The sequence below is a fragment of the Pseudoflavitalea rhizosphaerae genome (assembly GCF_003991355.1).
Classification (GTDB): Bacteria; Bacteroidota; Bacteroidia; order Chitinophagales; family Chitinophagaceae; genus Pseudobacter; species Pseudobacter rhizosphaerae.
In genome coordinates this window covers 57672-173014 of record NZ_RCSU01000004.1, presented here as the reverse complement: position 1 = coordinate 173014, position 115343 = coordinate 57672, and the positions used below count along the sequence as shown (strand labels likewise).

Here is a 115343-nt window from a genome sequence, read left to right as displayed (position 1 = left end):
GTTTGTGGATCAGCGCCTGTGCAATGCCCACACGCTGACGGTAACCTCCGGATAAATTCTTGATCAGCCTGCTGCTGAAATGACCGATGCCTGTTTTCTCTTTCACTTCCTCCACTGCCGCTTTGATCTTCGACTTGTCCATTGCCCGCAGGTTGGCGGTATAATGCAGGTATTCATCGATGGTGAAATCTGTGTACAACGGCGGTGTTTGCGGAAGGAAACCGATATCTTTTTTTGCTTCCTCCGGTTTTTCGCGGATATCGAAACCGTTAACCATCACCTTTCCTTCAGTTTGATTCAGCACGCCACAGATGATATTCATGGTGGTGGATTTGCCGGCTCCGTTGGAGCCCAGCAAACCCACGATACCTGTTTGTCCGATCTCGATGTTGAGATCACGCACAGCCCAGCTGCTGCTGTACCTGTGCGACAGGTGTTCTATTTTCAGGATAATGCTCATGATTATTTTTTTCAGTATGATTAATTATTGCTCATCACAACAGACCTTGGTGCGCCTGCGCCGGTATCATTCCGGTCTCCGAACAGGATGATCGTAATGTTCCTGAAACGGTAAAGGTTGGATAGTCCATAGCCGATATTCCGGTCCTGGGTATCGATCGTTTGTACGGAAATGAGGTCGCCTGTATTTTTTTCCCTGATCTCGAATACATATTGCACCGGTTCTTTCTTCACTTCATAATTTTTGAAAGGCGATACTGCTTTGTATCCTATGCCTGCCACTTCGCTACCCTCTTCACGCCCCTGCAGATTAACGCTGACTTCGAGCCCCTTCACCAGGTTCACTACGCGGATACCGGCCGTACTATCTGTGGCGTCATGATAAGGCAAATGGTCGCGGATAAGTAAAGTATCGGGCGCCTCGAAATGTCCTGTCAGGAATAAACTATAAATAGAACTCACCTGCAGGTTTAATTGTACCTGTGTAACCGGTTTGCTTTTTGCTAACGTATCCGGGTATTCGAAAAAGGAAATACTTTGATGTCCGCTATAGGAATAGAACCTGTTCCTGACTGAGTTGATAGAAGACTGATCACCCGGGTCCCCGTAATACAAGCGACTGGCCCTGCTGTACCATACCAGAGGCTCGCCGCCGTTAAAATTGGTAACGAGCATGTTGCTGCCCACTATTCCGTTGAAGATATTCAGAGATGCCACTCCGGGATGATCACTCTTTTCACAGGCATTCAGCAATACAAGACAAATCATTGCAATTACAGAAGTGCTTCCTTTTCGCATTGAAAGCCGGTAACCTTTGGGTGTGCGTATTTTTTTCATTTGCAGTAGTCTTTAGTTGTAACCAGGATTGGGAGCGAGATTCCGGTTATTGATGATTTCGTTTACTGGTATGGGATAGAGCAGCTGATAATCGCCTGCCCAGGGTTGTTTGGCGGACATTTGAGAAAGTTCTGAACTTGCCTTGCCTGTCCTTTTCAGATCAAACCAGCGATGGCCCCATTCCAGGAAGAGTTCGGTCCTTCTTTCCTTTTCGATAGCTGCGAATACATCCTGTTGCGACAAATTATCCGGCAGATCGTTAAGCCCTGCCCTGAACCTGATCGCATTCAGGTCATCGATGGCATCGGTGAGACCTGCTGCACCATTGGCTGCGGCTTCGGCCCTGATGAGGAACTGTTCGGCAAGGCGCAAGGCAGTATAGTATTCTGTTGCCTCTCCGCCAATGATCCTGTTATGGTAACCCATCTTGTATTTATAAGCAAAATACTTTGTGCTGCCGGTGTTGTTCACCGGGGAAACACCTACCCATTGTGAAAGTCTTTTGTCTGTTGGTTCAAAAGCCTGCACCAGTTCATCGGTCATATGATAATAGATCAGCGAAAACAGGGGATCGGCATCACTGTTCCGGCCTGGGATCAGGAATGCGCCTTCCCCGGTGGCATTACCCCTGGAGTAATTGGTGGTGTAGTTTTCAAATTGCCAGATCGCTTCCCTGCTCGTTTTGAGAAATGGTTTATCGAGGTCCATTTCGAGGCCGAACTGCGCTGTATTGGCAATCACGGCACTTGCTTCCCTGTAAGCATTTTCATAGTCCCGCGTATACAAATACGCTCTTGCCAGGAGGGCGGTAGCCGCCCATTTGTCTGCATAGATCCTGGCTCCTCCTGGTCCGGTATTCTCCGTGGGCAGATCAACCTGCGCTTCTTTCAGATCTTTGATGATCTGTTTATACACATCAGCCACAGGCGTTCTGGTGTAATTCCTGGTTTCATTGAAGTCCACTGTCAATACCAGTGGCAGGTCGCCAAAAAAATTAACGAGATAGAAATAACAGAAGGCCCTGATAACTTTGGATTCTGCTGTCAGCTTTTTTCTTACACCCTGCGAGAGCGAAGAAGAGGTGGATGCCGCTATACCTTCTATCACGCTGTTGGCATTGTAGATGGTAGTATAGGCAGATGACCAGAGTTCAGGCGAGACCGCATTCTGAACCAGTATCTTGTTGGTGCTGAATTGTAAGAATGGGTTATCTTCTCCTGTTAACCTGACGGAAAGTTCATCAGCGGATAATCCACCAAGTACGGTAGACAAACCTGCGCTGAAATGGTTGGATGCAGAACCTTGGCCATTCCCGTTGGCCAGTTTTGAATACACACCGGCCATCGCTGCTTTGGCCTGCACATCGTCCCTGAATACCTGGTTGGTGGTGATACTGTCTATGGGATCGTCTATGGCCACCAGTTTGTCGCAGGAAGTCAGCGCAACTAATCCTGCCAGTATGATGATGATTTGTTTAATATTTCGCATGGCAAAGCATTAGAGGGTGATGTTAATATTTAGAACGATCTCTTTGGTGGGCGGCATCACGTTGATGCTTTGAATATCTGGATCGAGGCCCTGGTAATTCGTGATCACGAAAATATTCTGGGCATTGATACTGACGAAAGCTCCCTTTAGCCCGAGCTTGCGATAGATCTTTTCAGTAAGCGACCACGACAAGGTAATATTGTTCATGCGCAGATTGGAAGCATCCACATAACCAAGATTGGAAAGCTCTCTCGCATAAGACTGATTGTAAGTAGTGGTGAACTTCGAGTATTTGGAATTGTCGCCCGGTTTCCGCCAGCGGTTATTGAACATCTCCACCGTGATATTCCCCATGGTTCCGGGATTCTGAGCCGTTCTGAAAGCCTCCATGCCATTCTGGAACCTGTAACTGAAGCTTAGATTCAGGGAAAGATTTTTGTATCGCAGGGATTGATTTATACCACCAGTGAATTTCGGTCCCAGCAACAATACTTTCTGTACATCGCTCGGGAAGGTCAGGGGTGGAAGATTGAAATGAGAACTGGGATCGATGAAACCGTCTTTGTTGTAATCCTGGAACTGGTAATTACCTGTCATCGGGTCCACACCAACATAATTCAGCAGGTAAACATTCTGGACAGATTTACCCACTACGTATTTATAGAAGTCAGGTGAATTTTCAATTCCAGGATAAGACACCAGGGTATTCTTATTGATGCCGCCATTCATAGTCATAGTCCAGCTAAAGTCTTTTTTATCTATTACCCGCACTACTGCAGCAGCTTCATATCCTTTATTCTCTATCACTGCATTCCAGTTACCATAAACAGTTGGAAAACCTGTGTAGATGGGCGTTGGGTTGTTGAGCAACTGATCACCCGTTCTCCTGGAGTAGTAGTTGAGTGACAGAGATACGCGGCTGTCTTTTCCAAATCCCATATCCATACCAACGTTTATCTCTTTGCTCGACTGCCAGTGATAATCCTGGTTTACAGCATGCATGCTTACCATTGGCGCAACGCCGCCATACACCGGCATTTCCTTTTTTCCCCATTGAGTAAGGTACTGGTAATCGCTGCCTCCGTCTGATCCGGCTGTACCGTAATTGGCATTGAACTTCAGCATACTTACTACAGGCGCAAGTGTTTTTGCGATCCAGGGTTCCGCAGTAGCAATCCATGCTGCACCTACTGAACCGAAATTGCCGAAGCGGTTACCCGGGCCGAACCTGGAAGAGCCATCCCTCCTTCCCGTCAGATTCACTACATATTTGTTATCCCAGATATATTCCACTCTTCCCAATACACCGAAATATTTGTAGGGCGAATAAGTATTGCCGGTATAAGAAAAAGGAGCAGACAAAATGGAACGCAGGAGGGCATCATTGGTGAACCCAATTGCCATCGTGCTCAGGCTTTCTCTTTTCTCGTTCTTGAAAGTGGCGCCGGTAAGGATGGCCAGCTTTCCTTTGCCAATCCAGGTGTCGTAACTGAGCTGAGGCTCGAATGTGAACGTGCTGTTCGTTCCCCTGGAATGCACCGTTTGTCCTGTTGGGTTCATCGCAGGATTTTGAGACCTGATGGGTGTCAGAGCCCAGCTCTCATTGTTTGACCTGCCATACCCCAGGTTTGAAATAAGGGAGAGACCTTTCGCCAATTGATAGCTTATCCGGAAATTAGTCATCAGGCCATTGGTACGGCTGTCGATAGGCTTGAACAGGTTTTGAATGGAAGTGCTTTCGATAACGCCAATTGTTCCTTCGTATCCTTTGAAATTGATCTCACCTGCAGAGTCCAGCAGTGGCGGGGCATTGGGAGGTAATTTGCTCAGGATGGGCGTACTCACCATATTAGCCACCGTATAGGTGTAGGTGGCAGTTGCCGCTACTTTGAATTTTTGGTTATTGCTGGCAAAGTCAGTAGCCACCCTTACATTAATGGATTCATTCTTACCTGCCACTCTTGTAATGGGCCTTACTGTGCTGTAGCTTGCGCTCAGCGTAGTTCTGAGTTGAGGCCCGCCTCCCGAATAACTGATCATCGCATTCAGGCTGCTACCGGTGTTGCCAAAAATTTCCTTTTGCCAGTCTGTATACCTGGTGGTATCCCAAAGAAGGAGGTCCGGAGCATCTGCAGGCGTGGGGGTAATACCATCGTTCCTGAATGCTTCCCTGCGCATTTCAAGATATTGTTGGGTATTGAGCATATCGAAATAGCGCATCACTTTGGACAGGCCATATCCAATATTCACATTCAGATCGGATGTATTTGATTTGGCTCTTTTGGTAGTGATCAGTATCACACCATTGGCGCCGGAGGAACCATAGATAGCAGTAGAACCGAGATCTTTCAATACTTCTATACTTTCAATATCCTTAGGATTGAATCCGAAAAGCTGGCTTTGGCTGCCGGCCGGACTTAAAGTGGCCATCCATCCCTGCACCGGTCCGTCTCCATACAACACCCCATCGTTGGAGCCAACATTCATCGGGGTTCCATCAACTACAATGAGCGGATTGGGACTGGATGCCGACAATAGGCTTTTACCCCTTATCGTGATTTCAACCGGCGCAGCGGCATGACCTGAATTGGGCGTCACTACCATTCCCGGAACTTTTCCCTGCAAGGCCATGAGCGGATTCATCACCGGTTGGCGGGCGATCTCTTCACCGGATACACGGGCCACGGAAGAAGTACTAAGTAATCTGGTTGTTTTACTGTAACCCTGCGCCACTACCTGGTCCAGCTCATTGGTAGCGTCTTCAAGGATTACGGTAGTACCCTGAGTAAATTCCACTTTTACATCCATTGGTTTGTACCCGATATAACTTACTCTCAGTATATCTCCCAGCTTTGCATCCTTCATTTCGAAGGAGCCGTTGGCGGCGGTGCTAACACCTTTGGATGTGCCCCGTAACATTATACTCGCATTGCTGAGAGGTTCATATCTTTTATTATACACGAATCCTTTTACGGAACCTGTGGCACTGCCAGCTGGTGAAACAGCCGGTTTGCCGGTGGAATCAAGTGGTAGTTCCGGCTTCTCTTTTTCCGTTACCACCACTGTACTTCCCACGATGGTGTACACCAGTTCAGATTGTTGACTGAAGATCTTTGTGAGCGCTTCCGATAAAGTAACTCCTTTAATATTGAGCGTTACTTTCGAGGCTTTGCTGTAAAATACTTCGTTGAAAAAAAATGAATAGCCTGTCTGGTTTTTTATCTGCTTCAGTACAGATTCCAGTTTTGCATTTTTCACGGAGAGCGTTACCACCTGGGTTGTCCCCCGCAAACTGCAGAACAGGCAGCCGATAACCAAAATGAGCGCAGTTATGCTTCGTTTCATGAATGTTGCAGTTAATGTTCAGTAGTTAGTTGGTAATAGTCAAAACGATCCCTTTCAGCTTTAACATAAAGCCGCTATAGCTGTCCGGGAATAATATGTTTATGGAATAACTATGATCTTCTTCTCCTCCACAATAAATCTGATCTTCATCACCTCCATTATTTTGAGAACTTCATCGAGGTTGGCTTTCCTGGAAATCTCACCCCCGAATTTCATCCCGGTTACACCTGGCCGGTATTCGATATTCACATCATACCATCTGGCAATCTGCCGCATTACAGTTCTCAGGTCGGCATGATCGAAAAAGAAATAACCGTTCTTCCAGGCGAGCACTTCTTCGGAATTGATATTGTCGCTGATCCTGAACTGGCCATTATCTTCCAGCTGGGCCTGCTGACCAGGATGCATCAGGTATTGTTCCTTTCCTTTGGCAAGTTTGATGGAGCCTTCCAGCAAAGTGGTCCTGGCCATCGGTTCGTCTACATAGGCATTGATATTGAAATGCGTGCCCAGCACTTCGATCTCCATATTGCTGCCCTCTCCTGTAAGTCCGGCCACTTTTACTTTGAATGGCAAATTGCCTGGACCATGCTTAGCCTTCACTTTGGCAACTTCAAAATAAGCTTCACCGGTGATGGTAACGGACCTTTCTTTTCCATGAAAACTGGTAGGATAAGTGATGGAAGATGCGGCATTCAGCCAAACTTTGGTGCCATCGGGCAGAGTAAGCCTGTATTGTCCTCCGCGCGGAGTTTTCAAGGTGTTGAAGGCAACTGTTTCGGTTATCCGTGCCTGTTGCTGCCGGTAAGCGATCCTTCCCTCTTCCGGTTTGAACACCAGGCTCCCCTGTTGCTCTGCCAGCTGGCCATCTGCCAGGCTATCCAGGAAGATCTCTTTTCCATTGCTCAATACCAGTACAGCTTTGTCTCCACCCGGTTTCGGCATTTCCCCTTTTTTCACCACCATTTCAGATGGTTCAGTTTGCTTGTTACGGCTAACGAGCCACCAGCCTGCAATACCGGCCATCAGCACCAGGACTGCTGCAGCAGCCCATTTCACCGGGAATCTTACCAGTTTGCGAACAGGTGTTTCAAAGACCGCTTTCTTTGCTGCAATACCCAGGTACAAGCGCTCTCTCAGTTCTTCTGTACCCATTCCGGTATGCAGTGGCTCCTGCAACAGCTTATCGATGAGCAGCGGAAAATCAGGATGCTCCTCCTTCAGGGCTCCCAGGAACATAGCAGCCTCCTCTGTAGTGAGCGTGCCTTCTACCCAGCCATCGAATAGTTGTTCAAAATCTTTCATCATAAATAAAGACAACGGTAAAAATGAATCCTACCAGTGTGTATTCAATTTTTTTAAAAAATTCTGAGATCCCGCTCCAGGACAGGTCTTTTGGGGGCGATGGAGCCTAATTCATCGTTTCGAGAAGGGCAATGATCATCACCGTAGGTGAAGCATGTTGCCGCAGGTATTCCCTGATATACTTCAGGGCAATACTAAGGTGGTTCTTCACGGTATTGGGAGAAATATTCAATTGAGCAGCCACTTCATTATAGCTCAGCCCCTGCTCACGCGCCAGTTTGTACACAGCCTGCTGCTGCGTGGAAAGATTTGCAACTGCCTTATTCAGCAGCTCCGCGGATTCCTTGAAGAGCAGCTCACTTTCAGGATTGTGCTTCGCTCCCTCAAACCAGTCAATAATATGTTTGTTGTATTGTTCTTCCCGCTGCTGCTGTTTCAGCACGTTGTAGATATGATTGCGGGCAATGATAAAAAGATAGCTGTCTGGTTTCTCCACTTCCGGCAATTCTTCACGCTTGTTCCATATCTTCAGGAAGATCTCCTGTACGATATCTTCAGCCAGGGCTTCCGATTTGGTGAGCATGAGGGCCACTGAATACAGGTGCTCCCAATAGGTATCGAACAAATTCCTGAAAGCGGTTTCATCGCCTCCGGCAATTAGTTTGAACCATTCTTTATGAAGGGATCTGTCCTGCATATAACGAATGCTTTGTTGGGGAATTAGCAGTTTGAATAAAAACAGGACAGGTTACGGGAGATACCAGCACCTAAATTAGCTGATATTTTCAGAACAGGAAATTTTTTTGCCCTTGTGAACCATGAGTAGCCCATAAAACCATTTTCTGATTATCTTGTTTACGAATCAAATGCCCATGCCCACGAAACTGCATACAAAAGCCGATCCTAAGGATATTGATAAGGTAATACAACTACTGAACAGCATATATCCGGTGAGTGAAAATTTCCGTAATGCACTCAACACGCATTTTATGGCACTCGAACTGAAAAAAGGCGCTACACTGATCAATGAAGGAGAAACCTGCCAGTACATGTATTTTATTATCAAGGGCGCATTGATGGGCCAAACTACTTATAAGAAAAAAAAGATCGTTACCTATATTTCTGTAGCGAATGAATTTGTTAGTTCGATCTCAGGTATGCATGGAATGGCACCAACCAAAGAAGGTATCATTGCCATCGAACCCACTTCTCTGATCGCTTTCCCCAACCAGGTGATCCTTCAATTATTCGAACAGCAGTTCGATCTGAATTATGCTTTTCGAATGCTGGTCCAGCAATATTACCAGGATGCACAGGAACGATCGCATATCATCCGTGTAGGCAATGCCAAAGAACGATACCAATATTTTTTACAAACCAAACCGGGATATATCGATCAGATCCCGCTGGAACATATCGCTTCCCTGCTGGATATGCAACCCAAAACATTGGAGAAGATCCGGAAGCAGCATGCCGACTCACTGAAGAAAGATGAAGAAACAGAAAAGATCTGTCGCCTGCTGGAAGAGCAGCTAATCAAACACAAACGTTACGAAGAAAAAGACATCAGCCTTGGTTCGCTGGCCAGATCGATCCATATCAGCAGTCACAAATTATCATCATTACTGAATAATCATTATCAGCAATCCTTTGTAGACTTCATCAATTCTTACCGGGTTAAAAGCATCAGGGAACAGTTGGCCCAGCCCAGGCAGGAACAACCTTTCACCATCGAAGCGCTGGCTTATAATGCCGGTTTCTCTTCACGCAGCGCCTTCTATAGCGCTTTCAGGAAACTGGTAGGCATCAGTCCTGCAGAGTATGCTCAACAGATGCAATCCTGATCCGGCTCACAATATCATGTTCATGAAATTAAATTGTCCCGATTTATAAAACAGGACAAAACAAATGGGTTTCTCATTATTAAGGAACGGAGGGTTGAATAGTTTTGCAGCAGCTAAACCATTCTATACAAAAACCTCTATGATGCCTAAGCTTTTACTCTCGTTGCTATTCATCTTACAAATTTTCCATGCACAGTCCAGCAGAGTTTATGTAAATGTTGCCGCTACCGGCGCCAACAATGGAACGTCCTGGAATGATGCTTACACAGATCTGCAGGTGGCCATGAACTTCGCCTATTACAACTATAAGGATACGGTTTGGGTTGCACAGGGAACTTATCAGAACGGTGCCGATCCATCTTTTTATCCAATGGAGAATGTAAAAGTGTTCGGAGGTTTCACAGGTTCGGAAACCATGTTTGAAGAACGGAACTGGCGTATGAATGCTACCATTTTGAAAGGCAAGGGCGCTCATGTGATCTGGTGCAATAACAGGGGCGTTACCAATGCTTTCATATTGGATGGTTTTACCATTACTGATGGCACCAGTTCCTCCTGGAGCGGTGGTGGAATGTATATTGTTTACGACAGTCCGCTTATCAGAAACTGCATCATTACCGGCAATAAGACTATAGGCAGCAGGAAAGGCGGCGGAGCCTGGTGCCAGATCGGTAGTCCGGTTTTCATCAATTGTGTGTTTTCAAACAATGAAGCCAGTGGCGGTGGCGGGATCGCTTCGGATGAAGCCTATGTTACGCTGATCAATTGCGTTATTACCGGGAATGTATCCAGGAATACCGTAGGCGGTGGTGGAATTTATATGTCATCAGGCGGCGTTCTCGGCAGCCTGACTATGGTCAATTGCACGGTTTCGGGGAACCGAACACCAGGGAATGGAGGAGGATTGAAACTCTTTGGTATTCCAGCCAACATCAGCAATTCGATCTTCTACGGAAATCATGCCGACTATGGATCAACAATTTCCGGCGCCACCCCCACCGCCATTATTACAAATTGCATAGTGGAAGGTGGTTACGCTGGGGTCGGCAATATGGATGTAAATCCACAATTCGTAAATGCGCCTCCCCCATCCACCACTCCTTTTGCAACAGGTGATTACAGATTACGCGCCTGCAGCCCCGCCATTACAGCCGGTGATAATTCAAAACTAACCGTGAGCATCGACATAGATGAGCTGCCCAGAGTTGCAAATTCAACAGTGGACATCGGAGCCTACGAGTTTCAGTCGATTCCGGATGGCAGCAGCCTGGCGGCTGGCAATTCTAATGTCTCGGGAAATATATATCCCGGCACCACACTCATAACGGTTCCGGGTAGTTGTGAAGCCATCGCAGCTATACTCCCCAATGGCGGCAGCACGGCTTTATCTGGAAATGTAGATACCAAATCATGGATCGATGGCAGTGTGCAAGCCTGGAATGGCCAGTACTATGTGCAGCGCCATTACGATATCAGCCCCACAACAAATGCGGCTACCGCCACAGCAAGAATAACCTTATTTTTCACTCAAGCCGAATTCGACGCATTCAACCTGGTGAGTACAAACAAACTGCCGGCCGGCCCTTCCGATGCACAAGGCATTGCCAATCTGCGAATCTGGCAATTTCATGGAGTCTCGCCTTCGGGTACCCCAGGCAGTTATTCCGGATCAATGGAAACTATTGACCCGGTCAACACAGACATAGTCTGGAACAGCACACATAATTACTGGCAATTGAGCTTTGATGTAACAGGCTTCAGCGGATTTGCCGTAACAGCCATGGCTACCACGCTTCCATTAAAACTTACAGCATTCAGCGGACGACCACTACATAGCAAAGTATTTTTGCAATGGACTACCTCCAGTGAATTCAATACAGACCATTTTGAATTATTTCGAAGCTTCGATGGCGCCCGGTATGAACCAATCGGTAAGGTGATGGCAGCAGGGTCAGGCAATCATCAATATTCTTTTGCAGATAAAGAACCGGGTGAAAGAAATTATTATCGCCTGATCATGAAGGATAAAGACGGACAGTCCACACAAAGCCGGATCATCCAGGTGAGGAGCACCAGGATTGGGCAATCCACAATCCTCTACCCTAACCCCACGCGCGACCTCGTTACCATTTCCATTGGCTCCAATGAGCTGCTGCATACCAAAGCGATACTGACCAATGCACAGGGACAGGCTATAAAGCAGGTTATGATTGCCAATAACACAGAAACATTTTCAATAGCTGAATTGCCCGCCGGACTGTACCTGCTGAAATTGCAAAATGGAGAAACGCTCAGGTTGGTAAAGCAATAAAATATGTATGTTCTTTATCAGGAATCGATCATATCCAGGATGCCTTCATTCCGGATGATCATCATGCCCTGCCGGTCTTCGGTAATGCCTTCCCTGAGTTTATAAGTATACCTGGGCACCGATCCTTCCATGATGGTGGGCATGAAAACAAACTGTACATTATCCTTGTCTTTCAGCGCCTCACCCACTTCAATGATATGGGTAGAGACGATAAAGAGGCAATCGGTATAATCTGCAAAAGACCTGGTGATGGCCAAAGTACCATCATAGGCATCCTTTACATTGGTGCCTTTGAACAGTTCATCAAACATCAGCAGTAGCCGTTTTCCGCTGGCAGCCGCTTCAGCGGCCTGTTTCACCCGCACTACTTCTGCGTAAAAATGGCTGTAACCAAGCCCGATATTATCAGATACATTGATAGAAGAATACAATCCCTGTCGTACAGAGAATTCCATTTGTTCCGCTGCCACCGGAAATCCCATATGGGCAAGGTACAGACCGATCCCGATGGATTTCATCAGGGTTGACTTACCCGCCATATTTGCTCCGGTAAGGAAGAGCACATTACTACGTCCATCCATGTGCAGGCGATTGCCAACAGCATTGCTGATGCAGGGATGGCGAAGTTGCTGTGCAGTCAAAACATTCATTTCCGGGCTCAATGCAGCAGCATAGTTAAAACCTCTTTCCTTCGCCACAGTGCTTACAGCAATGAACACATCCAGTTCACTGATGAATGCGAGGATCTCTTCCATTTCCCTGCTCAGCCCGCTCCTGAGCAGGTGTTCATAGTATGCGAGGGTCTTAACAGAAAGAGCTCCATAAATATCCGTTTCACGCAGACGTTGCAGATTTTTATCGGATAATATTTTCCTGATCCTGTCTACACTTGCAGCATAAGGTCCTTCAGGCGTCATCGCGCCAATGAATGAATTACATTTTTGTAAAACGCCAATAGTAGCCTGTAATCCCTGTATGCTCTTACGATAACGTTCATCCCTTGTAAGACCCGATAATATTTTCTTCATCATTGTTTGGCCAAGTACCATCAGAGCGCTTGCATTGCCGGAAGCATCTACATACTCCCGCATCTGGTTGAGTTGCCGGGGATCGAAAGGGAAAGAATACCCTTCCTTTTCGAAATACCGGAATATACTGCTGCGTTCGTTGATGGACCGCTTTTCTTCCAGCGGATGCCGGAACATATGGTCCAGCAGGTGCTCGCCACCATTGGTCTTTACCTTGTTAAAGAGCGCATATACGGAACCGGTACGGAACTTCCCCGTCAGGTTCAGCTCTTCCAGCGTTTGTTTATCTATCGAAAAAATCATGGTGTTCAATATTGTTGTGCTGTGGCCACTCGCTCGCCTCCGGCGAATGACTTTTATTTAGTCGCCTCCGGCGACGCGGTGTTCGCCGGAGGCGAACAAATATTTCTCACTCGCCGGAGGCGAGCGAGTGGTCCCTGAGTAAATGTTTTTTTCCCTTTTCCAGGATTTCCAGAATGCCTTCATTACGGATGATGATCATACCATGCCGGTCATCTGTAATACCGTTCTCGATGCGGTAGGTATATTCAGGCATTGATCCGTTCATCCTGGTGGGCAGGAAGAGGAAGCCGATATTGTTCAGCTGTTTCAATTCTTCACCTGCCTCGATGATATGGGAAGAAATGATGAACAGGCTGTTCTTTTTCTTTGAGAAGCTGAGAGATACAGCCACTGAAGCTTCGTGGGCGTCCTTGACATTGGTGCCGCGAAACAGTTCATCAAAGACCACAAACATAGACCTGCCCTTACCAAGTTCGGCAGCCACCTGCTTCACCCGCAATACTTCCGCATAGAAATGGCTGGCGCCAATGCCCAGGTTATCCGGCAGATTGATGGTAGTATAGATACCATCCATAACCGAAAATTCCATTTTTTTGGCAGCTACCGGAAAGCCCATATGAGCCAGGAACATTGCTACGCTTACCGAGCGCAGGAAAGTGGACTTACCCGCCATATTGGCCCCGGTCAGGAAAATAAAGTTTCGGTTGTTGCTGAGCGTAAGTTCATTTGCTACCGGTGCTTCCAGTTCAGGATGATATACTCCTTCCAGCAATAAGGTAGCAGGTTCCTTTTCCAGCGCTTTGGGAAAAATGAAATGCTTCTCATTGGCAATAGCGGCAACAGACAGCAATACATCGAGATAATAAATATGCGTCATCAACCTGTTCACTTTTGCCTGTTCACGTACCCGGAATAGTACATCATAAGCCGCTACTGCCGCATAAGACAACTTTGTTCGAAGGATCTCTTTGTGTACAGGGTCAAACACTGAATCAGAAAGGATCATGGCTATACTTTCCCTTTCCTGCCTGTAGGCTTCAACTTGCTTTACGGTTTCAGATTCTATGAATGCGCGGCACAACTGCATCATTTCAATGATGCCCGCAACACCGTTGGCAATCTCCTTTTCGCTGAGTACTGCCTTATCGTTTCCCTGCATCCGGGTTTCACCGGCGCTGCGCAGGTATTTTTCAGCCATATCGAAAATGGAGGCACTGAAAGGGAAAGGGGTTTTGTTCCCTGCGAAATGCCGGATGATGCTGCTGCGGGCATTGATCAGCTCCTGGTCAGACAATGGCGCCCTGAACATCTCCTTCAGCAGGGATTCCCCTCCCCTTGTATGCACCTTGTTGTAAAGATCAAATACACCACTACCGTTGCGCTTTCCAAAAATGCGCAGGTCTTCTATCGTTTGGTCATCTGTTTGCAAGTACATGATTATTTTCTTTTTCTTCTTACCAATAAGACAGCGGCGAACAACATAACAATTGCCGGTAATACATACATATACACAATCCCCAGCACTTTCGCTGTTGTTCCTGTAATGGTCAGTAATCTATCCGGGGGAAGATCACCGGGAAGATAAATGGGAAAATGTCCATAAGTAGTCCAGCTATATAGGTAACTTCCATATTTCAGCACCTGCAGGAATTCGGAATTCCTTATACAATCAGCATCGGCAGACACGATGATCCGCTGATCTTTCTTTCCCAGGAATCGCTGCAGGGCGATCATGGTGGAAAAATTATTTTCAGCATGCTCATGATGATGATCTTCCAAACTGTCTTTCACCTGTGCAGGGACCTTTTCTTTTGCTGAAAGAGGCAGTTTTCGCAGGTCTCCTTCTGTCGGATTGAAAACTACTTCGCCTGAATCTCTTACCAGCACTCCTTTTTTCAACCAGTTATTCTTCCTTGTGGTGAACAATGTGGTTACAGTAAAATCGCTGCTGTTTTCCAAAAACTCAAAAGCGGTGGAGGTGATCATTCCCAATGCAATATCTGCCTTCATTTTTTTGAAATGCGGGCTGGCGGGGTTTGCCCGCAGTCCCATATATGCTTCTGTTCCCGGGGCAACAATTACATCAGGCCCCCGGGAACTGGTGCTGCTTACAAGAACGCCGTCTGCCAGTTTCAGGCCCAACTGACGCAATACAGGGTTCACAATATGTTGCTTACCAGGTTCACCCAAAATAAACATATTACCGCCCTTGCTGATATAGTTCCTGATCTTTTCCCGGCAAACATCACTTAGCATTGATTTCGGGTCGGCCAGCACCAGCAAAGTGGTATTGGCAGGAACATCATTGTTATCGAGGTTAATTGTATCTACATTAAACCCGTTGTTTACCAGAGACTGGAGTCTGAACTTGCTGGCGGTAACGTTACCATATTCCCTTTCACCATATTTTAGAATGCTTCGTTCATAGTTCCCCGTTATAAAATAAGCATGTGGCACCATATGCGGGTACAGCAGCTTTTTGAAAACGGCAGCCACCTGGGGTTCTCCTGGCCAAACAGGTGAACCGAATTCTGTCCGGAGAAACTCTGATCGCCCTTTGTAAGTCACCTGCATAACGAGATGCAGATTTTCCGGGCGCAGGTCTATTTTCTTCCGGATCTCAGCCGGCTTCTGATAGATACTGAGGTCCCATTCATTGTGTTCTGCTTTCTTGCGGGCCATGTAATCAACGGGCTTTCCTTTTAGGTAATAGCTGGCCTGCGGCCCCATAACAGAGCTATCATAATCGTAATAATATTCGTATTTGAAATGAATGCCAGGTTTGAAACGCAGGTACCGGTCCCAGAATTGATGGATATACTCATATCTTTTTTCAGGCAGGGCTGCAAAGGCAGTCTTACCCAGGAGATTGATGTATAAGGTTACTTCAACAGGGTCGTCGCCCAAGGCTTTGAATATTTCCTGTGTTTTGGGATGGATGGTATTCACTTTCTGTTGCGTGGTATCCCAATACAGGGTCATAACGGGCCTGGAGCTGATATATCCTGCTATCAGCGCCAGGCAAAGCACTCCTGCATACCTGCCTGCTCTGATCCACCAGGGTTTCCTATCCGTGGTCCCTTTGAGCCTGAGTGCAGTGAATGCGAGGAACATGCCAATCAATACCAGGAAATAGATCACATCTTTACTGGTGATCAAACCGGCCAGCATTTTTTCCGTTCGCCCGGAGAGGAAAAGGAAATAGGTGAGATCTCTTACAAAATCATATTGCTGCCAGAGCTTGCCGATAACAGTCAGCAGCAGGATCACCACAAAAGTTCCCAGTGCGGCCACCACCTGGTAAGTACTGAGGCTGCTCATAAAGATACCGATGGCCGCATAGGTACAGATCAACAGGTAAAAGCCGAGCGCTGCCGAAATCAACATGCCGGTGTCTGCAGCTTTCACCTGGAGAGCAGCAGACAGGAAGAAAATACCTGCCACAGCTACCAGCAGCAGGTTATAGATCATCATGGCCAGGTATTTTCCCATGACGATCTGACGAGTTTTGATAGGTGAGGAATACAACAATTTGATAGTCCCATTCTGCACTTCCCTTCCAATCAGCCCCATTGTGAGTAAAGGAATGATGAGGTACAGATTTTGGCGTATATGTGAAAATAAGCCGTCTTCTTTGGCGAACAGGAACCTGGTTACACTATATTCTCCCAGGCCTTTTGCATGGGGGAAATTTTTGAGCGCAATATCTTCCCAGTTGGCGCGGAAATACAAGGGCGTTGCATAGAAATAAGCACACAACACCATAAAGGCGATCAGCAGGAACCAGGCTACCGGCGAATAGAACAGGTTGCGTAACTCTGCTTTCGCCACTTGAAATACCATCCTCATTGATGATGATTTATACTGTTTACAGATTGAATTTCTATTTTCTCTTTCGTCTGACCAGGATAAGCACTCCTGCAACAAGCATCAGCGCAGGCAGTACCCATACATAGATCACCTTCATCCATTTTACTGTTCCGGAAGAAATAAGCAACAGGTTATCTGCAGGATCAGGTCTTGTTAAATACAGCGGATATTCATTGTTTGTCATCCATGACAGCACCGATCTTTTGATCATCAGGCCATTCCGCATGATCACATTGCTTACAAAATCGGCATCGCCAAACACAACGGCATGCTGTTGTTTGCTGCCCACCTGCCTTGTTAACTGCAATGCAGTGGGGAAAGCTCCCTTCATATCACCCTCCTTCGGATTGTACACCACGGCTGCAGAATCTACCACCAGTTTTCCTTTCTTCAGCCAGGTGCCGGATTCCCTGGTCAGCAGCAGCGGCCTTTTTACAAACCCACTGCTATCAGTAAACGAAAGTGCTGCCACTCCCGGCATCAACATCTTTGTAGTGTCTTTGTCGTACACTCTCATCATCTTACTTTTTATGGTCTGCAGTGCGGGCTCCCCTGCCAGATCAGCACTGGCTACAGTATAATAGGGGTTCACCTTATCCGGCATTTCGTGGTAAGTTGGCTCCACCAGTATACCGTCCATCATTTCCACACCCAGTGGCTTCAACAGGGGATTCAGCACATTTTGTTTGCCAGGTTCGCCCATGAAAATGATATTGCCGCCTTTGTTGATGTAATCGGTAACTTTTTGTTGCGCCAATGCACTGAACTCCCTTTTTGGATCTGCAATCACCAATGCGGTAAGGTCCGTTGGGATCTCCTGTGATTCCAGTGAAATGGTATCAAAATTGAAACCGAGATTAATAGGGCCATTCTTTTCGAACTTTGCTAGGGTAACCTTGGTATAATCCCTGTCAGCCGTTTTATACAAGCCTCTTTCCAGGTTGCCGGAAGTATACAGTATGGTGGGAATTGTTTCCGGCTTTACCAGGCGCTTCAAGGTTGCAACTACATTGGCCTCTTCCGGATAAGCCCTTGGAGCGCCTTTCGGAAAAGCACCTGATTCGTATGTGCGCAAAAAAGCAGTACGCCCTTTGTATTTGAGCCGCATCACCAACCTGTATCCTTCCGAAGCAAGATTCACAGTATCTTTGATGGCAGCCAGCGGAATAAAATCATTAAAATCCAACTGCATTCCCTTTGCTATTTCCCTGGCAATTTCTTCATTGCTCTTTCCGGGGAAGGCCATGGCCAGTTTCCTGCTGTCCATCCATGGTTCATAATGATAGTAATTGACAAACCTGAAATAGATGTCAGGTTTGAATCGCTGGTACTGCTCCCACAGCTCCGTCAGGTAAACATTCCGTGCTTCAGGAATACCATAATTGCTCCCTTTTCCCAGCAGGTTGGTATACAAGGTAATTTCCAGCGGACCATCTTCCATTTCCCGGATAATGGACTGTGTAACCGGATGTATGGTATTGGCGTTAGTAGCAGTGGCATCGACATACCCGGTTGTTTGAGGACGGGAAAAAAGATAACCGGCAGCTAACACAACTATCACTATGATGGATATCCGAAAAATAGTTATATACCAGGGTTTCGATTCCCGCTGCCTTTTTAGTTGCACCAGTGTAAATCCGAGGAACATACAAACCACCAGTACGAAATAAATCAGGTCTTTACTGGCAATAAGTCCTTTCAACATCCGGGCAGTATGTCCGGGCAGGTGCAGGAACCAGGTAAGATCCCTTACAAATTCAACATGCTGCCAGAGTTTATCAACCCGGCTTAGCACAAAAATGACAATGAAAGTACTCACAGCCGCCAGTATCTGGTAGTTGGTTAAACTACTCATAAAAAGACCGATGGAAGTATAGGCACAGATCAACAGGTAAAACGCCAATGCGCCGGACAGTATGAAACCATAATCGGCCGACCTCACACTCAATCCGAAACTGAGCAGGAAAATGCCCAGGATCATCAGCAATACAAAATTGTATACCATGATGGCCAGGAATTTTCCGGCCACCACCTGCCTGAGTTTCACTGGAGAAGAAAAGAGCAGTTTAATGGTGTTGGCATGCACTTCCCGGCCAATCAATCCCATGGTGAGCAATGGTACAAACAGGTAGATATTGTTCAACACTGCCGCATAAGCGCTATTGGGGATCGAAAAGAAAAGCATGGTAAGCGGTATCTGCCCCCAGTCCTTGAAATCCGGGTTTTCTGCCTTCATCACTTCCTGGTTGTGTACAATCGTATACAGCACTTCCACAAACAGGTACCCGCACTGCACCGTAAACACAAGGGCCAGGAACCAGGCCACAGGAGAATAGAATAGGTTTCGCAACTCAGACTTTGCGATTTGAGCGACCATCCTCATTGATAGTTATTTAGACTTGTTAGAAGGGAAAATTTATGGTTTCAGCACCAATAGTATCTATTGGGCAGATTGAGCAGAGAGTTGTTTGAAGGTATCATCGAGTAAAGTTTTGTCTGCGCTGATTTCCATCAGCCTCCAGTGGTTCTTCATACTGGCTTCCACAATACTTTCGTTGATGTTATGTCCGGCCTCATAATAAATCCTTACCTGCCGGTTGGAAAGCAGCTCAGTTTTGGTAACCCCCTTGATGGCCAGCAGGGCAGATTCGGGTGGCATGTTCTCCAGGGTTACCAGCATACTGTTGGGTTGCAGGTAATTATCGAAGGCGTCCATGCTATCTGCAAATACCATCCTGCCGGATTCAATCATTATCACATCCCTGCAAAGCAGGCGGATCTCTGAAAGGATATGAGAAGAAAGCAAAACTGCATGATCCTGCGCCACTTCCCTGATGAGCTTTCTTGCTTCGATCAGTTGATTGGGGTCGAGGCCATTGGTAGGCTCATCCAAAACCACCAGTTTGGGTTTGTGGATCACTGCCTGGGCTATGCCTACGCGCTGTTTGTAACCTCCTGAAAGATTTTTGATCAGCCTGCTGCTGAAATGCCCTATTCCTGTTTTTTCTTTCACTTCTTCCACAGCTGCCTTGATACGGGATTTTTCCATAGCCCTCAGGTGGGCGGTGTAATGCAGGTATTCATCGATCGTAAAATCCATGTACAATGGCGGCATTTGCGGTAGAAAGCCGATATGCTTCTTTGCTTCTTCCGGCTGCTCCCTGATGTCAAAACCATTGATCAGTACTTTACCTTCTGTTTGGCTCAGCACGCCACAGATAATATTCATGGTAGTGGATTTACCCGCTCCATTAGAGCCAAGCAGCCCAACAATACCGTTTTGATGGATCTCTATATTCAGATCGCGTACAGCCCAGTTGCTGCTATAGCGGTGCGATAAATGTTCGATCTTAAGGATTGTACTCATAATATTGCTCTTGAAATGATTTAATAATTGCCCATGAGAACAACCCTGGGTGCAGTAGATCCGGTGTTCCCTATTCCTCCATAAATGATCATGGTAAGGTTCTTAAAGCGGTAATAATTGATGAAGGAAGTGCTTTGCCTGGCGTCCCTGGCATCAAGAACCCCGGTGGTTACCAACTCACCGGAATTTGCCTCCCTTATTTCAAAATCATACCTGGTGCCGTTTAAAGGAACCGGATAGCTGATAAAGTCCGATACTGATTTATATTCCAGGGAAGCCACCTCACTTCCGTTGCTATTCCCTGCCAGGTTTACGCTGGCAGACAAGCCTGGCACCAGGTTTACGATCCTGATCCTGGTTACACTGTCTGTTCCGGTATGCAACGGAAAGTTGTCACGGACAAAAAGCGTATCGGGATCATCCACTGTTCCTGTGAGAAAGAGGCTGCTGATGGTATTCACGGGAAGGCTCAAACGAAGGTCCAGCAGCGGCAAACTGTGAGCAAGCGTATCCGGGTAATTGAAGAATTTGATCCGCTGATCACCGCTGTATGAATTGAATTGCGGACTGGTTCTTATGTTTACCGGATTGAGACTGCCGGCATTCCCGTACAAGACGGAAAGCGAATTCTTGTACCATTGTATGGGCGAGGTTTCGCTCAGGTCTGAAGACAGCCTGGTTGTTCCAACAACTCCGTTGAATACATTCAGCGAAGCAACACCCGGCACATCAAAGCTTTTGGTACAGCCCGCGGCCAGTAAAACACTGATCATCAAAAAAAGTATCAGTCGCTTACTGCTCAGGTAACAGCCGGGTAATAATGGTTGTTTGTTCTTCATAACTAAATAGTTTTTAGAAATAACCTGGGTTTGGAGTGAGGTTTGGATTGGTTTGAAGCTCGTCCTGAGGTATGGGATAGAGCAACTGGTAATCTCCTTCCCAGGGTTGTTTGATGGGGTACTGCGACAAAACGGATACAGCTTTTCCGGTGCGCTTCAGATCGAACCAGCGATGCGCCCATTCCAGGAAAAGTTCCACTCTTCTTTCCTTTTCGATCGCATCCAGCACCTCAGGTTGCGTAAGGGTATTAGGGAGGAGGTTCAGGCCGGCCCTGTACCTGATGGCATTCAGGTCGTCAATGGCATCACTCAGCGCTGCGGCTCCATGGGCGGCAGCCTCAGACCTGATAAGATATTGCTCTGCCAATCGCAACACCATGTAGAATTCTGTAGGGGCGCCTCCCACTGTTCTGTTGCGCGGTCCTGTTTTGTATTTGTGGGCATAATACAAAGTGGTTCCTGCTGTGTTGGCCGTAGAAATGCCCACCCAGTCCCTGAACCGCTTGTCGCCCGGCTCAAATGCATTTACCAGATATTCGGGTAAATAATAGCGGACCAGGTCAATGGATGAATTTACGGGACTACCATTTGGAATCAGCGTATATCCTTCAGCGGTAGCATTGCCAACCTGGCTGGCGGCGGTATTTTGTTTCAACTGAAAGATTGCTTCCCTGCTGGTTTTGAGGAAAGTGTTAGCAGGTTCAGGCTCCAGGATGAATTTTCCGGTATTGGCAATAACAGCGCTTGACTGGCTGAATGCCTTATCGTATTCACCGGTGTAGAGGTAGATCCGGGCCAGCATTGCAGTAGCAGCCCATTTATCAGGATATACCCTTTCACCTGCATTACTGGTATTTACCGTTGGCAGGCTGGCCTGCGCGGCCAGCAGGTCTTCAATCATTTGTTTGTATAGCTCCGCCAGGGGCGCTCTCTTATACAAGCGGGTTTGATTGAAGTCTACCGTGCGTACATTGGGCACCTCGCCAAAGAAATTCACGAGATAGAAATACGAGAAAGCCCTGATGAATCTGGCTTCTGCCGTCAGCTTTTTTCTAATCCCTTCAGACAAGCCGGAAGACGTGGAGGCTGCAATACCTTCAATCACCGCATTGGCTCCGTAAATGGTAGTATAGGCAGAGGTCCACAATGCCGGAGAAATGGAGTTATCGAACAAGATCTTGTTGGTATTGAAATTGAATTGAACATTGGAAAGCAGGGCATCTGCTGTATTCAACTCGTCAGCTGAAAATCCGCCAATGATGGAAGCCAAACCACCACTGAATTCTGCAAAAGCAGCTCCTTTGCCGCTCTCACCATTGATCATTTTTGAATAAACGCCGGCCATCGCGGTTTTGGCTTGTTCATCTGTTTTGAACATTTCAGCAGTTGGTATGGAATCGATCGGAGGTTCTATTTCAACCAGCTTTTCGCAGGAGGGAAAGATGGCCGCGCCTGCAATCAATAGTATGATGAAAGTTAGATTACGCATGAAGTGGATTTAGAAGTTTGCATTGATACCTACAGTGATTGTTCTGGCCGGAGGCATGGCGCTGAAATTTTGTATTTCCGGATCAACCCCTTCGTATTTCGTGATGGAAAAGAGATTGCGTGTATTGATATTGAATGAACAATTCTTCATACCAATCTTCCTTGCAAGGGTTTCCGGCAACTGGTAACTGAAAGCAACATTCGAAAATCGAAGGAAAGAGGCATCGCCATAAAACAGGGTGGACACTCCTTTTTGAAAATTCTGGGCAGTTCCCGTAGTCAGCCTGCCATACCTGGCATTGTCGCCGGGATTCCGCCAGCGGTTGTTGAAGATCTCTACCGGGATATTACCAAAACGGCCCGGCCCGCTCACACTCGAAAAAGCATTCCTTCCTTTCTGGATCACATAGTCGAAACCGAGGAACAGCGACAGGGACTTGTACGTAAAGCTTTGCGAAATGCCCCCCTGAACAACAGGCATGATATCAACAGCTACCTGTTTATCGCTCGGATAGGTCAGAGGAGGCAGTACAGATGTATGATTGATAACTCCATCCTTATTGTAATCTTCATATTGGTAAGCGCCTGTCATGGGATCTACACCCAGGTAGTTGAGTAGGTAGCGGGTAGAGAGTGTTTGCCCTACGAGATACATGGAGTAATGGGGCGTTCTTTCAATCTGTGGATATTCCAGCAGCCTGTTCTTATTGAATCCTGCATTGACAGATCCGCTCCAGTTAAAATCTTTTTTCTGTATAAACACAGCCCGGAGATTCAATTCCCAACCGGCATTTTGCACCAGGGCATTCCAGTTGCCAAACACGGTAGGGAAGCCGGTAAAGACCGGTGTAGGGTTGTTCACCAACTGGTTGCCCACTCTTCTCCTGTAATAATTCAGCTCCAACTGCAATTTTCCCCAACCGGCGAAATTCAATTGCATACCGGCATTCAATTCCTTTGTCAACTGCCATTGGTAATCCTGGTTGACGGCATGAATGCTTTTCATGGGAACCACCTCATCATATAGAGCCAATTGTCCTCTGGACCAGTTGGATAAATATTGGTAATCCCCTCCGCCATCCGTTCCGGCAGTACCGATATTGGCATTGAACTTGAGGAATTTGACAACAGGCGATAATGCGTTCTTCACCCAGGTTTCATCCGAGGCCACCCAGGCCACACCAACGGAACCGAAGTTCCCGAACCGGCTTCCGGGGCCAAACCTGGAAGATCCGTCTCTTCTCCAGATCCCATTCACGACATATTTATTATCCCAGATATATTCGATCCTCGCCATGATGCCTGCATATTTATAAGGCGAACGATAATAATCAGTCAGTACTATTGGGGCATTGGCCAATGAGCGCAGCAATGCATCACTGGTAAATCCCAATGCCCGGCTGGATGTGCTTTCCGACATATCTGAACGGATGGTAGCGCCTGCTGTTACTGATAAATTGCCTTTGGCCAGCAAGCGTGTGTCGTAAACTATTTGCGGTTCCAGGGCCCAACCCCTGGTTTCACTCTTGGTGAGCGAAGAAGAGCCGGAAGGGTTGGATCCGGGGTTTTGTGAGCTGATTGGGATCAGGTTCCATCCGGTGTTATTGGAAGTCCGGTACGTAATATTGGTAAGCAGGTTTAATCCATTGGCCAACTGATAAGAGAGCTTAAGACCGGCAAGCAATGAACTGGTACGGCTTTCAAAATTCCTGAGCATGGCTCCAAAACCATCCAGCACAGATTCAAACCCGGTTCCTCCCCAATCCTTGTAATTCAGATTGCCGGATGAGTCGAAAATCGGCGGGGCATTGGGAGGTAAATTTGCAACGCCGGGAGCGTTCACCATATCGAGAAAAGAATTGGTATAATTCACTGTAAGGGCTGTATTGAATTTCCGGTTCTCACTCTTACGGTCAAGCGCTATGTTCACGCCCATGGTTTCGCTTTTCCCGGACACCCGTGTTATATTGCCTGACCGGGAATAATTGGCTGAAATGTTATGTGTAAACAGCGGTGTTCCCCCGGAATAACTGACCGTTGCATTCAAGGTGGCAGCCGTGCGGCCAAAAAACTCACGCTGCCAGTCTGTGTACCTTGTGGTATCCCAAAGCGTCAATTCAGGGGCGTTGATGACGGACGGAACAAGCCCATCATTTCGCAACGCTTCACGGCGCATTTCGAGGTATTGCGGAGTATTGAGCAGATCGTAATACTTCAATACCTTCGATATGCCGGAGTTTACATTAACATTTAAATTGGGAGCCCCCGCCTTTCCCCTCTTGGTGGTGATCAGTATTACTCCATTTGCTCCCAATGAACCGTAGATCGCTGTTGCACCGATATCTTTCAAAATTTCAATACTTTCTATGTCCCTCGGATTTAGTCCGAATAACATGCTCTGACTGCCTGCGGGACTCATCAGGGCCATAAGCCCCTGTACCGGTCCATCGCCAAAGGCGACCCCTTTGTTGGACCCTACGTTCAGCGGAATGCCATCAATTACAACCAGTGGATTAGCGCTGGCGTCTGATAACAATCCGCGGCCCCTGATATTGATCACAACCGGGCTTCCCTCCTGTGTTGCGTAAGGTGTTAATACCATGCCAGGCACTTTACCCTGCAATGCCAGGAGCGGGTCCATTACTGGTTGCCGGGCAATTTCATCTCCCCCTACTTTTGCAACAGAAGAAGTACTCAGCCTTTTGGTGGTTTTGCTGTAGCCTTGTGCTACCACTTCATCCAGTTCATCGCTGGCATCGTCGAGTACTATATGCAGTGGCTTACCCGGAGAAGCCACGGACAATTCCATTGTTTTGTATCCGATAAAACTCACCCGCACCACATTCCCTGATCTCGTACCCTGCAGTTTGAACTTCCCATACGAATCAGTGGTGGTACCCTTAGATGAACCCTTTAATAAAACGCTGGCATTGAATAAAGGCTCCCCTCTTCGATTGTATACGTTACCGGAGATGATGAAATCTTCCTCCTCAGCCAGCCTGTTTGCACCCGCATCAGTATCAACATTTGTTTTTTCGGAGATCACTACTGTTTGGCCCACCATTGAATAGATGAGTTTCGGTTGCAGGGAAAAACATTGTTCAAGCGCATCTGCAAATGGAACGCCCTTGAGGTTGAGCGTTACCCTTTCAGCTTTTTTCAAGGTGGGCTCGTCCACGAAAAAAGAATACCCGGTTTGTTTTTTGAAGATCTTGAGAACCGATTCGAGCTTTGCCTCTCTCACCGAAATGGTCACCATCTGCGCCTTACCCTGCAAGCCCGCCATCAGGCAGCCTACAACCAAAATGAAAGCAGTCCGTAGCATAATAAATGTTGCGGTTAAAAAATGAATTGAAAATTGTTTTGGCAATAGGATTCCAGCCGGCACTGTATTAGGCCGTGGTCTGTAACTGGTGAGTAAGGTTTATGATTATGGATGTACGATGATCGTTTTGTTTTCCACCGTAAAACGAAGCTTTGTTTTGCCAAGTATCTGGAATACCTGGTCCAGCCGGGCGCTGCGCGGGATCTCTCCTACAAATTTCAGATCGGGAATATTACCGCGATACTCCACGTTTACATCATACCAGCGAGACAACTGACGCATCACCGTCTGCAGATCAGTATGATCAAAATAGAAGAAACCATCCTTCCAGGCCAGTACTTCTTCGGCATTGACCTGATCAGTCATTTTAAAAGTTCCATTGGGTTGAAGATGCGCCTGTTGCCCTGGCAATAACAGGTATTGCTCCCTGTTCTTTTTCAGTTTTATACTTCCTTCCAGCAGCGTGGTTTTCACCTGCGGTTCATTTTCATAAGCGTTCACATTGAAATGTGTGCCCAACACTACAATATCCAAATTCCGGGCAATATCCGAAGGTGTTTCAACACTAACGGTAAAGGGTAACCTTTTTCCATTCTCTGTCTTGTACTTCATTACTTCAAAATATACTTCACCTGTTATCTTTACATTTCTTTCCAGGGAATTGAACACCGTAGGAAAGGTAATGGAGCTTCCTGCATTCAACCAAACATCCGTTCCATCAGGCAACCGGAACTGGTATTGCCTGCCCCTTGGCGTGGTAATGGTATTGTAGACTGTTGCCGCCTGCTGGTTTTTCTTAGGCTCGTAGGAAAGTTCCCTGTTCTTCAAAACAAGATCAGCACCCAGTTGCCGGGCAATCAGGCCATCAGCAAGACTATCGAGCCGGATGGCAGACCCATCGGCCAGGGTTAGTATGGCGCCATCACTTCCGGGAGGGATATTGACGATTGAAGCAATAGTCTGTTGTTCTTCTTTTCCATTTTTATCATCTGCAATGAATAGCCAGGTCCCTGCGATAACCAACAACAATACTGATGCTGCCGCCCAAATCCAACGTTTTGATCTTTTCCCCGAATACATTTCCACCATGGCAGCAGGTTTACGATCAGCCTGCAAAGCAGCAGTCAGTAAAGGCAACAGGGTTTGGTCAAATGGCAATTGCAAATCCGGATCTCCCGTCAATTCCATGAAGGCTTGCGTGAGTAATTCCCGCTGACCGGAATCTTTCAGAACCTGATGGAATTCTTGTTGTTCCGTTTCAGACAATTTGTTATTGAGGAATGCCCTCACGAGCATATGTATATCGGTGTTTTGCATGTACTGGTAATTAATAGATCAGAGGAGAAGGAATAATGTCACTATGCCGGTCCAAAAAAATTAAAATAAAAGTAACAGGAGGAAAAGTGGCAGCCCCAGCCGGAGGTTCAGTTCCTGCCTGATGGTGTCTAAAGCAGCACTGAGGGCATTTCGCACATAACCATGAGAAAGTGAGAGGTCGTCAGCAATCTCTTTAGTGGTCTTACCTTCTTCTCGGTTCAGGCGGTAAATGGTGCGACGCTGTTGCGGGAGCTGTTCAATTACATCATTCAATGTTTGTCGTATCTCTCTGAAATCAATGGCAGGCAGCGGATCTTCCTGTTGTAATGGTTGTGCCAGTTTGAGTGCGGCCAGGCGCTTGTCCTGCGCAGCATTCTTTTCGAGCATCAGTAAACATTGATTGGTGACCACTTTTTTGAGCCAGGCGGCAGGTTGTTCTACCTGCGGGAGTTTATCCCGGTACAACCACACTTTGATGAATACTTCCTGCAATACGTCCCTGGCGGCCTGATCATTCTTTAGGATCTTATTGGCATAGTGTGTAAGTGGCGTTGCCCATTTGATGAAAAATTGCGTGAATGCCTGCTCATCTCCTTCCGCGATTTGGAAGAATAATTCTTTATCAGCGTATGAGGGTTCGGTTGGCAATACAGTTGATTTGGTGGCGGGATGTGGTGCAAACTATAGAAAAAGATTGAAACGAAATACATACAATGAAAAAACGAAAGTCGGGCCGCTTCTTCCAGACAGAAAAAAACGCAGTATGAATTTCAAAAACAGCATGCCGGCTCAGGAAGGTAGCTGCCCGTAAATGACTGGCGTATTTTCACATCTGATCTTCACTGGAAAAAAATGAACATGAAAAATAATAAAAGACAGTTACACAGGCTCATACTGATCATGGGTCTTATCATAAGCATGATTTCATGCAAAAAGAATGCTTCCACATCGGAGACAAGCATTGGTGAGCCTGTTAAAAGCGAAAAAGGAGAACCGGCCGGAGCTGTGGTTCAGCAAGTGATCGGCCCGGCTGGTGGCAACATTACAAGCGCAGATGGATCGCTAACTATCCATGTTCCCGCAGGCGCCGTAGCAACCAATACCACATTCGGCATTCAACCCATTACCAATACCATATTTGAAGACACTGCAAAAACCGCATACCGCCTCACTCCTGAAGGCACCACCTTCAGTACTCCGGTTGAAATATCACTCAATTATTCTGAAGGGCCATCAAAAAGCTCCAACCCGCAATGGATCGCAGCAGCTTACCAGACAGCTGAAGGAAATTGGAAAGCAGTACCTGGTAAACTCGACAAAGACAGGAAGAAATTCATTTTCAAAACAAACCACTTCAGCGACTGGAGTGTAACCGAAGTATTATCCCTGTGGATAGCCGATCCCTTCGTAGGATACGGAGATACCACAACGCTTATCATTGAAGGCTTCACCATCGGAAATGATGATCTTCTTGCCCGGCTTACCAACCGGGTAGACAATGTAGAATGGCGGGTTATCCAACCCACGAAAGGAATTATTAAAGTTGATCAGAAATCGCCAAAGACCGCCAGGTTCACTCCTTTCCGCCTGCAGCCAAATACCAGTAATATTGCAGAGATCTCAGTGAAACTCACCGGCCATAATATAAAAGTATTTGATGAAACGCTGCCGGGAGGATTCGCGAAATTCGACCAGGTGACCCTGCTCGGCCAGATAGAAATTCTGGGAGACAGTTATATGAAAGGCGTTTTCAAAGGAGAAAAACTAAATATTACCAATGTATCCGCGATAGGCAATGATGCCAGTATCGGGATCACGGGGCAACAGGGAACGATACTCATCAACCTGCATGCATTTGCTACTGTTCCGGGCAAGTACCCTTGCGGAGAAGATTACCAGTACGGTAAATCCAAAGCAGGAGTATCTGATTACGTTGGTCAAATACCAAAAAATTATTTAACCATGTATGAAGACTGCGGTCCGCCCCGTACGTTGAAATACTCGTCTGGGAATGTTGAGATCACGGAATTCGGGAAAGTGGGAGAGCCGGTAAAAGGTTCATTCTATGGGCCGGTGTACATCCTGGAGGGCAGTGGCCCGAATGGATGCCCTCAATACAAGTCACACATGCTTTATGTGGAATTCAGGGCGATAAGAAGTTTGTAATCCTGTAATAAAAAATGGGGCTTGCATTTAGCCCCATTTTTTATTACATCAGTTTCCTGCTTCCCATCCATAATCAATATACTCGTAATCCACTTTGTCTCCATCAACATTGATCTGAATAAATCCTTCCTCCACATTGTGCTGCTTGCTGCGCCACCATTTTCCTGATACAGAAGGCGCTGTTATGAATATGGTTTTGTTCAACACATTCAAGGCTTCAAAATAATGCAGGTGCCCCTGTAATACCAGGCGCAGATTTTTCGAATCAAATAATCTCAGCAGTCGATGACTGTCCACCGCCGCCACTTTATCATCATTGGCATTGGTGCCGCCACCATACAATTGCGACAAAGTAGTGATCAACGGCACATGCATCATGATAACAATTGGCGTTCGAGCACCTACTGTTTTCAGGTCTTCTTTGATCCATTCAATTTGCACACTATCGATCTTGCCGATATACTTTCTGTCTGGAGTGATGAAGATATTGTCCAGCACCATGAAATGCCAGCCTTTGTGATCAAAGGAATAGTAGCGCTTACCAAAGTATTTTTCATAATATCGCTTTCCATAGAGTGTGCCATTTGTATCAGCCTCCTTTTGGTAGAGTTCAAAAACCTCATGATTGCCAACTGCGTAATGGAGCGGCGATTTGATCTTTGCAGCCTGTTCCAGATAAGCTTTGGTATTACCGATCAGTTCCTTTTCTTTTACGCGCAGCGCATCGTAGATGATATCTCCGCCAACCATTACCAGGTCCGGGTTGAGTTGGTTCAGCGTATCCACCAGCATTTGAAATCCCCTGGGCGCATTATATTTCTGCGTGTAATGAATATCAGACATGAATACAAAACTGAACTTGCTTTGGGCAAGTCCAGTTGTTGTAAAATTCAATAAAAACAAAACGGCAACACAGATCTTTTTCACTTTTCTATTGCTATTTAGGGTTTGGTAAATTTATGGATGGTCAGCTTTCTGTTCTTGATATAGCTCGCATAAGCTTCTCCGTTGGGAGCAAAATCCAGGGACAGGTCTGTTGCAGTAGCCATTTCAAGGATATTCTGTATTGACCAGTCCTGCGTTTCATTATCAAATGAAACGATAGCAGGATAATTATTTTCATTCTTGAAAAGGAAATAGGGAATGCCATCCGGTGAAATGGCAAAATCCAAATCAAATCCGGAGCCCCCGGAAAGGTAACTACCCAAAGGTGTTATGTTATTCGTTACCGGATCAAACCTGATCACGCGGTATTTCTGGGTAGTAGCATTACTGTTATCTGCAAATGCGGCGTAAATAGTTCCCTCATCGTCCACTTCCATATCAAACTCATCGGTATGAATAGCGGTAGCGTTGGGGTCCCTCCAGGCGTTCAGCAGAGTAGACCATAGACCATTTTCGTATTTGTAAATGGAGATCGTATTTCCACTGCCGGTATTGACTGCGCCTAAATAGATTGCGCCATTCTTTTTCCTGGCTGCCTGCCAGAAAGTGGCCTGGGTTCCTCGGTTGGGCAATTTGTTGCCGGTAGTCCATGTATCGTTTTCAAAAATTGAATACCCCAGTTCCCTCCTGACGAAACCTCCACCTGCAGCATCATATGTATTGGTGAGCATCAGTTTTGTATCATCAACAAAAACAAGGGCATTGTAAGACATCTTCACGCCTGTCAATCCCTGCGGCCCTACCATGGACCATCCTGCGCCATCGAGTTTCTTCACAGTAGGCGCCTGTGCGGGGGTTGCATTATAATCAGGAAAACTAACGTAGGGCATTCCTGAACTATTGAAAGTAAAATCGAAATTGGAGCCCATACGGCCATCGGAAATTTCCCTGTTCACCCATACTTCATTCTCCAGGTAAGCCATCGCCGGTCTTGAATCGGAAGAGCTTGGCCTGTTCTGGCTGTACATAAGGTAGGGCATTCCTGTAACTGGGTTCACTTTCATGATCATTGATGTAGCCGAATCATTTACATTAACCTCGATAGCCTTCCAGATAAAATCACTGCCTTTGGCAATAGTTACAGTATACTTCGCATTGTAATTGCCATCGGAAAGGAAATAATCAACAGGGATCCGGAAATCATTCGCAGTCTCTCCACTTTTCTGTATGGCTCCACCTGCTTTGATCACATCATTATCACTTACAGTGAACCGGGCGATCAATGCAGACCTGTCTACATTCACAGGCATCTGCAAAAGGATATTGTTGTTATTGAGATTGCTTACGATGAAATCCCTCTCCAGCACACCAGGATTATCAGCTTCATAAAAACCGAAGGAAAGCAATTTCACTTCATTCACATCCTTACGTTCCCATACGTCCGCTTTCTTGGCGCAGGACACCAAAGCGATCATCAGGAAAATGGAAAAAGTTATATTGAACAGTTTCATATTTATCTTTTAAAATTTAGACTCAGTGGAACTTTGTGATGGTCAGTTTTCTCTGGAGCTGGTCCTTGCCTGGAAGCCCCAGGTTGAAAGCAGGGTTACTTACACTGAGCAACTCGATCACTACAGTATTGTTCTTTGCCGGATCAACAGGATTGGCCATCCACCTGATCCTGACAGGCATATCGTAAATGCCGGGCAGGAATTCCACTTCGGATGCAGGATTGATGAGTTCATAATCCACTCCTTCTGTAAGTCCATCACCTACTGTGATCTTGTATGCTACAGTAATAGGTTCCAGTACTTGTGGGCCACTCAGGTAAATACCATAAGTACTTACCACATTCGCTTTATCACTGATATTGACGGTGGAAGATTCATTGTCCATGATATGAACATACCGCAGATCGTAAGTATCGTTTTCGTTTTTTGAGCAGGCGCTGAAAAGGAAAACCGATACAAACAGGTATAATATATTTCTAAACGATTTCATATGCTATTTATTTACGGCTGGGTTACCTGTCATGCCCGGGTTGGCGTCTATTTCAGACTGCGGGATCGGCAGAATAAAAAAGTTGCTGGGATAATCGATCCTCTTCACAATGGAAGTGGTGGTAGCGCCGCGGACCAGGTTTTGTTTCATCCGGGTAATATCAAAAAAATTATGTCCTTCGAAACAAAACTCTTTGGCACGTTCTTCAATAAGTGTCCTTGTCAGGAAATTCTTACTCATATCACTGAAAGCAATATCCGCAGGATCCTTCTTCAATGCACGTCCAATCAACACTTTCAGGTCATCTGCTGCGAGGTCCATGCGGTCTTTCGCCAGGTTAGCTTCTGCCCTGATCATATACATTTCTGAAACCCTCAATACCATCGGATCATATTTTTCTGTACTGCCATCAAACTGAACAGTGATGGTCCATTTTTTAGTCAGGTATTTTCCGGCAATGTCCGGCATGGTCTGAAATAATCCCAACCTGATATCAGTGGGGTCTTTGAAAAGGCTCATCAAGGTATCGGCAGGCACATAGGTAGCATCTTTCAGGGCATATACTTCGCCAAGCTTTTTTGTTCTGAGCCTTCCGTTCAGACGGAAAATGGTTTCTACACCCGGGGCCAGATCATTGAACATGGCTGCATAATCATTTTCATAAGCGAGTGTACTGTTCCCGATCACGGCGCCTGCATAGCTGATGGCATCATCCCACTTCTCTGAATACAGGTATACTCTTGCCAGCAATGCCTGTACTGATTTTTTGGAAGCATAATAGGTGCTCTGTGCTGTACTGTTCCCAAACAGCGTTTCAGCTTCCTTCAGATCTTTGATCACCTGCGCATAAACATCTTTCACAGAAGCCCTGCTCACTTTATCTTCCGGTGCAGGATTCTTCAGTACGATAGGCACTCCCGGATGGCCTGCATCAGCAGTGTAATTCCAGGGTTGGGCATATGCCCTGCAGAGATCGAAATGTGCGAGCGCTCTGATGAACAAAGCCTGGGCTTTGATCTGGTCCACTTCTGTTTTATGATTGGGATTATTTTTAACAAATTCAGGCGCCTGCTCTATGATATTATTCGCATTGGCGATAGTGGTCAGGACCCTGCGCCAGATATAACCCACAGCCTGGATCTCTTCCTCCGGGTCCGACAGAAAATCCTGCTGCTGCTTCATTACATTGAGGCCGGTCTTGGTAATATCCACCATATTGCCTGCCACTTCAGGATAATAATAAAAATAAGAAGCATAATAATCGAAGGTTAGTCCATATGTACCGAGTATGCTTGAACGAAAACCTTCAATCTTCGAGAAAAGATTGGGAATGGTTTCCCTGTCTGAGTTGTCCACCTCAAAATATTTCTTACATGAAGTGAATGTAACCAGTAGGATTGCTATATAAATGAGTTTATTCTTCATCGTTCATGTATTAGAAAGTGACATTAATAGCTAACAGAAAACTTGTTTCCAGCGGGTATCCACTTCTCGACTGTTTGTAGGAGTTCCTGTTGGTTTTATCATACGGTGTCCAGAATCCAAGTTCATTACCTATCAGGTTGATCCTGCAATCTTTTACATGCAGCCTTTTCAGCGTTTTTTCCGGAAGCCTGTACCCTAACGTAAGGTTTTGCAGACGCACGAAAGTGGTCTTGTGAACAAATCTCGTAGAGTTCATCACGGAGCGTGTGGAGATACCCCAGATAGGTTTGGGATTGATAGCCACATCACCGGGGCGCTGCCACCTGTCGAGCTGGTTCACCGACTGGTTGTCTGCTTCGATATTCAAACCATCTGAGTTGATGCCCCTGCCGAATGAACTGAATGCATAACCGCCGATCTGGTAAGAGATGAGCGCACTCAAAGAAAATTGCCTGTACTCGAACTGGTTCCTTACGCCACCAAAGAGATCAGGGTTGGCGGATTTCCAGGGCACCCTGTTATCGATGCTGTAAGAACGGGTAAGGTTGCCATTGAAATCATACCACAAAGGCGCACCGTCCCTGGGGTCAACACCTGCCCACCTGATGAGATAGAGCATATTGAGGTCCACGCCTTCCTGCCAGATATAGTTTCCGTTTGCCTTGCCATTATCATTATACAATTCCACGGCCCTGTTTCTATTATGCGCAGCATTCATTTCAACCCACCATGCGAATTGTTTGCGCTCATGTCCTATTACATTCCATCTTACAGTGGCCTCGATACCTTCGTTTACAATCACACCAGTATTGCTTTGTGCGGAAGTTTCTCCTGTAGCTCTCGATACAGGCACATTAACGATCGCATCAACTGTTTTTTTCCTGTAAGCTTCCACGAGGAAGGTCACCTTATTGAACAAGCCCAGGTTCAGTTTCAGGTTGAATTGCTTAGCGGCTTCCCAACGAAGCTTTGTATTGGGAATATTAGAGAGGATAGCTCCCTCCTGATCATCATAGCCATTGCCGGGGTTGATGGCATAAACTCCGAAGACCTCCTGGTTGCTCAACCTGGAGTTACCTGTTTTTCCATAAGTGGCGTCTAGCCGCAGGTAGTCGATATTATTAAACTCCTTGAACAGATCATTCTTGAGGTTCCAGCCAATACCTGCCGAAGTGAAATTACCCCAGCGGGCATCACTGCCAAAAGTGGAACTTCCATCCCTTCTGCCGGTGAACTGGATATAATATTTCCTGTCGTAATTATATTCCACCTGTCCAAAATAAGAGGCTTGTTTTTCCTCCCGCTTGTTGGAGAAATTGGATTCGACTTTTTTCCCGTAGGATACATCCCGGTGATTGTCGTCGTCAAATCCGGAAACGGACAGGTGACTGGTATTGCTTTTCTTGGAAAGCAGTTCCAATCCAGCCAGCGCACTGATATGGTGGATACCGAAGCTCTTCGAGTAGTTCAACCGCTCGATGAAAGTTTTGGTAACAGTTTCATTGTATGACCTCGATGCGTAACCAAGTGCATTTCCCTGCTGGTCCATACCAGACCAGTTGGTCCTGGCACTATACTGATTCTGTTTTACCTCCTGGTAATCTATTCCATATTGCGTGGTGGATTTCAATCCTTTGATGATCTCGTAACCCAGGATGAAGTTATTGTTGAGTACATTACCTTTTTGGATATCATCGTTCTGTTCCCTTTCGGCTACTGAGTTGAAGAATTTCACATTGGAATAAACGGGATCTCCATTGGGAGCGATACCGGATATTTTCCGGTTGTACAGGCGATAGCTGCCATCGTTGTTGTAAGGTGAGAAGATGGGCAGAAAATCCAGGTAATCCATTCCTGGATTGAAGGTATTGTTCCTGTTGAAAGAATATCGGGTGATCACACCGATATCCAGTTTTTTGCTGAATTTGTATTTCAGGTTGGCAGAAGCTGACGCCCTCAACTGCGAATTGCCCTTGATGGTTGCTTTGTTATTGAAGAAGCCGCCGGAAACAGCATAGTCGAGTTTATCGGTACCGCCTCTCAACGATAATGTAGCGTTGTTGAGGATACCGGTTCCGTAGAACTCATCCGTCCAGTCAGTATTGGTTTGACTGTAATTATTCAGGTCATTGTCGTTGTAAGGGAAGTAAGCCATATTTCCTCCTGCATTGGCAAAGGATTCTTTGGCCAGTTCCATGTATTCCGCACTGTTCAGTGTTTTATATTTTGTACCCTTATTGATCCTGGAAAATCCATTTTGCAATGAAAGGCTTACCGTGGGCGAGCTTTTGGTTCCTGACTTTGTAGTGATCAGGATCACACCATTGGATGCATTGGCGCCATAAATGGCGGCAGCGGCGGCATCTTTCAATACAGTAATCGATTCGATATCCTCTGGATTGATATATGACAAGGGAGTTACAGATGTTTGTATGCCCGGGACCATATTGGTACGGTCACCGGTAAAAAAAGGTGTACCGTCAACAATCCACAGCGGTTCATTGGATGCACTGAAAGAACCGGTGCCTCTGAGCCTGAGGTTCATCCTGGGTTTGGTGCTGCTGGCATCATCAGTATTCAACGTTACTCTCAAACCAGGTACCTGGCCATCCAGTAACGCATCTATACGACCGGCAGGCAGATTGGCGATCCTGTCTGCATTGACCTGGTAAGCAGATCCCACCATTTCCGTTTTCCTTTTCTTTTGTCCATAAGCCATCACCACTACTTCATCATTGATATTGGGCTTGGTCTGCAACACCACCATCAGGGAATTCTTTCCCCCGGTCAGTTTTATGTCCTGGCTTACATAACCAACATAAGAAACGGAGATAACATCACCGGCATCCAGGTTCAGGGTGATATATCCCTGTGCATCAGTTACGCCGGATCTTTTGGATTTTGCAACTGCAACGGTGGCACCTGTAAGCGGTTGTCCTTCCGCGTCAGTAACGCGGATCTTCACCGGGTCGGCCTGCGAGAGCATCAGCTCTACTGTTCGCTTATTTTCTGTGGGTGCAGCGGAACCGCGACTGATAAAGATGGTCTTGTTCTCGATAACATAATTCAGAGGCTGACCGTTGAAAGCCGCTTTCAGTACTTCTGCGAGTGAGGCATTCTGCAAATCAAGTGTAACAGGTTTTGCATCAGCCAGCAGTTCTGCATTATAGAAAACAGCGTAACCGGTTTGCTTTTTAACGGCAGCGAGTACTTCCTTCAAAGGGGCATTCTTCACTTTAAGGGTTACAGACTGTGAGAAGCTGGCCGATACATGAAAAAAACAACCTAGCAGAAAAACTGCCATGATCTTCATCACGCGCATTGCTTTGGTGAATGACCAGGCGGAACCTGGTGGTAACGGGAGAGATACCATAACTGTATTTTGAGTTGGGGTTTACTATGAACGATGGACCGTCAATTCAGGTGAAGCCTATGGCATCACAATTAAATTCCTTCCTTCCAGTCTGAAATTGATCTTGGTTACTTCCAGTCCTTTCAATACTTGCGACAAACTCAGGTTCCTGCTCATTTCTCCGAAGAAACGTTGCTCAGGAACGCCTTTTTCATAGATAATGTTTATGTTGTACCATCTTGATATTTGCCTCATGATGGTTTTGATGTCTGCGTTATTAAAACTGAAGAATCCGTTGCGCCAGGCGAGCACCTGTTCGGTATCCACCGATTCCACTTTTACAAAATCGATATTGCCGGTAACTATCGCCTGCTGGCCGGGTCCGAGTACCTTAGCTTCGGTTGAAGAAAGTTTTCTCACTCTCACACCCCCATCTATCAGCGTTGTTTTTACACCGCCTTCATCCGGATAGGCATTCACGTTGAAACTGGTGCCCAGCGCCAGGACCTCCGTACCATTGGCATTCACGATAAAAGGCTGTTTATTGTTCTTCGCAATCTCCATGTATGCTTCGCCGGAAATTTCAACTACTCTTTCAGGCCCGTTGAATACTGTGGGATACCTGATATATGAATCGGCATTTAACCAAACCCTGGTACCATCGGATAATGTGAGTGCATACTGGCCCCCTCTTGGTACAGTCAGCGTATTGAAAGAAGGTTTTGCGGCAACGCCTCTATCAACCTGATAAGTCAGTCTTCCGCTATCAAGCTTCATAACCCTGGCATTACCCTGTTGTGCAAGGTTTCCATTCTTCGATTCGTCAAGTACTATCCTGCTTCCATCAGCCAGCGTGAGAACAGCTTTATCACTGCCTGCCACAATATCAGTTTGTGGTGGAGTAACGGCCGCCGCCATCTCTTTGCCTTTTTTATCGTTTTTGAATAACAGGAATAACAGAGCCGTCACAGCTATAACAAAAACTGCTGCAGCATAACGGAACCAGCTAGTTTTAAGGAAATGTACACGGTGAACAGCAGTAGCCGGTTGCTCATCCTGAGTAGCTGCAATTGCATTCTTCAACCTTGAAAACATCCGGCGGCTATGTTGTTCACTGATGTTTTCAAGATGTTTGAACCGGTCACTAAGATCTACATCACGGAACTCCTCCATCAGTGCCTTCGCTTCCTCCGGGTCTGCCGCCATGAAATCGAAAAGTTCATTGGCCTCGCCCGCGGACACAGCGCTGTAGAGGTATTTTTCCAGTAACTGCCTGTAATATGACAATGGATTTTGCATAGTTCCTGATAAGAAGACAGGAACTTCGAAATAGAGGGTGGTTCGAAAAAAGAAGAATTTTAGAAAAATATCAGGGAAGATCTAAAACCAGTAGCAGCACAAAAGCGAGATCGCCTTTTTCATCCAGGAAGCTACGGAGCGTTTTCTGGGCTTTCACCATATGTTCCTTTACTGTATTCCGGGAAATCCCAAGCAGGGCGGCAGTTTCATCATAGGTCTTACCTTCTTCCCGGCAAAGGCGAAAAACCTTACGGCGCTGGGGCGGCAGGGTTTCCAGGGCATTTTCCAATAACTGATCGTATTCCTTAATCGCGCCTGTATCCTGGACCTGCGTGGAAGAATGCGTTTGCAAATGTTGTATGACCCTGTTCCGCAACTTATTATCCACGGCAATTTTTTCTAAAGCATTGATGGCCTTGTTGTGGCAGATGCGAAAAAGATAGGAAGAAAACGAACTGTGTACCTGGAGCTGCATACGTATATCCCAAATCTTCATGAATACTTCATGAGTGAGATCTTCCGCCAGGGAATTATCTTTCACAAAACCGGCCAGGTAAGCGTATACCCGTTTGTGGTAGCGTTCATAGATTTCCTCAAATACCCGCTGATTGCCACTTTGCAATAGCTGAACCAATTGTTCATCTGTGTATGTACTGAACTGTAACATTCGGGGTCTGACATCGGGTAAACGGTGGATAAAGGTAAGAGAATTTTAATAAATCATATATGACAAAACGCCTGCTGGCAATAACCAGCAGGCGTTTTTGATATCTAACAAGAAAAAATTAGAATTTGAAAGCAACACCGAGACGCACATTGGTAGAACCGGTAGCGCCGAGCTCGAGGAATCCACCAATATTATCAGTGAAATAGTATTTACCACCGGCAAGGATACCGAAGTAAACACCGCTGCCATAGCTTGATTTCAGACCATCGCCATCATAATCGCTGTCTTTCCATTTGAAAGAACGGTAACCGAGACCAACACCGGCATATACATCCACCTTCTCGTTATTGATGTTCAGCAGGGTATTGAAATGGTAATTGGCTCTTGCTCCGAAATACAAAGCGGTGAATTTCCAATCATATCCAAATCCGCCATACTTATGGGACAGGTAATCAACATTGGCGCCAACACTGATATCTTCGGTTACTCCCACTTCAAAAGACGCGCCTAAAGGAATACCACCACTGTAATATGAGTTCAGACCAATACCAACATTCAACAGTTTGTCTCCTTTGGAATATGCCCCGTTTTGCGCGGTAGCAACTAAAGAAACAACTAAAGCAAAAAGTAATACGCTCAATTTTTTCATGACTGCCGTTTAAATTGAAAAATTTTGCGGCAAAAATAAGCGTATCAACCATTGGATACAATACCTGAATCTCATTAAACGAAAACTACCTGTTTACCGGGATAGGGAAATTATCCTGATACGCAGGATAACTATGTGGATCATACGCTTTTCCACGCTGAGATTTTTTTTCATTTCCAGGCCCGGGCAATTCTGAGACCGGTATTAAGCGAATATTACCAATCTTCTTAATCTTTTCGTAACACACCAGCGTATCTAAGCCAGCTCATATTTGTGTCTATTTACCTGTAGCCGCAGTTAAACAGGCACAAGCATGAGTTCAAATACAGATGAATTAATTTGGGAGGCGATCAGGCAGGACCATCACCGGTCTTTCGAAATTCTTTTTGTAAAGTATTATCCCGAGCTGCGCAACCTGGCTTACTATTATTGTGGCCGCTATGAGGACTCAGAAGAAATTGCCGCTGATGTATTGCAGAAGCTCTGGGAAAAAAGAAAAGAGATCAACCTGCAGGCCACGCTTCGCGGCTATCTCATGGCCAGCATCCGCAATGCCGCCATCAATCTCCTTCGACAAAAGATCCAGGTCATAGAAGAACTCACTGAAAATATTTCAGCAACCGGGCATGATGAGAACGAACGTCCTGAACAGCGACTCCTGCTTAAAGACATTGAAAAAGAAATACTGCACGCACTGGACACGCTCCCCGACAGGCAGAAAGACATCTTCCGTCTTCAACGTTTGCATAACTATTCCATTCCCCAGATAGCTGCTCTTATGAGTATCACAGAAGGCACAGTGCAAACACAGCTCTACAAAGCCGTAAAAAAGCTCAAAAGCTACTTCTACCAACGCAGCAAAACCAGGCAAACTTTATCTCTATGAAGAAAAATAATGATCCCATCAACTGGGACCTGCTTCACGCAGCGCTCACCAGCAACCCGGACCCTGCACTGCAACAACAATGGAAGCAGTGTTGCACGGAGAACGGTCAATACCTTATCCTATACAACGAGCTCAAACCTCTATTTGAACAGGCTGATGAACCTGAATGGGCCGATCTCTCCCATCACCTTGACCGGATCAACAGGCTGCATCAACTGCCAACTACCAGGCGTACGCGCATCTTTGCCATTCCCCGGAAAACCTGGTGGATAGCGGCTGCCATACTTGGCGTTGTTTCATCCGCATGGCTGGCATTGCATTTCGCCCGTTCCGGCAGGAACGAAACCGCTCCTGTAACCTGGAAACTGGTGAAGGCGCCGGAAGGAAAACTGACACTACTGCATTTCCCCGATGGATCTGTGATCAGCCTTACACCAGCATCACTGCTGAAATATCCAGGCAATTTCGATAGCAGGAAAAGAGAAGTTTACCTGAGTGGTGAAGCCTATTTCTCAATAGCGAAAGACAGCGCCAGGCCATTCCTCGTACACAGTGGCCCCGTTACCACCAGGGTCACCGGCACTTCATTCTCCGTAAAGAGCGATACCACAAATGGGAAATATGAGATCAGGCTCGTGGAAGGAAGTGTAAGCCTGCTGGAAAAGAAAGGAGCAGGCGAACAATTGCTTGGCAATCTCTTACCCAACCAGGCTTTCTATTACAACAAAGCAAAACATAACTGGCATATAGAACCGATGACGGAAAGCGAAGCCGCCGCTATTGCAGCAGGAGGCTTCGTATTCAGGAATAAACCGCTACAGGAGATAGCGAGACAACTGGAACTCTATTATTCCGTTGCTGTGAGTTTTACTGATAAACGGATCCGCCACTTCGAGTTTTCAGGCATCTTCGAAAAACCAACATTAAGCAAAATACTGCAAGTGATTGAAGCCGGCGGGAAAGTAAAAATCTCCCGTAAACAAGACCTGATCATCATTTCACCCAAAAACTAAAAGACTTGTATGCGACCATCAACTTTAACCCGTAAAAGACATTTCATTCAACTGTCTTTTTCACTGGTGTTATTATTGTGCCTGACCACCGGCTCAGAAAGCCAGGCACAGAAGCTGAGCGATTTCAAAGCTTCACTCAGCGCCAGGAACAAACCCATACCTGAAGTATTGCAGGAAATTCAATCGCAGACCGGCCTGGTATTTGCCTATTTCAAAGATGACCTCCATGGCATCCCCCCGGTGAATCTCGCCATCAAAGATGCCTCCGTTGAAACTATCCTTCGTCGTATACTGCCTTCCAATATCGTTGTTCCGCATCTTTCCGGCAACCAGGTGATCCTGAGTAAACCTGAACAGAAAAAAACAACTCCTGTAAAGTATGGCATCGTGAAAGGGATCGTGAAAGATGCCGTGAACCACGAGGTTCTGCCCGCCGCAACTGTTGCCATCAAAAACAAAGGCTGGTCTGTACTCACGGATAAAGACGGCAATTACCTGATCCACCAGCTCCCTGCCGGCCCCTATGAACTGGAAGTATCTTATCTGGGTTATTCAGCCTCCCGGAAAAAATTCAATATCGAAGGCGGCGAAACCATTACCCTCAATATCGAACTGCTGGCAAAAACACATGCCCTGAATGGGGTAACCATCACCGGTATCCGAAGAGGTGAAGCTACTGCCCTCAGCTCCATGCGCAATGCCGAGAATATCAAATATGTACTGTCGAAAGAACAGATAGAAAAATTCCCCGACAATACCGTATCGGAATCATTACAGCGTGTACCAGGCGTGGCAGTTGGTTACAGCTATGGCGTTGCCCGTGACGTGATCATCCGTGGCCTCGACCCAACAAGGAATTCTCTCCAGTTCAACGGCAATAAAGCCCCTGCAACAGAAACACAAACGCGCACCACCGACCTCAATGGCGTATTATCAAACACCGTTGAAAGTATCGAGATCATCAAAACACTTACACCTGACCGTGATGCGGACGCAACCGGCGGGATCGTGAACATCATCACTAAAAGTGCACAGGACCCCAATGCAGTACTCTCCGGGAAAGCCCTGGTTGGATACAATGGACTTACCCGCAAACCCAACTATGATCTTTCTGCCGTGTTCGGACAAAAAAAGAAAAAATTCGGGTACCTCTTCGGTACCAGCTATTTCAAATCAACACGCGGGCAGGACAGGATCGATATATCATATGAAGACTTCGACCTGAATGGGACCAGCACACGCAAGCCGGAGAACATCACCTATGAAGCCTTCTCCATCGACCGTGAAAATCTCGGCCTGACAGCCGACTTCAATTATGATGCTGGCAAAAGCACCAACCTCTACCTCCGCAGCTCCTACAACAAATACTACGAGTTCCAATACTCCGGCAGCATCAGCAACAGCCTGGGCTCCTGGGACAGCGATAAGGACATCAGCGATATCTCCATCTATCGCGAAGGACGCTGGAGGGATTATAACCGCGACATCTTCAATATCAATCTCGGCGGCAAATCCGTTGCAGGTGGCTTCAACCTCGACTACGACCTGAACTACAACAAAGGTGTATATGATCAGCCAAAATATTGGAACGCCAGTTTCAGGCAGAATGATCAGGCAGCCACGCTCGATTTCAATGACCCTTCACGTCCTGTGCTGAATTTCAAAGACCAGTCGGCTTTCGATCTCAGTAAATTCACCACCCGCAATTATGTGAACCGGCATGAAAAAGTAAATGATATCGATGGGCAGGGCTCATTCAATGCAAAGAAAACTTTCAAGATTGGCAGCGAGCGAACTGCTTTCATAAAAGCAGGTACACGTTACCGTTATAAAAAAAATGACCGCTTCAGGAATTATTTCAACCATGTGCTGAAAGCCGGCGAAGATGCTTTCCGGCTGTCTGACTTTACTTCCGGCTACCGCAGGAAAAACTTCTTTGACAATGTGGTGGATTTTCACGGTTTCCCTGACACGAAGATCATGGAAGAGAACTACCAGCGTGAAACCGACAAGTATGAAGATGATATCACCTATGTTCGCCAGAATACTGACCCGGACTCCTACTCAGGAACAGAAGACCTGATGGCGGGCTATCTCATGGGAGGATATAACAGTAAGAAATGGGAGATCACAGCTGGTGTTCGTTTTGAAAGAACTACCTACAACTACAAAGGCAACCTGGTGGTGCTGGATGAAACAGGTAAATATGTGTCCACCACCAAAATAGATCATGGCGGAGATTTCAGCGGCTTCTACCCTTCCATCAATGTAAAATTCAAACTGTCGCCACAAACCAATATCCGCGCGGCAGTGACACGATCATTATCCCGCCCCAATTATTATGATCTCGTGCCCTGGCAGGAGATCGAGAGAAGAAGGAAACGTATCAACCAGGGCAACCCCAGCCTGAAAGAAGAGAATGCAACCAACTTCGACATACTCTTTGAACATTATTTTTCGAGTATCGGTTTGTTGTCCGGCGGCGTTTTCCATAAGGAAGTGCGTGATGTACTTTTCGATTATTCCTATCTTCAGACAGGCGGAGAATTTGATCAGTACCGGATCAATACTGTCAGCAATGGCACCAAAGGAAATGTGACAGGTTTTGAACTGGCCTGGCAACAGCAGTTCACTTTCCTGCCGGGCTGGCTCAATGGATTTGGTGTATATGCCAATTACAGCTATATCCGTTCCAAACTCACCATACCCTTCATGGAAACAAAACGCGATATAGCCCTGCCGGATATGCGCCCGCACGTAGGCAATTTTTCTCTGACCTATGAAAAGTATGGCTTCTCCGGCAGGATCTCCACTTACTTCTTTGCAACTTACCTGAGAGAAGTAGGAGATGAGGAAAGATTCGATATCCATGAAAAAGGCAGGATGCAGCTGGACTTCTCTGCTTCCCAAAAGATCACACGCAGGTTGAAAGCCGTATTCAACATCAGTAATATCACAAAGGCCAAAAGGTCTGACTATATGCAGAACGAAAGCTATCCGCTCAACACCTATACCGATGGTATCTGGGGAAGCGCAGGTGTAAGCTTCCGTTTGTAAGAATTCAGCGAGCCGGCAGTCGCTCGCCTCTGGCGGGTGACTGCTAATTGTTCGCCTCCGGCGAACACTGCGTCGCCGGAGGCGACTAAATAAAAGTCACTCGCCAGAGGCGAGCGGCTGGCCGCACCAAATGCAATAGCAACAACCGATTAAATCAAGTGCACTATGTTTCAACGACTGAGTTTATTTTTCCTGTTTTCCATTTCTTTCGCCACACAGGCGCAGCAGGCCAAACCCTGGCCGGCCTTTACCCAGCGCAAAGTGGAGCAAACCACTTATCCCGCTTCTCCTGTTCCGGACAGGATCATCCTCTCCGTAGCGGCAGACCCGGCCACCAGTGTGGGGGTATCCTGGAGAACAGATACATCAATCACTTTTGGATATGCCGAGATCAAAAAAGCAGTAGCCCAACCTGAAGTACAGGACGCAGAGCGCATACCCTCCACCGTTACTCCTCTTTTGCTGGACGACAGCAGGGCCAACTATCATGAGCTCAGCTTCACCAACTTGCAACCAGGAACTTTGTATATGTATCGCGTGGGCGATACCGCCAACCGGAGCGAATGGATCCAGTTCCGTACCGCTGTGAAAGAATTCAAACCCTTCGCCTTCCTGTATTTCGGCGATGCCCAGAATGACCACAAGGAATGGTGGAGCCGCGTGATCCGCGCAGCAGGGCAACACCAGCCCGATGCGGCCTTCATGCTGCATGCCGGCGATCTCATCAACCGCACCAATGTAGACCATGAATGGGGAGAATGGTTCTATGCAGGGGCCTGGCTCCATAGCATGATCCCCGCACTTCCCACTGCAGGCAACCACGAATTCTACCGCGATGAAAACCGCACACTCACGCTCACCAAACACTGGCGCCCCATCTTCAACCTGCCGCTCAATGGTCCCGCAGGACTGGAAGAACTCACCTATTATATAGACTACCAGCAGGTGAGGATCATTTCCATCAGTTCGCAATCCATGCTGCTTAGTCCGGCCGACAGCGCAAGCCAGGTGCAATGGCTGGAAAAAGTGTTGCAGAAAAATCCGCAAAAATGGACCATCCTCACCATGCATCACCCGGTGTTTTCCTCAGGCAACGGAAGGGATAATAAATCTCTCCGTGATGCGCTGCAGCCTCTTTTTGAAAAATATTCGGTAGACCTCGTACTCACCGGACACGATCATACCTATGGCCGCGGCATCAGTGAAACATCGCCGCACACCAAAAAGACCGGCCTGAAGGGCCCGGTGTACGTGGTTTCTGTGAGCGGGCCCAAAATGTATGTACCCTCCCTCGCTCCATGGTTGCAAAGAGCCGCCGTGAATACACAATTGTATCAACGTGTATTGGTGGAAGAAAAAAAGATAAGAATGGAATCCTACACCGCTGCCGGTGAACTGTACGACGCTTTCGATATCGTGAAAAAGGCAAAAGGGAAAAAAGAACTGATCGACTGGGCGCCCGGCCTCACCAAAGAACACCTGGAACTACCCGCATCTTACAGAAAAAAATACACGGAGAAAGAAAAAGAAGAATACGAAAAAAAGAAAAAAGAATACCTGGAAAGGAACCAGTAATCTGTTCCGCTAAAAACAACCACGCATCCCTGGCCTTCACGGTCAGGGATTTTTTTATGGGTGGACCATTTTTGCGAGAGCGCCCAGTTTCTTCAGTTTCAATTTCAGTTCATCCGTCCACGGAAGTCCATAACACAATCGCATGCAATTATGATATTGTTCCTGCAGGGTGAACATCCGGCCCGGTGCAATACTGATCTTTTGTTTCATAGCCAGTTCGTACAACTCAACAGTATCGAGGCCCTTATCGAATTCAACCCACAGTGCCAGTCCGCCCTGCGGCCTGCTGGTTCTGGTGCCTTCCGGAAAATACTGCGCAATAGCATCCACGTAATACTGGTAATTGCTGAACAATGTTTTTCGAAGATGACGAAGATGAATATCATAGCGTGCGCTCTTCAGGAAATTGGCAGCAGCCTCCTGTGTTATGGAAGATCCGGAGATCGTATGCACCAGTTTTTGTTTCAGTATCCTTTCCCTGTATTTTCCGGGGGCTATCCAGCCCACGCGGTATCCCGGCGCCAGGGTCTTCGAAAGGGAACTGCACCAAAGCACATTGCCTTCTGTATCGAATGCCTTACAACACACCGGTCTCTGCGGGCCGAAACAAAGTTCCCCATACACATCATCCTCTATCAATGGAATATCATGTTTGCCCAGCAGCTGCACCACTTCCTTCTTATTCTCTTCCGGCATACAACTGCCCAGTGGCGTATTGAAATTGGAGATCAGCAAACAGATATCGATCTTCGGAATATATCTTTTCAACGCATCCATTTCAATGCCCGTTACCGGATGCGTTGGCAGTTCAAGAACTTTCAAACCCAGGCTCAGCGCCAGTTGCAGAATGCCGGGATAACAGGGGCTTTCGATAGCCACAGTGTCGCCGGGTTTGCCCAGCGCCATCAGGCAATAGGCGATGGCATTCAATCCGCCGGTGGTAGTGATCAGTTCATCCTCCTGCAAACTTCCTCCCCAGGTCAGCGATCTTGCTGCAATCATCCTCCGTAATTTTTCATTGCCCTGCAAGGGCTCATAAGCAGCACCTCCTTCAGGGAGCGCACGCGTGGCATGCTGGATCTCCTTGTTCAGCTTTGCCAAAGGCAATAAAGGACCTACCGGAGCTCCCACAGAAAAAAGCGTCAGCTTTTCATTCCCCATATTGGCCGATACCCTCTCAATAAGATCACCGGCTTCCTTCTGCTGCTTCGCAGCAGGTTTACTCACGCCAGGCAGCGGCAGCTTCAGGTAAGACAGCCGGCTGACGAAATAACCCGATTGCGGTCTGGACTCGATCAGCGACTGCGCTTCAAGTTCCATGAAAATGCGCTTCGCCGTATTCATACTGATGCCATGCTCCTGGCATAACATCCGGACGGAAGGCAGTCGCTCTCCGGGTTTCAGCACTTCCGCCCTGATCATTTTTGCAATCTTTCCGGATATCTCCTGGTAAATGAAATCTTTCATAAAACCAACTGTGTCCATCAAAAATACTAAAACTGAGACTGTATCCTTTTATCGCCCGTAATTATTTTTACTATATCTAAAAATGAAAAAATGAACAGAGAAATAACCTTGTCCGGGCCCAATGAAAAGTCCGCGTCAGGATGGGTCAACGGTTTCATCGGCGTTGTAATATTCAGTGGTTCCCTGCCGGCAACAAGACTGGCCGTGACCGAGTTCGATCCTGTTTTCCTCACGATGGCGCGCGCAGCCATTGCGGCATTACCGGCGCTTGCCGGCCTGCTGATTTTCAGGGAGAAGTTCCCCACCAGGCAACAACTGTTCCCTCTTATCATCGTTGCCCTTGGCGTGGTGATCGGGTTTCCGCTGCTGAGTGCACTTGCCCTTCAATACATCAGTTCGGCGCATGGCATCATCTTCATTGGCCTGCTGCCACTGGCCACAGCCATTTTTGCTGTACTACGCGGAGGAGAAAGGCCCAAACCTGCATTCTGGCTTTTCTCTGTTATCGGCAGTTCCTTTGTTATCGGTTTCGCCATTGCCCAGGGCGTGAAAGCCTCGCCCACCGGGGATATACTGATGTTATTGGCTGTGATCGTCTGCGGCCTCGGTTATGCTGAAGGCGCCAAACTAAGTAAGGAGATGGGAGGATGGCAGGTGATCTGCCGGGCACTCGTATTATCACTACCAGTTACCCTGCCTTTATTCTTCATACTGCTTCCTGCATCTTTCGATGGCATCGGGTTTCCTGCCTGGATGGGATTGATCTATGTTACGCTGTTCAGCATGCTGATCGGATTCATCTTCTGGTACCGCGGACTTGCACAGGGAGGCATAGCCGCAGTTGGACAATTACAATTGCTGCAACCATTCTTCGGACTGGCGCTGGCGGCAGGTATATTGAATGAAAAAGTGAGCGCAGGCATGATCGGTATCACCATCGGCGTTATCCTTTGTGTTGCCGGCTCTAAGAAATTTGCAAAATGAAAAAATGAACGGAACAGTGTCTGCCGGCCTGCTCAATTTTCATTTAGTCCTCATCCGGGTCCACCACCTCTGTTTCCGCCACACGGCCCACCTGTCCATCTTCCAGCCTGACTTTGATGCCTCTCGAGTGATAAGCTGCAGAAGTCAGGATATCTTTCACGATCCCGTATGTGAGCCTGCCGGTTCGCTGATCTTTCTTCAGAATGATCGCCACTTCCTGCCCGGGATAAATATCTTTCCTGTACTGACCATCCATATGCTTTCGGTTTTCGAAGGCAAAAATATCAATTGTTTTTTTCGTTCCAGTAATAACTATCAGGGTATTGTCTTTTGCCGAAGATGGAAGTTCCCACCCGCACAATGGTGGCTCCTTCTTCAATGGCTGTTTCCAGGTCGCCACTCATGCCCATGCTCAATTCATTGGCGTCAGGTGGCAGCAACCCGTTCTGTAATGCCTGGTCCCTGATCTCGCGCAACAGGCGGAAAGAAGGTCGCACTTTTTCGGGGTCCGCCTCAAAAAGCCCAATGGTCATGAGACCTTTCACCTGTAATGTATCCAATGACCTCACCTTTTCGATCAACCGAAATGCATCATCGGGGTGCGCACCAAATTTGCTTTGCTCGAAAGAGGTATTCACCTGCACCATCACTTCCACCGTTCTTTCTTCATACATTAGTCGTTGGTGCACCTTCTCCGCCAGTTCCGGCCGGTCCAGCGACTGTATACAATTCACATATTTCAATACCTCTTTGATCTTGTTCGTTTGCAGGTGACCGATAAAATGCCGTTCCAACGCCAGGTTGCGAAGGAGATGATCCTTCTCTTTCAACTCCTGCACTTTGTTCTCTCCGGTCAGCACCTCTCCTGCTTCAACGGCTATGCGGACCCTCTCCGCCGGCACTGTTTTGGTGGCCAGTAAAAGACGCGCCGACCCCGGAGCACGCCCTGCCTTTTCAGTTGCCGTTATTATCCGGTCTCTCACGATAGCCAGGTTGGAAATGATATCAATTGCTTCGTTCATAAACAAAATTTAGTAGTCGGCAAATGAATGCCTGCTGAAACCACTACAGTTTCAGACCAGATAATAAGAAAATGGAATTCAGGAAACCGGTTCCGGTTTCTGATCGTGTTCAGGGCAATCCAGCCGCAGATGATCAGGAGTCAGCGGTATTTGCAGGAGATTACAGAAATGCCTGTTTCCGGAAGTGGAAAAATGTGTGCAGGTAAAACACATGCGCTGCATGGTGATGATCTTTTCCCTGTACAGCTGGTGGATCAGGTTGAGCAGGATGGTTTTGATCTCTGTCTGTTGCCGCTCTGTCAATTGCCCGATCTGTTCCAGCATGGCATTGGCAAATCCGCCTGTGGCCGCTGCCACTTTTTTTCCCTGCGATGTCAGCTTCAGCACCTGGGCACGACTGTCTGCCGGGTTATCTTTTTTCACCAGCAGCTTCTTTTCTGTCAGCGCTTTTACTACATCACTCATGGTGGCTTTTGTAACATTGAACTCTTTGGACAGGTAGGTGACCTTTGCCAACCGTTCATCATGCGTATGCAGGAAGATCAGGCTCTGCACCTGGATCGGACTAAGTCCATATTCCTTTGCCTGTTCCCACAACATCACCCGGAAAGATTCTCCCACTCGCTCCAGCGCAGCCAGAATCAACGCTGCATTGGAACTGTTCTGAGTATCCGGATTGAAAGGTGTTTTGTCCATATTGCTCATCGCTGCAAAATAATCAAAGCTTGGAACTCTGTGATGAATCCGTTGGTCCGGGTCACACCATCTTCCCTGGTATCTGTGTACATGATCATAAAGTTAGTGGTTAGTTGTTAGATCCGTGCATCCCGACCTGGTAAGGAAGTGAGAGATCTTTGGATAATACACTGTACACTTTGTATACGCCCAGCATCGGCATATTGCCGCCGGCAGCATGATCACCACCATCACCTGTTACTACCTTCATATAAGCTCCAACAGCATCGTATTTGAAATCTGTTTTGAAACGAACCCTGTAATCTGGCACAACAACCCTGATGGCGTTACCCTCTGTTACAACCTGGAAACCGGGAGAGTCCATATACATCGGCATTCCGGGATTGGTTTTCGGGAGCACTACGGATGTATCGGCAGAGTTGAATTCCTTAACAGACAATCCACCCGGTACTCTTTTGTCGGATACCAGCACCACCCAGTGCGGATGCCAAACGATCTTATCGTTCCCGTAATCGCCATCCCCGTTTTCATCCCAGAGAGGTGTATCGTCGAAATCAGGATGGGCAGTCAGCGCCAGCGCAACGATGCCTTCTGTTTTACTGAAGCCAACATCTTCCGGTTTCAGCGTGGTAGGGAACACATAGCCATCAACCGGAGCGCCATTCATTTTGCCCGCTGCTATGGAAGTACTTCTTCCCGCTTGCCCTTTTACAGTGATCTCGAATTCCAGTTGTCCCCATTTCCTATTATGTTTAACCGAAGCGCCGGTGATCATATAGTCGGCTTCATTTATGATGGACTTCATTTTCTTACAGCTGTCGCAATCCGGTGATGCCAGGGCTATTGATCCTGTGAACATCGCCAGTCCGAGTAACATGGTGATCTTTTTCATGATTGTTTATTTTGGAAGATGTTTGAAATGACGCCACAAATATAGTTAGGATTCCTAACTATTTAGCATCCTTATGTTAAAATATTTTTAATGGCATTTGCAGGAGAAAAAAACGGAAAGGCCAAATAGCCGATATTTGCAGGCCATGGAGCAGGCCGCCAATAACCAGGAACTATCAAATGCCCGTTTCAAGAGATTTTCACTTGAATCCCTTGACGATACCCTGATTGCCCGATCCGGCACCGGCGGCCATTATGTGGAGCAGCAGGATTACCAGCTGATCACCCCACACATCCTGGAGCCTGACTGTGGCACTTTCCTGAACCGGCTGGCCTTTCCTGTATTTCCTCCTGTAACAGTGCTGCGCCAGGAAGATCAACTGCTGGTGTCCTGTACCTGCAACCAGTATTCAGACAAGTTATGTGTTCATGAAGCTCAGGTGCTCACTGCCCTCCTGCGAAAAGAGGAATTCGGTATTTTCTTTTTTCCGGAATTAAGAAAGAAGAAACTGCAACAGTTCGGTGCGGATTATGGCCTGGGCATGGTGCAGGAACCCGACGATTACTTTTCTATACAATGGGAAAACAATAAACTGCTGATCTCTCCCAAACATCCTTCATTGCAGGCGGTCACACCAACGGCCATGCAGGGCATGAACCATTTACTATTTCCTGCGCCGGAAGCATTGCACCAGGAAGATCCGGTTGCCGAAGGCAAAACCATTATTACAGTTTTCAAACAACACAGGTATAACAAGCACCTGGTGATAGAACTCTACTCTGCAGCAGTTTCCAAAGAAGGAAAGATCAAGAATCCGCTGACAGCCATCGCACCGCTGGACCTTGCCTGGGCACAGGACGATCCGGAACAGTTGAAATTCTATACAGCCGTTCACAAATTCCAGCATCATCCATCCACCAAACGATCGCCTTCAGACCTGAAAGCATTGAAAGCGATCATCCGCAATCCTGCATGCTACAAATTCTACCTGCATGATGCGGAAGTATCCGGGAATATTACAGCAAGCTCCATCAGGCCCGTGAAAGCAGCCCTTCTGCAAAATAGTCTAAGGCTCACCGTTACCCGGGAAGGAAATTTTTACGCCATTACCGGGAAGCTGCAGTCACAGGATGAATTGGACCTCAATGAGGCGCAACTAAGATTCAACTGGTTCCTGCAGGCCGGAGATACACTCTACCTGGCAGATCAGCTGCCTGCACTGGGCATGATCGAACTACTGAAGAGGAAAGATCATCTCCTTATTCATCAGAACAAATTCAGTGAGTTCAAAAGCCAGTTGCTCAACAAACTGGAGGATAAACTTCCCGTGGACTACCAGTACCTGGAGACCATAACACCAGCAGAATTGCCTGAACTGCCGGGCAGCAGCGGTCTTCAACGGATCCTCTATCTTTCAGACCTGAAGAATTATGTGATGATCATTCCCGTGATCCGCTACGGGGAAATAGAAATACCAATCCGTACCCAACGGCTGGTTCATACCACCAATGCAAAAGGAAAAGAAGTGATACTGCCCCGTAACGATGTTGCAGAGCGGGCTTTCACCGCCATGCTCCTGGGCCAGCACCCCCACTTTGAGGAACAACTGGAAAACGATCTGCATTATTTTTACCTGCACCGCGACCGTTTCCTTTCGGAGGACTGGTTCCTCCAGGCATTTGAAATATGGGAAAAAGAAGATATCAGGGTACTTGGATTCAATGAGCTGGACAGTAACCGGAAGAATCCGCACCGGGTGAAGATCGATATCAGGATCAGGACCGGTATCAACTGGTTCAATGCCGATATACGGGTACAGTTCGGTAAACAGCGTGCTTCACTGAAACAGGTGTACAAAAGCATCCGCAACCAGAACAAATATGTGCAGCTGGATGATGGCACCGAGGGGATCCTTCCACAAGAATGGATCAAAAAATTTTCCGATTATTTCAACAATGCGGAAATCATCGATGAGAGCACCATCCGCATCAACAAGATCAATCTTTCCGCCATCGAACAATTGTACGAAGCGGCCCTGCCGGATGCAGTTATCGAACAGGAAATAGTGGAATACAGGAATAAGCTGCAGGGCATCCGTGAGATCGAAAGGATCGAATCACCCGAAGGACTGAACGCCACTTTACGACCATACCAACTGGAAGGCCTCAACTGGCTCAATGCGCTGGACGACCTGAATTTTGGCGGATGCCTGGCAGACGATATGGGACTGGGCAAGTCCATTCAGATCATTGCCTTTGTTCTTTCACAAAGAAAAAAAGTAAAAAACAATACTAACCTGATGGTAGTGCCGGGCACGCTGGTGTTCAACTGGCAACAGGAATTACACAAGTTTGCGCCGGACATCCGTTTGCTTACCCTGCACGGCGCCGGCCGAACCAGGAGTACGGAAGACTTCGATCAGTACGAGATCGTACTAACCACATACGGCACCCTGCTTTCAGATATTGGGTTCCTGAAGGATTACCATTTCAATTATGTTTTCCTGGATGAATCGCAACATATCAAAAACCCCGAAACACAGCGATATAAAGCAGTCCGCTTGCTGAATGCCCGCAACAGGATCGTGATCACAGGCACTCCCATCGAGAACAATACATTCGATCTGTTCAGCCAGTTGAGTTTCGCATGTCCCGGACTGTTAGGCAGCAGGCAATATTTCAGGGATATCTTTTCCATTCCTATCGATACATTCAAATACAGTAAACGCGCCAGGGAATTGCAGCAGAAAGTACAGCCTTTCATCATGCGGCGAACCAAGGATGAAGTGGCCCCCGAACTGCCGGAAAAAACAGAGATGGTAGTTTATTGTGAAATGAATGAGGAACAACGAGGCATCTATGACGCCTATGAAAAAGAATTCAGGGATTATGTGTCTGCCATTTCCAACGATGAGTTGAAACGCAATCCGATGAATGTGCTGAAAGGCCTTACCCGTCTCCGCCAGATCTGCGATGCACCGGCGCTGTTGGGTGATGAAGCGCTTACTGGTCATAGCGCAGCCAAGATCGACACATTGATGGAGCAGATCGAAACTAAATCGGCTAACCACAAGATCCTGGTGTTCTCGCAATTTGTTTCGATGCTGCACCTGATAGCAGCAGCATTGGAAAAAAGGAAAATCGGATTCGAAACCCTCACGGGTAGCACCCATACCAGGAAGCGCGGCGAAGTTGTGGACGCATTTCAAAACAATCCCGACAGCCGCGTATTCCTTATCAGCCTTAAAGCCGGCGGCACAGGTCTCAATCTCACCGCCGCTGATTATGTATACATTGTTGATCCATGGTGGAACCCGGCTGTGGAAAACCAGGCCATCGACCGCGCCCACCGGATCGGGCAAAACAAGAAAGTGATTGCCGTCCGGCTTATCTGTTCCAATACGGTTGAGGAAAAGATCATGCAGATGCAGGAGAACAAACAATCTTTGGCTGATACCCTCATCAAAACCGGGAATACCCTGCTTCCTGTATTATCTAAAAATGAATTACTGAAATTGCTGAGTTTTCAACCTGCTTAATTGGAACTGCCCATAAAGATCCTTTGCGCAGGCAATGCAAAAGAAATCCCTTCCTGTTCAAACTGCTCATAGATCTGCAGGTTAATGCTCTGCTGGCGGTCCATATACATATTAAAATCCGGCGACAACACATAGAACACCACTTCAAATTCAAGGCTGGACTCTGCAAAGGTTTTGAAGTGGGCCCTGTCGAACCTTGTATCTGAAAACCCTTCAACAACCTTTTTTACCATCGCCGGTATGCGTTTGATCTTTTCCGCAGCAGTTCCATACACTACACGAAAAGAGAAAACAACACGGCGTTCTTTCATTTTTTTATAATTGTGCACCCTGGAATTGGTGAGGTCCGTGTTCGAGCAAACCAGCTGTTCCCCGCTGAGCGTGCGGATCCTGGTGGTTTTGATGCCGATGTATTCCACCGTTCCAAGCTTATCATCCATAATAATGAAGTCGCCGATCTGGAAAGGCTTATCGAAGAAGATCACCAGGTAGCTGAAAAGATCGCCAAGGATCGTTTGGGCCGCCAGCGCAATGGCGATACCGCCGATACCCAAACCAGCCACCAGCGTTGTGATATCGTAACCAAGATTGTCTATCAAAAAAAGAAAACCTGCCACCCAGATCAATATCTGGATGATGAGCAGGATACCTTTCGATTGTTTTTTTCGCTGCTCATTGTCATGTTTCACCAGGGAACGCTGAAAAACATAAACGATGAAACTGCTGATGGTCCGCAAAACATAAAATGTGCAGACCAACATCACCAGTAGATGTGCGATCTTGTTCGCTTTTTCCGAAAGTGTGAGATACTGCATGCTGCTGTATATGGCCAGCACATACAGCACCGGCATCACAGAGCGTTCGATGGCGCTGATGATGAAATCATCGAAATTGGTTTGTGTTTTGGCAGTTAAGACCCTGATCCTTTTGATCACCAGCGATTGAATGATCCTGAGTGCAGCTACCATCAGTATTCCGATACCAAAGGCGATGAGCCAGCTTTGTACAGTGTTCTGTAAGAAATGATATTGCAATATTTCCTTCATAATCCGGTCTTTTGAAAGATGATCGATCTGCTCACTTAACCGGCACGAAAGTATTTTCCTGGTCTTGGCAGGCTATTAATCTAAAATTAAAATGCAATTAAGTTGACAGCATCAGGTATCACAACTCACATCATCCCATTCCTGATTTCCATAATTCATTAACCAGTTCAATGCGTAATGCCGCTCGTATACAACACCAGGATGAGCTTCTGTGATTTGTTTACCATTGATCCGGGCGTCAACACAGGCCCAGTCAAGGCGATAATAAAGATCACTGGCATCGAGTATTTCAGTTTTGGAACGCACGACTGTAGCAGAGCGGATAAAATCTTCCGGGGACTTGTCTTTTCCCACCGGGTATTTCTCAGGAGGGATATTGCCGAGATCACATAACTGTGCAGGAGACGGCAATGTTTCTGTTTTATTCAATGCCCACAACAAGGTATAGATACATTCGCATTTCCAGCTTTCCCGGCTTTTCTTTTCATCCGTGGGCTCATTGAGAAAATCCTTTTCAGCAGGCGAAACAAAATCCCACAGATTATTTTGTTGCAGGTAGTCCCTTGCTTCTTCCGGCGGAATATGACTGAAAGCCACCAGGTTCACCACCGCCAGTACTGCCACTCGTTGCGCGATCTCCTCCGGTCTCCTGATTGTAACCGTTTCTTCAGGATCGATAACAGGCAGGTGACTGTTCACCTTTATCTTCCAGGACCCGATCAGTTGCTCCGACCTGGATTTTCTGGCCAGTTGGTCTTCCGTGGCAGATGTATGCTGATCGAAATAACTGGCATCAATTTTCACATCCAGGGAATCGATCCCGCTGTTTCCTTCCTGGTCTATGATCAGATCCAGACGACTGTCTAAAAAATGTTGCCCTTTCGATTTGCTGATAACCGTTTTGGGTTGCACAAACAGGACAGCATCGAACTCCTTTGCCAATTCCTGAATTACATTTTTCAATTCTTTTATTTCTCCTTTCGTAACAGCAATGGAAAATTCACAGTTCAGTGTAAGGATCTTTTGCAGGAATTTTTCCTGCAGACTTTCATTGGAGAAAGGAAGAGACCTTACATACCCATACAATCCGCGCAGGTTATTGGTAAGGGACGATTGATCGTTCTCCGCAAACTTATAAGAAGGAATTGCTTTTTCGCGATAGCTGATTGTCAGTTTTCCGGAAGGCCTGAACAGTCCTCCCCTGACCTCACATTCCAGCACATTGGATTCTCCGTCTTTCGCCACAGACAGTTTACTTCCCGGGAAAAACTCCTGTATCGTTTTTTCGATTTTGTCAAATCCTGTGTAATGTGCATACAGCGTGCAGACCATTGTTGACGATTTCCCGTAAAGAAAACCATTTTAGGAATAGAACACAAATCCTCCCCTTTTCACATGCCTGGTTCACCGCTCCATCTGTCCACTTCACAGGAAACTGCTTATTCAGCTTCTCCCGGCAGTACATCTTTGTGTTATCAAACAACGCTAAAGCAATATAACATGAACACAAGAACATCAAAGATCATTTACTGGACAGGCGCAATCCTTACTTCCCTTTGGTTCGGAACCAGTGGATTTTTTGAGCTCTCCCATAATAAGCTTGTATGGGACATTACGCAGCAACTCGGATATCCTGCCCATTTCATTTATATCCTGGGAGTGGCAAAACTATCCGGAGTGGCTGTATTGCTAATGATCGCATTTGTGATGGTATCCGTAACTTACAGCCAGTTCAGGAAACTATTCCCCGCAGATTACCGCATTACTACCACAGGTAAAAGAGACATTCTTTTTTCTCAATCTTTCGGATCGGATTCAAACAGAAAATAATTTAAACATGCAACAGCTCAATATTAGCCGCCGCAATTGGCTGGCCATCGCATTCACTTTCGCCGCAGTACTCTTTGACATTACAGGCGCCAATGCGCAAAATATAACAGTGACAGATCAACGAAACTCAACCAATTCGCTTCCCGTCAAACAGATCAAAACAGCCATTCTGGATATCGGTTATGCAGAAGCCGGTCCGGCAGGCGGCCAGGCAGTGATCCTGCTCCATGGCTGGCCATACGATATACACAGTTACGCCGAAGTGTCGGCGTTGCTGGCAGCAAAAGGATATAGGGTACTGATCCCTTATCTGCGGGGTTATGGCAGCACGCGTTTTCTCGATGCTACAACACCACGCAATGGCCAGCAGGCAGCGCTTGCTGCAGATGTGATCGATTTTATGGATGCCCTGAAGATCGACAAGGCCATCATCGGTGGATTCGACTGGGGTGCAAGAACTGCTGATATTGTTGCCGCCCTTTGGCCGGAACGCACAACTGCCCTGGTTTCTGTGAGCGGCTACCTGATCGGGAGCCAGGAGGCGAATCAAAAACCATTGCCGCCACAGGCTGAGCAACAATGGTGGTACCAATATTATTTTGCAACTGAACGTGGGCAGTCAGGTTATGAAGCCAATCGAAAAGCATTTTCCAAACTGATCTGGCAAACAGCTTCGCCGCAGTGGAAGTTCTCTGATACCAGCTTCGATCTGTCCGCAGCTTCATTCGAAAATCCTGATCATGTTGCTATCGTGATCCACAATTACCGTTGGAGGCTGGGCCTGGCGAAAGGAGAAAAGAAATACGATGCGCTCGAAAAGAAACTGGCTGCATTTCCCTCCATCCCTGTTCCAACTGTAACGCTGGAGGGCGATGCCAACGGAGCGCCGCATCCGTCTCCCGCCGCCTACGCTTCAAAGTTCACCGGCAAATATGCACATCATACAATTACAGGAGGAATAGGTCATAACCTTCCCCAGGAAGCGCCTCAGGCATTTGTGGATGCAATTATTGAAGCGGCAGGTTTTGCTAAATAGGAAAATGGAAAAGCTCCTGATGGGAAAGAGCCTGTGGATTGATCTGCAGGCTCTTTCATTTAAAAATTGATGAGCTTCTCAACAAAGAATCTTTGAGCTTTTCAACAAAGCAGGCGGAAGCAGACAGTTCTAATTTTGTATCATAAAAAAAATAAGAATGAAAAAAGTATGGTTTATCACAGGTAGTTCCCGCGGACTGGGACGTAATATAACAGAAGCGGTTTTAAAGAGTGGAGATGCCGTAGCAGCCACTGCCCGCAATATCGATCAATTGTCAGATCTGGTGCAGGAGTATGGCGCAGGGATATTGCCCATTTCACTTGATGTTACCCGTTATGAAGATGTATACAAAGCAGTGGACACTGCCGTCAAACATTTTGGCCGCATCGATGTGTTGGTCAACAATGCGGGTTTTGGTATAGTTGGCGCAGCAGAGGCATTCACGGAAGAACAGGTACGCAGCCAGCTGGAAACAAATCTTTATGCACCGATCGAGCTCACTCGCGCAGTACTTCCATACATGCGCAAACAAGGCAGCGGCCGGATCCTGCAGATCAGTTCCATTGGCGGACGGGTAGGCAATGCAGGGCTCACCATTTACCAGGCGGCGAAATTCGGTCTGGGAGGATTTACAGAAGCGCTTGCAAAAGAACTGGGACCTCTCGGCATTTATGCGACCAGTGTGGAGCCCGGCGGCTTCCGTACAGACTGGAGCGGTGCTTCCATGACCTATGCCAAAGAGATCGAAGGATACGATCTGGTGAAACAAAGGTCCGATCTTTTCAAAAGCGGCAAATTCATTCCGGTTGGCGATCCCGCCAAAGCGGCCAATGTACTGGTGGAACTGGCCATCCATCCTGAACCTCCCGTTCACCTGGTCCTGGGCAGTGAAGCACTTGGCATCCTGGAAGCAGCAAACGCAGCAAGAGATGCAGAAATGGAAAAATGGAAAGATATAACGGTGAGTACAGATCATGCAGAGGCGGAAAATTTCCTGTCTACCACTGCCGGGCAGTTCTACACGCAGAACGTTCAAAGAAAACAGTAAAACAATAGCTTTGCAATATGGCCGGACCAGACAAACAAAGATCGCCCTTCTCTTATTCCTGCTATGTAGCGCGCAGCCGCGAAGGTGAGCAGTTTGTGCCCGAGCATGTGTTCAGTTACCAGCTTTCAGGCACCCTCACCGTAAATACCGGCGTCAAGGAATATGTTTTCAAACCAGGGGATTTCAGGTTCATCAAAAGGAACCAGCTGATCAAGTTCAACAAGCAGCCCGCTCCGGGCGGTGTGTTCGAAGCGGTGTCCATTTATTTCGACCAGGAACTGCTGAAGCAGTTCAGCCTGGAGTATAGCTACAGCGCGGATGCTGGGGGGAATGGAAAGATGGAAACCGTGATGGAACTGAAAAAAGAACCATTGTACAAGAGTTTCGTGGATTCATTGCTACCCTATCTGCAGGGCAACCAGCTAATCAATCAGCAATTGCAAACATTGAAACTGCGCGAAGCCCTGCTCATCCTGCTGCAATCCCAGCCTTCGCTTGCACGCCTGCTCTTCGATTTCCAGGAGCCGGGCAAGATAGACCTGGAAGAATTCATGAACAGGAATTTCCATTTCAATGTGCAACTGAAAAGATTCGCTTATCTCACTGGTCGCAGCCTGGCCACTTTCAAGCGTGATTTTGAGCATATCTTTCACATATCTCCCAGCAAATGGTTATTGCAAAGAAGATTGCAGGAAGCCCATTACCTCATTCGGGAAAAAGGGAAAGCGCCGGGTGAAGTGTACCTTGAAACAGGATTTGAAGACCTTTCCCATTTTTCCTTTGCTTTCAAAAAACAGTACGGCGTGCCGCCTTCCCAGGCAGCCGTCTGAAAATAACCCCGGCAATTGTCCGGTTCACCCCCTGGTTGGTCCACTACATGGGTATATTCCATGATGCTCGGTAGAAGAATTTCAAATTGCATCAACAATCAATTCTACCATGCAATTCAAAAGAAAGAAAACCCTCATAGTATTACTGATCCTCGCAACAGGCGGATTGACGCTGGCTTTCACGGCGAAAGTCCCGGTAAACAATCCGCCTGTTACCGGCGAGATCATGCTCCCCGCGGAAGTACAGGCGATCCTGGAACGTGTCTGTTATGACTGTCACTCCAATGAAACAAAACTTAGTTGGTTCGACAAACTGCCCATTGCATCCTCCGTAGTGGCAGAACACGTAACCAGGGGTCGAGCAAGATTGAATTTTTCTGCCTGGGATAGTTTATCTCCCGCCGAACAGCAATCCAACTACTGGCTGATCTATAACAAACTGGCCGCAAAACAGATGCCCCTGCCGGATTACCGGTTGTTGCATCCCGGGGCAAAGATCACGGACAAGGACATGCTGGTACTCCGGGAATTCCTCAATACCGCTACAACTCCTGCCGAAAAAGATACAGCACGAAAAACTATTGGTATAACAGAAACCAACACACGAAATCTACCGGTCTCGCCCAATGGTATTACTTATGATCCAACTTACCGGAACTGGCAGGTATTGAGCACCACTTCCCGTTACGACAATGGCACCATGCGCGTGATGTACGCCAATCCCATTGCCATCGAAGCTGTAAGGTCCGGCCAGATCAATCCCTGGCCCGAAGGCTCCACCATCGCCAAACTGGTATTCCAAAAACTCGAAGACAGTACCGGCAATATCCGCCCGGGCAAGTTCATCAATATCCAATATATGATCAGGGACAGTAAAAAATATGCATCCACCGAAGGATGGGGCTTCGCAAGATTCGATACCCCGGAACTGAAACCCTATGGCAATATCAATACAGACAAGACCTGTATCTCCTGTCACAAACTGGTTGAAGAAACCGGGTTTGTATTTGACGTAACCACTAAATAAACGAACATGAAACAAACAATGATCCTCCTCGCCATAGCTACAATCATACTCTCCGGTTGCCAGCCCACATCACCTTATGGCAAGATAACCCTGCGCGGATTCTCATTCAACGACAATGGTCTGTCTGTAATCACTTACCAGATCAACGACAAGGCAGGCACCATGAGTATTTTGTACAACGATACCCCGCAACAACAATTCAAGCTGGTCACCTACCGCCAACAGGAAAACAAATTCTGGTATGGCAGCAAGATCAATGGCGATTTATTGCAGGTTGAAACCGTTGATAGCAATGGCGCCTATCATTCAGAACCCAACAATATTGTTGACACAACAGCCCGTATTAAATACATACTTGAACAGCAACCCGCTGCATTTCCTCAATAATCAAAACCCATCATCATGGAATTCACAAAACAAAATAGTATTGCAAAAACAGTAGCCCTGTCATTCGTACTCGGTATTGCATCCTGTACACAAGCACAAAACAGCACTCCTTCAGATACCGCTCCGGGCAAGGCTTTCGTCGTGATTGAACTTTTCACTTCCGAAGGTTGTTCCAGTTGTCCGCCCGCCGACAAACTGATTGAACAGTTACAGGAAGAGAACCCCAATGCAGCGTTATACATCCTCGCCTATCACGTGGACTATTGGGACCACCAGGGATGGAAAGACAGGTTCAGCAGCCGAGCCTATTCCAACAGGCAACAACAATACGTGAACTGGCTGAACCTCTCCTCTCTCTACACACCACAAATTGTAGTGAACGGACAATCGGAAAATGTAGGATCAGATGAAGGCGCCACTGTGAACGCCATCAACAATGCGCTCAGTCGCCTTCCCCAGGGAAACCTATCGCTCACCATTTCAAAACAGAATGATGTACTGGAAATCGGTTACCAGTTCGATGGTGATCCCAAAGGCAATAGCATCCTGTTGGCGCTGGTGCAGAAAAAAGCCGAAAGCAATGTCACTGCCGGAGAGAATACAGGCCGTCATCTTCCCCATGTACAGATCGTAAGGGCAATACAGGAAGAGGATGCCAGAAGTCAACACAACCTGCAGATCAAAACGCCTGCCGGTTACAAACCTGGAGAATATGAGTTGATCGCATTTGTGCAAAACAAGAAAACAGGAAAGATCATTACCGCCAACAAATCAAATTTCAATCAATAAAAAAACAGAACAAATGGAATTCAAAGCACATCCAATCGACAAAGTATTGTACACTGCCCACACACATACAACAGGAGGAAGAGACGGGCAATCCCGAAGCTCAGATGGCCGCCTCGATATTAAACTATCCTCACCCGGAACAGGCGCCGGCACCAATCCGGAGCAGTTATTTGCAGCTGGCTGGTCGGCCTGTTTCATCGGCGCTATGGGCCTTGCGGCTCACACGCTGAAGATCAGGCTGCCGCAGGAAACGGCCGTTGATGCAGAAGTAGACCTGGGCTCTACCGGCAATGCATATTTCCTGCAGGCCAGGCTTAATATCCACCTGCCGGGACTGGACCCTGAAACAGCGCGCAATATTGTGGAAACGGCACACAAGACCTGTCCGTATTCCAAAGCCACCAGCGGCAATATCAATGTTGAACTGAACCTGGTATAAGTAAATTCGGAGAGCCGTCGCCCGCGTCCCCGCGGGCGACGGCTCTCCGATAATCAGTATTTCATTTAACTTCGGTAATTACAAATGAAAACACCCGCATTCCGCGTTTCGCATTCTGTTATCTGGGGCAGCTCACTGTTGCTCGGCCTGCTCATGGCTGTGCCGAAGATCGCAGATAAGCATTTCAATCTTCATGAGACCATCGCCAACTCGGTGATCACTTTCGTGTTTTCCATTTTTGTTTGGTATTACAGCATGTACACCCTGCCAGCTTATACTGCCAAAGATGTAGCGAAAGGATTTTCAGTTACCCGTTTGCTTAAAACCATCGGGCTGGGTGTTGCGCTGATGTTCATCCTGGCTTACGCGCAGCAGTTGCTGCTCACCCACCTGGATTTCGGACCGGTAATGCTGATGATCGAAGTACGCGGCATCCTCATCAGTCTGACCTTTTACATGTTCATCCACCTGCTCTACCAGAATTATCATAACCAGCAAGTGAGCATCGCACTTGAACGCTCAAAGATGGACAATCTCGCCGCACAATACGAATTACTCAGGCAACAGGTAAACCCACATTTTCTGTTCAACAGCCTCAACACCCTCAAATACATGGTGGAGAGCGGCGACAAACACAGTGTCGACTTCATTTTAAAACTGTCCGATTTTTACCGTTTTTCACTCGAAAGCCGTAAATCGGACCTGATACTCCTTTCCGAAGAATTGAAAATACTGGGATCTTATATTTTCCTGCTGAAAGCAAGATTTGAAGAAGGGATGGAGATCAGTATCGATGTTCCGGAGAACTGGGCCAGCACACAGATTCCTCCATTCACATTGCAACTGCTGGTTGAGAACGCCATCAAACACAATATCGTTTCACTCAATAAGCCCCTGCGCATGCGTATTTTTACAGAAGGGAATTTTCTCATCGCGGAGAACACATTACAACTGAAAAGGACAACCGAAGCGTCTACAGGACTGGGCATCGACAATATCCGGCAACGCTACCAACATTTGAGTGGCAAAGCAATTGAGATCCATCCGGGCAACCAATATTTTACTGTCAAACTTCCGAAAATATGAAGATCGTCATCATCGAAGACGAAATAAAAGCGGCAAAATCACTGGCGGGGCTGATCACACAGCTCAGGCCGGAATCACAGATCATTGCTCAGTTACAGAGCGTGGAAGCTGCAGTGGATTTCTTCAGCAGGCAACCACAGGTTGACCTCCTCTTTATGGATATTCAGTTGTCAGACGGTATTTCCTTCGATATCTTCAAAAGCGTCAGCATCGCCTGTCCTATCATTTTTTGTACAGCATACGGAGAATATGCTATGGAAGCCATCAAGGCCAATGGCATCGATTATATACTAAAACCTTTTTCCAGGGAAGAGCTGGAAAAAGCGCTCGCAAGAGTTGATGCACTGAGTAATTTCTTCCAGCGTGATCATAACGCTGACCTCACAGCGCTTTTCAATAAACTGGGCAGGGAAGAAGGCAAAAAGAGTTTTCTCGTTTTCCAGAATAACAAATACATCACCATCGCCTCGGGTGATATTGCCTTTTTCTACACACGTAATGAAACCACTCACCTGGTGAACTTCCGGAAAGAAACCTACACCATACCCAATTCACTAGATCAGTTACAGGGTCAGTTGTCCGCTTCACAATTCTACCGGCTTAACCGGCAATATATCATCAATTTCGACGCAGTGAAGGAAGTGGAACATTACTACGGCCGGAAACTGCTGGTGCACCTGCATGTACCTGCCCCGGACGATCTCACCGTAGGTAAGGAAAAATCCACTGCATTCCTTAATTGGCTTTCTGAACGATAAAGCCATTACATAAATTTCCTCTGGCACGGTTTCAGGAAATTCATTATTATTGCAGCTCCCAATGAACCACTACTTCAAAATATTCGATTCGTACATGGCATTCCTGCGGAGCGCCTGTGCGAACGTGCCATAGTTGACTGTCTCCCCTTTTCCCGCATATTGTTAACTGTAACTGGTTGAGCATTCAACCCTTCTATTCATTTTAAATTTTTTATTGTGAAACGAATTGCTGTTACCGGCATGGGTAAGGTAGGCTCTTTGGTGGGCACCTTGCTGGCCGACATGTTTTCTGTAACCGGCATCGACAGACAGGCGCCTGCATCCCCGGTGAGTTTCCCCGTTGCCCAGGGCAATGTTGCCGATCCCGCAGAACTGAAAAAGCTCCTCAGCAACCAGGATGCTGTAGTGTCCTGTCTGCCCTACCATCTCAATCTCGCTGTTGCAAAAGCCGCGTACGAGCTCGGCATCCACTACTTCGACCTTACAGAAGATGTAGCCACCACAGCCGCCATCCGTAAAATGGCTGAAACCTCCAAAGGCGTGATGATCCCGCAATGCGGACTGGCGCCGGGTTTCATCGGCATCGCAGGATCTCATCTCACCAAAACCTTTACCAAACTCAGAGATATCGAACTGAGGGTGGGTGCGCTTCCCCGCTATCCAAACGGATTGCTCGGTTATTCATTCACGTGGAGCCCTGCCGGTGTGATCAATGAATACATCAACGATGCGGAAGTGATCCACAATGGCGTTCGCAAAATGGTGCCCTCTCTCGAAGGTCTCGAAACCATCAATATCGAAGGACAGGAATTTGAAGCCTTCTCCACCTCCGGAGGTCTTGGTACACTTTGTGAAACGCTGGAAGGAAAAGTGGACACGCTCAACTACAAGACCATCCGCTATCCCGGCCATGCCAGGCTGATGCGCTTCCTCTTGTATGAACTGATCCTCAAAGAAAAAAGAGAACTCACAGAACAGATTCTCACTGAAGCAAAACCACCGGTAAAAGAAGATGTCGTATATACATATGCGGTAGTAGAGGGATGGAATGGTAATGAACTGAAACGCGAAGAATTCTACCGGGCTTATCATCCCCGCGAAATCAATGGACAGAACTGGAGGGCCATTTCCTGGACCACAGCTGCTTCTGTTGCTGCCGTTGTGGAATTGGTAGCTAATGGCAAACTGCCTGCGAAAGGATTTGTGAAGCAGGAAGATATCAGCCTGGATGATTTTTATGCAACCCGCTGGGGGCGCATGTATGCGGAATAACTTTTTGTAATGCCGGGAGCGGGGGATGGTGAAGTCGGGCTGATGAAACAAACCAACGCAGTTGGTAGTTATTGAGCTGTGGGTTGGGTGGATTTGACTTCGGTAATTCTAATGAGCTTTTTCGCTTTTGTTTCATCGGCCCTTTTCCCCATGCCCGCGCTCCCGGCCCCTTCCGCACTGGCGACATTATTGATCTGGAATCCCCTACCCCCCTGAGTACGCCCCGACAGCACACCTACAGCAATAAACAAGCACTAAACAGGCAACTAACCAGCCATCAACCAGCAATTACCAAATAATAATAACCTTTTTCTACTCAGGCACCCACTGCAACCTTTATTCAGGGTGATGCACTATTTCCCATCCCTCCCCTCTTATCGAATGCTGGTTGGAAGGGGGAAAACTATTGCAGTTGCACGTCCGGAGATATGGTTGCAAAGGTGATATGAAAAGGTGGCCTTGAAAACATAAGCGAAAAAGCCTGGCCTGGCACCACCGCCCCATCTCACCTATCCTCAGCTCAACAAATATCCTCCCGCGCCGGTTTGTTTTCCAGCCACCGTTCATATCCCTTTGCGACCGCCCCGGCACAGCTTTGCAACCCGCACCCAGCCTTCGATTTTAATCCCCCTTTCATGTTGATTGCAGTAAATTTGTAATGCTTGTTTAATGTCACTACCATGAATAAACACCTACTCATATCGGGGTTAGGGATTTTATTCCTGTCAAATGCTTCGTCGCAGAATAAGATCTCTTATGCTATACCCAGAACATTACCATCGCCTATTCCGGCCTTATCAGTGGCCGCTTTCCAGAAACTGCATATTGATGATCATCTTTCCCGTGATGGGGATCAATTGACCGGACTGAATGCCGGGGGCGATACAATTTTTGTAAGCGGCGTGAAGCGCAATCAACTGCAGGGCAACTGGATGAGTTTCTACAAGCCGGGCCAGGTGCTGGATTCAGGCCGGATGCAAAAATCCGTTCCCGATGGAGAATGGAAAACTTATTATCCCGATGGCACATTGCGCACCATACGTACTTACAATGCAGAAAAACTGGCCTATGTTAAGAATGAGATCCAGCGAAAAGATGGTCGCAGTACGTTTTTTGCACTCACCGGAATTGCCAGAAAAAATATGAATGCCGCCAGGCATCTCTTGACGGCCGGTTATTCTTACCATGCGCTCGACAATGACCATTCGGAAGAACAAGTCATTTCTTTAACAAAAAGAGTTGAACGGAATGCAGGCCAGAACAGTTATCATGCACCTTTCACCCAATGTCTGCATCATGGCCTGTATGTGAATTTCTTCCCGGATGGAAAAACAAAGGACTCCGGCTATTACAAGAATGGTGTGAGAGACGGGTTATGGAACGAATGGAATAATGACGCTACAGTGCTGGCAGTTGGCAGCTACAAACAAGGAAGGCCAAACGGCGACTGGAAATTCTACAACAAACAAGGTAAACTTCTCTATATTCAACTATACTCGCACAACGGGAAACTGAAAGATGTGGTAAAGATGAAATCCTGATATCATTTATTTGATACGCACCGATTTGGAGCTCAGACTGAACCCGCTGAAACATCCGAGCACATCTTCCCCGCTGATGGTGCTGGAAATTGATGCAGGCGTGGAGAATGGACCACCGTTGGCGCGGGCCTTATTGAAACTGTCCCAGAAATTATACACTTTCCTTTCCACGCTGGCCATATGGTAGATTACAGAATCACCCATCACAAAACCACTGCCGTGTGTAAGCCTTAAATATTGTCCGTTCACCAGATCGTCTGTGCCGGGTGAATACCTGCCGGCACCCATGCCACCCCATCCAAAATGAGGCCCATCGCTTAGCGCCTGCCAGTAATACAATTGTGTATTACCGATAGTATCGGGATCTTTATAATGTACAGTGATCCTTCCCTTCAAAACAATGCTGCCATCATCCAGGTCATCTTTGTAATAATTACCGATGGTCAAACTATCCACTTTTACGGCAGGGAGCAGGGCTGTAGTGGCAGAATATTTTTTCCCTTCCGCTTCGATCTCCAGCAAATAGTGATAGCCCGGTCTTCCCATCAGCGCATTGGCGGAATCGGTTATAAGCGCCGGGTCAAAATACAAGCCGGGCACCAGCACAAAATCCAGCTGTGGGATACGCGCCTCCGTTAGTTCTCTTTTTGTAGCTGCATTCCATTCATAAGTATTATCAGGTAGCAGACGACCTTCAGTAATACTTACTTTTGCACCGGTCACTGCAATATTCGCGAAATCGGTATTGAAATAATCCTGGCTTCTTCCTAATATCACATAATTGTATGATGGCAATTCATTATTGATATAGCCCTCAACAATCAGCAATGGTTTATTAGGCTTCAATTTGATATCGAAATCCTTTTCACAGGAAGTGAAAAATGCTACAATGATCGTCAGCAACAGGTTCATCAAAACAGTCATTCTGCACATCGCTTAAAATTTAAAATTCCAGGTAATGCCCGGTATCACAGGGAACAGGAACACTTTCTTTCCCTTGATGGTCCGGTCTTCTTCATCTGCATCGATGTAGATGAAATAAGGGTTCTCCCGGTTATACAAATTATACAGTCCGAATACCCAGCTGCTCTTATAACGTCGATGGTTATCCGGTTTCCTGGTGTAGGTAAATGCCAGATCCATCCGGTGATAGGCAGGCATGCGATAATCGTTGATCTTGTCGTACTGGTTGATATTGGTGAACACAGGTTGGTTCTTACGGCCATCGTAACCGATGCTGTACACGAACCTCCCTGTTGGCATGGTGAGTGCATTGCCGGTTCCATACACGAACACAGCGGAGGCATGCCATTTCTTGCTGAGCTGATAATTGGCTACCACACTGATATCATGCGTTCGGTCATAACGGTAAGGGAATGCTTTCCCTTCGTTCATATCAGGGAAAGTTCTCTCAGAGCGGCTCAGTGTATAACCGATCCAGCCATTGAGCCGTCCTGTTTTTTTCTGGAAGAAGAATTCGATGCCATAGGCTTTCCCTTCGCCAAAGATCATTTCACCTTCGATATTCTGATTGAGTAACAGGCGCGCTCCGGGTTTGAATTCGATCTGGTTCCTAAGTGTTTTGTAATAGGCTTCCACACTCATTTCATATTTTCCTGTCCCGAACCCTTTGAAGAATCCTGCCGCCACCTGGTCAGCAATACCGGGTTTGATAAGGCGGCTGGAAGGGACCCACAGGTCACTGGGGAATGTGGCAGCACTGGTAGTGGCCAGGTGCAGGTACTGGTATGTGCGCGTATATGATAGTTTGAAATTGGCGCTGGTATTGAGTTTATACAAAAGACTGATCCTTGGTTCCGGGTAATGATAACGTACAATGCTCTCTCCTTTTTTGTACGATTCAGTTTCTCCTGTGGGCGCACCTTCGGGATCATAGAGCACGCGTTCGGTTGGGCCTACCTGGTTGAAATAACTGTAACGAATACCTGCAATGAAATTAAAGTCTGTACTAACGTCTATGTCTGTACTAAGATAAACTGCCGCTTCCCTGGCCTGCTGATCACTAACACGCGACCTGAACTCCTGCACACCCTGATTTGACTCGCCCGCACCCGGACGAAAACTATGCCAGATATATTGCAATCCTGCTTTCCAGCGCATCCAGGGTTGGGGAGTATAGCTCCAGTCGTTCTTCAACTGGTAGTCTGTGAGTCCTGAAGACAGGATGATACTGTTGGAACCGAAAGCAATACGGCTCGACAAATTAAAATCATTGCGCACAATTGCCAGCTCTTGTTTCCACTGGTTGTTCAGTTGTTGTTTCCAGGTGAGTCCTGCAATGGTATTGCCCCAGTTGGCATTGAATTCGCGGGCAGGCCCATCATCATCGTCATCAACAAAATTGAATTTGTCTTTTCCCGTATAGAAAGTGAGGTAGAGTCCATTATTCCTGTTGAGCTGAAAGTCGGCCCTTGCATTTACATCGTAGAAGAAATAGCCATTCCTGCCGATGGAGTCCGGCGCAATGAGTTTGGCTACCTGGTCGATATAAGTTCTGCGGAAACTAACATTGAAAGCAGACTTCTTTTTGATCACAGGCCCTTCAAGCGATAAACGCGAGGAGATCAGTCCGATGCCACCGGAAGCTTTGAGCGTATCCCGGTTGCCATCCTTCGAATTCACGGCAATCACACTGCTCAATCGTCCGCCATATTCAGCGGGCATACCACCTTTGATCACTTCAATACTTTTGATGGCGTCGCCACTGAACACACTGAAGAAACCAAGCAGGTGATTAGGATTGTATACGGGAATACCATCCAGCAGAACGAGATTTTGATCAGGCCCGCCACCACGAACATAAATGCCGGAACCGGCATCGCCCCCACTCTTCACGCCAGGCAGGAGTGTGATGGTCTTCATAGGGTCCACTTCGCCAAGTATCACAGGCAGCTTTTGGATCTGCGCCATATCCAGCGTATGCATACTCATCTGGTTCCTTTGCAGGCTCCGGCTTCCCGACACGATCACCGCCTGCAATGACTGCTGCGTAAAACGCAGCGCCAGTCTGATTTCCAGGTCATCCACCAGGGAGATGGAAAAAGCTGTATCGCTATAACCTATAGCTGTAACCGAAATTTTGAATTTGCCGGATGGCAGGCGAAGGGAAATCCTTCCGGAGGAGTCGGCAGGCGTGGTTCTGCCGTTCACACGTACAGAGGCATTACTGACGGGAAGATCGAGACTATCGTGGATGATCAGTGTTAACCGGTGTTCCTGCGCGTATGCAAACAGGGGCGCCAACATCAGAAACAATGCCATCAACATGGAATGCTTTATTACAGATCGTGGCGCCAGGATCATGGGTGTACATTATTTCAGGACCAGGGCAAGAATGCTTTAACGAATATCTTCAACTTTAGGGACAACACCAGCACAAAACGTCCATTTTTTCAGCATTCTCCACAACTAATTTCCAAACCTGCAACCGGTGGTCAGGGATTTGCATTTACAAACCTCAACGATCACAAGAATTGGATCAAAGCTTTTCTGAACCAGATGAAAGAGAATAGATTCCCGGTGGCTATTTGATTGGTTTCCCCTAATTTTATAGAGCCTGCTTTTGTCAGTCCATCTGCCTCATTGGACAAATAAATAAATGGCCTATGTGGTTTTCAAAATCGATACAGCAAACGCTGGAGGAACTTAATGCGGATAAAGACAATGGACTGAAAGAAAATGAAGCAGCTGCGCGGCTGCAGCAGTATGGACACAACAAGCTCACTGCTCAGAAGCGCCGTTCTGTTTTCTCCTTATTTATTGCACAACTGAAAGACGCGCTGATCTATGTACTCTTTGGCGCCGTGGTGATCACTATGGCCATGGGAGAATATATCGATGGCATTATCATCCTGCTGGTGATCATCATCAATGCCGTATTAGGCGTGATACAGGAAGTGAAGGCAGGTAATGCGATCGAAGCGCTCAAAGATCTTTCTGCGCCCAAAGCGCTGGTGAAAAGAAACGGGACCACAACGGAGATCGCATCTGAAATGATTGTGCCGGGTGATATACTGGTACTGGAAGCAGGGCGCTTTGTGGCCGCCGATGTGAGATTGCTGGAATCGGCCAACCTGCAAATTGAAGAATCAGCGCTCACAGGCGAATCCGTTCCTGCTGAAAAAGACGCCAATGCTGATCTGCAGAATGCCAATATACCGCTGGGGGACCAGCTGAATATGGCATTCATGTCTACCGTAGTCACATACGGCAGAGGACTGGGTGTAGTGGTGGAAACCGGAATGAAAACAGAAGTTGGGAAGATCGCCAATATCATCAACCAGGAAAAAGAAGAAAAAACACCACTCGAAAAAAGACTGGATGAACTGGGCAAGACTTTGGGAAAGATCGCCATCGGTGTTTGTGTTGCCATGTTCGGATTGGCCTCGCTCCAGGGAAGGGACCTTGCTGAGAATTTCCTTACGGCCGTATCATTGGCTGTAGCCAGCATTCCGGAAGGACTGGCCGCCATCGTTGCCGTAGTGTTGTCCATCGGCGTTACCAGGATGGCCCGCAAGAAAGCCATCATCAAAAAATTACCGGCTGTTGAAACCCTCGGTTCCGTTACAGTTGTTTGCTCGGACAAAACAGGAACACTCACACAAAATAAAATGACGGTGGTGCGCCTCTTCGACCTCACCGGCCAGGAACTGGAACTGAAAGAAAATGAAAATGAACCTTCCGATGCAGCCCTGCTTCTTACAAAAGCCATGATACTCTGCTCCGACGCCACTTTCGAAAATGGCGAAGGCACCGGCGACCCAACGGAAATTGCACTGCTCAGACTCGGCGACCAACTGGGTATCGATAGAAACAAATTAGCTACTGAAGCGAAGAGGAAAGATGAACTGCCATTCGATTCCGACAGGAAACTGATGTCTACCATCCAGGAAGAAAATGGGAAACTGACAGTGTACACCAAGGGAGCAATCGACCATCTCCTCGATCGTTGTACCATGGTACAGCATAACGGAGAAGCCATTCCCATCACCACCGGACATATAGAACAATTCAAAAAAGCGACCAAAGAGATGTCCGCCAATGCACTCCGGACGCTGGCAGCAGCTTATAAACCCCTGGATGGCCCCATCGGTCAGGAAGAAATGGAAAAAGACCTGGTGCTGATCGGTATGGTAGGCATGATAGATCCGCCCAGGCCGGAAGTAAAGGACAGCATCAACCAGGCAAAGCAGGCAGGTATTACAACAGTGATGATCACGGGAGATCACAAGGATACAGCATTCGCCATTGCCAAAGATCTCGGTATTGCCGATAACAAAAAACAGGCGATCACCGGTTCCGAATTGAAGAAAGCCTCTAACGGCGATCAACAGTTGACATCCTACCGTGTTTTTGCCAGGGTTTCCCCCGAACATAAAGTGAATATTGTACGCGCCTTCAAATCAGAAGGCCAGATCGTTTCAATGACGGGAGATGGTGTGAATGATGCACCCAGCCTCAATACCGCAGATATTGGGGTAGCCATGGGCATTACCGGAACGGATGTGGCGAGGAATGCAGCTCATATGATCTTAGCGGACGACAATTTTGCTACCATCATTGCCGCCATCGAACAGGGACGGAATATTTACAACAATATCAAGAAGTCTGTGATCTTCCTGCTGGCCAGCAATGTGGGCGAAGTGATAACGATGGTATTGGCCATTTTGATCGGCATGCCCGCCCCCCTGATGGCTACACAATTATTATGGATCAACCTGCTCACAGATACATTGCCGGCCATTGCATTGGGAATGGACCCAGGTGATCCCGATGTGATGAAACAAGCACCGCGCAGCCCAAACGAAAGCTTCTTCGCACATGGTGCGGCACAAAGGGTCGTTATTGGTGGTACGGCCATTGGCCTCCTCACCATTGGCGCTTTCTGGTTCGGCTATTACGAGCACGGCTACAGTCCATATGACAAACAAGTACCTGCTAACATTCATGAATATGCGAGAACAATGGCTTTCATGACCATCATTTGCTGCCAGCTGTTCTATTCCTTCACTTTCAGGCATTCCGTCAAATCAATTTTCCAGACAGGCATATTCTCCAATAAATACCTGGTGGGTGCTGTGGTCCTGGCACTGGCCCTTCAATTACTCGTGATGGGATTACCGGTGCTTCAAAAAGCATTCAGGCTGCAAATGCTGGACCTCCAGGGCTGGACCTACGCATTGGGACTGGGCATCGTTCCCGTTATCCTGAGCGAGATACTGAAACTGTTCAAAAGGGCCAGACGCATTTCCTCAGGGGGCAGTCGCTCGCGTCCCCGCGAGTGACGGTTATTGGTTCGCCTCCGGCGAACACTGCGTCGCCGGAGGCGACTAAATATAAGTCACTCGCCGGGAGGCGAGCGACTGCCAGCACCCTGACTACCAGCCACTCACTACCAGCCACTCACTGCCAGCATTCCGAAAAGCAAAAGCGCCCCAGTTGGGACGCCTCTGCAGAGATTACCACTTGCCAAAGTTTATGTATGTGAAGGACAGTCTAGTTTTCTACTTTTTCACTTTTTCAAGTTTCAGCACAACACTTGTTCTGCTGCCAGACACTTCAGGATTGAAACCCACAGTCATCAGGAACTCGCCGGAATATTTCTTACCGGCATCAATAACCGATTTACTTCCGGGATACAGGCTCAATTCTTTCAGCGTATAGAATGCTGATGGATCCAGTCCTTTCAACTGAATGGGATACACACTCCCTTCACCATAACGGTCATTAACGAGATAATTGAACAGCACGCCTTCTGATTGATCTTTACTTACAAATGCCACAGAAGCCACAGCACTTTTTCGCGGATCAGACAATCGATACTGATCTCCCTGGTACACCAGATGTTTGAACCCATTATATTCTTTGATGGCATTCTGACAAAAAGCAAGGTCCTTTTCATTCAGATGGCTCACTACGATATCGAACCCGAGCTTCCCCATCATTGCTACATCTGTTCTGAATTTGATGGGTTGCTTGCCCCAATCCGTCACATGATTGGCGCTTGCGATGGCAGGATAGAAATAGGAATACTCCCATTGAATGAAGATCCTTTCCAGTGGATCGGTATTATCGCTGGGCCAGTATTCTGTGAAATATTTCAACGCTTCATAATCCACACGCCCACCGCCACCGGAGCAAAGCATCATCGGCACCTTCGGATACTTTGCGCGCAAACGCTGCAACACATTGTACAGGCCGCGCATGTATTCGATATAGAAATGGGATTGGTCCTTTCCAAGATAAGCGGAATGGGCATTATAGATCACGGCATTGCAGTCCCATTTGATATAGGCCAGATCAGGGTTCTTAGCAAACAGATTGTCCACCACACCGAAAACAAAGTCCTGCACCACAGGATTGCTCAGGTCCAGCACCAGCTGGTTACGGAAATAATGTTCCTGGCGCGCAGGTTGACGGACCACCCAATCAGGATGCTTCTCGTACAATTCACTTTTCGGGTTCACCATTTCAGGCTCCACCCAGATCCCGAATTTCACACCATTGGCGGCTGCTTCCTTCACCAGGCTTGCCACACCATTGGGCAGCTTGGATTTATTCTCTGCCCAGTCGCCCAGCCCTGCTTTATCATCATTGCGGGGATATTTATTGGCGAACCAGCCATCATCTAACAGGAACAGGTCCACGCCGAGCTTTTTTGTATCGCGCAGCAGTTCCTTCAGCTTGGTTTCATTGAAATCGAAATAAGTGGCTTCCCAGTTATTGAGCAATGTGAGCCTGTCCCCTTTTCCATCCAGCAGCCTGTAATTTCTGGCCCAGTCGTGCAACTGACGGCTCGCAAAACCCTTGCCTTTGCTGGAAAGCAGGTGAATGAATGAGGGTGTAACAAATTCTTCACCAGGCTTCAGGTTGTAGGGAGATGCATAATTATTGATACCGGAAATGATCCTGAGATTGTTCTGGTAATCCAGTTCAAGATCCGTTCTGAAATTACCGCTGTAAGCCAGGGAGCCATACAACACGGTGCCTTCATCTTCCGTTGCAGGTCTGTTCAGCGATACCATGAAAACGGAAGGCAGGAAGATATTGGTACGCGTGCCTAATTTGGAATCGATGGTTTTGATGCCGTGTGTGATCTTCGATTCTTCCGGCTGCATTTCCTTTGCCCAGTCGCCATGATATTGGTTCAGCCAGAATCCCTTTGCCTTGAGATGCAGATTGGCGGAAGCGAATTTTTCCAGCACCACATTTCCTTTCTCTTTGTGTTTGATCACAGACCATTGTTCAATCACATCCTGCCTGGGATATACTTTATAGTGCAGCGTCACTTCAAAATCGTATACAGGATCTTTCAGCAGGATACTGTAATGGGTAACGCCATCGGGCAATTGCTTTTGTTCGTGTTTTACATAACGCAGGTCCAGTGAACGGTTGCCATCGGCATGAACCACAGTGATGGCTGGTTCCACCAGGTTGCGGGAACCGGAACTGGTATAAGCTGCGTTCAATACATCCGTGTAATCGCCTGTTTGTTTGTATACAGAAGGTACGAGCTGGTATTCTTTTTCATTGGCCAGCTTCTTTCCAAAATAAATAACAGAGAGATCTTTGTTTTTGCCGGCTTCCAGCACCAGTGCATTATTTGAAGTCACAACAGGAATGATGGTCTGTGCTTTCAGGCTGCAGGGCAACCATCCGGCCATCAATGCAATACTGCAGCAAACCAGGTGCCTTACAGCGATCATTCCTTTCCTTCTTCGATTCATAGTCATAATATTCAGTGATAGATATGTGTTGGATCTTTCCGGCCCTCTGTGTTATTTGAACTTCGGATCGTATTTGTTGTTGACGGTGATGCCAGGCCAGTTATCTGTTCTGAAAGGCCCGGCAGGCCATCCATCTTTATTGCTGAGATTGGCATGATCGAGTACATCCGACCAACCATAACGTGCAGCCACAGGTGCAGTTACCTGGCTGGACCGAAGGATTACCTGATCGCCGGAAATAACTGCTTCTGCAGGATAGAATTTCTTATCGGCTCCTGCCAGTTCAAAACCGCCCAATGCTTTCCCATCGCGGGCTGTAAGGCCCTGGCCGGTGAATGTAAAACTGATAGCGACTTTGTTTCCATCGATGCTGAAGGATTTGAATACAGGCCCGGATGCGACGACAGGTTTACCATAGGTATCATGCAATGCAATGGCGGCAAGTCTTTCTCCTACATCTTTCTTGTTACGCGGATGGATATCATTGGCATTACCGATATCTGTGATCACGGCCATGCCGGTATGCGGAACAGTTTTGGCAGTGAGCGTTTGAGATTCCCGTATTTCGGCCCAGGCGCTGCCTTTGTTGCTGTTTCCATTATTATCGTTGTAGCTGGTGAGTTGTACAAAATAGAATGGCATATCAGGGTCCTTGAAATGCTCACGCCAGTTGCTGATCAGCAAAGGCATTGCATGACGGTATTCAAAACCACGGCCCGCATTGGCTTCGCCCTGGTACCAGATAGTTCCTTTGATATTCATGCCCCTGAACTGGCTTACCATGCCATTGAAAAGCAGGGAGGGATAATCGTTGGGACCAATTGAATTGGTATTGGTACGAACTTCCTGAATGCGGTAGTTCCAGTTGCCCACCAGCGAATAACGATGGTCATTAACCGAAACGTATAGTTCAGCACTGTCGCCCCAGATGCCGCCGCCACCGCCTGTATCTTCCACGCGAATAGCGATCACATTCTTCCCGGCTTTGAGCACACCGTTGTAGACCCTGTCTGTATTCCAGCCCCGCGTAGCACCCAGGGGCCTGCCATTCAGGAAGCTCTGTTCATTATCGTCTATTTTTCCAAGATGGAAACTGGCAGGTTTGCCTGCATCTTCTTGTCTCACATATATTTCCTTCCTGAACCAGACGATACCATCGAGCCTCGATAAATTCGGCTGTGTTTCCCATGCTCCGGGAATGGGCATGGTAGCCCATTTGCGATGATCGTAGCCCGCATTTTTGTACAGTGCGCTGTCTCCCGCTTTGGGCATGTCTTTCAGCAATTGTTGCTGCTCACTCCGTTCTTTTTTGTAGCGGGCATTTATCAGGTCCTGGAAATCCACCGGCTTCTGCACTGCTTTCATCACATCTTTATAATAAGGATCATTTGAAAGCGCAGCATGACTGATCCAGGCTTCTATCTGTGTTCCACCCCAGGTGGAATTGATCAGTCCTATCGGCACATTCAGATCCTGTTGCAGCCTGCGGCCGAAAAAATAAGCTACTGCGGAAAATGGCGCAATATTACCGGGAGAGCAGGCCTGCCATCGAACATCCCGGAGGTCCTTTTCCGGCCAGGTGGATACTTTCTTCATTACTGTCATCAACCTGATCTGCGGATGCGAAGCATTCCTGATCACTTCATCTGCATCATACACAGAGCCCCATCCTTTTACAGGCATTTCCATATTGGATTGCCCGGAACAGAACCACACATCTCCCAGGAGAACGCCATGCAAAACTGTCTTTCCCTTCTTATCTGAAATAATAAGATCGTAAGGGCCTCCGGCCTTTTCAGGGCCCAGCTCCACATGGAAGCCGCCTTTGGGATTGATAGCTGCAGTTCTCGTTTGTCCATTGAGGGTAACAGTCACCGTTCCTGACTCACCGCTGATACCCCAGATCCGAAGGGGTTGATCTCTTTGTAACACCATACTGTCTCCAAAGAAATCCGGTAGTCTCGGTTGTGCTTCTGCGTAAGCAACAGTCAGTAACAGTGCGGAAAAAACGATTATTGATCGGATATCTTTCATTGTTGTTTTTTTATCAACCGGAATAATTTTGTTTCATGCGGTTGGATGGAGCCTGTCCATTTGTCCTTTTTCCCCACGCTGCGCTGCTGCCAGCAGTCGCGCACTGTGAAGCCGGAAGGGAGGCCCAGAGTTCCGCCCGCGAAACTGTAAGATTGTAAAATCCCGGATTTATTCAAAATAGCCAGCGCCATATCCCCGTTCTGAAGAGGCTTCAGTATCACATCGAAGCTGGTATCGCTTTTGATCAGCTTTCCCTGGTTACCGGCCGGGTCCTGGTTGATGGCGATCACTTCCCGGTTGAGCAGTATTTTTTTGGTGGCCCTGTTCATGGCCATGATATTATTGGTAGCGATAAGAGGGGCCGCCATGATACTCCAGAGGCTCATCTGGCTTTGGTATTCGATATCAGAGCAACCCGTTCCACCAAGATCTGAAGACGGTCCTTTGGCTCCATACAAACCTACTACCAGCATATCGGGATCGTTCCAGCGGCCAGGACCTGCATATTTGTGCAGCATCACATTCACGTTGTAAATATCCATGATCCCCTCTCCATCTTTTCCCTGTTCCTTTTTCCATTTGTCGCGAACATCACCGGTAGTGCGCCAGACGCTGCCGCCTGCATTGGCTGCCCAGAACCAGGGTTGACGCCCACCCCATTCGCAGATACCGAATACGATATCTCGTCCGGATGCCGACAATGCCTGCGCCATTTTTGTATAGCGGGCCTTTGCCGTATTGGAGTCTGCCGGCGCATTGCAGTAATCGTACTTCAGGTAATCGATGCCCCAGGAAGCGAATGTTCTGGCATCCTGTTCTTCAAAATGCAGGCTGGCAGTATAACCCGCACAGGTAAGCGAAGCTGCATCGGAATAGATACCCAGCTTCAGTCCTTTTGCATGTACATAACCGGCGAGTGCTTTGATGCCGGAAGGAAACTTCACGGGATCTGCGATAATATTGTTTTTCTTATCCCTTCCACCCTGCCAGCCATCATCGATGATCAGGTATTTATATCCGGCTGCAATCATGCCGGTAGAATCCATGGCATCAGCAATACTGCGGATCAGCTTCTCATCGATCCGCTCTCCATACAGGTTCCAGGTCATCCAACCCATCGGCGGAAGTGACGCCAGTTTGCTACGGTTTACCTCCTGGGCCTTTGCACATATCGCCAGGCATACGGATAATATCAGCCAGTACAATTTCATTTGCTGGTAGTGATGCTTTTGATTTGTCCGTTCACTTTCAGCTTCACCTTTTTGGAAGTGGGAGAACTGATCTTATATTTTATTACCTGTCCATTTTTCCATTCGAAATCGACGGTAAGATTTCCTCTTGCTTTCAATCCCTTCACACTGCCTTCAGCTTTCCAGAGATCAGGAATGGCGGGGAGCAATTCCACATAGCCGGCATGGCATTGCATCAACATTTCCATGATGGCTGCGGCTGCCCCGAAATTGCCATCGATCTGGAATGGCGGGCCTGCAGAGAACAGGTTTGGATACACGCCACCACCGGCGCCGTAGTTGATATCTGTACGAAGTGTGGGCTTCAGCAATTCGCGCAACAATTTGAATGCGCGGTTGCCATCCAGTAATCTTGCCCAGAATAATTGCTTGTAAGCGATGGCCCAGCTGGGTCCATCATCCCCTCTCACTTCCAGGCTTTTCTTAGCCGCTGCCGCCAGCTCAGGCGTACCGTTGGCCGTGATGAGATTGGCAGGGTACAATCCATAGAGATGTGAAATATGACGATGCTGTGGATCTGTTTCCTTGTAATCTTCCAGCCATTCCTGTATACGGCCATCGGGTGAAATGATGCCCGCGGGCGGCAATTGTTTCAGTTGCGCGCGCAATGTATCGGAAAGACTTTTATCGATCTTCAGTTTCTCTGTTGCCGTGATGATATTATTGAACAGCTCACGGATGATCTGGTTGTCGATAGCAGCCCCCACGCAAATGCTGGCATGATTGCCATTGGGCAGGAGGAAAGAGTTCTCAGGACTGGAAGAAGGCGAAGTCACCAGCCATCCTGTTTTCCCGTCTTTCACCAATATGCTTTTATAGAAAAGCGCTGATCCTTTCAGGATAGGATAGATGCTTTTCAGGTAGGCCAGATCATCGGTGTATACATAATGCTCCCAGAGATTATTGCAGAGCCATCCCGATCCTGATTTGGTAACGCCCCAGCTGGCACTTTCGCCGGGTTCGGTCCAGCCCCAAACATTCGTGATCACATGGGCAACCCAGCCATCGGCATTGTAATAGGCTTTGGCGGTGCGTTCACCGGGCTTCACCAATCCACGCACCAGTTCGGTGAGTGGCAAGTTCAGTTCGGAGAGATTGCTCATTTCAACTGGCCAGTGGTTCATCTGCACATTCACATCCAGGTGATAGTCGCCATTCCAGGGCGTATTCACCTGGTTGGCCCAAAGTCCCTGTAAGTTCGGTGGAAGCAGTCCAACCCTTGTGCTGCTGATGCTGAGATATCTTCCGAATTGTAAAAAGAGAACGGGTAATGATTTGTCTTGCTCAGGCTGTTTGTAATATGCCGCCAGGCGTTTGTCTGTGGTCAGTGATTCAGCAGCGCCTGTTCCCAGGTCAACCGCAACGCGGCCAAACAATTTCCTGTAATTACGGACATGGGTTTGTTTCTGCACTGCATAAGATCTCTGCAATGCAGCGCGCATATTCTTTTCCACCAGGGATTTATATTGCGGGTTGCGGAAATCGGTAGCAGTGGAAACGAAGATCAATGCTTCATCGGCGCCTTCCACTATCAGTTCATTTCCTTTCACGGTTTGTTTACCACCAGTATTCTTCAGTTTCACCTGCGTCAGGTATTGCATTCCTTTTCCGTCGGTTCCGTTATTGAGCTGACCAGCTAACAGTAATGACTGACCGCTGACAGAGCTCTCCCCTCTTTCCGGGCGGCTGATACCAACCGCAAAACTGACAGCTCCTTTTTTACTGGCGGTGATGCGGATAAGGTCCACATCAGCCCCGAAACTGGTGAAATATTCTCTCTTGTATTGAATGCCATTCAAGGTGAAGCTTGTGACGGCGATGGCACTGTCCAGCGACAACCAGCGGCAGTAATCTGAAGGCGTAGTTGCATTTCCGTTATAATTGTACCTGATATTGAGATCGGCCAGCATCTGGAAGCAGCCCCATTGCGGGCCGCCGGAGCCGGGCCCCAGGCAGATAAAACTTTTGTCGATCAGTTTTTGCGCCTCATCATTCTGCCCTTCCGCCAGCAATTGCCTGATGGCAGGCAGTTGCTTGTACGCTTCATAGTTATTGGCATCCTGCGGACTGCCGGACCACATGGTGATATCGTTCAGTACTATTTTCTCTTTTTCCACTCCTCCATCGGGCGTCATGCCCAGGCGTCCGTTTCCTAAGGGAAGTGTCTCTTCCCACTGTGCAGCAGGTTTATCGAACCATAACTGAAGGGGACGCCGCTGCGCAGAAGCAGTCAGGGAAAACAGGATCGCAACAAGACCAATCGTTCGTTTCATAATTCGTTAATTGAGGCAACAAGTTCAACAAAGTTCAACTGTATACGGATTCGGGTAAATGGATTTTATTGTTGTATTAATGGAGATTCCGACGGTTCTATCTCCTGTATTCAACAGTAACCTCACTCAGGTTGCTGTATGCACTCTCTCCACTGGCCACTTTTTTAACGCGGATGCGGATATAACGGATCTGCGGAACACCGGCTGCAAAATCCACTTTGTAAGGACCAACGCCATTGTTATCGAGTGTTACATCCTCCAGCAGGACCCAGCCTTTTGCGATGGCTTCATCCTTCCAGCCCGGATCATTACCCGGCAGGTTGGTGGCCGCATTCGTAATATCAGCAATGCCCCAGATCTCAAACTCGGTTGGATTGTGACAGCAGTCGCGGCCTGTGATCTCGATATTCTGCAGCCGGCGATAGCCCCTGCCCATATCGAAAGTAAAATGGTGCGGCAGTTGTTTATCGCCATTAGAGTGCCATATATTCGGCCATCCCTGCGGCCCCACGGAGCCATCCCATAACCTGGCCACACTGGTCCCTCCATCCCAGGGCTGCACATCATTGGGCAGGGTGGTCACCACGCTGAACAGGCTCTTGTCTGCTTTCGCGATGGTGAAGGCGATATTGGGGAATGTATCCACCATGTTCACGGAAAATGAATCCAGCGCGGTTTCCGATGGAGTGTATTCGCTCTGGTAAGCCACCTTGGTGCCGTATTTGAAATCCGTGATGGTTATTGAGTTCTCTCCCGGCAGAAGGACCACTTCTTTCAACTCATCACTGGTATTGGTATAACGCAGATAAGTAAGCGCATTGGTGGAATCCGGCTGGAGGAAATTGAGTTTCACTTCTTGTCCTGCATCATCCAGGAATTCATACGGATCACCGCTGTTGATATAGCGGTTCATCAGGCTGTTCTGGTAGGAATTGCCATAGACCCTTGCATTCTGCACTTCCACGGGAATGGATTTGTTTCCTTTTGCATCGAAGGAATAAACAAAAAATGAATAAGTATATTCCTGCAGATTATTGATGATAGTGTACACCGTATCTCCGGGGCTGTGTGAAGCGGAACTCACTTCAACGGAATCACGGAAATTATTCCAGTAGATCCTGTATTTGGTAACGGAAGGGTCCGGGCTGGGCGACCAGCCGATACCGAGCCGGCCATTGCCGGGCCTGGTGAACACTTTGGAAATGGAGCCTGGGTATTTGATCTCTTCATTGTTGAGATAATCCCTGAACTCATCCATTTTTTGTGTACAGGCAAGCAGGCAAACCAGACCTGTTATCCAGAGTAGTGATGAATATTTTCTAGGCATATAGCAGCGTTTATGGTTTACCTGGGATCACCCCAGAATGTCAGTTCAGCAATATTGAAAAAGTTGTTGGTACCGGATGCGATCTCCTGGCACTGGAAGCGGATATACCGTACCCTGGGAAGCTCCAGGTTGAAATTGTAACTGAAACCAGCATTCCAGAATTCGAGATCGGAATTGCTGTATGCAGGGTTGGGCAGGCCCGATGGTTTTGCAGGCAGTTTGAATGTGCCGAGATTGATCCAGCCATTGGGAGATGTTTGTCCAACCCCGGGAGCGCCGGGACCGCTGGGTAATGTTTCATCCACGGGGTTGTTCTCCCTGCCCCAGAGCGTCCAGGTAGTGGGTGCGCCTGCCTGCCAGAGCCAGTTCCCACTGCCGTCGATGCCACGGTTCCAGATGGTATAACGGCTAAGCTTAGCCGCCTGACCCATATCGAAAGTGATCACAGCAGGCCAAACCAGCGGCTGGATGGGCTGTTCGGTATGGTAACCGGGAGAGCCTGTATTGCCATTCCACATATTTTCGATCTCCCAGCCAAAACCTGTTTTGGCATCCGTTGGCAGCACATAACGGCCGAATTTCGATTTGTCCATTTGTCTCTCAAATATCGGTTTCACCGTAGTGAATAGGGTATCTGAAACATTGTCCCAGTCATCCGTGATATAGATCCCGAATTGCAGGTTCACGGTATCATAACCCCGAAGGCTATACGCAATGTCCTCCAGCTTCGTGAAACGCTGGTTCACGATCTCGAACTGGTTGGTGATGGGGTCTTTCATAATGGTCACCACACCGATATCGGCCTTTGCAGGATTTTCGAGACTGATATTGATACCGCCAAAATCAGGCTGGGTACTGATTGTAGGGAAGGCCATCAGGTAAGGCGGCGTGTCTGGGTTCACTTTCACTTCTACCGGATCGGATACCACATTTGCCCTGCTCACGGTTTGCAGCGTAACGGTATACTCCTGCTTTTTGGCAAAACCGCTCACATGGATGGTATCGGAATAATAAGATGATTTGGTTTGACGGCTGACCTTGTCATTGATCTTATAGGTGGCCTGCACGTACAGGATGTTTTCGGAATTGGGCAGGTCATAGGTGATGATGGCCTTACCCGGACCGTTTTCCACTTTTACATTTGACACAATTCCGGGTTTTGTTTTATCTCCGGAAACTATGTCTTTGTATTCATCTACTTTGGAACAGGCGAACATCACCACAGCAATGGTTGCCGGCGCCAACAGCACTAAGTATTTTTTATATCGGGTTGTCATACTCATATTTTAAGCATTGTATGTGGAGGTTTACCAGTAAGGGGTTTGCACCAGGTTGGGATTGGTGATCAGATCATATTCCTGGATGGGGAACAGGTAATCCTTCAATCCGAACACAGGTTGATACACGGTATTAAGCTGGTAATATCCTGCTACGGTCTGGTTGAAAACGGACCAGCCCTGGAATGGTTTGCTGAGTACGGATTGCAATTCCTTCCAGCGGCGAAGGTCCCATCCTGCCTGTCCTTCAAATGCCAGTTCGATCCTGCGTTCCTGGTGGATGATCTGCCTCAAACCGTCTTTGGTAGTAGGTTTGGAAGGGTTGCGGGAATGTTGTGCCCAACTGGTGAGTACTCCCTGCAGGCCGGCCTTCGTTCTCACTTTGTCGAGCCATACAATAGCATCGCCATGTGCACCTGTTTCATTCAAACACTCTGCATAGAGCAACCAGAGACCGGAGAGACGGATGAATGTCCAGGGATAGCCCACCCAAACAGAATTGTCGCCGGGAGTAGACTGATAGTGAACCAGTTTCTTGGCCCAGTAACCTGTATTATTGAAGCGGATCTTATCGGGAGGAGAAGCAAAACCATTCACTGCATTTACATAATTCGGATTGAGATCATCGGTCTTTCCGGAACCGAACCAAACACCTCCATCGAAGGCAACACTTGAATAGTAACGCGGCTCACGATTGAAATTACCGGCTACAGTGGTATAATCTTTTTTGATATAGAATTTATTCGCTTCATCGCCTGCCTGCAATTGGTAGCGGTTGGCATAATCGAAGTTGAGGTCTTCATTGATGGGCACACCATTCTTTGAATAGAAGAGCTCACTTTGCGCAATGGGAACAGAAAAATTGGAATAAACGGCAAATACATTTTTGGCTGCTTCAGCCGTTACACGTGGCATGGTCATGTACTGCCAGCCGTAATGCGGGTTGAGCGTCCACACCTGCTCGGGATTCCAGCCATCAACAAAAGCGCCCTGCAAGGTGAGCAATTGTTTGGTTTCATCAGACATATGAACGATGCTACCCTGAACGCGCAATTCATAAGGTTGCGCACCAGCCGCCACTGCAGCATCGATAGCGGCTTTGCAGGCCACCGCGGCACGTTCCCATTTGGCAGGATCGCTGGTTGCAGGAAATAGACTTTCTCCATCTTTTCCTTTGAAGCCTGCATAATCAGGATTGCCGTTGAAAAGCGGACTGGCCTGCGTGGTCAGCACTTCCGCTTTCACCGCCAGCGCAATGGCGCCGGAGATCCTTCCTGCTTCTGTAGCTGCATTCTGAATGGCAGGAGGAAGATCTACAATTGCTTCATCGATCGTTTTCACCACGTAATTGAAACAGGAATCCAGCGACTGCTGCTTCTGACGCACTTCTTCAGAACTGGCATTCACAGGAATGGCCTTGTCTGCAATCGGGATAGGGCCATACATGCGCAATAACCAGTAATGATAATAGGCTTTCAGGAATTTGGCTTCCGCTGCCCAGCGCTTCCTGTTGTAAGGTTCAACATCCAGTGGTACATGGATATTGTCGAGGAATGTATTGCACATGCGTATGCTCTCATACAATTTCAGGCCCATATTGTACCCATCCCAGAAATTGTGGATGGGGTTCAGACTGTTCTGCAAACCGCGCATGAGGTTGAAGCCTCCATCGCCTCCAATGCCGCCGAGCGTGGTCTTATCCGCCAGGTCAGTAGGAAAGAACATTTCCCCGGAAGCCGTGAAACCCGCATTCCTGCGGACATCCGCCAGGGCCTGCAGGTTGGCATAGCAACCAAACAGGTAAGCCTGCGTTTCATTGGCATTGGTAAACGAACTGTTGAGTGTAGCTACATTGTCCGGCGTTACATCAAGGTATTTACTGCATCGTTGAAAAAGGACCAGGGTGCAGCCGGTGAGTAATATTTTGAAGATGATTTTCATATCCGCTTGTTTGAATCGTTCTGGTAATTTCGGTTATTGATCAGGGTTACAGGTCCACTTTCAAACCGATATTGAATACTTTCTGGACCGGATAGGCAAAGCCATTGCCGGCCAGCTCGGGATCCCAGAGTTTGAAGCTGCTGAAAGTAAGCAGGTTCAGACCACTGAAGTAGATCCTCATATTGCTGAGATAGATGGCATTGCTCCATCTTTTCGGGAATGTGAAACCTGCTTCCACTGATTTCAAACGAATGAAACTGCCATTGCGCAACCACCAGGTACTGGTCTGCTGGTTGTTCTGGATCTCGTAGGTGGAGAGGCGGGGCCAGAGCGCATAAAGGTTCTGGTTCTCTTCAGACCAGTGATTGTCTGCATAAGCCTGCAGGATCTGCGCATTATTGGCGAATGGTGCAGTTCCGAAAATGCCGTTATTGAAATCAGTACGGGCGGTTGGATCGATGAAGAAGGAAGACCTGGCCGATCCCTGGAAGAAAGCACTCATGTCGAAATTCTTATATCCAACAGAGAAGCCAAATCCATAAATGATCTGCGGCGTGGAAGGAAGACCGATAGGCACCATATCTTCCTGGTTGATCACGCCATCCTGGTTGATATCGCGGTATTTGATATCGCCACCCCTGGGCAGGAAATCCCCGAAATTCTGAACGGGCGAATTAGCAGCTTCCTTATCATCTACAAACAATCTTTCTGCTATGAAACCAAAAGGCTGATTGATCATCCTGCCGGTGCGGTAGCTCCAGGCATTGGGATACTCAGGCTCTTCCAAATGAACCGCCTTATTACGCGTTGCTGTAAAATTACCGAGTACGGAAGCCCAGAGACCATTCCTGAAATCTTCCCTGTAATTGATGCTGAAGTCAAAACCTTCAGAATTGGCCTTACCCAGGTTGGCGCGGAGATTATTCAGCGCTGCGGATTCTATGCCCACAGTAATGGGGATATAGCCCCGCGAAACAAGGATATTGTATCTTCTCTCACGGTATACTTCAGCAATGATATTGAGTTTATCGAAGAAAGTGGCTTCCACAGCCAGGTTGCTTTTGCGCGAGGTTTCCCAGGTCACATCCGGATTGGGATAGGCTTTGATCACTGTTCCGGCCATACTTACTGAATTGTTGGTACCGAAATAAGAACGTGGACCGTTATTGGGCTCTACTGTACTCAGGTAGAAGAATCGTTGTGTATTGGGATCCCCGATGGCATCATTACCTACCAGTCCATAGCTGCCGCGCAATTTCAGGCGGGTCAGGATCTCACTCATTCTTCCTTTCCAGAATTTTTCATTGCTCACCACCCATCCGGCGCCGATAGTAGGGAAGAAACCAAATCGATGTGCGGGAGCAAATTTTTCTGAGCCGTTGTATCCGAAATTGAACTCGGCAAAATAACGGTTATCGAACGAATAGCTTGCTCTTCCTGATACACCGAGGTTACGGTTGGGGAGCGAAGATTGCAGGTCGCTTCCGTTGGCAGTAAGCGTCTGCTGACGGTTACCCACAATCGAACCGCCTACGGAATGGTCCCCGAAAGTCTGGCTGTAATCCAAACGTCCGAGCATATACACATATGTGTTCAACCACTTGGGACCTTGCTGGTACGAAAGATATTCCTGCGCCTGGCCAGGTTGGTTATTGAGCCAGCTCAGCCTGTACGCCCCTGTTTTTTCGTCTACTGTTACCCGTTGTACATCATAGTAGAAAGGATTGTAGGCCCTGCTTACATCAAAATAGGAGTAGCGGTTGGTGCTGAACATACCAAAGAAGCTAAGTCCGGGCGTAATGAATTTCAGGTTCTGGTTCACTTCAAATTGTGCCGAGATCCTGGACTCGGAGAAAGTTTTATAGCCACGCATCAGTGAAGCGTAGGGGTTGGACTGAAGCTGACTGTTGGCATCGATCCTGTTACCGAAGAGGATATGTTTCGTGTTCCTGTTGGCGCTGTCTGGTTGCCAGTAGGCAGGAAAGCCAACAGGGATCGAGTGCAATACCTGGGAGTAAAGGTCTGTTGCAAATCCTCCGCCCTGGTTGCTGATCGGCCCCATGTATTCATTGAAATTGCCCCAGAGGCGAACGCCTACCTCTGTGGTGGAAGTGGCTTTGATACTGGTATTAGCGCGAAGCTGGTAGTTCTCGAATTTCATTCCTGAATTGAAATTGTTCACAGGATTGACTTCCAGTATTCCATTATCCCTGGAATAAGAACCAGCGATATAATATTTTGCAAGGCTATTGCCGCCACTCACACTGAAGTTGGCACGGTAGGTTTGAGTCTGGTCTTTGAAGATAGCATCCATCCAGTCTACTGCCGGATAAAGTATGGGATAGATACCTCCAGCGCCTTCCAGGTTCTTCTGTGTCCCGATGATCTCATTGGGCTGATAGTATTTTCCAACGCCCGGCGTTCTGGTTGTAACGGCTTCATTGTACATGCGCATATACGTTACCGGGTCTGCCAGTTTGATACTTTTGGTAGGTGCGGAGATAGCAGTTTCTCCACGCAGTTCCACCTTGGCCTTGCCGGCCTTGCCTTCTTTTGTTGTAACGAGTATAACGCCATTGGCGCCACGCGCTCCGTACAATGCAGCAGCACTGGCATCTTTGAGGATGGAGAAGCTGGCGATATCATCCACCTGCAACCTGGCAAGGTCATTGGCGGTGAGCTCCACGTTGTCTACCAGGATAAGTGGACTATTACTATAACCAAGCGTGGTAACGCCGCGGATGAAGAACTGGGAATTGTCCATTCCCGGCTGGCCTCCGCGCTGGAAACCGATCACACCGGCAATCTTTCCTGCCAGCGCATTGGTGAGATTACTGGCGGGGATCTTGAGCTCACCCGGTTGTATAGACGTAACCGATCCTACCACAGCTTCCTTTCTTTCTTTACGGCCGAAGGCTGTTACCACCACGGCGCCGAAAGTGTCTACGATAGTAGAAAGATAAACGGTAGCAACTTTTCCTTTCGCCACCACCAGCTCTTTGGACTTGTATCCAACAAAGGAGAATTCCAGCAGCGCCTGACTACCGGAGATGTCCAGGTGAAAAACGCCTGACTTGTCTGTAGTGGTTCCCTGCCTTGTTCCTTTGATCACTACAGAAACGCCGTTGATTGGCAGCCTGGTTGTACTGTCCATAACATAACCGTTCAACCCGCCATTGGATTGCGCATCAGCCTGTAATGAAAATGAAATAAGGGAAAAGAAAAAAAGGAGAAATGCCGGGAAGGGGTAGGGCAAACGCTTCCGGAAGCGCAAGCAAGCAAATCTGATTTTCATATTTAAGCAATTGTTGGTTTTCCGGCAGGGTTTGTCCTGCCGCAATACGATAGTATTTCCGGTTGCCGCTCCATCTATACTATCCTATACTATACCACTAAGATATGAGAATTATCCGATCTGCCAAAAAAACTTAGGGTGTGGCCCCCAGTCCCCCCCAGTCGCTCGCCTCTGGCGAGTGACTTTTTTTTAGTCGCCTCCGGCGACGCGGTGTTCGCCGGAGGCGAACAAATAGAAGTCACTCGCCGGAGGCGAGCGACTGGCTACACGCTGCTATTTACTGGCCACACGCTGCTATTTGCTGGCCACACGTTGCTACCTGATCTCATAGATGCGCGCGTCGGATGCAGGCACATGCAAAGAGGTTTCAGGTTTGAGCAGGCCGCCCTCTCCGGAGAAAAGTTCTTTATAATACTTATTGCTCACTTTGCTTTGCAATGATGCAGGAATGCTGATCTGCTGATCAGCATTGCCATAATTGAACAAAGCGATGTACAGCTTTTTTCCATCGATTCGATAGAATTGCTCCACTCCCCTGTTACCGGTATTGCCGCGAAGCGGACGAAAGCTCTTCCCGTTGGCTGCAAGCTGCAACAGCGCTTTGTTCTGCAAGAGTTGTTTAGCGGTGTTTGTCCATTTTCCATGTGATGAATAATCATCGCCTGTGATCAGGGAACCTGTCACCAGCGCCGATGCAAGCCTGGCCCTGTTCACACCATTCTGCTCAGTTGCAAACACCACATGGTCTGCATCTACAAAATCATAAAGATGCGATTGCCACCAGCCATAGCCGGTACTGTTCAAAGTGTATTCAGTATGATCGAGACTGCTCCAGGCATCGCATGCAATGCGACGCATATGCACATAGCGCGCGGTAGCAATATTGGGCGAGATGGCCGCATACACAAGCATCTTATCGTCCAGGACACTATCCAGGAATTTCATTCCTTTTTTGAAAGCCTGCATACCGGTGGTAACGGATGGATCATAGAATTTGTCTGCTTCCTGGCAACCATGTCCCAGGAAATCGATCTTGATCATTTCGAAACCAAGCGCTTTCATTTTGTTGATGGTATGTTCGATGCGCTTCTGCGTGGCAGGATGTGTAGGGTCCATGGCCCGGCCACCATCGATATCCAGCATCCGGCCATTCTGTTTTGTCCAGGTTTCCATATAAGAATAATCTGATCCTTCCACTTTTCTATCGGATTTACCCCAGTCGGCGAATGGCGTCCAGTAAATACCAGGCTTCAGTCCTTTCTTTTTACAATGGGCTACAAATTCCTGCAGTTTGCTTATATCGCCATCGATGCCGTGGGTAGTAAAATTGTCCCAGAAAGCATCCAGGTCGATAAACAATGTCTGGTCTGCATTTCTGAACCCCTTGAGACTGTCTGCAAAGAAATCCACCACGCGGATGGCCTGATCAAAACGGATCTTTTCTTTCAGCACGCCCCAACTGTTCCAGCCCATGGGCGTTGCATATTTCCAGTTGCCAATGGAACGTGCATGCAGTTTCCTGTTTTGCTGTGCGAAACTTTCCAGACCATCACGCCAGTCTTCACTCAGGCTGATGAGGATCTTGGGCGAATACACTACACCATACACCGGAAACACTTTCCCGTGTGGGATAACGTCGTGGGTGATGGCACTATCGGTGAAGCCAGACCGAAGTTCAAGTTTTGCAGCTTTGTTCAGACCATTTGACTTCAGCAGGAAACCCGTTTTCCAGTCGTCCTGTTCCAATGAACCGATCACCAGTCCATTATTATCATCTGCATTGTACAGGGCGCCCAGTTCGCTTCCATTGAATGCGGCAGTGGCCAGGGGCATTGCATTGTATCTGGCCCACATATCATTATCGAAAGGAACAAAGAGGGCGCGGTTATCGCCGGGCTGCGACCATTGAAGATTTTCGGTAATCAATGGAGATACAGAGGCCAATGGCCCTGCATTGCGAATGATCATCTGCGTTATGAACTGTTTCTTGCCGGGCAGCACATAGAACAATTGCGTCATCGAGGGATCATTTTCGAATTGCAGGTTGTACAGTTTCGTTTTGCCCAGGTTGGTCTTCATATCCCCGATATGGTAACTGATCTTTCCTCCCTTACGGGTATCCCCTGCTTTATCTGCCTGGTATGCGGCATAAGCATCCTGCACGATCATCTTTCCATTCCAGACAATATCATACTGGCCTTTGTCGAGTTTGTAAACGATCCTGCTGTTCTCCCCGAGAGGGATTTCCAGCAATTGCTGCGCTTGTGCTGCAGCGGAAAGAAACAAACAATAAAATGCCCAGGTGATCGCTCTTTTATTTGCCATAAAAAAAATAGTTCAGGTGTTTAGATGAATTGTTTTTTAGCCTGCAATGCCCAGCGGTGAGAAAAGAATGAACATCCCAACCATCAAAGCCAGCAGCATCGCATAATACAGGTGTCTTCTTTTCCACGGAACAATGTCCACTGCCGCCTGCCGGGGCAGTTGGAAAGGTTGCTCCATCGGTCTCAACCTGCCGATCAGCAACATGATCCCGGAAGTGACCAGGAACAGGATGGCCAGCACATGCAGGTAATGCAATGGAATATCGAAAAGGAATTGCGTGGCGGTGTATACCGTAACAAAGAACAGGATGCCCACTTTTGCAGCCAGCGGCGGTACTTTTTTGGTGAGCAGCCCAACCACCATAATAGTGAAAACAGGCACACTGAAAAAGCTCGACACTTTCTGCAGGTAATTGTAAAACCCTCCTTCGAAGTACATGATATAAGGAGAAAAGATGATGGCCAGTATCGTGACACTTACCTGCAGCATCTTCCCGTTTCGTAACAGTTTCCTTTCATCGGCTTTTGCACCGTTCCGTTCCAGCCAGGGCTTGTAAAGGTTCATCGTAAACAATGTACCTGTGCTGTTGAGCCCTGCATTGAAAGTACTGAGCGCTCCTCCGAACACTACAGCCGCCACCAGCCCGATGAATACAGGAGGCAGGATATCGCTCACCAGCCGCGGAAATGCCGTGGCAGTATTTTCAAGGTTAGGATATAGATGTACGGCAATCAAGCCGGGAACATTCAACAACAGCGGTGCAAATAATTTTCCCACTACCGCCAGTGAAATCCCCTTCTGACTTTCCGCCAGGTTCTTCGATGCCAGGGCTTCCTGCACGATGTATTGCTCCATGCCCCAGTAATAAATATTCACCAGCAACATCCCCGTGAAGATGGTGCCAAAAGGCAATACATCTTTCGGGCCGCCGATGCCATTAAGATGGTCCTTATGCGCAATAGTGAGTGTTCTCACGCCTTCCCAAACATCGCCATTGCCCAGGAACCTGAAACCATAATATACTATCATACTGCCACCGATCAGCATACCCACGCCCTGCACCACATCGGTGATGGTAATGGCCCTGAGTCCGCCAAGTACATTGTACAATGCGCCCACCAATCCCACCACCAGTACTATCAATTGTATGGCGGAAAAATAACTGATGCCCAGCCAGGCGTCCACATGAAAGATCCCATTGATAGCCACCGCGCATCCATACAATACGGTTGGTATGAGATTCACGAAATACCCCAGGAGGAAGATGACACTAACGATGCGCTGCGTTTGCACATCAAATCTCTTTGCCAGGAAATCAGGTGTGGTCACAGCCCCGATGCGCAAATACATCGGCATGAGGAATTCAGCAACAATCAGCATGGCCAGTACGGAGCTCATGCCCCATGCCATCACAGACATGTTGGTGGTATATACGAACTCATTCTCCCCGATGAACTGATTGGCGCTCATATTGGTGAGGAACATGGAACTGCCGATCATCCAGAAACCCAGACTGCGATTGCCCAGGTAAAAGCCAACAGGCGTTTGCTGTTGCTTTTTCCGGCGCGTAACGTAAATGGAAACCAGGGCAGCCGCAACCGTTACAAAAAGGAAGCTGAGTAGTATGGTCAGATTCATAATAAAGCAATCATAAGGATCCCCTTCTCAGGAGAACGGTCGGAATCACTTCCTGCACTTTTTCACGGTTCAGCACAAACGAAGCAGCTTTTTCCGCCATGATGGAAAAATCCGTTGAATAGGTGGTGATGCCATCGAAGATGATCTCTTTCACCACTTCATCGTTATGGCTGAGGATGCCTACATCTTTACCCAGCCTGAAACCCTTTGCCTTGGCGTCTTTCAGCATCTGCCAGAGCTCTGCGTTGTTGATGGTGAAATACACATAACCCTTCTCGATGGAGCCGGGAATATATTCTGTCCGGATCACGCTTTGGATTTTGAAATTCTTCACGAATTTCTTGTACGCGTCCAGGATCTCGATCGGCGTGTCCGATGCGGGACGATGGTAATGGATCATGCCTTTGAAATGCCTGATGGCGGGCGCCAGTTCAGCAAAAGCGGCATAGGAGGATTTCTCGAATTCCTGTACCACATAGCTGAACTCTTCTTCCAGTTTCTGGTAGCGGTCGATCATCAGGAATTTGTTCATCGGAAGCGTGCTGAGAATACCCGCAGTGCGTTTATGCGGAATAGGCGCCACCACGTACATCCCGTATTTCCCTTTTACACTGGCTACGATACTTTCCAGCACATCGATATTGTTGTGATGGAAAAAGATATCGATATGGGCAGGTTCTCCCAGGCTGTCGCGGAATGTTTTGTAGAACACTTCCTGGAAACTGTCGAATGCGAAGATGATGAGAGCAATGCGAAGGTTGTTCTCCGTATTCTCGCGGGCCACGTAAAAGCCAATACGGTTCTTACTTTCAACGATACCCCTGCTCACGAGTTCCTTATAACCTTTGGCAATGGTTTCACGGGCGAAGCCCAGCTCTTTTATGAAGTTGTTCACGGAAGGCAGCATGTCTCCGCGTTGGATCAGTTTATCGTTGATGGCGTTGATGATACCCTGTACCAGTTGTTCGTGCTTTGACAGGCCCTGGATATTTTCCAGCTCCCGGACCTGCTCATAAATATTCTGCATAGCAAACAATCTTTTAACTGTACTATTCTATCCTACTGTGTAAATGTATTCAACCTTTTGATGATTCCAAAAACATTTTGCGGCATTCTGAAGGACCCTGAAAAAAATCCCTCTGACAGATCAGAGGGATTCATATCGAAAGATCGAAAAATGGAATTTGCATTCTTATCAGGGCATTCTCCTTCCGGCGCCTTTCTGCCCGCCCTGCTCTATTTCACGGTTTATCTCTTCAATATCCACTGGCCTTTCTGTTGTATCGCCCATGAGATGCAGTGTAAAATAGTCCGCCATTTTCCAGAAAAAATATTCAGTCATATCTCCGAAACCATGACGCTGGCCCGGAAGGATCACCAGGTCAAATCTTTTATTGGCTTTGATCAATGCATTGACCACACGCATGGTATTGGCAGGATGCACATTATTGTCGATATCACCATGCGACAGCATGAGATGGCCTTTGAGATTCTTCACCAGGTCCTGGTTCTTCTCAATATTGTACATGAAGGTAGTATCCTTTTCTCCGATCACTTCTTTCACACCATGATGTTGTTCACTCCACCAGCGGTTGTAAATGGAGTTATCGTGGTTACCGGCGGAAGACACAGCTACTTTGAAGAAGTCAGGATACACCAGCATAGCCGCAGTGCTCATGAAGCCGCCACCTGAGTGGCCATGGATACCTACACGGTTTACATCGAACCAGGGATATCGGTCGGCGAGTTGTTCAGCAGCTGCTTTCTTATCGGCAAGACCATAATCGCGGAGATTGCCGTAGCCATAGTTATGATACCATTTGCTGCGTGCAGGGTGGCCGCCGCGGTTGCCCATGGTGATCACGATGAAACCAAGATTGGCTAACCTGTCTGTCCGGTCCATGGACCGGCCGAAAGCCTTATTCACTGCTTCCGTCTGCGGACCCGGATAAACATACTGGATCACAGGATATTTTTTGGTGGAATCGAAATCCATCGGTTTGTACATCACTCCATAAATATCGGTGATGCCATCATCGGCTTTCACTTTGAAAGGCTGCGGGAATTTGAAACTGGTGGCCATCAGGGAACTGAGATCAGCGGTCTCCAGTTCCATTACTTTCCGTCCATCTGCTGCATAGAGCGCAGATTTGGGGACCGTGTTCACGCGTGAATAGTTGTCTACAAAAAAGGTATTGTTATCGTTGATGCTCATGGCATGCTCGAATTCGCCGGGGTTCAGCAGTTTCAGTCCTGAGCCATCGAAGTTCACGCGATAGGCATGAAGATAATATGGATCTTCATTGGCCTCGCGGCCATTGGCGGAGAAATAGAGCACACGTTTGGCGTCATCGATGCCAAGGATATTCTCTGCATGCCAGGTGCCTGAGGTGATCTGGTTTTTCAGTTTTCCATTTTCGTCGTAGAGATAGAAATGCGCCCAGCCATCGCGCTCACTCCAGTGAATAATTTCCTTGCCGCCATTAACGAGTCCCAGCCTGCGCAGTTCGATATAGGTATTGAACCGCTCTTCGATCAACACTTTTACGCTCCCGGTATTGATATCCACTTTACATACGTCCACTTTTTTCAGATCGCGGCCGGTACGGGAAAAATAGAATTGCTGATCATTGCCCAGCCATTTGGAAGGACGCCAGTCGTCATCACGCTCTTTCGCCAGTGTTTCGGCCGTCCACACATTCAGGTTTTGGTCTTTGAAAAGCGAGACCTGCATTTCCTTACCAGTTTTTGCCACGGCATCAAATAAATACAGATGATCAACCGGCGCTTCTTTTTCCCCTGCCATCATGTACTTGTAGGTTTCCAGCGTGGGGCGGGGATTCGCAACGGAATTGATCACCCAGAGATCATTCACTTTCCGGCTGTCTGTGCGGATCAGGGCAAAATGCCTGCTATCCGGCGCCCACCTTGCTCCTACGCTTTTTCTTTTATTCTTGTTGGCCTCTTTCTCCACATTATTTTCATTGCTGCCGGGGCCGCCGCTTCCGTGGTAACTGAAATATTCCACTCCATCTGTTGTGATGGCATGTTCTACTATGGTGCTGTCGTTTTCCTTAACAAGCGCTTTTTCGTAATTGGCTTTATCCATCCAGTAGAGATTGAAATTCTTTCCAAAGAGGATGATATTACCATCGGGAGAAATATTGGCCCATGAAGGTTTTCGTTTGGGCTTTTTGAAATCGGGCAGCTCAATGAGCTCTCCGGTATTGATATTGTACTCGAAATAAAAGATTTTCCGCTCGCGTGCAGGGGGCGTAGTTCCTTTTCCTTTCGCAGGAGCGGCTGTATCTTTTTTCACTATTTCCTCGGAGCTTTTCACTTCAAACTGAATCCAGTTCTCATCACGCACAAAGCGGAGGCTGTCAATATTCAGGTGCTGCGCATCGAAAGGATCTTTCACAATGCGTGTTAGTTTGGCGGCCATGATGGCATTGTCGAACAATGTTCTCTTTTCTCCTTTTGCAGGATCCACGATATACCATTTCTTTCCATCGGTAGTTTCGTAAACATACCAGAAGCGATCGCTTTTTTTCAACCAGTGCGGGTCTACGGCCGTACTGAATATTAGTTTACTGAGCTTGCGTGGCGCAAACCTGGCGGCCTGCTGGTAGTTGGCTTTCGTTACCGGGGTCAGTTGTGCGGATGCAGCAACAAAGGCAAGCATCAGCATTATAGTGTAAACAACTCTCATGCGTAGGGGCGATTTATTTTTGAATTGGTGAAGTTCGTTGATTGAGACGTTGAAAAAACAGGAACCTTCCACCGGCTATCCAATTATTCAGCCTTTTACGTAAAGAAGCAGCCAGCAGCCAGCTGCAAAAAACAAAAAACCGCCCCGTTTCCAGGGCGGCCTCATGTATAAGGGATACTGCAAGCTCAATATTTATTTATTGGAAGACAATTTTTGTATAGCCGTGATCTTTCCACCCAGCACATCCAGACCTTTCACAGCAGTGGCTGTGCCGGCGTCAAACTTGTACACCATGCTCTTGCCATCGTTCATATAGAAACCGATATAACCTGTTTTATTGTCCATCGGTGCGTAATTGGTGGTGGTCACTCCTGCGATATCAGCAGGATCAGGTGTGCCGGTTACCCAATTGAAGGTTTTGTTCACTACGTTCACAATGGCGAATTGTTTTCCTACTGAATAGGCTCCTTTGTCTTTCGCCATGGTGAGAATGAAAGTATTGTTGCCTACATACAATTTGTTGGTAAGGTACCAGCCACCGGATGCAGCGCTGATATCGAAGAAATAGCTCTGGTCAAATTCGGTAACACCAGATTTCAGACGTGTGATGGCTGAAGGTTTGGTGGAAGTATAATTACCTGCATTGGTGGCAACGGAAGAACTGAACGCATATACGTCTCCGTTATCTACCACTTCCAGTCCATCAGTGAAGTACCTGCCGATATAACTGGTCCTGTTGTCTTTGATCACTTTCTCCAGTGTCATGGAAGGATAGGAATACACCGCAATCCAGGCACTGTCAGGGTATGCAGTACCGAAGCCATCTCCGCAGCATCCTTTGATGCTCATGTAGGGAGCATAGATCTTGTTACCTACCTGTTTGATCCAGGTGAAATGTGCGCGCTCGCCGTTATTGGCCATGGCAACGATGTCTGACTGACCCTCGCCCACAATTTCCAGCTTCTCGGTGCTTACACGGTACCAGAGGGCATTGTCGCCTCCTGTCTGACTGCGCGGGACCTTGATCATAAGGATATCATCACCGGCTGGTGCAAATGCCTGTACTGTCTCCGTCTGAAAATTGGTGAGTTTTTTCAGCTTCCCTTCGGCAGACAGATCATAGGCAGTGACGGCGCCGGGATTTCCCTGGCCATACAGCATGCTGAAGAATTTTCCATTATGGGTAACATAATAGCGATAGGACCCGTCTTGTTCGATACCATTTCCTTCTGTGGAAATGGAACCGGATTCCAGGTTGTCGGCCGTGAGCAGGTAATCTGCCACACCGGTTGTAGCTGCCGGCGTCACAGTAACGATATATGCACTGGGTCCTCCGGTCCCTCCGCCGCCGTTCGTTTCATCTTTATCACAAGAACTGAATCCGATGGCTGCCAAAGAAAATGCAAAAATATACTTGCTGTACTTTTTCATCACTGAATGATTTATTGATGGGTGAATATTTACTGAGCGATAAAATACCTGAACTTGATATTGAACGACCTGCCGGGCTTTTGCAGGCTGAAGTTGTCGTAGAGTTGTGCATTATTGATATTCCTGCACTCCAGTCCGATATTGTAGCGGCCATTCTTCATGGAGTAGACCATATTCACATCGTGACTGGTTTGCATGGGTACTTGTCTTTTCTCATCGTCGCTGCCTCTTCCACCGCGGCTTGGCCAGTACAACCAGAAACGGTGAACATAGAGCAGGTTGTAACCGATGGTAAGCTGATCGTTCTTACCGAACAGCTCTTTGAAAAAAACAGAAACATCTCCGTTACCATAGAGATAGGGCAGGTTGGGCATCCTGTCTTTGTACACGATACTTGGCGCTCCTGTTTCCGGATCAAAACGTTGCTGGTTGATGATATGCTGATAGGTCAGGTTTACGCCTGCTGTAAGAAGTGATTTGTAGGAATATCTCAGTTCCGCTTCGCCACCGATATTGGAAACGCCTTCCAGGTTGGCAGTAGTCAGCTTCTGCTGGTTATTATTGAAGTAGAAGTAGATGAAATCTCTCGCATAACGGTAGATGGCAGAGCCCGATGCCAGGAAGCGATGGTCTTTTTTCCAGTTGAAACCATAGCTGAGGCCAAGATTGAAATTATCACTGATCTCTGGTTTGAGATTGAAATTACTCTCCTGGTTCATCAGATCGCCGAAGATCTCTTCATTTTCGGGAAGACGATTGCTTTTTTCGTAGGAGAATTTGAGTTGAAGATCAGGCTGAACAAAATAACTACCGGCGATACCGTAACCGAAATTCCTGACCGTGTTGCGCTCTGCTTTATAGGCTATATCTCCCCAGTTCCCCGTTGGGTTGTAGGAGATTTCAGTTTTAGCATCCTGGCGCAGGTATTTTCCAAATAGCGTAGCGCTCCACTTGTCTGTTATTTCATATTTATACCCGAGACCAAGAATATTCTTTATCGATTTTTGAGGGATCTCGTATTTATTGTCATCCGGGTAAAGCTCATCGCTGCCTTTCCTGTTGAAGGTGGTGAATACATTGTTCAGCGAAATAGAATGATTTTCTCCAAAATTATAATTCAGGGTAGCGGTTGCCAGTCCCAGATTGTTGGAATATTCATACATTGTTCTGCTTCTCTCGGCGCCCAGTCCTGAATATTGTTTATAATTCCCGAACCAGTCGTACCTTCTGAAAGCCGTATCGATATTCTGTTCTTTTCCCAGGTTGTAGTTGGCATTCAGGGTAAGTTCAAGACCTTTGATGAAGAGGTTTTTTTTCTGGTATTTCAAAGTTGGCATTACCATATTTCCCTTTCTGTGCCAGGCGCCAAATACGGTAGCCATCCTGGCGCCGGTCTGCACTTCCTTGTAATTTTTTCCGAGGCTGATGCCGAACAGGAGTTTATCAGCCCAGGGTTTTCCCACGAAACCGATATTGGTGATCAGGGTCTCATTATGGTATGTATCATGAAATCTCCTGACGGTGGTATTGGGATAATATTTCCCGGTATTGATATCGGATACTTCCAGGGTTACCTTGTAATTATTGTCGGAATAGTTCTGAAAGGCGTTCACCTGCACCGTTAAACCTTTTTTGGATGTGAATGCTGCATTGATATTGCTCCGGTGTGTATTGAAGGAGCCGAAGGAATAGGAAACATCCACATAGTTCCTGTATTTGCTGCCGGTGACGATGTTCACGGCGCCGCCGAGTGCATCTGATCCCAACCAGACCGGCACTACTCCTTTATATACTTCTACCCTTTCGGCAAAGTTGATGGGAATATTGTTGAGCTGAAAGGAAGAACCGAAATTGTCCATGGGAATACCATCCAGGAACAAACGCACCTGGTTACCCGAAAATCCGTTGATGGCTAAATTGAAATTGGAACCTACGCCGCCAGTTTCCCGCAATCTTACACCAGACACGCGGTCCAGTGCATGCGCCAGGTCCAGCGTAGAGTTGTAGAGTTTTTTAGCATCGATGGCGGTTACATTGAAAGCCTGTCGATTGACCAGTTGCGTGGCTGAACGCCCCACTACCGTTACTTTCTGGAGCGATTTGGCTTTGGAAGAATCCTGGTCCTGCGAAAACGCAGGGATTGCGATCAGGCAAAAGGATGACTGAAGCAAAATTTTTCTAAATTGCATTGCTTAATAAATTGAACAGATTTAAAAAGCTCCACCGGAAGGTGGATGAGCCGTACAGTTGGCGCTGTGCGGCTCGCTTTTTTTTTATATATCGGCCGTTACTACCTGCGGCTTGATCAGTGTTTTGGCTATTTTTTTCGTTTTCGTGTTTTTCGAAGTCTTCTTTTTCCTTTTTCCCCACCATACCAGGAATCCTGTAACAGGCAGGCTGGCGCCGATCAATGCGGCAAAGAAGGCCAGAATCTTTCCGGGAAGGCCCAGGATGGAGCCAACATGGATATCATAGTTCATCCTGCGCAGTTTGGCGCCGAAAGCGGCCTCTTCATAAGGCGTTTCGTATACGGGATTTCCTTTCAATTGTTTTCCGGTATGCTGATCGAATACAAAACTCCTGTTGTTGTAATATTTTCCGGCCGTTGGATAGATTGTGATATTGATGGTGGAAGCCGCCCTGGAAGTATCGGCAAATGCATAATAAAAGCCTTCTGCATCAGGATGCTGGCTGCTTACCTGGTTCCAGCAATTGTCCATCGCATTTTGCGGCGTAAAGAATTTACCTGCCTGCAGTGAATCAGATTTCGCTCTTTTGAATTCAGGAAGTGATTGTCCACCTGAAGTAACCCAGTACAATCCATTGCTGTACCATTTGATCCCATACACCATTCCGGTAAGTGCAATGGCCAGCAGGAGGAGCAGGGAATAGAATCCGAAAACATTGTGCAGGTCGTAGTTCACTCTTTTGAAACTGGCTTTCCATTTCACTTTGAAGCTTTGGTCACGCGCGGCTTTTGTCCATTTTCTCGGCCACCAAAGCACCATACCAGTAATCAAAAGTATTACAAAGATGAACGTACCATAATTGACGATGGGTCTTCCAATTTCATAGGGGAGCCAGAGGAAGCGATGGCCGTTGAGGATAAAGCGGAAGAAATCTGTTTCGCCTGCTTTCTTTTCTTTTACACTTATCACTTGTCCGGAATAAGGGTTTACGCGAAGCACAGTATTGCCTCTGCGGCCTTCACCGAGTGCAAGATAAATGGCGCGTCCCTGCTGGTAGGTGGCGTAATTCGGTTTCTTGCCGGGGGCTATCGAGTCCGCGATGCGGATCAGTTGAGAGGGAGGGATCACGGGAGCTGATTGTCTGGCCACCTTTGTTTCAGGCTCCATCAGGGCAGTGATCTCATCATTGAAAACCCAGATGCAGGCTGTGAGACAAACCACCAGCATTATCAGTCCGGTGATAAGACCCAGCCATAAATGCAACCAGGCAGATACACGATAGAAAATACTCCTGTTGCTTTTTTTAGCCTTAAGCGGAGTTTTGGCTTTGATCATAATTCGAACAGATTGTTGTATCAAAAACCACAATTGGCGTTGCGTAACCAGGATGGTTTGTTTTTGATGCTGCAAATTTAGTTCATCCCTCCACCTGCACATTGCGAGATCGGAAACAATGCATTGCGAGATCAGAAATAAGAAGCCTGCCGGTGACGTATCATTTTTCGATACTTTTACGTTCAGGCTTTTTATTAGTAAGCATTGTTTTCACAACTACCATACGAGGAAGGTGAACTGCTATTGCGGGTTGCCGGGGGCGACGAACAGGCGTTCGGTCTGCTATTTGAGCAATACCGTAGTCCATTTTTCCATACCTGCCTCCAACTGACCGGTTCCCGCGACGTATCAGAAGAGGTAGTGCAGGAGACCTTCATCCGTATCTGGGAAAAACGGGAATACCTCCGCGATCTTCAGCATCCCAAAGCCTATCTCTACAAAATATTCCAGAACGTATTGTTCAGTTACTACCGGTATGTGGCCAATCAACGCAGGGCCCGGGGCTCCATCATTCAATATTATGAACAGCAGGACCCGGATGAAGGCCTGAACAGCAAACTCAGGCAGGAAGCGCAACTGGCCCTGATAGAGGAATCACTCAAACTCCTTACGCCGGCGCAGTTGAAAGTATTCAAACTGATCCGCCAGGAAGGACTGAGCAGGAAGGAAGCAGCAGAACAGCTGGGCATTTCTCCCAATACCGTCAGGAACCTTTTGGCGGAAGGGATGCGTGTGCTGAAGGAACATCATCCCGGTATCCATCCCGTGGTATTGCTTTCCTTTCTTTTCATGAAATAAGATCTCCGGAAAAAAATTTCCCATTTTTCATAGTACATCTTTTTCCTTTTTGCATTTACCTATAGACAGATTATGGAAACACCGCAGGACCGCATAGTACAACTGTTGACTCGCTATTCCCAGCGCACCGCTACAGAAGCAGAGCTTGCCGAGCTGACCGAATGGATGGCCAATACCAGCAATTCAGCTCCCTTCGATGCTTTTGTAACGCAGCTATTGGAACAGCAGGCATCCCAACAACCGGATACGCAGGACCCCAACTGGGAGATCCTGTACAAAAAAGTACTGGCAGGCAGACCGGCACTGGCAGAAATACCTGGACCAGCTCCGGTGCGGAGTATCCGCAAACGCTGGCTGGTAGCCGCTTCCGTGGTAGCGCTATTGGGTGCAGGCGCCTGGATCTGGAGCTTGAATTCCGGGGAAACAACAGTTCCTCCGCCAACGGCAAACGCAACATCCATTGGTCCCGGACAGGAAGGCGCCATTCTCACACTGGCAGATGGCAGTACCATTTTGCTGGACAGTATGGGAAATGGAATCGTATCAAAACAAAGTGGCGTGGAAGTGGTATTACGGAACGGAGAATTGAATTATGGAAAAGGGCAACCGGCCAACAAACTTTCATACAATTCCATGAGCACTCCCAAGGGGCGTCAATTCAGACTGCAATTACCTGACGGCACCAAAGTTTGGCTCAACGCTGCCAGCTCCATTCGTTACCCCGTCTCTTTTGCGGAGAACGAACGCCGTGTTGAAATACAGGGTGAAGCCTATTTTGAAGTGGCAGCCAACAAAAGCAAACCTTTCCTCATCAATATAAACAACAAAGCCGAAGTGGAAGTGCTGGGCACCAGTTTCAATGTGAATGCCTATACAGATGAACCACAGATCAGTACTACCCTGCTGAATGGACGCATCCGCGTATCCAACGCGAATACCCGAACAACATCCGGTAAACTGTTGCTGCAACCCGGGCAACAGGCACAGTTGAAAGATGACCGGTATGAGCTGATCAAAAATCCTGATCTCAGCAAAGTGATGGCCTGGAAGAACGGGCTCTTCAATTTCGAAGGAACCGATCTGAAAGAGATGATGCGTCAACTGGTAAGATGGTACGATATAGAAGTAGTATATGAAGGCAATGTGCCCGATGTACACTTCTTCGGTAAAATGAGCAGAAAGCTCGATCTCTCAACGGTACTTGCCGCCCTGAAAGGTTTTGGTCTTCACTTCCGGATGGAAGAAAGGAAGCTGGTGATCATGCCCTGACAGTAATATATCAACGAAGTTATAGCCGTGAAAATGAAACAACGCGGTCATCCAACAAAAAACCGGAAGTGGTTGAAGCACTCCCGGCAGAATTTGTCTGGTTGATCCAATAGACTGATACCATTTTCTAAACCAAACATTGCAATTTATGCAAAAAACTGCTTATTGTAGCCGGAGTGATCTGGCTGCAGCCGGCTCCCCTGTGCATGTTCAGTGGATCACACGCAACTTCAGCACTGAATACGCTCTCCGGACAATCTGGTCTGCAGCTTTCCGGTTACCGGGCCAAATGCTGCGAATTATGAGAATGATCTCCTTTCTGATGCTGATCTCGCTGATGCATGTTACTGCTGCATCAAGATCCCAAACCGTAACGCTGAGCGGAAAGAACCTCACTGTAAGAGCTATCTTCTCCGCCATCGAAAAACAAACAGGCTATCTTGTCTGGGGGAAAGCCGCTTTCCTTGACAGTTCCAAACCGGTTACCATTGTTGCTCACGAAATGCCTTTGTCAAGCTTCCTGGACAAAGTAGTTACAGACCAGCCCTTCACTTACAAGATCGCCGGGAACACTATCATTCTATCAGAGAAACCACCCGGCGCCAGCTTCAATCCTCCCATCGTTCTCTACCAGGCGCCACGCAATTATTTTCCCTTTGCCGGCATGGTGATCAATGCGGAAACAAAGGAAAAGCTTGTCTCCGCAACTATCGGTGTGAAAGGAGCTGCTTACGCAGTGGTAGCCGATCAATATGGCAATTTCAACCTGGGCGAAGTGAAACCGGACGCTACATTGCAGATTTCATCCGTCGGTTTTCAAACGATCGAGATCTCAGCAAAGTCCCTGGTGAATATCAGCCCGAACAATACACTGACACTTAAATCAGGCACCATCCGGAAAATACCTAACGGCATCTACATCATCGCTCTTAACCCGGTACGCGCCGTACTGGCCGAAGTTGTGATCAACAACGGTATGTTCACCAGGAATAAAGAAAGCTTCTCCGGCGCTGCCACTGTATTCACAGGCGCTGAACTGAGGGCCGTTGGCACGAAGAATGCGCTGCAGAGCTTGAAAACACTCGATCCTTCTTTCATCATCGTGGAGAATAACCTGGCAGGTTCCAATCCCAACAGGATGCCAACTATCGAGATCCGCGGAAGAACTACTCTTACCAATACCAATCTGAATGATCAGTTCAGCGCTGACCCCAATCAACCCCTCTTCATTCTCGATGGTTTTGAAACAACCCTTCAAACCATCTATGACCTGGACATGAACCGCATTGCAAAGATCACCATCCTTAAAGATGCAGCCTCTACCGCACTCTATGGATCCAAGGCTGCCAATGGCGTTGTGGTAGTTGAAACCAAACGTCCCGTGCCTGGAAAAATGCAGGTCTCCTATTCAGCCGACTTCAGCGCTGAGCTTCCGGACCTGAGCAGCTATAATCTCATGACAGCCGAAGAGAAACTGCGCTGGGAACAACTCACCAACTCCACATTGAGCACCAGTACCGATGCATGGCGGATCGAAGAACGCTATGCTGCACGTACCGCCGATGTTGCACGCGGCGTGAATACCTATTGGCTGCACGAGCCTGTTCAAACCGGATTCGGCCAAAGGCATTCCATTCAATTCAACGGAGGCAACAGCGATCTCGTGTTCAATGCAGGCGCTACCTATACCAAAAAAGAAGGAGCCATGAAAGGTTCTTCCAGGGAGAACTGGGGCGGCAATCTCGTGATCTCCTATCGCAAAGGCAGATTGAATATCACGGAAAACCTGATGCTGCAAGGATCCAAAGGCATCGAATCACCATATGGTAACTTCGCTACGTTTGCTGCCGCCAATCCTTACTATCGTAAGACTGACGAGAACGGGTTCGTCAACAGACAGCTGGACCCTGTTTATGATACCGCGGAGATCAACCCACTTTACAATGCTTCACTCTACAGTATCAATCAAAACAAGGGCTTTGGATTCACCAATAACCTGAGAGGGATCTTCACCCTCACCAATTCACTGCAACTGGAAGCCGGACTGGCCACCGGTAAGAACAACTCAGATGCAGTAGTTTTCATTCCACCGGACAATACCTTGTTCGATGGTGTTGAAGCCAACAAGAAAGGAAGCTATACCAGCGCGAAAACAGAAACGAAAACAGTGAATGCTTACGCTGCGATCTCATATGGACAAATGATCGGGAAAGGCAGGCTCAGCGCCAATGTCCGTGGCAATATAGAAAGCACTACCAATGAAATGCTGGGCTTCACGGCAGTTGGATTCCCTTATGGCACCAATGGGAACCCTTCTTACGCCTATGGATATGCGCCTGCATCCAGGCCGAATTCAAGCAGGGTTACCAGTCGTGGCGCCGGTATTGCTTCCAGCATCAATTATATGTACGACAATCGTTATGGTATCGACCTGGTTTATACGCTCAGTGGCGCCAGTGCATTCGGTAGCAACAAAAGGTACAAGCCATTCTACTCTGCCGGCGCATCCTGGAATATCAATCGTGAAGAATTCTTCCGGAATATCTCCTGGGTCAACAGCCTCCGGCTGAGAGGGAATATTGGCTACTCAGGCAACCAGAACCTGGGCAACTTCACTTCTGTTTCCACTTACGCATACCAATCCACCAGCAGCAATTACTTCGGTCAGGGCCTGGCGTTACAATCGCTCGGCAGTCCTGATCTGGAATGGTCAAAAACATTGAATGGAAGCTATGGCCTGGAATTCTCCTTACTCAAAAACCGCGTGGGCGGCTCTATCGAATATTTCACCAAGCTCACCGATCCTTTATCTGTTCCGGCTGAAGGGACTGTGCCATCATCGGTGGCTGTGAACAATAGTTATGTGATCAATGTAGGCAATCTCAACACTACCGGCTGGAACCTGAACCTACGCTATTCGCCCGTCTATCAACTGGAGAAGCGTATCATCTGGACCATCGCCGTTACTGCTACACAAAACAAGAGCGAGTACAACGGCTTTTCCAACAGGCTGTCTGCACTCAACAAAGAAGAACAGGAAAGCAATGGCCTGAGCAGGTACTACGATGGTTATAGTCCGGATGATCTCTGGGCCGTTGAATCACTGGGCATCGATCCTGCCAACGGAAGGGAGATCTTCCAGAAACAGGATGGCAGCATCACTTATGTTTATGATCCTGCGGATATCGTTCGTATTGGCAATCTCCGCCCGAAACTGGAAGGCGTGATCACCAATACTTTTGCGTACAGGGATTTCACTCTTGGCATCAGCGCCCGTTATCGGATCGGCGGATATGTATTCAACAGTGCACTGTATAATAAAGTAGAAAATACAGGAGGCAATATCAGCAGTTTTGCGCTGGTGATCGTTCGTCCCAACCTTGACAAACGCGCGCTCTACAACAGGTGGCAAAAGCCAGGCGATGTTGCCGAGTTCACATCTGTAAAGGCATTCAATGCAAGTCCCATGAGCTCGCGCTATGTGCAGAAAGACAGTCACCTCATCGGAGAATCCATCAACCTCGGATGGAGAACAAGCGCTCCCTGGGTGAGAAGACTACACCTGCAGACCATCGGCGCCAATTTTATCCTGAACGACATCTTCCGCATAGAAAGCGTTCTCACCGAGAGAGGGTTGGAATATCCTTTTGCCAGGACCGCTTCCCTATCCATCAACCTTTCATTCTAATTCAAACATGAAGTTTATGAATAACAGCTGTCACATCATCATATTATTGAGCGGCTTGCTGCTACTGGGAGGTTGTAACAAATACCTGGATGTACAACCCGAAACTTCCTACACGGAAACCCAGGTATACAACAATGAAGCTGCCCTTCAGCAGGCATTCAACGGCCTGTACCTGGACCTGGGCTCCACACAGCTCTATGGTTCTTATCTGAGCTCCACCATGATTGAAATGCTGGCCCAGCGCTACAAACCAACCTACGATATGCAGGGTATGAGAAACCTGTCGGGTTTGGTTTATTACGATTATAATTCACAGCCCATCCAGAACCTGTTCGATACCATCTGGCGGAAAGCCTATGCCACTGTGCTTGCCACCAATGTTTTCCTTTCAAAGATCGACAACTCGATTGCCGGGAGGGTGATCCCGGAACCCAATGGCAAACTGCTGAAAGGGGAAGCCCTTGCCATTCGTGCATTACTGCATTTCGATATGCTGCGATTGTTTGGCCCTGTTTATTCCAGCGGCAGTGGCAACAATGCCATTCCCTACTACTCAGCAGCAGATGGAAAAATGCAGCCGCTGTTGACCGGCAGCCAGGTGATGGATAAAGTAATGGCCGATCTTACGGAAGCGGCAGCCCTGCTGGCCGATGATCCCGTGATCACACAGGGCATTGTTTATAGCAGCAACTTCTATTCGGCCGCACGGAATCAACGCTTGAACTATTATGCTGTCAGGTCCCTGATGGCCCGCGCTTATCTCTGGCAGGGCAAAACAACAGAAGCCCATAGTACGGCATTATCTGTAATCTCCGATGGAGAAAAATGGTTCCCCTGGACCAGCACCGATGCCGTGTTCGATGCCACGAATCCCGACAGGGTATTTTCGCCCGAGATCATTTTTGGCGCATACAATCCATTCCTCAACATTAACTACGACAGGTATTTCAATCCTGCACTCTCCGATAACACCATCATGGCGCCCGACCCCACCAGGTTAACGGAAGTGTTCGAAGGTCTGTTACAGGATTATCGATTTGTACAAACCTGGCGCACGGGAAATGGAAAAGCATACCATACTTTTTACAAATACGCACCACTGCCACAACGCCAGCGCTGGGAGTTTGTACAACCGCTGGTCCGTAAATCGGAGTTATACCTGATCCTGGCAGAAACTGATCCAGATCCGGTGAAAGCCCTGGCTTACCTGAACACGGAAAGACGCAACAGGGGCCTGGCCAACCTGGAAACGATCGGCAGCATGGCTGTTGAGCTGAGAAAGGAATACCAGAAAGAGTTCTGGGGTGAAGGCCAGCTCTTCTTTTATTACAAAAGGATCAATGCCACCGGCGTTCCCAGTGGCGCCTCGCCTTATCCCTGGGCTACCGTGGATCCCGTATATACAGTACCGTTACCTCTTTCAGAAACAACAACGCGGTAACAATCGCTAACGTAAAAAGTGAAAAAATGAAACAAGTAATCTATGCATTCCTCCCTGTCAGCCTGCTGTTCATGGCAGTCTCCTGCAAGAAGGAAGCCCTGATGAAATATAAATCAGCAGACAATGTCTACTTCAATTATTTAGTGGGTGTTGATCCTGTCAATAATAACCTGGGATACTATATAGATAGTATCGATCTCACGTTCTCTTTCAGTGACCCATCTGTACAGGATTCCATTTTGAAAATACCAGTAGGGGTAACAGGTGTGGCAACTGACCAGGACCGCAGCTTCAGCCTGGCTATCGATCCTTCTTCCACCGCAAAACCAGGACTGAACTATGAACTCCCTGAAACATTTCTGATAAGGGCAGGCAAAATTGAAGACACTATCCGTATCAAAGTGAACAGAACACCGGAATTGAAATCGAATATGCTCACGTTGTTGCTTACACTACAGGAGAACGATCAGTTCAAGACCCAGTTCAAATTCAGGCCCAGGCAGGGGAACAGTCAAACCAATATCCGCGACCAGGATACCATCCGGACCACCACTTTCAAAGTGCGAATGGCGGATATGCTGGCTGCAGGACCGTATTGGGATACATACTATTTCTGGCACTTCGGCACCTTCAGTGAAAAGAAAGTGAGGCTGATGAACCAGGTGGCCGGTATGCCGCTCTCCCTCTGGTCAAAACTGGCAGAAACTCCGCAGGAAAGATCAGAGATCGCTTACTACGGCGGCTTTATGGCCCGGTATCTCAGCGACCAGGCTGCCGCAGGAAATACAATCCTGGACGAAGACGGCATTACGCCAATGAAAATGGCAGACAGGTATTACTGACCCAATTTTCCTGATTCACATGCTTAAAGATTATTAACATGAAGAAATTATTGATCTGCATATTAGCCGGAACATTGGCGGGAATCAGTTCCTGCTACAAAGACAAAGGCAACTACAGTTACCGTGAAATCAATGAAGTCACATTCGCGCAAATAGATACCACTACCGGGTATTCAGTTTTCCTCGGAGACAGCCTGAAGATCTCTCCACAGCTGATCAGCAGTATGCCCGGTGAACAGCAGGACTATACCTATGAATGGAGCTTCTTCGACAGGATCAATGGAGACAGGATCCTTTCAAAAGAAAAGGACCTCAAAATAAAGATCGATGAAATTCCAGGCCCCTATTCACTCCAGTTCAGGGTCACAGACAAATCCAATGGCAGGCTCTTTCATGTAAGAACGAATGTATTGGTAAAGACCACTGTATATGAAGGTTACCTGGTACTGAGTGATGTAAATGGGAAGTCAAGGCTCGACATGATCTCCTATGACGCCACCAGTGGCAATTTCACACAGATCACCGATGTACTTGACCACATGAAATCCTCACTGCCGCAACAAGGCAAACCGATCAAAGTACTGGCCACCCGCGTTACCAATGCCTTCAACTGGTCAGACTCCACGTACGGTATTTACATGGTCACTGAAGATGGCACCAACAGGGTCCACCCTGAATCATTCGATTATCGTCCCACCTATAATATCCGTTATGAATGCGTGGGTGATTTTCCACAGGATTTCAGGGCTGACAACCTGATTGCAGATCCTGCTTTTTATTTCGTGAATATCTTCCTGTATTCAAATTACAATGTGTATGTGCGGGGATCCGGTGTAGAAATGTATAGCCTGCCCGTTAATAAACTTGAGGGCCAGGCGCCATTCAGGGCAGCGCCCTGGCTTGTGGCCAACAGTTCCCAATATCTCATGATGTACGATATCGATGCCCGCAAATTCAATATGCTCAATACACTCAGTAGTTTCACCGCAGTACCGGCTCCGGTTGCTACTGAAGCCGGACAGCTTGATTACCCCTCCGGAAGAGACCTGGTCTGGATGGAAAAAACGCCTTCCGGTTATGCTTATGCGATAACCAGGGATGTAGCAGGCCCGGATCTTTATCTTACCAAATTCATCCCCGGCGCATTGCCTGTTTATTCAAAACGGATAAACGGAACAGCCATTGGGCAGGCCACAAAATTTGCTGTGGGTTCAATTCCAGAATACCTCTTCTATAGCGTTGGTGGTAAAGTATATGAGTATGATCTCTACACAGAAACCAGCAAACTGATGCTGGACAAAGGCGCATCACCCATAACATATCTTGCTTTCCAGCAGTTCTCCCCCAACAGGAGCCCCGGTACTTATGGACAGTGGCAGCGCTGGCTCACACTGGGATACGCTGATCCAGGCGCACCTGAAGGCAGCAATGGCATAATGGAACAATACTCGGTGCCTGATGCCAACGAAGCACTGGTACTTCAGAAAAAATGGACAGGCTTCGGAAATATCGTCAGCATCAGCTACCGCGAAAGATAAAAGTATAGTCAACCAAATTCTTTACAACATCATTCAGAAAAAAATGGACAACCCGATCGTAAAAATCGAAAAACTGTCGCACCGGTATTCCAGTTCCTGGGCTATCCGCGATATCAATATGGAGATTGGCTCCAGGGGCATCGTAGGGCTGCTCGGCTCCAATGGCGCCGGCAAGTCTACTACCATGAACATCCTCTGCGGTTCACTCAACCAAACGGAAGGCAATGTATTCATCAATGGCATCAACCTGCGTGAACAACCCGAGCTGGCAAAACAACAGATCGGCTTCCTGCCGCAGAATCCTCCATTGTATATGGACCTTACAGTAGATGAATACCTCACCTATTGTGCGGGATTGCGACTGATGCCGAAAGACAAAATGAAACCTGCCATCAAAGAAGCAAAGGAACGCTGCGGTGTTGATCATTTCAGCAACCGACTGATCCGTAACCTCTCCGGTGGCTACCGTCAACGCGTGGGTATAGCACAGGCTATCGTTCACAAACCAGCGCTGGTGGTGTTGGACGAACCTACCAATGGACTCGATCCCAACCAGATCACGGAAGTGCGCGCCCTCATCAAGGAGATCGCCACAGACCGCGCCGTGATCTTCTCTTCACATATCCTCACTGAAGTGCAGATCCTCTGCAAAGAGATCAAGATGATCGAAAGCGGCAGGATCGTTTTTTCAGACAGCATGGATGCCTTCAACAATTATGTAGAACCGCACAGCCTGCTGATGCATCTCGAAAACCCTCCTTCAGAATCGGAACTGGCCCAGGTTGCAGGTGTAACAAAAGTGGAATTCGTAACAGAAAGACAGGTGCGCCTGCATTTCACCGGCGAACGGGAGATCACTGAAAAACTCGTGGCAGCCAGCGTACAGAAAGGCTGGAGACTCCAGGAGATCAGTCTCGACAAGAGCGCTCTCGATGAGATCTTCAAACAATTATCCAATCAAACTTCTCTGAACAACTAAAAGAATAAAATGAAAACGATAAAAAGAGTGGCAGGAACGGAGTTAAGAACTCTGTTCTACTCCCCTATTGCCTGGTTCGTCCTGGTTGTATTCCTGGTGCAGTGCGGCATCGTGTATTTCAACAGCATCGAACAGATCGCTACCCAACAGGAAATGGGAGGTATAAGAATGAGATTCATCACCAATCTCATGAGCCGTGTGTTTGTTGGAAGAGGCGGCCTCTTCAGCAGCATCATGCAGAACTTGTATTTGTTCATTCCTCTCCTCACGATGGGGTTAATCAGTCGAGAAACTTCTTCCGGTACTATCCGTCTTTTGTATTCCTCTCCCATCAGTGTAAGGGATATCATCCTCGGGAAATATTTCGCCATGATGCTCTACAGCCTGATGATGGTGGCCATCGTAGCGATCTTTGTGATACTGGGCATGTTCCATGTGCAGGATGTAGACAAAGGCATGCTGATGACCAGCCTTGTAGGTTTCTATTTATTGCTCTGCGCCTATTCCGCTATCGGATTATTTATGAGCTGTCTCACCACTTACCAGATCGTGGCGGCCGTTTGCACTTTCGTGATGATCGGCATACTAGGTTATATCGGATCGGTATGGCAGAATATCGAATTCGTTCGTGATATCACGTATTTCCTTTCCATCTCCGGGCGTACTGAAAAAATGCTGCGCGGACTATTGACCACCAAAGACGTGATCTACTTCATCGTGATCATTTACATCTTCGTTGGACTGAGCATCCTCAAGATCAGGTCTGGCATGGAATCCAAGCCTGCACTGGTAAAAGCAGGAAGATACCTGGGTGTTGTGGCTATCGGCCTCTTCATTGGGTACATCAGCTCTCTTCCTTCCCTGATCGGATACTATGATGCCACCAGCATCAAGAGCAATACTGTTCGTCCGAACGTTCAAAAGATCATCGAAGACCTTGGTGAAGAACCGCTGGAAGTTACGGTGTACAACAATCTCCTGGGGTCAGCTGCGCAGATGGGACAGGAAGGTTTTCACAATGTGCTGCTCAGCACCTGGGAACATTATCAGCGATTCAAGAAAGGACATAATATAAAAATCAACAGGACCATCACCTATTACGACAGTACCCTGGACAATCAATACATGATGTCTGGTTACGAAGGGAAGAGCATCAAAGAGATTGCGGAGCAGCAGGCAAAAGTGCAGGGACTGAAGATGAAGAATATCAAAACTCCGGAAGAGATCAGAAAGCTGATCGACCTGAGGCCCGAGCTGAACCGTTTCGTGATGCAATTGAAGTACAAGGACAGGACCACTTTCCTCCGCATCTATGATGACCAGATGGTATGGCCAAGTGAAACGGAAGTGGCTGCCGCATTCAAACGCCTGCAAATGGCAAAGCTGCCCAAAGTGGCCTTCCTTACCGGTAATATGGAAAGAAGCATCCTCAGAAAATCCGACAGGGAATATATGAAGATGGCCAGTTCAAAACCTTTCCGCAATTCATTGCTCAACCAGGGTTTTGATGTGGACACGCTTACACTCGAAACACAGGAAGTGCCCGCGGATGTAGCCATCCTGGTGATCGCAGATCCCAAACAGGATTTTACGGAAGCAACGCTCGCACACCTGAAACAATTTCTCAACAAAGGCGGTAACCTTCTCATTACTGCCGAGCCGGTTAAAGATTCTCCGCTACAACCTCTCCTGAAAGAAATGGGTGTGGAATTGTTGAATGGACAAATAGTGCAGGAAGACAAAGATTATGCGCCCAACCAGGTGCGGCCTGACCTCACTCCTTTCGCCGCCACGCTATCCAAGTACCTCGATCGGATGCTGAAAGATACCCTGGCTGCAAAAGTGAGCATGACCGGAGTTTCAGCACTTCGTTACACCAATACAGGGAATTTTGATATTCATCCTTTATTGATGAGCGATCCGAAATTCTCCTGGAACCGGGTGAAAGAACTGGACCCGGAAACGATGACCAGCGCTTACGGTGGCGCAATGATGATGGACATGGGAGGATTTGGAGGTCCCGATGAGGAAGAACCTGTGAAAACAGCTCCAGGTAAAGTAGCGCCCGCAAAACCTAAAGCTCCCAAACCTGCAAACAAAACGTCCAATCAGTTTGCTTCTCCAGCTGCAGCCGCAATTAGTGCTGGACCACGTGACAGAAGGCGTGGCATTTCCGGCACCATCACCTTTGATCCGCAGGATGGCGATGTGAAGGGGCCACTTCC

At 47.6% G+C, this 115343-nt stretch carries 78 protein-coding genes (2 of these 78 cut by a window edge); 30 read left to right on the top strand and 48 right to left on the bottom strand.

Annotated features, from left to right (window positions below):
- The 6 genes from D9Y29_RS08695 to D9Y29_RS08670 all read right to left on the bottom strand — a co-directional run.
- A protein-coding gene (locus D9Y29_RS08695) for an ABC transporter ATP-binding protein (protein ID WP_206513746.1) crosses the window boundary here: on the bottom strand, positions 1-460 show its start. Its footprint begins 467 nt before the window's first position; 460 of the gene's 927 nt are visible here — the first part of the coding sequence; it begins with the start codon at positions 458-460; the stop codon falls past the left edge of the window.
- A 20-nt stretch (positions 461-480) separates the two neighbouring features.
- Complete coding sequence (locus D9Y29_RS08690) at positions 481-1296, bottom strand: DUF4397 domain-containing protein (protein ID WP_127127084.1); 816 nt, start codon at positions 1294-1296, stop codon at positions 481-483.
- Positions 1297-1308: 12 nt separating this feature from the next.
- Positions 1309-2784 carry a RagB/SusD family nutrient uptake outer membrane protein gene (locus tag D9Y29_RS08685; RefSeq protein WP_127127082.1) on the bottom strand — a complete coding sequence of 492 codons (1476 nt, stop codon included), beginning with the start codon at positions 2782-2784 and terminating at the stop codon, positions 1309-1311.
- A 9-nt stretch (positions 2785-2793) separates the two neighbouring features.
- Positions 2794-6129: a SusC/RagA family TonB-linked outer membrane protein gene (locus D9Y29_RS08680; RefSeq protein WP_127127080.1), complete on the bottom strand. Its 3336-nt coding sequence runs from the start codon at positions 6127-6129 to the stop codon at positions 2794-2796.
- A gap of 99 nt (positions 6130-6228) precedes the next feature.
- Positions 6229-7437, bottom strand: a complete 1209-nt coding sequence (locus tag D9Y29_RS08675) for a FecR family protein (RefSeq protein WP_127127078.1) — start codon at positions 7435-7437, stop codon at positions 6229-6231.
- Positions 7438-7540: 103 nt separating this feature from the next.
- Positions 7541-8131, bottom strand: a complete 591-nt coding sequence (locus D9Y29_RS08670) for an RNA polymerase sigma factor (protein ID WP_127127076.1) — start codon at positions 8129-8131, stop codon at positions 7541-7543.
- Between the two features lie 175 nt (positions 8132-8306).
- On the opposite strand from D9Y29_RS08670, the gene D9Y29_RS08665 reads away from it, so the two are divergent.
- Positions 8307-9278, top strand: coding sequence for a helix-turn-helix domain-containing protein (locus tag D9Y29_RS08665; protein ID WP_164735320.1), 972 nt, complete (start codon positions 8307-8309; stop codon positions 9276-9278).
- A gap of 139 nt (positions 9279-9417) precedes the next feature.
- Complete coding sequence (locus D9Y29_RS08660) at positions 9418-11589, top strand: T9SS type A sorting domain-containing protein (RefSeq protein ID WP_164735319.1); 2172 nt, start codon at positions 9418-9420, stop codon at positions 11587-11589.
- Positions 11590-11606: 17 nt separating this feature from the next.
- On the opposite strand, the gene D9Y29_RS08655 is transcribed toward D9Y29_RS08660, so the two are convergent.
- The 10 genes from D9Y29_RS08655 to D9Y29_RS08610 all read right to left on the bottom strand — a co-directional run bounded on the left by D9Y29_RS08655 (position 11607) and on the right by D9Y29_RS08610 (position 27774).
- Positions 11607-12920 (bottom strand): MutS-related protein, encoded by a 1314-nt coding sequence (locus tag D9Y29_RS08655; RefSeq protein WP_127127070.1) that lies wholly within the window; start codon positions 12918-12920, stop codon positions 11607-11609.
- Positions 12921-13026: 106 nt separating this feature from the next.
- Positions 13027-14355: a MutS-related protein gene (locus tag D9Y29_RS08650; RefSeq protein ID WP_127127068.1), complete on the bottom strand. Its 1329-nt coding sequence runs from the start codon at positions 14353-14355 to the stop codon at positions 13027-13029.
- A 2-nt stretch (positions 14356-14357) separates the two neighbouring features.
- Positions 14358-16769, bottom strand: coding sequence for a Gldg family protein (locus D9Y29_RS08645; RefSeq protein ID WP_127127066.1), 2412 nt, complete (start codon positions 16767-16769; stop codon positions 14358-14360).
- Positions 16770-16803: 34 nt separating this feature from the next.
- Positions 16804-19167, bottom strand: a complete 2364-nt coding sequence (locus D9Y29_RS08640) for a Gldg family protein (RefSeq protein ID WP_164735318.1) — start codon at positions 19165-19167, stop codon at positions 16804-16806.
- 63 nt (positions 19168-19230) lie between these two features.
- Entirely contained in the window at positions 19231-20157 is a 927-nt protein-coding gene (locus D9Y29_RS08635) for an ABC transporter ATP-binding protein (RefSeq protein WP_206513745.1), read from the bottom strand.
- A 20-nt stretch (positions 20158-20177) separates the two neighbouring features.
- Positions 20178-20996: a hypothetical protein gene (locus tag D9Y29_RS08630; protein ID WP_127127060.1), complete on the bottom strand. Its 819-nt coding sequence runs from the start codon at positions 20994-20996 to the stop codon at positions 20178-20180.
- A 13-nt stretch (positions 20997-21009) separates the two neighbouring features.
- Positions 21010-22485, bottom strand: coding sequence for a RagB/SusD family nutrient uptake outer membrane protein (locus tag D9Y29_RS08625; protein WP_127127058.1), 1476 nt, complete (start codon positions 22483-22485; stop codon positions 21010-21012).
- Positions 22486-22494: 9 nt separating this feature from the next.
- Positions 22495-25809, bottom strand: coding sequence for a SusC/RagA family TonB-linked outer membrane protein (locus D9Y29_RS08620; RefSeq protein ID WP_127127056.1), 3315 nt, complete (start codon positions 25807-25809; stop codon positions 22495-22497).
- A gap of 105 nt (positions 25810-25914) precedes the next feature.
- A complete protein-coding gene (locus D9Y29_RS08615) occupies positions 25915-27126 on the bottom strand; it encodes a FecR family protein (RefSeq protein ID WP_127127054.1) in 1212 nt (403 codons plus the stop codon).
- Positions 27127-27186: 60 nt separating this feature from the next.
- On the bottom strand, positions 27187-27774 hold the full coding sequence (locus D9Y29_RS08610) for an RNA polymerase sigma factor (protein ID WP_127127052.1): 588 nt from the start codon (positions 27772-27774) through the stop codon (positions 27187-27189).
- Positions 27775-27984: 210 nt separating this feature from the next.
- On the opposite strand from D9Y29_RS08610, the gene D9Y29_RS08605 reads away from it, so the two are divergent.
- A complete protein-coding gene (locus D9Y29_RS08605; protein WP_127127050.1) occupies positions 27985-29292 on the top strand; it encodes a hypothetical protein in 1308 nt (435 codons plus the stop codon).
- A 48-nt stretch (positions 29293-29340) separates the two neighbouring features.
- Here D9Y29_RS08605 and D9Y29_RS08600 read toward each other — a convergent pair whose 3' ends face one another.
- The 8 genes from D9Y29_RS08600 to D9Y29_RS08565 all read right to left on the bottom strand — a co-directional run bounded on the left by D9Y29_RS08600 (position 29341) and on the right by D9Y29_RS08565 (position 39570).
- On the bottom strand, positions 29341-30135 hold the full coding sequence (locus D9Y29_RS08600) for a metallophosphoesterase (RefSeq protein ID WP_127127048.1): 795 nt from the start codon (positions 30133-30135) through the stop codon (positions 29341-29343).
- Between the two features lie 98 nt (positions 30136-30233).
- Complete coding sequence (locus tag D9Y29_RS08595; RefSeq protein ID WP_127127046.1) at positions 30234-31688, bottom strand: hypothetical protein; 1455 nt, start codon at positions 31686-31688, stop codon at positions 30234-30236.
- 22 nt (positions 31689-31710) lie between these two features.
- Positions 31711-32178, bottom strand: a complete 468-nt coding sequence (locus tag D9Y29_RS08590) for a hypothetical protein (RefSeq protein ID WP_127127044.1) — start codon at positions 32176-32178, stop codon at positions 31711-31713.
- A 3-nt stretch (positions 32179-32181) separates the two neighbouring features.
- Complete coding sequence (locus D9Y29_RS08585; protein ID WP_127127042.1) at positions 32182-33603, bottom strand: RagB/SusD family nutrient uptake outer membrane protein; 1422 nt, start codon at positions 33601-33603, stop codon at positions 32182-32184.
- A 10-nt stretch (positions 33604-33613) separates the two neighbouring features.
- Positions 33614-36976 carry a SusC/RagA family TonB-linked outer membrane protein gene (locus D9Y29_RS08580; protein ID WP_127127041.1) on the bottom strand — a complete coding sequence of 1121 codons (3363 nt, stop codon included), beginning with the start codon at positions 36974-36976 and terminating at the stop codon, positions 33614-33616.
- 57 nt (positions 36977-37033) lie between these two features.
- Positions 37034-38254, bottom strand: a complete 1221-nt coding sequence (locus D9Y29_RS08575) for a FecR family protein (protein ID WP_127127039.1) — start codon at positions 38252-38254, stop codon at positions 37034-37036.
- A 70-nt stretch (positions 38255-38324) separates the two neighbouring features.
- The gene (locus D9Y29_RS08570) at positions 38325-38921 is read right to left on the bottom strand and encodes an RNA polymerase sigma factor (RefSeq protein WP_127127037.1); all 597 of its coding nucleotides are present in this window, start codon (positions 38919-38921) and stop codon (positions 38325-38327) included.
- Positions 38922-39039: 118 nt separating this feature from the next.
- Complete coding sequence (locus D9Y29_RS08565; protein ID WP_127127035.1) at positions 39040-39570, bottom strand: hypothetical protein; 531 nt, start codon at positions 39568-39570, stop codon at positions 39040-39042.
- A 313-nt stretch (positions 39571-39883) separates the two neighbouring features.
- On the opposite strand from D9Y29_RS08565, the gene D9Y29_RS08560 reads away from it, so the two are divergent.
- From D9Y29_RS08560 to D9Y29_RS08545, 4 genes are all read left to right on the top strand, one after another.
- On the top strand, positions 39884-40456 hold the full coding sequence (locus D9Y29_RS08560) for an RNA polymerase sigma factor (RefSeq protein WP_127127033.1): 573 nt from the start codon (positions 39884-39886) through the stop codon (positions 40454-40456).
- Positions 40453-41469, top strand: a complete 1017-nt coding sequence (locus D9Y29_RS08555; RefSeq protein WP_127127031.1) for a FecR family protein — start codon at positions 40453-40455, stop codon at positions 41467-41469. The genes D9Y29_RS08560 and D9Y29_RS08555 overlap by 4 nt, the downstream gene beginning before the upstream one ends.
- Before the next feature lie 9 nt (positions 41470-41478).
- Positions 41479-44526: a TonB-dependent receptor gene (locus tag D9Y29_RS08550; RefSeq protein WP_127127029.1), complete on the top strand. Its 3048-nt coding sequence runs from the start codon at positions 41479-41481 to the stop codon at positions 44524-44526.
- A gap of 165 nt (positions 44527-44691) precedes the next feature.
- Positions 44692-46101 (top strand): purple acid phosphatase family protein, encoded by a 1410-nt coding sequence (locus tag D9Y29_RS08545; protein WP_127127027.1) that lies wholly within the window; start codon positions 44692-44694, stop codon positions 46099-46101.
- A 54-nt stretch (positions 46102-46155) separates the two neighbouring features.
- On the opposite strand, the gene D9Y29_RS08540 is transcribed toward D9Y29_RS08545, so the two are convergent.
- Positions 46156-47568, bottom strand: coding sequence for an aminotransferase-like domain-containing protein (locus D9Y29_RS08540; protein ID WP_206513744.1), 1413 nt, complete (start codon positions 47566-47568; stop codon positions 46156-46158).
- Positions 47569-47658: 90 nt separating this feature from the next.
- Here D9Y29_RS08540 and D9Y29_RS08535 point away from each other — a divergent pair, with 90 nt between their 5' ends.
- The gene (locus D9Y29_RS08535) at positions 47659-48552 is read left to right on the top strand and encodes a DMT family transporter (protein WP_127127025.1); all 894 of its coding nucleotides are present in this window, start codon (positions 47659-47661) and stop codon (positions 48550-48552) included.
- Positions 48553-48595: 43 nt separating this feature from the next.
- On the opposite strand, the gene D9Y29_RS08530 is transcribed toward D9Y29_RS08535, so the two are convergent.
- The 4 genes from D9Y29_RS08530 to D9Y29_RS08515 form a co-directional block, all read right to left on the bottom strand.
- On the bottom strand, positions 48596-48808 hold the full coding sequence (locus D9Y29_RS08530) for a YwbE family protein (RefSeq protein WP_127127023.1): 213 nt from the start codon (positions 48806-48808) through the stop codon (positions 48596-48598).
- Positions 48809-48836: 28 nt separating this feature from the next.
- On the bottom strand, positions 48837-49574 hold the full coding sequence (locus D9Y29_RS08525) for a YggS family pyridoxal phosphate-dependent enzyme (RefSeq protein ID WP_127127021.1): 738 nt from the start codon (positions 49572-49574) through the stop codon (positions 48837-48839).
- Positions 49575-49652: 78 nt separating this feature from the next.
- Entirely contained in the window at positions 49653-50279 is a 627-nt protein-coding gene (locus D9Y29_RS08520) for a MarR family winged helix-turn-helix transcriptional regulator (RefSeq protein WP_127127019.1), read from the bottom strand.
- 100 nt (positions 50280-50379) lie between these two features.
- The gene (locus tag D9Y29_RS08515; protein WP_127127017.1) at positions 50380-51162 is read right to left on the bottom strand and encodes a hypothetical protein; all 783 of its coding nucleotides are present in this window, start codon (positions 51160-51162) and stop codon (positions 50380-50382) included.
- Positions 51163-51259: 97 nt separating this feature from the next.
- On the opposite strand from D9Y29_RS08515, the gene D9Y29_RS08510 reads away from it, so the two are divergent.
- Positions 51260-54700 carry a DEAD/DEAH box helicase gene (locus D9Y29_RS08510; protein ID WP_206513743.1) on the top strand — a complete coding sequence of 1147 codons (3441 nt, stop codon included), beginning with the start codon at positions 51260-51262 and terminating at the stop codon, positions 54698-54700.
- On the opposite strand, the gene D9Y29_RS08505 is transcribed toward D9Y29_RS08510, so the two are convergent.
- Positions 54697-55746 (bottom strand): mechanosensitive ion channel family protein, encoded by a 1050-nt coding sequence (locus D9Y29_RS08505; protein WP_127127015.1) that lies wholly within the window; start codon positions 55744-55746, stop codon positions 54697-54699. The genes D9Y29_RS08510 and D9Y29_RS08505 overlap by 4 nt on opposite strands.
- A gap of 111 nt (positions 55747-55857) precedes the next feature.
- Entirely contained in the window at positions 55858-57078 is a 1221-nt protein-coding gene (locus tag D9Y29_RS08500; protein WP_127127009.1) for a DUF4272 domain-containing protein, read from the bottom strand.
- Between the two features lie 168 nt (positions 57079-57246).
- Here D9Y29_RS08500 and D9Y29_RS08495 point away from each other — a divergent pair, with 168 nt between their 5' ends.
- From D9Y29_RS08495 to D9Y29_RS08440, 12 genes are all read left to right on the top strand, one after another.
- Complete coding sequence (locus D9Y29_RS08495; protein WP_127127007.1) at positions 57247-57576, top strand: DoxX family protein; 330 nt, start codon at positions 57247-57249, stop codon at positions 57574-57576.
- A 7-nt stretch (positions 57577-57583) separates the two neighbouring features.
- On the top strand, positions 57584-58612 hold the full coding sequence (locus D9Y29_RS08490; protein ID WP_127127005.1) for an alpha/beta fold hydrolase: 1029 nt from the start codon (positions 57584-57586) through the stop codon (positions 58610-58612).
- Positions 58613-58769: 157 nt separating this feature from the next.
- Positions 58770-59660 carry an SDR family NAD(P)-dependent oxidoreductase gene (locus D9Y29_RS08485; protein ID WP_127127003.1) on the top strand — a complete coding sequence of 297 codons (891 nt, stop codon included), beginning with the start codon at positions 58770-58772 and terminating at the stop codon, positions 59658-59660.
- Between the two features lie 17 nt (positions 59661-59677).
- Complete coding sequence (locus D9Y29_RS08480) at positions 59678-60490, top strand: helix-turn-helix domain-containing protein (protein ID WP_127127001.1); 813 nt, start codon at positions 59678-59680, stop codon at positions 60488-60490.
- Positions 60491-60599: 109 nt separating this feature from the next.
- A complete protein-coding gene (locus D9Y29_RS08475) occupies positions 60600-61517 on the top strand; it encodes a heme-binding domain-containing protein (RefSeq protein ID WP_127126999.1) in 918 nt (305 codons plus the stop codon).
- Between the two features lie 6 nt (positions 61518-61523).
- Entirely contained in the window at positions 61524-61904 is a 381-nt protein-coding gene (locus D9Y29_RS08470; RefSeq protein WP_127126997.1) for a hypothetical protein, read from the top strand.
- A gap of 15 nt (positions 61905-61919) precedes the next feature.
- Positions 61920-62693, top strand: coding sequence for a DUF1223 domain-containing protein (locus D9Y29_RS08465; protein WP_127126995.1), 774 nt, complete (start codon positions 61920-61922; stop codon positions 62691-62693).
- A gap of 13 nt (positions 62694-62706) precedes the next feature.
- Positions 62707-63132 (top strand): organic hydroperoxide resistance protein, encoded by a 426-nt coding sequence (locus tag D9Y29_RS08460; protein ID WP_127126993.1) that lies wholly within the window; start codon positions 62707-62709, stop codon positions 63130-63132.
- An 84-nt stretch (positions 63133-63216) separates the two neighbouring features.
- Positions 63217-64218 (top strand): sensor histidine kinase, encoded by a 1002-nt coding sequence (locus D9Y29_RS08455; RefSeq protein WP_127126991.1) that lies wholly within the window; start codon positions 63217-63219, stop codon positions 64216-64218.
- Positions 64215-64976 (top strand): LytR/AlgR family response regulator transcription factor, encoded by a 762-nt coding sequence (locus D9Y29_RS08450; protein ID WP_127126989.1) that lies wholly within the window; start codon positions 64215-64217, stop codon positions 64974-64976. Before D9Y29_RS08455 ends, D9Y29_RS08450 begins: the two co-directional genes overlap by 4 nt.
- Positions 64977-65192: 216 nt before the next feature.
- Positions 65193-66248, top strand: coding sequence for a saccharopine dehydrogenase family protein (locus D9Y29_RS08445; protein ID WP_127126987.1), 1056 nt, complete (start codon positions 65193-65195; stop codon positions 66246-66248).
- Positions 66249-66928: 680 nt separating this feature from the next.
- Positions 66929-67789 carry a toxin-antitoxin system YwqK family antitoxin gene (locus D9Y29_RS08440; protein ID WP_127126985.1) on the top strand — a complete coding sequence of 287 codons (861 nt, stop codon included), beginning with the start codon at positions 66929-66931 and terminating at the stop codon, positions 67787-67789.
- 6 nt (positions 67790-67795) lie between these two features.
- Here the strand turns inward: D9Y29_RS08440 and D9Y29_RS08435 are convergent, their stop codons facing one another.
- Together D9Y29_RS08435 and D9Y29_RS08430 are read right to left on the bottom strand one after the other, a co-directional pair.
- Positions 67796-68722, bottom strand: a complete 927-nt coding sequence (locus tag D9Y29_RS08435; protein WP_127126983.1) for a DUF4249 domain-containing protein — start codon at positions 68720-68722, stop codon at positions 67796-67798.
- Positions 68723-68725: 3 nt separating this feature from the next.
- Positions 68726-71071: a TonB-dependent receptor gene (locus D9Y29_RS08430; protein ID WP_164735317.1), complete on the bottom strand. Its 2346-nt coding sequence runs from the start codon at positions 71069-71071 to the stop codon at positions 68726-68728.
- 344 nt (positions 71072-71415) lie between these two features.
- Here D9Y29_RS08430 and D9Y29_RS08425 point away from each other — a divergent pair, with 344 nt between their 5' ends.
- Positions 71416-74094 (top strand): cation-translocating P-type ATPase, encoded by a 2679-nt coding sequence (locus D9Y29_RS08425; protein WP_127126979.1) that lies wholly within the window; start codon positions 71416-71418, stop codon positions 74092-74094.
- Between the two features lie 219 nt (positions 74095-74313).
- On the opposite strand, the gene D9Y29_RS08420 is transcribed toward D9Y29_RS08425, so the two are convergent.
- From D9Y29_RS08420 to D9Y29_RS08350, 15 genes are all read right to left on the bottom strand, one after another.
- Positions 74314-76536 (bottom strand): alpha-galactosidase, encoded by a 2223-nt coding sequence (locus tag D9Y29_RS08420; RefSeq protein ID WP_127126977.1) that lies wholly within the window; start codon positions 76534-76536, stop codon positions 74314-74316.
- A gap of 51 nt (positions 76537-76587) precedes the next feature.
- Positions 76588-78570 carry a sialate O-acetylesterase gene (locus D9Y29_RS08415; RefSeq protein ID WP_127126975.1) on the bottom strand — a complete coding sequence of 661 codons (1983 nt, stop codon included), beginning with the start codon at positions 78568-78570 and terminating at the stop codon, positions 76588-76590.
- Entirely contained in the window at positions 78567-79781 is a 1215-nt protein-coding gene (locus D9Y29_RS08410) for a glycoside hydrolase family 27 protein (protein ID WP_127126973.1), read from the bottom strand. Before D9Y29_RS08410 ends, D9Y29_RS08415 begins: the two co-directional genes overlap by 4 nt.
- Complete coding sequence (locus tag D9Y29_RS08405; RefSeq protein WP_127126971.1) at positions 79778-82093, bottom strand: glycoside hydrolase family 95 protein; 2316 nt, start codon at positions 82091-82093, stop codon at positions 79778-79780. The genes D9Y29_RS08410 and D9Y29_RS08405 overlap by 4 nt, the downstream gene beginning before the upstream one ends.
- A 97-nt stretch (positions 82094-82190) precedes the next feature.
- On the bottom strand, positions 82191-83420 hold the full coding sequence (locus D9Y29_RS08400) for a DUF4998 domain-containing protein (protein WP_127126969.1): 1230 nt from the start codon (positions 83418-83420) through the stop codon (positions 82191-82193).
- A 17-nt stretch (positions 83421-83437) separates the two neighbouring features.
- Positions 83438-84697 (bottom strand): DUF5000 domain-containing lipoprotein, encoded by a 1260-nt coding sequence (locus D9Y29_RS08395; RefSeq protein ID WP_164735316.1) that lies wholly within the window; start codon positions 84695-84697, stop codon positions 83438-83440.
- Between the two features lie 30 nt (positions 84698-84727).
- Entirely contained in the window at positions 84728-86638 is a 1911-nt protein-coding gene (locus D9Y29_RS08390; RefSeq protein WP_127126966.1) for a RagB/SusD family nutrient uptake outer membrane protein, read from the bottom strand.
- Positions 86639-86684: 46 nt separating this feature from the next.
- The gene (locus tag D9Y29_RS08385) at positions 86685-89933 is read right to left on the bottom strand and encodes a SusC/RagA family TonB-linked outer membrane protein (RefSeq protein ID WP_241237878.1); all 3249 of its coding nucleotides are present in this window, start codon (positions 89931-89933) and stop codon (positions 86685-86687) included.
- A gap of 315 nt (positions 89934-90248) precedes the next feature.
- Positions 90249-92258 carry an alpha-amylase family protein gene (locus tag D9Y29_RS08380; protein WP_127126964.1) on the bottom strand — a complete coding sequence of 670 codons (2010 nt, stop codon included), beginning with the start codon at positions 92256-92258 and terminating at the stop codon, positions 90249-90251.
- Positions 92259-92294: 36 nt separating this feature from the next.
- Positions 92295-93896: a solute:sodium symporter family transporter gene (locus tag D9Y29_RS08375; protein ID WP_127126962.1), complete on the bottom strand. Its 1602-nt coding sequence runs from the start codon at positions 93894-93896 to the stop codon at positions 92295-92297.
- A gap of 10 nt (positions 93897-93906) precedes the next feature.
- Positions 93907-94923: a GntR family transcriptional regulator gene (locus D9Y29_RS08370; protein ID WP_127126960.1), complete on the bottom strand. Its 1017-nt coding sequence runs from the start codon at positions 94921-94923 to the stop codon at positions 93907-93909.
- A 168-nt stretch (positions 94924-95091) separates the two neighbouring features.
- The gene (locus D9Y29_RS08365; RefSeq protein ID WP_127126958.1) at positions 95092-97608 is read right to left on the bottom strand and encodes a S9 family peptidase; all 2517 of its coding nucleotides are present in this window, start codon (positions 97606-97608) and stop codon (positions 95092-95094) included.
- Between the two features lie 192 nt (positions 97609-97800).
- Entirely contained in the window at positions 97801-99039 is a 1239-nt protein-coding gene (locus tag D9Y29_RS08360) for a DUF4374 domain-containing protein (RefSeq protein WP_127126956.1), read from the bottom strand.
- Between the two features lie 29 nt (positions 99040-99068).
- Positions 99069-101228, bottom strand: coding sequence for a TonB-dependent receptor plug domain-containing protein (locus tag D9Y29_RS08355; protein ID WP_127126954.1), 2160 nt, complete (start codon positions 101226-101228; stop codon positions 99069-99071).
- Positions 101229-101312: 84 nt separating this feature from the next.
- Complete coding sequence (locus tag D9Y29_RS08350; RefSeq protein WP_127126953.1) at positions 101313-102563, bottom strand: PepSY-associated TM helix domain-containing protein; 1251 nt, start codon at positions 102561-102563, stop codon at positions 101313-101315.
- A 204-nt stretch (positions 102564-102767) separates the two neighbouring features.
- Here D9Y29_RS08350 and D9Y29_RS08345 point away from each other — a divergent pair, with 204 nt between their 5' ends.
- From D9Y29_RS08345 to D9Y29_RS08310, 8 genes are all read left to right on the top strand, one after another.
- Positions 102768-103361, top strand: a complete 594-nt coding sequence (locus D9Y29_RS08345; RefSeq protein WP_127126951.1) for an RNA polymerase sigma factor — start codon at positions 102768-102770, stop codon at positions 103359-103361.
- Positions 103362-103433: 72 nt separating this feature from the next.
- Entirely contained in the window at positions 103434-104630 is a 1197-nt protein-coding gene (locus D9Y29_RS08340; protein ID WP_127126949.1) for a FecR family protein, read from the top strand.
- Between the two features lie 148 nt (positions 104631-104778).
- The gene (locus tag D9Y29_RS08335) at positions 104779-108318 is read left to right on the top strand and encodes a SusC/RagA family TonB-linked outer membrane protein (RefSeq protein WP_127126947.1); all 3540 of its coding nucleotides are present in this window, start codon (positions 104779-104781) and stop codon (positions 108316-108318) included.
- A 16-nt stretch (positions 108319-108334) separates the two neighbouring features.
- Positions 108335-109759, top strand: a complete 1425-nt coding sequence (locus D9Y29_RS08330; protein WP_164735315.1) for a RagB/SusD family nutrient uptake outer membrane protein — start codon at positions 108335-108337, stop codon at positions 109757-109759.
- 26 nt (positions 109760-109785) lie between these two features.
- On the top strand, positions 109786-110601 hold the full coding sequence (locus tag D9Y29_RS08325; protein WP_127126943.1) for a DUF4843 domain-containing protein: 816 nt from the start codon (positions 109786-109788) through the stop codon (positions 110599-110601).
- Between the two features lie 38 nt (positions 110602-110639).
- Positions 110640-112139 (top strand): PKD-like family lipoprotein, encoded by a 1500-nt coding sequence (locus D9Y29_RS08320; protein WP_127126941.1) that lies wholly within the window; start codon positions 110640-110642, stop codon positions 112137-112139.
- Positions 112140-112182: 43 nt separating this feature from the next.
- Positions 112183-113118, top strand: a complete 936-nt coding sequence (locus tag D9Y29_RS08315; RefSeq protein WP_127126939.1) for an ABC transporter ATP-binding protein — start codon at positions 112183-112185, stop codon at positions 113116-113118.
- Positions 113119-113127: 9 nt separating this feature from the next.
- Positions 113128-115343, top strand: the 5' portion of a protein-coding gene (locus D9Y29_RS08310; RefSeq protein WP_127126937.1) for a Gldg family protein. 304 nt of this gene lie beyond the right edge of the window; the window shows 2216 of its 2520 coding nt (coding positions 1-2216); the start codon lies at positions 113128-113130; the stop codon falls past the right edge of the window.

What these genes read in the sequence shown, in the direction of transcription:
- D9Y29_RS08545 (WP_127127027.1), top strand. Translation starts at nt 44,692, where the DNA reads ATGTTTCAACGACTGAGTTTATTTTTCCTGTTTTCCATTTCTTTCGCC.
- D9Y29_RS08395 (WP_164735316.1), bottom strand. Translation starts at nt 84,697, where the DNA reads ATGACAACCCGATATAAAAAATACTTAGTGCTGTTGGCGCCGGCAACC.
- D9Y29_RS08405 (WP_127126971.1), bottom strand. Translation starts at nt 82,093, where the DNA reads ATGAAACGAACGATTGGTCTTGTTGCGATCCTGTTTTCCCTGACTGCT.
- D9Y29_RS08560 (WP_127127033.1), top strand. Translation starts at nt 39,884, where the DNA reads ATGAGTTCAAATACAGATGAATTAATTTGGGAGGCGATCAGGCAGGAC.
- D9Y29_RS08450 (WP_127126989.1), top strand. Translation starts at nt 64,215, where the DNA reads ATGAAGATCGTCATCATCGAAGACGAAATAAAAGCGGCAAAATCACTG.
- D9Y29_RS08525 (WP_127127021.1), bottom strand. Translation starts at nt 49,574, where the DNA reads ATGAACGAAGCAATTGATATCATTTCCAACCTGGCTATCGTGAGAGAC.
- D9Y29_RS08335 (WP_127126947.1), top strand. Translation starts at nt 104,779, where the DNA reads ATGCAAAAAACTGCTTATTGTAGCCGGAGTGATCTGGCTGCAGCCGGC.
- D9Y29_RS08375 (WP_127126962.1), bottom strand. Translation starts at nt 93,896, where the DNA reads ATGAATCTGACCATACTACTCAGCTTCCTTTTTGTAACGGTTGCGGCT.
- D9Y29_RS08470 (WP_127126997.1), top strand. Translation starts at nt 61,524, where the DNA reads ATGAAACAAACAATGATCCTCCTCGCCATAGCTACAATCATACTCTCC.
- D9Y29_RS08400 (WP_127126969.1), bottom strand. Translation starts at nt 83,420, where the DNA reads ATGCCTAGAAAATATTCATCACTACTCTGGATAACAGGTCTGGTTTGC.
- D9Y29_RS08385 (WP_241237878.1), bottom strand. Translation starts at nt 89,933, where the DNA reads ATGAAAATCAGATTTGCTTGCTTGCGCTTCCGGAAGCGTTTGCCCTAC.
- D9Y29_RS08600 (WP_127127048.1), bottom strand. Translation starts at nt 30,135, where the DNA reads ATGTCTGATATTCATTACACGCAGAAATATAATGCGCCCAGGGGATTT.
- D9Y29_RS08685 (WP_127127082.1), bottom strand. Translation starts at nt 2,784, where the DNA reads ATGCGAAATATTAAACAAATCATCATCATACTGGCAGGATTAGTTGCG.
- D9Y29_RS08500 (WP_127127009.1), bottom strand. Translation starts at nt 57,078, where the DNA reads ATGGTCTGCACGCTGTATGCACATTACACAGGATTTGACAAAATCGAA.
- D9Y29_RS08480 (WP_127127001.1), top strand. Translation starts at nt 59,678, where the DNA reads ATGGCCGGACCAGACAAACAAAGATCGCCCTTCTCTTATTCCTGCTAT.
- D9Y29_RS08495 (WP_127127007.1), top strand. Translation starts at nt 57,247, where the DNA reads ATGAACACAAGAACATCAAAGATCATTTACTGGACAGGCGCAATCCTT.
- D9Y29_RS08580 (WP_127127041.1), bottom strand. Translation starts at nt 36,976, where the DNA reads ATGGTATCTCTCCCGTTACCACCAGGTTCCGCCTGGTCATTCACCAAA.
- D9Y29_RS08665 (WP_164735320.1), top strand. Translation starts at nt 8,307, where the DNA reads ATGCCCACGAAACTGCATACAAAAGCCGATCCTAAGGATATTGATAAG.
- D9Y29_RS08660 (WP_164735319.1), top strand. Translation starts at nt 9,418, where the DNA reads ATGATGCCTAAGCTTTTACTCTCGTTGCTATTCATCTTACAAATTTTC.
- D9Y29_RS08595 (WP_127127046.1), bottom strand. Translation starts at nt 31,688, where the DNA reads ATGAAACTGTTCAATATAACTTTTTCCATTTTCCTGATGATCGCTTTG.
- D9Y29_RS08675 (WP_127127078.1), bottom strand. Translation starts at nt 7,437, where the DNA reads ATGATGAAAGATTTTGAACAACTATTCGATGGCTGGGTAGAAGGCACG.
- D9Y29_RS08380 (WP_127126964.1), bottom strand. Translation starts at nt 92,258, where the DNA reads ATGGCAAATAAAAGAGCGATCACCTGGGCATTTTATTGTTTGTTTCTT.
- D9Y29_RS08690 (WP_127127084.1), bottom strand. Translation starts at nt 1,296, where the DNA reads ATGAAAAAAATACGCACACCCAAAGGTTACCGGCTTTCAATGCGAAAA.
- D9Y29_RS08505 (WP_127127015.1), bottom strand. Translation starts at nt 55,746, where the DNA reads ATGAAGGAAATATTGCAATATCATTTCTTACAGAACACTGTACAAAGC.
- D9Y29_RS08350 (WP_127126953.1), bottom strand. Translation starts at nt 102,563, where the DNA reads ATGATCAAAGCCAAAACTCCGCTTAAGGCTAAAAAAAGCAACAGGAGT.
- D9Y29_RS08365 (WP_127126958.1), bottom strand. Translation starts at nt 97,608, where the DNA reads ATGAGAGTTGTTTACACTATAATGCTGATGCTTGCCTTTGTTGCTGCA.
- D9Y29_RS08625 (WP_127127058.1), bottom strand. Translation starts at nt 22,485, where the DNA reads ATGCGTAATCTAACTTTCATCATACTATTGATTGCAGGCGCGGCCATC.
- D9Y29_RS08415 (WP_127126975.1), bottom strand. Translation starts at nt 78,570, where the DNA reads ATGAAAGATATCCGATCAATAATCGTTTTTTCCGCACTGTTACTGACT.
- D9Y29_RS08390 (WP_127126966.1), bottom strand. Translation starts at nt 86,638, where the DNA reads ATGAAAATCATCTTCAAAATATTACTCACCGGCTGCACCCTGGTCCTT.
- D9Y29_RS08460 (WP_127126993.1), top strand. Translation starts at nt 62,707, where the DNA reads ATGGAATTCAAAGCACATCCAATCGACAAAGTATTGTACACTGCCCAC.
- D9Y29_RS08355 (WP_127126954.1), bottom strand. Translation starts at nt 101,228, where the DNA reads ATGCAATTTAGAAAAATTTTGCTTCAGTCATCCTTTTGCCTGATCGCA.
- D9Y29_RS08485 (WP_127127003.1), top strand. Translation starts at nt 58,770, where the DNA reads ATGAAAAAAGTATGGTTTATCACAGGTAGTTCCCGCGGACTGGGACGT.
- D9Y29_RS08630 (WP_127127060.1), bottom strand. Translation starts at nt 20,996, where the DNA reads ATGAAGAACAAACAACCATTATTACCCGGCTGTTACCTGAGCAGTAAG.
- D9Y29_RS08565 (WP_127127035.1), bottom strand. Translation starts at nt 39,570, where the DNA reads ATGAAAAAATTGAGCGTATTACTTTTTGCTTTAGTTGTTTCTTTAGTT.
- D9Y29_RS08615 (WP_127127054.1), bottom strand. Translation starts at nt 27,126, where the DNA reads ATGCAAAACACCGATATACATATGCTCGTGAGGGCATTCCTCAATAAC.
- D9Y29_RS08680 (WP_127127080.1), bottom strand. Translation starts at nt 6,129, where the DNA reads ATGAAACGAAGCATAACTGCGCTCATTTTGGTTATCGGCTGCCTGTTC.
- D9Y29_RS08640 (WP_164735318.1), bottom strand. Translation starts at nt 19,167, where the DNA reads ATGGTCGCTCAAATCGCAAAGTCTGAGTTGCGAAACCTATTCTATTCT.
- D9Y29_RS08325 (WP_127126943.1), top strand. Translation starts at nt 109,786, where the DNA reads ATGAAACAAGTAATCTATGCATTCCTCCCTGTCAGCCTGCTGTTCATG.
- D9Y29_RS08465 (WP_127126995.1), top strand. Translation starts at nt 61,920, where the DNA reads ATGGAATTCACAAAACAAAATAGTATTGCAAAAACAGTAGCCCTGTCA.
- D9Y29_RS08320 (WP_127126941.1), top strand. Translation starts at nt 110,640, where the DNA reads ATGAAGAAATTATTGATCTGCATATTAGCCGGAACATTGGCGGGAATC.
- D9Y29_RS08650 (WP_127127068.1), bottom strand. Translation starts at nt 14,355, where the DNA reads ATGTACTTGCAAACAGATGACCAAACGATAGAAGACCTGCGCATTTTT.
- D9Y29_RS08330 (WP_164735315.1), top strand. Translation starts at nt 108,335, where the DNA reads ATGAATAACAGCTGTCACATCATCATATTATTGAGCGGCTTGCTGCTA.
- D9Y29_RS08360 (WP_127126956.1), bottom strand. Translation starts at nt 99,039, where the DNA reads ATGAAAAAGTACAGCAAGTATATTTTTGCATTTTCTTTGGCAGCCATC.
- D9Y29_RS08440 (WP_127126985.1), top strand. Translation starts at nt 66,929, where the DNA reads ATGAATAAACACCTACTCATATCGGGGTTAGGGATTTTATTCCTGTCA.
- D9Y29_RS08670 (WP_127127076.1), bottom strand. Translation starts at nt 8,131, where the DNA reads ATGCAGGACAGATCCCTTCATAAAGAATGGTTCAAACTAATTGCCGGA.
- D9Y29_RS08540 (WP_206513744.1), bottom strand. Translation starts at nt 47,568, where the DNA reads ATGAAAGATTTCATTTACCAGGAGATATCCGGAAAGATTGCAAAAATG.
- D9Y29_RS08420 (WP_127126977.1), bottom strand. Translation starts at nt 76,536, where the DNA reads ATGAATCGAAGAAGGAAAGGAATGATCGCTGTAAGGCACCTGGTTTGC.
- D9Y29_RS08370 (WP_127126960.1), bottom strand. Translation starts at nt 94,923, where the DNA reads ATGCAGAATATTTATGAGCAGGTCCGGGAGCTGGAAAATATCCAGGGC.
- D9Y29_RS08430 (WP_164735317.1), bottom strand. Translation starts at nt 71,071, where the DNA reads ATGGCATTGTTTCTGATGTTGGCGCCCCTGTTTGCATACGCGCAGGAA.
- D9Y29_RS08515 (WP_127127017.1), bottom strand. Translation starts at nt 51,162, where the DNA reads ATGAAAAAGATCACCATGTTACTCGGACTGGCGATGTTCACAGGATCA.
- D9Y29_RS08425 (WP_127126979.1), top strand. Translation starts at nt 71,416, where the DNA reads ATGTGGTTTTCAAAATCGATACAGCAAACGCTGGAGGAACTTAATGCG.
- D9Y29_RS08645 (WP_127127066.1), bottom strand. Translation starts at nt 16,769, where the DNA reads ATGAGGATGGTATTTCAAGTGGCGAAAGCAGAGTTACGCAACCTGTTC.
- D9Y29_RS08315 (WP_127126939.1), top strand. Translation starts at nt 112,183, where the DNA reads ATGGACAACCCGATCGTAAAAATCGAAAAACTGTCGCACCGGTATTCC.
- D9Y29_RS08605 (WP_127127050.1), top strand. Translation starts at nt 27,985, where the DNA reads ATGAAAAATAATAAAAGACAGTTACACAGGCTCATACTGATCATGGGT.
- D9Y29_RS08435 (WP_127126983.1), bottom strand. Translation starts at nt 68,722, where the DNA reads ATGTGCAGAATGACTGTTTTGATGAACCTGTTGCTGACGATCATTGTA.
- D9Y29_RS08635 (WP_206513745.1), bottom strand. Translation starts at nt 20,157, where the DNA reads ATGAGTACAATCCTTAAGATCGAACATTTATCGCACCGCTATAGCAGC.
- D9Y29_RS08535 (WP_127127025.1), top strand. Translation starts at nt 47,659, where the DNA reads ATGAACAGAGAAATAACCTTGTCCGGGCCCAATGAAAAGTCCGCGTCA.
- D9Y29_RS08575 (WP_127127039.1), bottom strand. Translation starts at nt 38,254, where the DNA reads ATGCAAAATCCATTGTCATATTACAGGCAGTTACTGGAAAAATACCTC.
- D9Y29_RS08620 (WP_127127056.1), bottom strand. Translation starts at nt 25,809, where the DNA reads ATGCTACGGACTGCTTTCATTTTGGTTGTAGGCTGCCTGATGGCGGGC.
- D9Y29_RS08590 (WP_127127044.1), bottom strand. Translation starts at nt 32,178, where the DNA reads ATGAAATCGTTTAGAAATATATTATACCTGTTTGTATCGGTTTTCCTT.
- D9Y29_RS08550 (WP_127127029.1), top strand. Translation starts at nt 41,479, where the DNA reads ATGCGACCATCAACTTTAACCCGTAAAAGACATTTCATTCAACTGTCT.
- D9Y29_RS08475 (WP_127126999.1), top strand. Translation starts at nt 60,600, where the DNA reads ATGCAATTCAAAAGAAAGAAAACCCTCATAGTATTACTGATCCTCGCA.
- D9Y29_RS08455 (WP_127126991.1), top strand. Translation starts at nt 63,217, where the DNA reads ATGAAAACACCCGCATTCCGCGTTTCGCATTCTGTTATCTGGGGCAGC.
- D9Y29_RS08530 (WP_127127023.1), bottom strand. Translation starts at nt 48,808, where the DNA reads ATGGATGGTCAGTACAGGAAAGATATTTATCCCGGGCAGGAAGTGGCG.
- D9Y29_RS08570 (WP_127127037.1), bottom strand. Translation starts at nt 38,921, where the DNA reads ATGTTACAGTTCAGTACATACACAGATGAACAATTGGTTCAGCTATTG.
- D9Y29_RS08655 (WP_127127070.1), bottom strand. Translation starts at nt 12,920, where the DNA reads ATGATTTTTTCGATAGATAAACAAACGCTGGAAGAGCTGAACCTGACG.
- D9Y29_RS08410 (WP_127126973.1), bottom strand. Translation starts at nt 79,781, where the DNA reads ATGAAATTGTACTGGCTGATATTATCCGTATGCCTGGCGATATGTGCA.
- D9Y29_RS08520 (WP_127127019.1), bottom strand. Translation starts at nt 50,279, where the DNA reads ATGAGCAATATGGACAAAACACCTTTCAATCCGGATACTCAGAACAGT.
- D9Y29_RS08340 (WP_127126949.1), top strand. Translation starts at nt 103,434, where the DNA reads ATGGAAACACCGCAGGACCGCATAGTACAACTGTTGACTCGCTATTCC.
- D9Y29_RS08490 (WP_127127005.1), top strand. Translation starts at nt 57,584, where the DNA reads ATGCAACAGCTCAATATTAGCCGCCGCAATTGGCTGGCCATCGCATTC.
- D9Y29_RS08585 (WP_127127042.1), bottom strand. Translation starts at nt 33,603, where the DNA reads ATGAAGAATAAACTCATTTATATAGCAATCCTACTGGTTACATTCACT.
- D9Y29_RS08555 (WP_127127031.1), top strand. Translation starts at nt 40,453, where the DNA reads ATGAAGAAAAATAATGATCCCATCAACTGGGACCTGCTTCACGCAGCG.